Annotated in this window: 88 protein-coding genes and 1 pseudogene (2 of these 89 only partly in view); 48 read left to right on the top strand and 41 right to left on the bottom strand. The window is 42.0% G+C overall.

All coding sequences use genetic code 11. From position 1 onward, the window contains the following. Positions 1-412: the 5' end (the start) of a transcription termination factor Rho gene (gene rho, locus N6H18_RS06370; protein ID WP_262311006.1), read on the bottom strand. It extends 1,298 nt beyond the left edge of the window; only the first 412 of its 1,710 coding nucleotides appear in the window; it begins with the start codon at positions 410-412; its stop codon lies beyond the left edge, outside the window. A gap of 270 nt (positions 413-682) precedes the next feature. Between rho and serS the strand changes: the two genes are divergently transcribed. After that, a complete protein-coding gene (gene serS / locus N6H18_RS06375) occupies positions 683-1,957 on the top strand; it encodes a serine--tRNA ligase (protein ID WP_262311007.1) in 1,275 nt (424 codons plus the stop codon). After that, the gene (locus N6H18_RS06380; protein WP_262311008.1) at positions 1,957-2,421 is read left to right on the top strand and encodes a GNAT family N-acetyltransferase; all 465 of its coding nucleotides are present in this window, start codon (positions 1,957-1,959) and stop codon (positions 2,419-2,421) included. Before serS ends, N6H18_RS06380 begins: the two co-directional genes overlap by 1 nt. Here the strand turns inward: N6H18_RS06380 and N6H18_RS06385 are convergent. Next, positions 2,418-2,720 (bottom strand): DUF4286 family protein, encoded by a 303-nt coding sequence (locus tag N6H18_RS06385; protein WP_262311009.1) that lies wholly within the window; start codon positions 2,718-2,720, stop codon positions 2,418-2,420. The two genes, N6H18_RS06380 and N6H18_RS06385, sit on opposite strands and share 4 nt — an antisense overlap. A 154-nt stretch (positions 2,721-2,874) precedes the next feature. On the opposite strand from N6H18_RS06385, the gene N6H18_RS06390 reads away from it, so the two are divergent. Next, complete coding sequence (locus N6H18_RS06390) at positions 2,875-3,375, top strand: NUMOD4 domain-containing protein (protein WP_262311010.1); 501 nt, start codon at positions 2,875-2,877, stop codon at positions 3,373-3,375. Positions 3,376-3,427: 52 nt separating this feature from the next. Here N6H18_RS06390 and N6H18_RS06395 read toward each other — a convergent pair whose 3' ends face one another. Beyond that, positions 3,428-6,586, bottom strand: a complete 3,159-nt coding sequence (locus N6H18_RS06395) for a CHAT domain-containing protein (protein WP_262311011.1) — start codon at positions 6,584-6,586, stop codon at positions 3,428-3,430. Positions 6,587-6,706: 120 nt separating this feature from the next. Here N6H18_RS06395 and N6H18_RS06400 point away from each other — a divergent pair, with 120 nt between their 5' ends. Continuing rightward, positions 6,707-8,440, top strand: a complete 1,734-nt coding sequence (locus N6H18_RS06400) for an OmpL47-type beta-barrel domain-containing protein (protein WP_262311012.1) — start codon at positions 6,707-6,709, stop codon at positions 8,438-8,440. A gap of 66 nt (positions 8,441-8,506) precedes the next feature. Here the strand turns inward: N6H18_RS06400 and recG are convergent, their stop codons facing one another. The 5 genes from recG to mutY are packed head-to-tail and all read right to left on the bottom strand — an operon-like array spanning position 8,507 to position 14,068. Next, positions 8,507-10,600 carry an ATP-dependent DNA helicase RecG gene (gene recG, locus N6H18_RS06405; RefSeq protein WP_262311013.1) on the bottom strand — a complete coding sequence of 698 codons (2,094 nt, stop codon included), beginning with the start codon at positions 10,598-10,600 and terminating at the stop codon, positions 8,507-8,509. A 3-nt stretch (positions 10,601-10,603) separates the two neighbouring features. Then, positions 10,604-11,155: a gliding motility lipoprotein GldD gene (gene gldD / locus N6H18_RS06410; RefSeq protein WP_262311014.1), complete on the bottom strand. Its 552-nt coding sequence runs from the start codon at positions 11,153-11,155 to the stop codon at positions 10,604-10,606. A 20-nt stretch (positions 11,156-11,175) separates the two neighbouring features. Next, positions 11,176-12,495, bottom strand: coding sequence for a gliding motility-associated protein GldE (gene gldE / locus N6H18_RS06415; protein ID WP_262311015.1), 1,320 nt, complete (start codon positions 12,493-12,495; stop codon positions 11,176-11,178). 17 nt (positions 12,496-12,512) lie between these two features. Continuing rightward, positions 12,513-12,953 (bottom strand): single-stranded DNA-binding protein, encoded by a 441-nt coding sequence (locus N6H18_RS06420; protein WP_262311016.1) that lies wholly within the window; start codon positions 12,951-12,953, stop codon positions 12,513-12,515. Between the two features lie 11 nt (positions 12,954-12,964). Further along, positions 12,965-14,068, bottom strand: coding sequence for an A/G-specific adenine glycosylase (gene mutY, locus N6H18_RS06425; RefSeq protein WP_262311017.1), 1,104 nt, complete (start codon positions 14,066-14,068; stop codon positions 12,965-12,967). A gap of 123 nt (positions 14,069-14,191) precedes the next feature. Between mutY and N6H18_RS06430 the strand changes: the two genes are divergently transcribed. From N6H18_RS06430 to N6H18_RS06440, 3 genes are all read left to right on the top strand, one after another. Continuing rightward, positions 14,192-14,482: an HU family DNA-binding protein gene (locus N6H18_RS06430; protein ID WP_262311018.1), complete on the top strand. Its 291-nt coding sequence runs from the start codon at positions 14,192-14,194 to the stop codon at positions 14,480-14,482. A 1-nt stretch (position 14,483) separates the two neighbouring features. Then, on the top strand, positions 14,484-15,299 hold the full coding sequence (locus tag N6H18_RS06435; protein ID WP_262311019.1) for a tetratricopeptide repeat protein: 816 nt from the start codon (positions 14,484-14,486) through the stop codon (positions 15,297-15,299). A gap of 166 nt (positions 15,300-15,465) precedes the next feature. Continuing rightward, complete coding sequence (locus N6H18_RS06440; protein WP_262311020.1) at positions 15,466-17,016, top strand: Rne/Rng family ribonuclease; 1,551 nt, start codon at positions 15,466-15,468, stop codon at positions 17,014-17,016. Between the two features lie 61 nt (positions 17,017-17,077). Here N6H18_RS06440 and N6H18_RS06445 read toward each other — a convergent pair whose 3' ends face one another. Next, on the bottom strand, positions 17,078-18,328 hold the full coding sequence (locus N6H18_RS06445; RefSeq protein ID WP_262311021.1) for a hypothetical protein: 1,251 nt from the start codon (positions 18,326-18,328) through the stop codon (positions 17,078-17,080). Between the two features lie 31 nt (positions 18,329-18,359). Here N6H18_RS06445 and N6H18_RS06450 point away from each other — a divergent pair, with 31 nt between their 5' ends. The 6 genes from N6H18_RS06450 to chrA all read left to right on the top strand — a co-directional run bounded on the left by N6H18_RS06450 (position 18,360) and on the right by chrA (position 24,460). Next, positions 18,360-18,683: a (2Fe-2S)-binding protein gene (locus tag N6H18_RS06450; RefSeq protein WP_262311022.1), complete on the top strand. Its 324-nt coding sequence runs from the start codon at positions 18,360-18,362 to the stop codon at positions 18,681-18,683. A gap of 5 nt (positions 18,684-18,688) precedes the next feature. After that, the gene (locus tag N6H18_RS06455; RefSeq protein WP_262311023.1) at positions 18,689-19,294 is read left to right on the top strand and encodes a thymidine kinase; all 606 of its coding nucleotides are present in this window, start codon (positions 18,689-18,691) and stop codon (positions 19,292-19,294) included. Next, entirely contained in the window at positions 19,263-21,506 is a 2,244-nt protein-coding gene (porZ, locus tag N6H18_RS06460) for a type IX secretion system anionic LPS delivery protein PorZ (RefSeq protein WP_262311024.1), read from the top strand. The genes N6H18_RS06455 and porZ overlap by 32 nt, the downstream gene beginning before the upstream one ends. Then, positions 21,506-22,198 (top strand): DNA repair protein RecO, encoded by a 693-nt coding sequence (gene recO, locus N6H18_RS06465; protein WP_262311025.1) that lies wholly within the window; start codon positions 21,506-21,508, stop codon positions 22,196-22,198. The genes porZ and recO overlap by 1 nt, the downstream gene beginning before the upstream one ends. 91 nt (positions 22,199-22,289) lie before the next feature. Further along, positions 22,290-23,261 (top strand): isopenicillin N synthase family dioxygenase, encoded by a 972-nt coding sequence (locus N6H18_RS06470; RefSeq protein ID WP_262311026.1) that lies wholly within the window; start codon positions 22,290-22,292, stop codon positions 23,259-23,261. Beyond that, positions 23,258-24,460, top strand: a complete 1,203-nt coding sequence (chrA, locus tag N6H18_RS06475; protein ID WP_262311027.1) for a chromate efflux transporter — start codon at positions 23,258-23,260, stop codon at positions 24,458-24,460. Before N6H18_RS06470 ends, chrA begins: the two co-directional genes overlap by 4 nt. A gap of 403 nt (positions 24,461-24,863) precedes the next feature. Here chrA and N6H18_RS06480 read toward each other — a convergent pair whose 3' ends face one another. From N6H18_RS06480 to N6H18_RS06490, 3 genes are read right to left on the bottom strand one after another with little or no spacing between them, the layout of a single operon-like run. Next, a complete protein-coding gene (locus N6H18_RS06480) occupies positions 24,864-25,082 on the bottom strand; it encodes a hypothetical protein (RefSeq protein ID WP_262311028.1) in 219 nt (72 codons plus the stop codon). A gap of 56 nt (positions 25,083-25,138) precedes the next feature. Then, positions 25,139-26,062: a bile acid:sodium symporter family protein gene (locus tag N6H18_RS06485; RefSeq protein ID WP_262311029.1), complete on the bottom strand. Its 924-nt coding sequence runs from the start codon at positions 26,060-26,062 to the stop codon at positions 25,139-25,141. A 43-nt stretch (positions 26,063-26,105) separates the two neighbouring features. Beyond that, positions 26,106-27,749, bottom strand: coding sequence for a S41 family peptidase (locus tag N6H18_RS06490; RefSeq protein ID WP_262311030.1), 1,644 nt, complete (start codon positions 27,747-27,749; stop codon positions 26,106-26,108). A gap of 197 nt (positions 27,750-27,946) precedes the next feature. On the opposite strand from N6H18_RS06490, the gene N6H18_RS06495 reads away from it, so the two are divergent. After that, entirely contained in the window at positions 27,947-30,073 is a 2,127-nt protein-coding gene (locus N6H18_RS06495; protein WP_262311031.1) for a PDC sensor domain-containing protein, read from the top strand. A 51-nt stretch (positions 30,074-30,124) separates the two neighbouring features. Next, complete coding sequence (locus tag N6H18_RS06500; protein WP_262311032.1) at positions 30,125-31,177, top strand: hypothetical protein; 1,053 nt, start codon at positions 30,125-30,127, stop codon at positions 31,175-31,177. Here the strand turns inward: N6H18_RS06500 and N6H18_RS06505 are convergent. From N6H18_RS06505 to N6H18_RS06515, 3 genes are all read right to left on the bottom strand, one after another. Continuing rightward, positions 31,155-31,994, bottom strand: a complete 840-nt coding sequence (locus N6H18_RS06505; protein ID WP_262311033.1) for an ion transporter — start codon at positions 31,992-31,994, stop codon at positions 31,155-31,157. The genes N6H18_RS06500 and N6H18_RS06505 overlap by 23 nt on opposite strands. Positions 31,995-32,123: 129 nt before the next feature. Then, on the bottom strand, positions 32,124-32,927 hold the full coding sequence (locus N6H18_RS06510; protein WP_262311034.1) for a transporter substrate-binding domain-containing protein: 804 nt from the start codon (positions 32,925-32,927) through the stop codon (positions 32,124-32,126). A 39-nt stretch (positions 32,928-32,966) separates the two neighbouring features. Then, entirely contained in the window at positions 32,967-33,947 is a 981-nt protein-coding gene (locus tag N6H18_RS06515; protein ID WP_262311035.1) for an OmpA family protein, read from the bottom strand. Positions 33,948-34,119: 172 nt separating this feature from the next. On the opposite strand from N6H18_RS06515, the gene N6H18_RS06520 reads away from it, so the two are divergent. The 3 genes and pseudogenes from N6H18_RS06520 to floA all read left to right on the top strand — a co-directional run bounded on the left by N6H18_RS06520 (position 34,120) and on the right by floA (position 38,631). Continuing rightward, a complete protein-coding gene (locus N6H18_RS06520) occupies positions 34,120-37,047 on the top strand; it encodes an FAD-binding and (Fe-S)-binding domain-containing protein (RefSeq protein ID WP_262311036.1) in 2,928 nt (975 codons plus the stop codon). A gap of 121 nt (positions 37,048-37,168) precedes the next feature. Continuing rightward, positions 37,169-37,636 carry an NfeD family protein gene (locus tag N6H18_RS06525; protein ID WP_262311037.1) on the top strand — a complete coding sequence of 156 codons (468 nt, stop codon included), beginning with the start codon at positions 37,169-37,171 and terminating at the stop codon, positions 37,634-37,636. A 10-nt stretch (positions 37,637-37,646) separates the two neighbouring features. Further along, positions 37,647-38,631 (top strand): annotated as a pseudogene (gene floA / locus N6H18_RS18725) (flotillin-like protein FloA). A gap of 59 nt (positions 38,632-38,690) precedes the next feature. Here floA and N6H18_RS06535 read toward each other — a convergent pair. The 3 genes from N6H18_RS06535 to N6H18_RS06545 all read right to left on the bottom strand — a co-directional run bounded on the left by N6H18_RS06535 (position 38,691) and on the right by N6H18_RS06545 (position 41,828). Next, positions 38,691-39,464: a phenylalanine 4-monooxygenase gene (locus N6H18_RS06535; protein WP_262311038.1), complete on the bottom strand. Its 774-nt coding sequence runs from the start codon at positions 39,462-39,464 to the stop codon at positions 38,691-38,693. Positions 39,465-39,638: 174 nt separating this feature from the next. Beyond that, complete coding sequence (locus N6H18_RS06540; RefSeq protein ID WP_262311039.1) at positions 39,639-40,592, bottom strand: methylenetetrahydrofolate reductase; 954 nt, start codon at positions 40,590-40,592, stop codon at positions 39,639-39,641. Between the two features lie 81 nt (positions 40,593-40,673). Continuing rightward, positions 40,674-41,828, bottom strand: a complete 1,155-nt coding sequence (locus N6H18_RS06545; RefSeq protein WP_262311040.1) for a cystathionine gamma-synthase — start codon at positions 41,826-41,828, stop codon at positions 40,674-40,676. Positions 41,829-41,934: 106 nt separating this feature from the next. Here N6H18_RS06545 and N6H18_RS06550 point away from each other — a divergent pair, with 106 nt between their 5' ends. Beyond that, complete coding sequence (locus N6H18_RS06550) at positions 41,935-42,639, top strand: TVP38/TMEM64 family protein (RefSeq protein WP_262311041.1); 705 nt, start codon at positions 41,935-41,937, stop codon at positions 42,637-42,639. Here N6H18_RS06550 and N6H18_RS06555 read toward each other — a convergent pair. Further along, positions 42,611-44,239, bottom strand: a complete 1,629-nt coding sequence (locus N6H18_RS06555) for a mechanosensitive ion channel family protein (protein ID WP_262311042.1) — start codon at positions 44,237-44,239, stop codon at positions 42,611-42,613. The genes N6H18_RS06550 and N6H18_RS06555 overlap by 29 nt on opposite strands. A gap of 406 nt (positions 44,240-44,645) precedes the next feature. Between N6H18_RS06555 and N6H18_RS06565 the strand changes: the two genes are divergently transcribed. From N6H18_RS06565 to N6H18_RS06585, 5 genes are all read left to right on the top strand, one after another. Further along, positions 44,646-46,088 (top strand): BatD family protein, encoded by a 1,443-nt coding sequence (locus tag N6H18_RS06565; RefSeq protein ID WP_262311044.1) that lies wholly within the window; start codon positions 44,646-44,648, stop codon positions 46,086-46,088. An 85-nt stretch (positions 46,089-46,173) separates the two neighbouring features. Next, positions 46,174-47,250, top strand: a complete 1,077-nt coding sequence (aroC, locus tag N6H18_RS06570) for a chorismate synthase (protein ID WP_262311045.1) — start codon at positions 46,174-46,176, stop codon at positions 47,248-47,250. Positions 47,251-47,340: 90 nt separating this feature from the next. Next, on the top strand, positions 47,341-47,739 hold the full coding sequence (locus N6H18_RS06575; protein ID WP_262311046.1) for a hypothetical protein: 399 nt from the start codon (positions 47,341-47,343) through the stop codon (positions 47,737-47,739). Between the two features lie 82 nt (positions 47,740-47,821). After that, the gene (locus N6H18_RS06580) at positions 47,822-49,234 is read left to right on the top strand and encodes a dicarboxylate/amino acid:cation symporter (protein WP_262311047.1); all 1,413 of its coding nucleotides are present in this window, start codon (positions 47,822-47,824) and stop codon (positions 49,232-49,234) included. 84 nt (positions 49,235-49,318) lie between these two features. Continuing rightward, positions 49,319-49,918, top strand: coding sequence for a NifU family protein (locus N6H18_RS06585; RefSeq protein WP_262311048.1), 600 nt, complete (start codon positions 49,319-49,321; stop codon positions 49,916-49,918). 130 nt (positions 49,919-50,048) lie between these two features. Here the strand turns inward: N6H18_RS06585 and N6H18_RS06590 are convergent, their stop codons facing one another. The 3 genes from N6H18_RS06590 to N6H18_RS06600 form a co-directional block, all read right to left on the bottom strand. After that, positions 50,049-52,289, bottom strand: coding sequence for a hypothetical protein (locus tag N6H18_RS06590; protein WP_262311049.1), 2,241 nt, complete (start codon positions 52,287-52,289; stop codon positions 50,049-50,051). 159 nt (positions 52,290-52,448) lie between these two features. Then, the gene (lipB, locus tag N6H18_RS06595) at positions 52,449-53,165 is read right to left on the bottom strand and encodes a lipoyl(octanoyl) transferase LipB (RefSeq protein ID WP_262311050.1); all 717 of its coding nucleotides are present in this window, start codon (positions 53,163-53,165) and stop codon (positions 52,449-52,451) included. 16 nt (positions 53,166-53,181) lie between these two features. Then, the gene (locus N6H18_RS06600; protein WP_262311051.1) at positions 53,182-53,820 is read right to left on the bottom strand and encodes a carboxypeptidase-like regulatory domain-containing protein; all 639 of its coding nucleotides are present in this window, start codon (positions 53,818-53,820) and stop codon (positions 53,182-53,184) included. 119 nt (positions 53,821-53,939) lie between these two features. On the opposite strand from N6H18_RS06600, the gene N6H18_RS06605 reads away from it, so the two are divergent. The 5 genes from N6H18_RS06605 to N6H18_RS06625 are packed head-to-tail and all read left to right on the top strand — an operon-like array spanning position 53,940 to position 58,170. Continuing rightward, a complete protein-coding gene (locus N6H18_RS06605; RefSeq protein WP_262311052.1) occupies positions 53,940-54,314 on the top strand; it encodes an ArsR/SmtB family transcription factor in 375 nt (124 codons plus the stop codon). Next, positions 54,311-55,048: a YjjG family noncanonical pyrimidine nucleotidase gene (locus N6H18_RS06610; protein WP_262311053.1), complete on the top strand. Its 738-nt coding sequence runs from the start codon at positions 54,311-54,313 to the stop codon at positions 55,046-55,048. The genes N6H18_RS06605 and N6H18_RS06610 overlap by 4 nt, the downstream gene beginning before the upstream one ends. Before the next feature lie 36 nt (positions 55,049-55,084). Continuing rightward, a complete protein-coding gene (locus N6H18_RS06615) occupies positions 55,085-56,698 on the top strand; it encodes a sensor histidine kinase (protein WP_262311054.1) in 1,614 nt (537 codons plus the stop codon). Further along, complete coding sequence (locus N6H18_RS06620; RefSeq protein ID WP_262311055.1) at positions 56,695-57,384, top strand: response regulator transcription factor; 690 nt, start codon at positions 56,695-56,697, stop codon at positions 57,382-57,384. The genes N6H18_RS06615 and N6H18_RS06620 overlap by 4 nt, the downstream gene beginning before the upstream one ends. Positions 57,385-57,444: 60 nt before the next feature. After that, entirely contained in the window at positions 57,445-58,170 is a 726-nt protein-coding gene (locus N6H18_RS06625) for a 1-(5-phosphoribosyl)-5-[(5-phosphoribosylamino)methylideneamino]imidazole-4-carboxamide isomerase (protein ID WP_262311056.1), read from the top strand. Between the two features lie 563 nt (positions 58,171-58,733). Here the strand turns inward: N6H18_RS06625 and rodA are convergent. The 9 genes from rodA to N6H18_RS06670 all read right to left on the bottom strand — a co-directional run bounded on the left by rodA (position 58,734) and on the right by N6H18_RS06670 (position 67,976). Further along, complete coding sequence (rodA, locus tag N6H18_RS06630) at positions 58,734-59,960, bottom strand: rod shape-determining protein RodA (RefSeq protein WP_316044845.1); 1,227 nt, start codon at positions 59,958-59,960, stop codon at positions 58,734-58,736. Between the two features lie 35 nt (positions 59,961-59,995). Next, the gene (locus tag N6H18_RS06635; protein WP_262311058.1) at positions 59,996-61,795 is read right to left on the bottom strand and encodes a penicillin-binding transpeptidase domain-containing protein; all 1,800 of its coding nucleotides are present in this window, start codon (positions 61,793-61,795) and stop codon (positions 59,996-59,998) included. A gap of 2 nt (positions 61,796-61,797) precedes the next feature. After that, positions 61,798-62,313 carry a Rod shape-determining protein MreD gene (locus N6H18_RS06640; RefSeq protein ID WP_262311059.1) on the bottom strand — a complete coding sequence of 172 codons (516 nt, stop codon included), beginning with the start codon at positions 62,311-62,313 and terminating at the stop codon, positions 61,798-61,800. Beyond that, the gene (gene mreC, locus N6H18_RS06645; protein WP_262311060.1) at positions 62,300-63,133 is read right to left on the bottom strand and encodes a rod shape-determining protein MreC; all 834 of its coding nucleotides are present in this window, start codon (positions 63,131-63,133) and stop codon (positions 62,300-62,302) included. Before mreC ends, N6H18_RS06640 begins: the two co-directional genes overlap by 14 nt. Before the next feature lie 3 nt (positions 63,134-63,136). Beyond that, the gene (locus tag N6H18_RS06650; protein WP_262311061.1) at positions 63,137-64,165 is read right to left on the bottom strand and encodes a rod shape-determining protein; all 1,029 of its coding nucleotides are present in this window, start codon (positions 64,163-64,165) and stop codon (positions 63,137-63,139) included. A 103-nt stretch (positions 64,166-64,268) separates the two neighbouring features. Next, positions 64,269-65,795, bottom strand: a complete 1,527-nt coding sequence (gene purH, locus N6H18_RS06655; RefSeq protein ID WP_262311062.1) for a bifunctional phosphoribosylaminoimidazolecarboxamide formyltransferase/IMP cyclohydrolase — start codon at positions 65,793-65,795, stop codon at positions 64,269-64,271. Between the two features lie 75 nt (positions 65,796-65,870). After that, complete coding sequence (purN, locus tag N6H18_RS06660) at positions 65,871-66,452, bottom strand: phosphoribosylglycinamide formyltransferase (protein ID WP_262311063.1); 582 nt, start codon at positions 66,450-66,452, stop codon at positions 65,871-65,873. Position 66,453: 1 nt separating this feature from the next. Beyond that, the gene (locus N6H18_RS06665) at positions 66,454-67,314 is read right to left on the bottom strand and encodes a geranylgeranylglycerol-phosphate geranylgeranyltransferase (RefSeq protein ID WP_262311064.1); all 861 of its coding nucleotides are present in this window, start codon (positions 67,312-67,314) and stop codon (positions 66,454-66,456) included. Positions 67,315-67,331: 17 nt separating this feature from the next. After that, a complete protein-coding gene (locus tag N6H18_RS06670; RefSeq protein ID WP_262311065.1) occupies positions 67,332-67,976 on the bottom strand; it encodes a hypothetical protein in 645 nt (214 codons plus the stop codon). A gap of 240 nt (positions 67,977-68,216) precedes the next feature. Between N6H18_RS06670 and N6H18_RS06675 the strand changes: the two genes are divergently transcribed. Further along, on the top strand, positions 68,217-68,798 hold the full coding sequence (locus N6H18_RS06675; RefSeq protein WP_262311066.1) for an FISUMP domain-containing protein: 582 nt from the start codon (positions 68,217-68,219) through the stop codon (positions 68,796-68,798). Here the strand turns inward: N6H18_RS06675 and hflX are convergent. After that, positions 68,795-69,961, bottom strand: a complete 1,167-nt coding sequence (gene hflX, locus N6H18_RS06680; protein WP_262311067.1) for a GTPase HflX — start codon at positions 69,959-69,961, stop codon at positions 68,795-68,797. The genes N6H18_RS06675 and hflX overlap by 4 nt on opposite strands. 78 nt (positions 69,962-70,039) lie before the next feature. On the opposite strand from hflX, the gene N6H18_RS06685 reads away from it, so the two are divergent. The 5 genes from N6H18_RS06685 (at position 70,040) to N6H18_RS06705 (ending at position 75,946) form a co-directional block, all read left to right on the top strand. Beyond that, a complete protein-coding gene (locus N6H18_RS06685) occupies positions 70,040-71,146 on the top strand; it encodes a glycosyltransferase family 4 protein (RefSeq protein WP_262311068.1) in 1,107 nt (368 codons plus the stop codon). Between the two features lie 170 nt (positions 71,147-71,316). Then, positions 71,317-72,009: a polysaccharide biosynthesis/export family protein gene (locus tag N6H18_RS06690; RefSeq protein ID WP_262311069.1), complete on the top strand. Its 693-nt coding sequence runs from the start codon at positions 71,317-71,319 to the stop codon at positions 72,007-72,009. A gap of 3 nt (positions 72,010-72,012) precedes the next feature. Further along, a complete protein-coding gene (locus N6H18_RS06695) occupies positions 72,013-74,409 on the top strand; it encodes a GumC family protein (RefSeq protein WP_262311070.1) in 2,397 nt (798 codons plus the stop codon). Further along, entirely contained in the window at positions 74,409-75,131 is a 723-nt protein-coding gene (locus tag N6H18_RS06700) for a tyrosine-protein phosphatase (RefSeq protein ID WP_262311071.1), read from the top strand. Before N6H18_RS06695 ends, N6H18_RS06700 begins: the two co-directional genes overlap by 1 nt. A gap of 92 nt (positions 75,132-75,223) precedes the next feature. Further along, positions 75,224-75,946 carry a PorT family protein gene (locus tag N6H18_RS06705; RefSeq protein WP_262311072.1) on the top strand — a complete coding sequence of 241 codons (723 nt, stop codon included), beginning with the start codon at positions 75,224-75,226 and terminating at the stop codon, positions 75,944-75,946. Here N6H18_RS06705 and N6H18_RS06710 read toward each other — a convergent pair. The 3 genes from N6H18_RS06710 to N6H18_RS06720 all read right to left on the bottom strand — a co-directional run bounded on the left by N6H18_RS06710 (position 75,943) and on the right by N6H18_RS06720 (position 79,079). Next, the gene (locus tag N6H18_RS06710; protein WP_262311073.1) at positions 75,943-76,392 is read right to left on the bottom strand and encodes a PA-phosphatase; all 450 of its coding nucleotides are present in this window, start codon (positions 76,390-76,392) and stop codon (positions 75,943-75,945) included. The genes N6H18_RS06705 and N6H18_RS06710 overlap by 4 nt on opposite strands. Before the next feature lie 158 nt (positions 76,393-76,550). Beyond that, entirely contained in the window at positions 76,551-77,990 is a 1,440-nt protein-coding gene (gene rpoN / locus N6H18_RS06715) for an RNA polymerase factor sigma-54 (protein ID WP_262311074.1), read from the bottom strand. A 177-nt stretch (positions 77,991-78,167) separates the two neighbouring features. Further along, the gene (locus tag N6H18_RS06720) at positions 78,168-79,079 is read right to left on the bottom strand and encodes an SDR family oxidoreductase (RefSeq protein ID WP_262311075.1); all 912 of its coding nucleotides are present in this window, start codon (positions 79,077-79,079) and stop codon (positions 78,168-78,170) included. Positions 79,080-79,334: 255 nt separating this feature from the next. Here N6H18_RS06720 and N6H18_RS06725 point away from each other — a divergent pair, with 255 nt between their 5' ends. Further along, positions 79,335-80,144: an arylamine N-acetyltransferase family protein gene (locus N6H18_RS06725; protein WP_262311076.1), complete on the top strand. Its 810-nt coding sequence runs from the start codon at positions 79,335-79,337 to the stop codon at positions 80,142-80,144. A 70-nt stretch (positions 80,145-80,214) separates the two neighbouring features. On the opposite strand, the gene proS is transcribed toward N6H18_RS06725, so the two are convergent. After that, positions 80,215-81,699, bottom strand: a complete 1,485-nt coding sequence (gene proS, locus N6H18_RS06730; RefSeq protein ID WP_262311077.1) for a proline--tRNA ligase — start codon at positions 81,697-81,699, stop codon at positions 80,215-80,217. 115 nt (positions 81,700-81,814) lie between these two features. On the opposite strand from proS, the gene N6H18_RS06735 reads away from it, so the two are divergent. After that, the gene (locus N6H18_RS06735) at positions 81,815-83,263 is read left to right on the top strand and encodes a hypothetical protein (RefSeq protein WP_262311078.1); all 1,449 of its coding nucleotides are present in this window, start codon (positions 81,815-81,817) and stop codon (positions 83,261-83,263) included. 39 nt (positions 83,264-83,302) lie between these two features. Continuing rightward, positions 83,303-84,880, top strand: a complete 1,578-nt coding sequence (locus N6H18_RS06740; RefSeq protein WP_262311079.1) for an OmpP1/FadL family transporter — start codon at positions 83,303-83,305, stop codon at positions 84,878-84,880. On the opposite strand, the gene N6H18_RS06745 is transcribed toward N6H18_RS06740, so the two are convergent. From N6H18_RS06745 to kbl, 4 genes are read right to left on the bottom strand one after another with little or no spacing between them, the layout of a single operon-like run. Then, complete coding sequence (locus N6H18_RS06745) at positions 84,877-85,386, bottom strand: shikimate kinase (protein WP_262311080.1); 510 nt, start codon at positions 85,384-85,386, stop codon at positions 84,877-84,879. The two genes, N6H18_RS06740 and N6H18_RS06745, sit on opposite strands and share 4 nt — an antisense overlap. Positions 85,387-85,389: 3 nt before the next feature. Next, positions 85,390-87,114, bottom strand: coding sequence for an ABC transporter ATP-binding protein (locus tag N6H18_RS06750; RefSeq protein ID WP_262311590.1), 1,725 nt, complete (start codon positions 87,112-87,114; stop codon positions 85,390-85,392). A 57-nt stretch (positions 87,115-87,171) separates the two neighbouring features. Continuing rightward, positions 87,172-87,915: a tRNA pseudouridine(38-40) synthase TruA gene (gene truA, locus N6H18_RS06755; RefSeq protein WP_262311081.1), complete on the bottom strand. Its 744-nt coding sequence runs from the start codon at positions 87,913-87,915 to the stop codon at positions 87,172-87,174. Between the two features lie 3 nt (positions 87,916-87,918). Beyond that, a complete protein-coding gene (kbl, locus tag N6H18_RS06760; protein ID WP_262311082.1) occupies positions 87,919-89,106 on the bottom strand; it encodes a glycine C-acetyltransferase in 1,188 nt (395 codons plus the stop codon). A 363-nt stretch (positions 89,107-89,469) separates the two neighbouring features. On the opposite strand from kbl, the gene N6H18_RS06770 reads away from it, so the two are divergent. Beyond that, on the top strand, positions 89,470-90,399 hold the full coding sequence (locus N6H18_RS06770; RefSeq protein ID WP_262311083.1) for an NAD-dependent epimerase/dehydratase family protein: 930 nt from the start codon (positions 89,470-89,472) through the stop codon (positions 90,397-90,399). 49 nt (positions 90,400-90,448) lie between these two features. Here the strand turns inward: N6H18_RS06770 and N6H18_RS06775 are convergent, their stop codons facing one another. Next, a complete protein-coding gene (locus tag N6H18_RS06775; RefSeq protein WP_262311084.1) occupies positions 90,449-91,312 on the bottom strand; it encodes a UbiA family prenyltransferase in 864 nt (287 codons plus the stop codon). 159 nt (positions 91,313-91,471) lie between these two features. Between N6H18_RS06775 and N6H18_RS06780 the strand changes: the two genes are divergently transcribed. From N6H18_RS06780 to N6H18_RS06820, 9 genes are all read left to right on the top strand, one after another. After that, on the top strand, positions 91,472-92,560 hold the full coding sequence (locus N6H18_RS06780; RefSeq protein ID WP_262311085.1) for a type III polyketide synthase: 1,089 nt from the start codon (positions 91,472-91,474) through the stop codon (positions 92,558-92,560). Continuing rightward, complete coding sequence (locus N6H18_RS06785) at positions 92,553-93,260, top strand: methyltransferase domain-containing protein (protein ID WP_262311086.1); 708 nt, start codon at positions 92,553-92,555, stop codon at positions 93,258-93,260. The genes N6H18_RS06780 and N6H18_RS06785 overlap by 8 nt, the downstream gene beginning before the upstream one ends. Positions 93,261-93,586: 326 nt before the next feature. Next, entirely contained in the window at positions 93,587-95,128 is a 1,542-nt protein-coding gene (locus N6H18_RS06790) for a calponin homology domain-containing protein (protein WP_262311087.1), read from the top strand. Positions 95,129-95,170: 42 nt separating this feature from the next. Continuing rightward, complete coding sequence (locus tag N6H18_RS06795; protein WP_262311088.1) at positions 95,171-98,203, top strand: hypothetical protein; 3,033 nt, start codon at positions 95,171-95,173, stop codon at positions 98,201-98,203. Next, entirely contained in the window at positions 98,196-100,277 is a 2,082-nt protein-coding gene (locus N6H18_RS06800) for a fibronectin type III domain-containing protein (protein ID WP_262311089.1), read from the top strand. The genes N6H18_RS06795 and N6H18_RS06800 overlap by 8 nt, the downstream gene beginning before the upstream one ends. 443 nt (positions 100,278-100,720) lie before the next feature. Then, entirely contained in the window at positions 100,721-108,154 is a 7,434-nt protein-coding gene (locus N6H18_RS06805; RefSeq protein WP_262311090.1) for a T9SS type A sorting domain-containing protein, read from the top strand. A gap of 5 nt (positions 108,155-108,159) precedes the next feature. Then, positions 108,160-112,560, top strand: a complete 4,401-nt coding sequence (locus N6H18_RS06810; RefSeq protein WP_262311091.1) for an FG-GAP-like repeat-containing protein — start codon at positions 108,160-108,162, stop codon at positions 112,558-112,560. Then, positions 112,557-114,026, top strand: a complete 1,470-nt coding sequence (locus N6H18_RS06815) for an OmpA family protein (RefSeq protein ID WP_262311092.1) — start codon at positions 112,557-112,559, stop codon at positions 114,024-114,026. The genes N6H18_RS06810 and N6H18_RS06815 overlap by 4 nt, the downstream gene beginning before the upstream one ends. Then, positions 114,019-115,343 carry the 5' portion of a hypothetical protein gene (locus N6H18_RS06820; RefSeq protein WP_262311093.1) on the top strand. It continues 538 nt past the right edge of the window, so only the first 1,325 of its 1,863 coding nucleotides appear in the window; it begins with the start codon at positions 114,019-114,021; the stop codon falls past the right edge of the window. Before N6H18_RS06815 ends, N6H18_RS06820 begins: the two co-directional genes overlap by 8 nt.

The raw sequence follows: 115,343 nt of genomic DNA on the forward strand, positions 1-115,343 counted from the left end.
GTTCTCTTTGTGGTTTTGCTTCTCTTGGCTCTCTTCTTGGTTGTGCTTCAGCTTTAGGCTTTTCAGCTGAGGCTTTGGCTCCAGACCCATCTATATCCAAATCAAAAGATTTCAATACATCGTCAGCACTTTTATCTGCTGGGGATTTTTCTTCTCTTCTTTCTGGTCTAGGTTCTGATTTGGGTTTTCTTTCTGTATCAGCTGGTTTTTCGGCAATAACTGTCTCTGCTTTGGATTGAGACTCTTTGGCTTTGATTTGTTTGGCAGGCTCTGGATTGACCGCTTGTTCGTCCAGTATTTTGTAGATAAGCTCTTTTTTTGCGGCTCTTTTAAAATTTTTGACTCCCAGACCCTCAGCTATTTCCTTTAGCTCAGACAGTAGTCTGTCATTCAATTCTTCGATGTTGTACATAATTGTTATTAATGATCTGTGCTTAATTCGATTAAGCCTAATATTCTGTGATGTGTATTATATTGTAAATACGGTATTGAAAGTCTATCTATAGTACTGCTCGAGAAGCAGAAAAGAATAGTCCATGTTCGATGGTGGCGCAAGTATATGCCAACTACATATTATTAACAAATATATAAATAATTATTTCTTCCTGCTATAAACCCCGATTTATTAGCCTGATAATGCCTTGATGATATAAATTTGCCCACTTGAATTTAAGCGTCAGATATGTTATTGGTATCAGAAATAATAGACAACAAAGATCAATTTGTTGCAGGGTTAGAAAAAAGAGGAATTGAGAATGCTTTGTTGCTCCTAGATGAGGTCATTGCTCTTGACAACAAGAGAAAAGCCACTCAAACAGAGCAGGATGAGGCTTTGGCAGAGGCCAATCAGCTAGCCAAGTCAATCGGCTCTCTCATGAAGGAGGGTAAAAAACAAGAAGCAGACCAGGCAAAACAAAAATCTTCCGAGCTTAAAATCAAGACCAAGGATTTGGGTCAAGTGTTGGAAAGTACCAAGATAGAACTGGAAAATAAACTCTATCAAATCCCAAATATACCTAATGAAGACGTCCCCACAGGTAAGTCAGAAGAAGACAATGAAGTCATATTTGCTGTAGATAGTCTCCCTGAGTTGACCGAAAATGCTTTGGCACATTGGGATTTGATCAAAAAATATGACATCATAGATTTTGACTTGGGCGTGAAAATCACAGGGGCTGGATTCCCAGTGTACAAGGGCAAAGGTGCTCGACTACAACGGTCTTTGGTCAATTTTTTCTTAGACGAGGCTGAGAAAGCTGGATACTATGAAATACAACCCCCAATTGTAGTCAACGAAGCTTCTGGATATGGTACAGGTCAGTTGCCTGACAAAGAAGGTCAGATGTACCACCTCACTGATACGGATATGTATCTGATTCCAACTGCTGAAGTACCGTTGACCAACTTGTACAGAGATGTGATTTTGGATGAAAAGGAATTGCCTATCAAAAATGTAGGTTTTACACCGTGTTTTAGACGTGAAGCAGGGTCATGGGGTGCACATGTGAGAGGGCTCAACCGCCTTCATCAGTTTGATAAGGTAGAGATAGTACAAATACAGCATCCAGACAAGTCATTTGAGACATTGGATCAAATGGTCAAACATGTAGAAAGTTTGCTCAAGAAATTGGAGTTGCCTTATCGGATTCTCAAATTGTGCGCTGGTGATCTAGGTTTCACTTCATGCATCACTTATGACTTTGAAGTGTATTCTGCAGGTCAAAAACGTTGGTTAGAGGTCAGTTCGGTAAGTAATTTCAAAACTTACCAAGCCAACAGACTGAAATTGCGTTACAAGGATGAGAACAACAAAAAGCATTTGTTGCATACTCTAAACGGCAGTGCTTTGGCTCTCCCAAGAATCATGGCCGCCATTCTAGAAAATGGTCAAACAGAAAATGGAATACAGATTCCAGCAGTGCTAAGACCCTATACACAATTCGATACGATTGATTGATGAGTGACGACTACCATATCCGCAAAGGAGTAGAAGCAGACTTGCCTACAGTATTGGAGCTGATCAAAGAATTGGCCATATATGAGCGGGCTTTGCATGAAGTCAGCAATACCATCGAGATGATGAAGAGGGATGGATTTGGAGAGGAACCGGTCTTTGGCTTTTTGGTGGCAGTGTCTAGTGAGACGGGTCGGATTGTGGGTTTGTCGCTGTACTACTATAGATACTCCACCTGGAAAGGTAAGAGACTCTATCTCGAAGACCTCATTGTCACCGAATCAGAGCGTGGCAAAGGGGTTGGCAAATTACTCATGGATCATACCATCGAGTTTGGCAAAAGCCAAAACTGTACAGGCATGATGTGGCAGGCATTGGATTGGAATGAGCCTGCTCTCAATTTCTACAAACTATATGGGGCAACTTTTGACAGTGAGTGGGTCAATTGCCATCTGGATTTTGCTTAAAGTACCTGCTTTAGCAGTGTTCTAAAAGACATTACCTTATCTCCATACCTAGAAATCACATCCATTTGCAGTTTAGCTCCGTATGTGTCTTGGTAGGTTTGAATATCCTTAGCCGACTTGGCAAAATATTGAAAAGCGTAGGTCGTTCCTTGTGGTTCTTCACTCAAAAGTTGAAATATTTTACACTCAATAAAGTAGCCAGTATTCATTACGTCTTTGACATGAGTCTCTTTCATCCACTGAAGCCATTCTGACTCGATCTCCTTTTCTACATTCATTGTCACATTATAAAGAACCATATTATTATCAACTATTACGGGTGCAAAAATTCATTTATCTATATAATCATCAAAGTAATAGATTTATTTCGGGCATTCATCGAAGATTTTAAAATAGTCACAATACAAAGATTACATTTACTCCTCTTGTGTGGAGTAACAGATAGCGTTTATCATGGGATATCAAAGAATAGAAAGAATAAGTGAGGTTTGGAAAACCATTGAAGGATTTTCCAATTATGAGGTATCAAACCAAGGTGCAATCAGAAGAAAGGCAAGAAAGACATGGCATAGCGGTTCAAAAAAGGATATTTTTCTCAAAGAACGTGTCATGAGACAGCGATGGAACAAAAGCTGCAAATGCTTTTTCCTTGATTTGCTCAACGATGAAGGCAACAGAAAGACAGTCTATCCACACAAAGAAGTAGCCAATGCATTTTGCATCAATGTGCTCCCAGAAATACACACCATGATTGTTCATCTGGATAACAATCCCAAAAACAATGATTCTACGAATTTAGAGTGGGTTTCACCTTCTGAGCACATGTCGTTCCAGTTTGAAGTGGGCAACAAAGACAATTTCAAGGTTTGGAAAACGAGAAAGAAAAGATATAAAAACGGATTCAAAGATCAACCTCAAACTTCTTTCAAACAAGAAGTTCGAAAAATGGCATAAACCAGGCTTACTTAACTTGCCAACCTGCCTTTTACTTTAACCTACCTATTCCTTATTTTCCGATCAGGACAAAAGGAGACCAATAGTATGGATGAGCAAATTGACCACCTTGGTTGATTAAGCTCATCTTTGCTTGTTTTAGGGCATATGCATAACTCAAACTGCTGTTCAAGTCATTAGGTATAGGCTTGTCTAAGAAGTTGCTGTAAAATTCAATCATCAATTGTTTGGTAGATTCATCAGACACTTTCCAGAGAGATACTGTGATATTCTTGGCACCTGCATATATCAAAGCTCTCGAAAGCCCGATAATTCCTTCACCACTTTTGATTTGTCCCAACCCTGTTTCACATGCAGAGAGTGTCACTAGCTCGGCATTCAAATCTATGTTGTACACCTCTCCAGAGAACAAAATGCCATCCTCTGCTTTGGTCAAAGAGTCTCTCGTCATAAAGATTCCTGAAAACTCTGGCTCTTCCTGATTCACAAAACCATGTGACGCGATATGTACATAGTTGTAAAGATCCATCGTGCCTGCTTTGGCAATTTCTTCCTTAGCGTTATAATGGAGGTAGCTATCTGCTTTTTTCCCATTGTCAGCAAACATTTTTGAAAGCGTCTTGGACTCTTCTTCAGTGCCTGGCAGAGAGGGGATTTCACTTTCAGATATAGCAATTCCTTTTCTCAAGTTGATCGCCATATCAGACTCCTCGTAGGATTTTTGTTTTGCATCTCTCAAGGCATCCAGTGCATTTTTGAAATCCACTGGAGCGATAATCATTCCATCCTTTTCTGCTTTGGGTCTGACCGTCTTTTCGTTCCTAAAAGTCTTGTAAAGCAAATTGGCAGAGAAGGTATATGATAAATTGTAATCTCTCACCAAATAGGGCAGTGAGCCATAATCAGGAATCTCTGAATCTACATCTCGGGTCAGCAGTGCTTCAAATGGAATAGTCGACATCAATCCATCTTGCACAATGATCAAATTCTTGATGTGCTTGGGGATTTCCATCGGGAACAACTGCTCGTACATCATTCGGGCATATTTGGTATATACCCTGTCACTCTTATACAAAATACCCTTTCTCAGCGCCTTTAGATTTTTGTCATAATCACGCTTTTTGTAGGTTTTAGTAATCCTAAAATTATTCTTCTCTATTTGTGTGACATAGATGCTGTCAGAGGCCAAGTAATAAGAGAGCATCATGGTAGAATCGTTCAAAAATGATTGGACCTGATCCAAACTCGTAATTTGGATGTCGTACTTCAAATCATAATATTTTGGATAATCGGTTTCGAACTGATAAATCAAGTCTTCATATTCTCGATTCGCTGCAAAGAGCTCTCTTTGGTAAAATTCTACCATTGTACTGTCAGGATTGGCGGCCAACTCTTGCGTGTAATTGTTGATCAAATCTTTTAACTCCTTCTCTTGGTACAGGAGCGTCTCAGGAATCCCACCATATGATTTTGCATTGGATTCAGCCAAAGAAGAAAATAAGATTGCTCCTTTGTCCTTTTCGGTAAAGAAGAAAAATCTATCCTGATACTCCTTAAGTTTTTTGGGATAGGATACATCTGTACCCAACAATTTCACGTTTTGTTCATTGAGCAATCGCGTCAATGAATAAGAAGCATTGATAGATGATTCATAAATTTTGCTAGACAGGTCGCTCAGCTCTATCTGGTCTCTGCGGTCAGTATATGATTGTCTGATCTGATCGACCAAACTATCACTCAAGATGAAGCTGTGTAGAGAAATATCCAAGCCTTTTACATTTTCACTCCTTCTAAAACCTTCTTCCAATAACTCTCCCTTGTAGCTCAAGTAATAAAGCAAATCCTTGTTGTCAAAGAAGTTGACCAAAATTGGATTGACGAAAACATTTTGGTTGTCAAAATCAATGATACTTGAATTGATTGCACTTTGAATAAACTCCAATGCAGATACTATATCTCCCCGCTCACCATACACCCGAGCTAGGTTGTGATAGGCATTGGCGACATTGGGGTGTTCTGAGCCATGGATCGCAATATCTATGTCCAATGCCTTTTTGAAATAACGAATGGCAAGGTCAAAATCACCAAAGAAATAATAAATACTGCCTAGGTTGTTGTTGGCAGCTGATGAGTTGACGTGATTCTCTCCTACTAGCTTAAAATTGATGTCCAATACTTGGTTGTAGTATTTCAATGCCTCAGGGAATTTTTCCTGATACATATACGTGTTGCCGAGACCTAAAAAGCTCTGGACGCTATTTTGATGTTCTAACCCAATTGTTTGAGAAAATAGATCCAAAGCTTTCTGGTAATATTGTTCTGCTTGGATGTAGTCACCTTGGTTTTTGTACACATCAGCAAAGCCTAGATAGATAGATCCATACTTTGGGTTTTTTTCGTGGAGAAATTTCTTGTATATCACAAGCGCCTGTCGGTAATACTGCAGCGCCAATTCATATACCCCACTATTGGAATAAATATCAGCAATACCTACATAGGTAGTGGCGACATCTGGGTGATTCTCTCCAAAGACCTTCTTATTTATTCTGAGGGCATGTTCGTAATATTCGGTAGCTAGGTTGTAAGACCCCTTGTTGCGGTAGAGGTTTCCCAAGCTCAAGTAGGAGTTGGCTACATAGGGATGGTTTTCACCCAAAATAGCCAAATTGGTCTCTAGTGCAGTTTGAAAATGCTTGAAAGCTTCTTCATACTGGTTTTTTCCAAAATATACATTGCCAATACCCAAACTAGTAGGTGCTGAGAAAAGAACGTCTTCGTGAAATTCGTGATTAGCAATAGATAATGCTTTTTCATATTCCTTGAGCGCCAGTTCATGTTGGCCTGTGAGGTAGTGAATGTTCCCAATGTTGTTGAGTGCATTTGCTTTTTCAATGTCCCATTCACCGAGGTGTAGATCAGCTAGGTCATAAGCTTCTTGAGCCAACTTCATAGCTCGGTCTAGGTCAAAGGTTCCACAAAAATTCTCGGCAATCTTGTTGTCCGAAGCAATAATACCTCTCCAATACTTATCCTTTACATAAATCTCTCTGGCCTTCTCAAAATGATAAATGGAACTATCGTGCTTGTTGAATAACAAAAAGGTATCGCCTTTATGAAAGTGGTCATCACCTAGCGCCTTTTGGGAATAAGCAGAATTATAAATACAGATTGATAATAAGAAGGCTTGTATTACAACAATTCTAATCTTCACTTTTTTATTTTATTTAAAAGACCTAAGGAAGTCTATTTTATTGCTTTTTTTTTGATATTGCAGATGCAATGTATTTAAATGACTCTGCAATCAATAGGTAAAAATAATTTATTATTAGTTATGAGAAAGGTTTTTACAATTCTTCTATTGTGTCCCTTGTACCTTTTCGCTCAAGAAAAACCAGCGGTAGACGCCAACTATTATGTTGGAGAAGATGGTAAACTATATTGGCATGGAAAAAAACCTGTTTATATCTTCATAGCTGACAATCCAGAAGGTGCTAATGCGCATAAACTGGAGAGTCAAATACATCCACAATTTACTAATCCTTTATACCTTGATACTGAGGGGATTAATTACTTTAGAACCAATTGGGCAGCAGATTCATCGCTCAAGCAAATGGTACCAAAAGTGGAAGTTTTATTTGAAGTATATAGAGACAGCAACCCTCCCGTCACTTCGGTTTCTTACACAGGGGCTCAAAAATTCAAAGGTGCTGATGGTGTCCAGTACTATGGGAAAAACCTAAGTTTGAGCGCTGTAGCCAGTGACAAACACTCTGGGGTGCAAAAGACATTTTATTCTATTGACAATGCTCCTTTTGCTGTTTATTCTGATTCTATCCCACTGAACACAGATAAAAAATTTGATGTAAAAGTCTACTCTGCAGACAATACTGGCAATGTAGAAGCCATCCAAATGTTCGATTTTGTGGTGGATATGAAAAGCCCTGTCTCTGAGTATTCGGTTCACAATGATCGAAGTGGGATGATTTTTTCTCCGAGAACCTACTTGAAAATAAAATCTACTGATTTGGGATCTGGTATTTCTAAAGTGGTTTACCAAATAGACGACCAAGCAGAAAAGACATTTACAGATCAAATCAATCTATCCACACTGTCCGACGGCAATCACAAGATTAAATTCTATGCGTATGACAATGTGAAAAACAAAGAAGAAGAACAGATTATTGACTTCTATCTTGATAGTACAGTACCTACGGTAGAAGCGACCGTGGTTGGTGACCAATACCAGAATAGAGGTAGGGTTTTCATTTCGACAAGAACAAAAGTAAAACTGGTAGCGGAAGACAACAAGGCAGGAGTAAAGACTATCAAATACTCTATCAACGGAGCTGAGCCAGAAACTTACTATGAACCCTTCGAGTTAAACAAAGAACAGGGCCATCATGTGGTGACTTATTTCGCTACAGATAAGGTCAACAATACCTTGGAAGGAAAATTGGAGGAAGCCAATCTGAGCCGTTCTTCCCTAGATATAGACATGGTAGCACCAGAAATTTCTTATGATTTCAAAGGCCGTAAGCATGTGTCACGTGACACTACTTTTGTCACTAGTCAATCAGAGATTGCTCTTTCTGCCTTGGACAAAGACAGTGGAATCAAAGATTTAGGTTACAAAATCAATGGTGGCCAAGGTCAAACGTATTCAGGACCAATCAAGCTTGAAGAAGAAGGTTTCTACACCATCGATTTTTATGGCACGGATCAAGTCAACAACCGAAACACAAAGTCATTCTTCTTTGTAGTTGACAATACGGGCCCTGCTATTGAGCATATTTTGAGTATGGAACCAATTGGTACGATCTCTTTAGAAGAAAAATCAGGAGTGCCTATCAAGGTTTATTCTCAAGGGGTAAAATTATTCCTTGGTGCTACTGACAAGACCATCGATACAGACAAGGTATTCTATACTCTGGATAACCAAGCTGAAATTGAGTACATTAAGCCAATTACGATTCAGAAGAAAGGATTGGTTACTTATCAGGTAAGAGCCACGGATAAGCTTGGCAATGAGACTAGATCTGAAAAATTCGAAATATTTATCAAGTAAGAATAGATTATAAATAGAAGATCTGAAGGAGTTCTAATCAATGATACGGTTAGAACTCTTTTCTTTTTAAGATATGTTGCTCCACAACAAGTGACGCTTTTGGCTGAATAGTTGTTTTTTGATTAGGCTGTGTTCTGTGGAGGATAGCTCTGGGTCGGACGCTAGAATCTGTCTAGCAAGTTCTCTCGTCAGTTTAAGAATATGGCTATCTTGGGTGATGTCTGCTATCTTTAGATCCAATAGACCACTTTGTTGGGTACCTAACAAATCTCCTGGCCCTCTGATTTCTAGATCTTTCTCTGCGATTTTAAAACCATCGGTGGTTTCAACCATGCATTTGATTCGCTCTCTGGCTTCTTTGGATAGTTTAGGTCCACTCATGAGGATACAGTACGATTGATCAGCCCCTCTGCCTACACGTCCTCTCAGTTGATGCAATTGAGATAACCCAAATCTCTCGGCATTTTCTATTACCATGACTGATGCGTTTGGTACATTGACACCTACTTCGATGACTGTAGTAGCTACCATGATTTTGGTTTCGCATTTCAGAAATCGCTTCATTTCATATTCTTTGTCAGCGGCTTTCATTTTTCCATGAAGAATACTGATAGCCTCATGAGGGAATGCACGTGAAATACTTTCGTACCCATCCATCAAATCTTTGTATGCCAGTGTTTCGGACTCTTCAATTAGAGGATAGACTATATATACCTGTCGCCCTTCTTCTATTTGTCTTCTGATGAAACCAAATAGTTTGGATCTATTTGCATCCGTGAGCTGAGTTGTTTTGATAGGTTTTCTTCCTTGTGGGAGCTGATCGATGGTAGATATTTCTAAGTCACCGTACAAGGTCATCGCTAGTGTCCTAGGTATCGGAGTAGCTGTCATGACAAGGACATGGGGATAATGGTGTTGGGATTTTTGCCACAGTTTGGCACGCTGCGCCACACCAAATCGATGTTGTTCATCGATGACCACCAGTCCTAGGTTTTGGAATTCAACATTGTCTTCAATCAGAGCATGGGTACCGACTATGATGTCCAATTCGCCATTTTTGAGCGCGTCTAGGTTCTTTTTTTTCAAGCTCTTTTTGGTAGAACCTGTGATCAATGCCGTTTTCAACCCTAGTTTTTCACTGAATTCGGCCAATCCATGATAGTGCTGTGTCGCGAGGATTTCTGTGGGAGCCATGATGCTGGTTTGGTAGCCGTTGCTGATAGCAATCAGCATGCAAATGAATGCAGTAATGGTCTTGCCACTGCCTACATCTCCTTGCATCAATCGATTCATTTGATAGCCTGATTGTAGATCGGTGTATATCTCCTTGACAACTCTTTTTTGTGCATCGGTGAGTTCAAACGGTTTATGTTTGGTATAAAACTCGTTGACAAGGTGGCTTTTTTTGAAGACAATTCCTCGATGCTTTTCTTGGCGCTCGACCTTTTCTTGGAAGATCTTGAGTTGTATAAAAAACAGCTCGTTGAATTTCAGACGGAGCAGGGCTTGCTGTAACTGATCTTGACTATGTGGGAAGTGTATCCAGCTAAGTGCCGACTGATAACCTATCAATCTGTTGTTTTGAAGAATATGGGAGTCTACAATTTCATCTACTCTGTACGAAGGGTGCTGGAGCACGCTTTTCACCAACTTGCTCAGCGCTTTGCTATCTATGTATCGTCGTTTTAATTTTTCTGTGGTAGGATATACAGGTAGGTAGTCATCGCCTTTTTGTTCGTTGCCTGGAGTGATGATTTCTATTTCTGGGTGACTGATAGAGAATTTCCCATTGAATAAAACAGGTTTGCCATAGACGACATAGGGCACACCGGCTTTCAATTTTTTGATCATCCAGTTGACTCCTTTGAACCACAGCAGTTCAATCTCGCCAGTCTGATCGGCAAACTGTGCGCTCAATCTCTGTTTTTTGCTTTCTCCTTTGAGTCCTATGCCTACAATTACTCCTTTGATTTGAACATACCCATCGTTGTCTTCTAGGTCTTTTATTTGAGAAAAGTGAGAACGGTTTTCGTAGCGAAAAGGAAAATAATTGAGGAGGTCTTCTACAGTAACAATTAATAATTCTTCCTCTAGCAATTTTGCTTTGACAGGACCTACCCCCTTCAAAAACTCAATTTTTGTTTGAAGAAAAGAAGCCATTGTTTAGTTATTCCATTCCAGCGTGTTGAGCATGTGTACCATGTCCATTTTGATGTGGTCAATGACAGGTCTCAAAGAATCGTTTTCTGTGGAGCTCTTAAAATACAATGCACATCTCAAAAAGTGCTCAGTAGAATCAGTGACATGAAATTGAAATTGGCTAGGGACTTCACCACTGAGCTCCATGAGTGTGGCACTCATTCCGTTGGGGAGTTTGACGACACTTTCGTCAATTGAGTAGGCTTTTACCCCATGCTCTGAAGTCAGTTTGTAGGAATCTTTTAGGAGTTCTTCGAGTACAGCACGGTCTTGTTTTACGGGTTTGTAGGTTACCTGTATGTCGGCATTGTAGGCAGGATAATGCAAGTCTATCCAATAACGCTCCGATATCCATGAACCATCTTTGACGATCTCGGCAGACGTTGGGTACTCGAATAGATAAGGAAAGCTGTCAGGCATGGCTCTGAATACGCTTGGGCTCATTTCGATTCTGTTGTACCCTTTGGGCTTGGGTACGTAATGTGATTCGCAGGAGACCAAAAGTACTATTGCCAAAAAAAACAGTGTTATTCTCATTATCTTTTGATTACTACCCTTACTTTTTTAATTCTTTTCTCGTTGACGGAGGTGATGACAAATGTGAATCCATCAAAGACAATTTTCTCCCCAGCCAGTGGCAAGGCAGAATTGATTTCGAGCAATAAACCCCCGAGCGATTCGCTCTCACCTTTGACTGATTCAAATTTTTTGTGATCTACGTCTACGATTTTACAAAAATCCATGATGGACGTTTTTCCCTCAAATATGAAAGTATTTTGGTCTATTTTTTTGTACTCTGCCTCCGTTTCGTCATCGAATTCATCGTTGATTTCTCCTACGATTTCCTCTATGACATCTTCCATGGTGATCAATCCTGATGTCCCGCCATATTCATCTACCACGATGGCAATGTGGATCCTTCTTTCTTGAAAATCCTTGAACAAGGTATCAATTTTTTTGGTTTCAGGGACGAAAAAGCCTGGTCTTAGGAGTCCTTGCCATTCGAAAGTCTCGTCCTCACCAAGATGTGGGAGTAAATCTTTGATGTAAAGAATTCCCTCGATCTTGTCGATGGTTTCTTTGTAAATGGGAATCCTAGAGTACCCTGTCTTGTTGATTTGATTCATCAATTCATGAAAATCCGTTTCCATGTCCAAGGCTGTAATGTCCATTCTGGATTTCATGATTTGCTTTACTGAGAGCGTACCAAAGTTCACAATACCCTTTAGGATGCCTTTTTCTTCTTCAGTGGTCTCTTTGTCGGTGGCTATCTCTAATGCGTGATTGAGCTCTGCGACGGAGACATTGTACCCCTTTCTTTCGATCCTACTTTCAAAGATGTGGCTCACCTTGATGAGCATCCATGATAGTGGACTAAATAGTTTGTTGGACAATACTAACAACTTGGAAGTCTTTTGAGCGAATGACCAATTGTTTTGATTGGCATAGACTTTTGGAACAATTTCTCCCAAAAACACGATGAGGAATGTAATCACTACCGTCAATACTCCCAAAACGGTTTCGGTTGAATAGTACGAAGATGTCAACCGCAAAGTCACATAAGTCGATATCATCACTATCGAAATATTGATGAAATTGTTGAGGATCAAGATCGTTGCTAATAGCTTGTTGGGATCAGCTAATAGATGAATGATTCGCTTGTTAGGAGGGGAATCATCTCCCTCGTTGATTACCTGATCGAGGGACAATGAGAAGTAAGCAACTTCTGATCCTGAAACCAAGGCAGAGCCTATAAATAATAGGATTACCAATACCAGATTGGCGATCAAAAAATAGATTTCAGGACCAGAAAGAAATGCTGCAAGTAAAAAATGTCCCGGGAGTGGGTCGTCCATTAGTTAATGATTAATTTTTAAAAAGGAAGATCGTCAATTTCATTTGAATCTTCAACTGTAGAATCTACGATTTCAGTTTTGGTGGGTTGGCTATTGGATGAATAATCACCTGATGCCGCGCCATCTGGTCGCCCACCTAGTAGGGTCATTTCTCGACCTACTACTTCGGTGATGTACTTGGTTACCCCGTCTTTGTCTTCATATGATCTAGACGTCAGTTTTCCCTCTATATAAACTTGATTCCCTTTCTTCAGGTACTTCTCAGCAATTTCTGCCAATGGAGACCAGAGTACTAGGTTGTGCCACTCAGTAGTAGTCACTCGTTCTCCTTGTTTGTTTTTATAGGTTTCGCTAGTAGCCATCGAAAAATTAGCTACGGCTCTTCCGTTTTCCAAATGTCTTACTTCTGGGTCTTTGCCCAAGTTTCCAACTAAGATTACTTTGTTTACTCCTGCCATTATTGTGTCGTTTAGGTTTGAAAATTATACATCTCAGAAAGCTCTTGATACAAAAACCTTTCGACGGGTTTTGGTACTGCAAGACTTTCTAGATCACTAAGATGGACAGCTTCCAATTTATTATCCTGACAAATTAATTTAAAATCCTTGCTTTCTGTGACTTGAACGACATGAAAGTTAATGTGCAATTTTTGGTGAGTAAGAATGTGTTTATACTCTTCCGAGCTTGCGATTAACTCGACATGACCCCACTCACTGCTTTTAAGAATGTCAAAAATACTGCTTTTTCGATCTTTATCAGATTCAAACAATAGAAAATCATACAAACCTTGCCAGATATCTTGACTTTTTCTCTTGTGAAGCGCCAAATGACCCTCATGAATGAATACGAGGTAATCGAAATAGCGGTTTTTTACTTTAATTTTTTTGCTTTTGACTGGGAGTAAGTTTTGTACTTTTTTGCTCCGTGCGACACAATGATTATTGAGAGGGCAGGTATTGCATTTTGGATTGGTTGGGAGACAGATCGTCGCGCCGAGTTCCATGATGGCTTGATTGAAGTCTCCTGCGTTTTGTGAAGGCACTATGGATAAGCCTAGTTCGAAAAACTCTTTGAAGGTGCTGCCAATAGAAATGTCAGAGTATATTTCAAATAGTCGTGAATAGACCCTGTAGGCATTCCCATCAATAGCAGGTACGGGCTCGTCATAGCATATGGATGCCAAAGCGCCTGCGGTGTACTTACCTATCCCGATCAACTGAATTAAATCAGTATAATTGTCAGGAAACTGACCGTTCATCTCCTTTATGATTTGATTGGCACATTTGTGCATGTTGCGAGCTCTTGAATAATAGCCCAATCCTTGCCAAAGTTTGAGAATATCATCTATAGGTGCACCCGCAAAAGCGTCAATTGTGGGGTAGTGTTTTACAAACTTTAAATAATATGACAGGCCCTGTGCGACCCTTGTTTGTTGGAGGATTATTTCCGACAACCAGATTTTATATGGGTCTTTGGTGGCTCTCCAAGGTAATTCTCTGTAATTCAGACCATACCATTTGAGGAGTTTTGAGACTAGTTTTTGGATGGACGTAGCGTCAGTTTTAGTTTTCAATCCGGAATATTATTTCAATGTGTATGATTTTTTGTTTTTATTTGCGCTCTGATTTCGAAAAAAGGTCAGATGGCTAAATTAGCCTTATTACAAGATTTCTACTACATATAAATTAGATTCAACGTGACGAAAGCAGATGTGATCAACGAGATCGCCGAGAAAACAGGAATTGACAGATTGGATGTCCAAGCTTCAGTAGAAGCATTTTTTAGCGTAGTGAAAAGTTCAATGGCAGATGGCGAAAATATATACGTCCGTGGTTTTGGAAGTTTCATCAATAAAAAGAGAGCAAAGAAGATTGCTAGGAATATATCAAAGAACACCGCGATGGTGATTGATGAGCATTACATCCCTAGCTTCAAACCATCCAAGGTGTTTGTAGAGAAAATCAAAACAAGCAGCAAACTAGGATAAGATGTCACTACACCGATGGTTGGTTTTGATAGGAGGATTGCTACTGGTTTTTCTGCTGTTTAGCCTGCCCAAAGTAGTAGTGGACAATGATGCCGTCGACACTGAGATAACCCAGTCGTCGACCTCCGAAATCGAAGAGACACATAGCTTTTCTTTCTCTCAAAAGGATCAAGATCGAAGAGACGCTCTTTTAAATTTGCTTGATTCCTCTTCTGTAAAGGAAAAAAGCACTATCTTTGCGGACTCTTTGGCTAGACTGTACCTATCGTACAACAAGCTAGACAGTGCTTCACACTTCGCAGATGTGATTTTGGCACTGGATAGTTCGATAAACGGGCAGAGACTGGCGGGAGAAATTTATTTCCAGCTATTTGGTATAGCGTTGAATCAGGCTGATTTAGCAAAGTATGCCAAGAAGGCTCAGGATTGTTTCCAAATAGTAATTGCGGAGCAAGAAGATCCTGACACCAAGGCGAAGTTGGCTATGACGAAAGTCATTTCTGACAACCCCATGGAAGGAATAGGCATGTTGAGGGAAATACTAGAAGAGTATCCCGATAATATTACTGCTCTATACAGTCTTGGATTGCTGTCAATGCAATCTGGTCAATATGACAAAGCTGTAGAGAGATTTGAGAAATTGATGACTATTGATCCAGCTAATCAACAAGCTGCGTTTCTATTGGCAACTAGCTATTTTGAAACCAATCAGCGTGAGAAAGCCAAACAGTGGTTTGAAAATATAAAAAGTACTGGTACTGATCCAGCGATTATTTCTTCGACAGATCAGTACTTGAAAGAATTAAACGAATTGTAAATCATTAAAGATTTTTTGTTATGCCGTGTGGTAAAAAAAGAAAAAGACATAAGATCTCTACTCACAAAAGAAAGAAGAGACTAAGAAAGAACAGACACAAGAAGAAGTAATTGTGCTTTCTTGGGTTATTTGAGTTAATCAAGTATTCATATTAAACATTTAAGAATTGAGTAACGAATTGATAATTAATTCAACTCAGACTGGATGTCGAATAGCCCTTTTAAAAGATAAAAAATTATCCGAGTTCCATCAAGATGATGATGGACACCAATTCAACGTAGGTGACATTTATTTAGGTCAAGTCAAAAAAGTTGTACCTGGACTAAATGCCGCCTTTGTTGATGTTGGTTATGAGAAAGATGCGTTTTTGCATTATCTGGATCTCGGACCCCAACTGCAGTCACTAAACAAATGTACCAAGTTGATTTTGGCCGGAAAAATGACCGGCAAGAATCTGAATGGTTTCAAGCGACTACCTGATATCAATAAGTTGGGGAAAATGAACCAGGTTTTGACAAAAAACCAACGTGTTCTAGTTCAGGTTGTAAAAGAACCTATTTCTACTAAAGGGCCAAGACTATCCAGTGAGTTGTCTATCGCTGGAAGATACATCGTACTCGTGCCATTTTCTGATTCCGTAAGTGTTTCAAAGAAGATTGCCGATGGAGGTGAAAGAAAAAGATTACTTCGTCTGATCAATTCGATCAAACCAGAGAATTTTGGAATTATTATCCGAACAGTTGCACAAGGTAAAGATGTAGCTGAGTTGGATAAGGATTTGACCAACTTGATGGAAAAGTGGTCAAAGGGTATGCAAAGGTTGACGAAAGTCAAACCGAATGAAAAAGTAATTGGCGAAATGAATCGTGCCAATTCCATCCTGCGGGATGTACTCAATGAATCTTTTGACAGTATAGTTGTCGATGACAAAGCACTATACACTGATGTCAGAGATTTTATCAGAGAGATCGCTCCTGAAAAGGAAAAAATCACGAAGCTATATAATGGTAAGGCCAAAATTTTTGAGGCTTACGGAATCGAAAAGCAACTCAAAGGGCTATTTGGTCAATCTGTAAGTATCGATGGTGGTGGTTATTTGATCATTGAGCATACTGAAGCCCTACACGTCGTAGATGTCAACAGTGGTAATAAATCTAACGCAGAGGATAATCAGGAAAGCACTGCATTGAAAGTGAACCTGGATGCTGCCAAGGAAATTGCCAGACAGCTGAGATTGAGAGACATGGGTGGAATCATCGTTGTAGACTTCATCGACATGAGAAAAGTAGAAAATAAAAAGCTACTCTTCCAAAGGATGAAGGATGAGATGAAAAGTGACCGATCAAAATTCACGGTGCTGCCTTTATCAAAATTTGGTTTGATGCAGATCACTAGACAGCGTGTAAGACCTGAGATGAACATCAAAACGAGAGAGGTTTGCCCTTCTTGTAATGGTTCTGGTAAGGTTACAGCGTCTATCTTGGTCACTGATCAGATCGAAAAAGATGTAGAGCACATCATGCTCAAGCAAAACGAAAAGAAGTTGACCATATCGCTTCATCCGTATTTGTATGCTTATTACACCAAAGGCTTGATTTCAAGACAATGGAAGTGGTACTTCAAATACAAACGATGGATCAAATTGGTGGAAGACTCATCAATGGCTATTCTTGAATACAAATTCATCAACAGCCTAGGAGAAGAGATCGCACTTTAAGTGCGATCTTTTTTTTCGGAATTTTTTTAACGCTCTAGTACGAGTGGAGACAAGCGAAAGCTTATCTAAATCGCTTGAAGATTACTTTTAGTAGTTCTTTGACCTCATCTGAGTTCATGTCCCAAGCATATTTTTTGGCATATTGCTGTACCAATAGTTCAACTGATGCATCAAATGAATTGCTGGATTCTATTTGCTCCAAAGCAGCTTCATAATCCTTGTCATTTCCCTCAAAAAGATCATTGACAAACAGATATTTTTGGTTGATATTGATCGAACTTGCTATCTCAGATATAGGTTTGGACTCGTGTGTCGAAGCGATCGTGTCTTTGGTTTCGTTTTCCTCGTAGCGCTGATTGAGAGTCAGGATGTTTTCTGTGGTGAACCTCTCGTGCAAACTTCCCGATTTTTGTTCTATTGTTTCTTTCCTTTTGACCGAGACAGTTTCTTCTTGCTTCACAACGGGGGCTGCTTCTACTGTTTTTGGTTCGGGTTTTATTTCTATTTCTGGTGTTGGTTGTGATTCAGTTTTTTCTGGAGTGAATTCCTCAGTTAGATCTTCTGGTTCTTTGTAGGAAGCCACATCTTTTTTCTGATCTGGAGTGATTTCTTCAAGAGTAGGTAGCTCATCTAAAGTATCAAAGAAACTAATAGCCGTCTCTTTTCTAGGTTGTTCGCTTGGCTTTGGTTCATCTTTTTCTACGATATCAAGTGGTGCCACTGATGAGAATTGCTTCACCAACTCCTCGGCTTCAGCAGCTCCTGCTGCAAAATTTTTGACGGCATTCTTGACGACACTTTCGACCACTAGCAAATCAGTTGACATACCATTTTCGATGCTGTGGACAATTCCATCATAGAGCTCTTTGTAGAGTTTGATGTATTTTCCATTGCCTTTTATCTCTTTGGTGAGTTCCTGTGCGTTGTGTTTTTTGACCTCTTTGAGTAAGTAATCACTCGGGTTGTACAGGTAATCCAATGTTTCGTCGACGGCTTTCTCAAAAAGTGTCTTGAAGTCTGCTTTTTGAATAGCAATATTCTTGGAAAGTGTGTTAACCAATGTCTTCAAGGCAGCATTGACTTCTTCGTTTTTATAGTCAAAATAGGGACTTCTAAATTTTTTGGTCTCCTCCTGCCATTCTTCAAAGAGCACTTTCAATACAAAGAAATTGACTTGTTTGATAGGTGTAAGAGAGATGATCTGTTGACCGTTGATGTCCTCATTTTCAGCAAAAAAATCATCTAAGATAATCTGGCTGTAAGTGTTGACGTAGTTCTTTTTGGCTTGGGGATTTAATTTGCTACCGTGCATAATAATTGCTTCTTTTGTAAAGTTAAAGAATATGCCGAAAATCGTTATACAAAACCTTCACAACAAGGGAATTTTCGAAAAAGACGACACAAAGACGCTTTTAGAAATGATCCACCTAAACCAAGTTGATTGGATGTTTGCATGTGGAGGAAAGGGTCGATGCACGACTTGCAGGGCGATTGTGATAGATGGTTTGAACAATTTTTCTCCTGAGACTGAGACAGAAATAAAATTTAAGAATGCAGATAGGCTCAAAAGTAATGAGCGCTTGGCTTGCCAATGCACCATCCATGGTGATGTGATTATCAAAGTGGCGGATGAAAACAAGTTTATGCACCTCCATTATTCGGACTAAAGCCAATGTTTATAGAACCAGGGATTGATCAAAGCAGATTGCCACATGCCAAACCAATAGGTTGGATCGAAGTAGTCTGTGGGTCTATGTTTTCTGGTAAAACGGAGGAGCTCATCAGGCGACTGAATCGTGCACTTATCGCCAACCAAAGGGTAGAAATTTTTAAACCTGCCATCGATACACGATACCATGTTTTGGATGTTGTGTCGCACAATGCCAATTCTATTCGATCTACACCTGTTCAGTTTGCCAGTGACATCATGTTGTTGGCTGGGAATAGTGACGTGGTGGGAATCGATGAAGCACAGTTTTTTGACACGGAGCTGATTGCTGTCTCACGCAAATTGGCTAATGCTGGAAAGCGTGTAATCATTGCTGGTTTAGATATGGATTTTAGAGGGGAACCTTTTGGTCCTATACCTGGATTGATGGGAATCGCTGAGTATGTAACCAAAGTCAGAGCCATCTGTATGAAATGCGGGAATCTGGCATCTTACTCATTTAGACTGTCTGATGCCAAGCAGAAGGTGATGCTAGGCGAACAGGAAGCCTATGAAGCACGTTGTAGAAAGTGCTTTTATGAAGATTTTGACCCCAAAAGAAATGCTTGATGTGAAAAAATTGGTGTTTGTATTAGTCATGTTGATTTCGCAGATGACTCAAGCCCAGGAATTGATTCCTATGGGTACTTGGCGTACACATTACAATTACCAGCAGAGCTACTTAGTTGAGGAAGTTGGAGACAAAATTTTTGCTTCTTACATTCATGGACTGCTGTATTTCGATTCCGAAGATCAAAGCTTGAACAAAGTGACAAAAATTGATGGGTTGAGTGGTGAGGTCATTACAGCTATGGCCTTTGATGCCGAAAACAGTCGCTTGATTCTGGGATATAGGGATGGCAACATCGACTACATTGAGGGCCATGTGATCAGCAATGTCCGAACCTTGATAGAGAGCTCTGTGGTAGATGAAAAAACCATACGGGATATTTCCTTTTACAAGGGCAAAGCCAATTTGGCGACCGATTTTGGTCTCTTGGTGTTGGAGCCAGAGAGTGGGTTGATCCGAGACTCCTACCGCAACCTGGGGCCAGCTGGAGAAGTTTTGCTCGTGAATCAATCTGCGGTGTTGGACGATGCCATCTATTTGGCTACTCCAGATGGTGTACTCAAGGGGCTTCTTAATTCTGGAGATAACCTTCAAGATTTTAACAATTGGGAGCGTTTTGAAGGGTCCTTGGTGGAGAATGAAAATGTCATTTCGGTCACCATATCCAATGGACAGGTCTATGCTGCTACTCAATCCAAACTATTTGTATTGAAGGATCAATGGACAGAAATAGTCTTGACTGTGCCAGGACTTGAAATTTCAAAAATCAGAGGGTTTGATCAACACTTGCTCGTTATATCCTTAGGATCCATTTATCAATTGGATACCGACGGTCACCTGCAAGTGTTATCTACGGTAGGTGAAATGGCCAATGATGCACTTATGACACAAGAGGGAATCCTCTGGTCTGCTGATGGGATTCAGGGTCTATTGTCACATGAGAATGACACACCAGTTTCTTTTGTTCCACAAGGACCTGTGGCTAATGAATTTTATGCGCTTGATTTTATAGAAGATCAAATCATCGCCCTTCCTACTTTGGATCTAGATGCCAATACACGGTTGAGTAACGGCAAGGGCTATTCTGTATTTAAAGGAGGACAGTGGCAGGAAGTGTTACCCAATGACATGGCTGGCATCACTAATATTGCTGCTGTGGCTAGCTTTTCCGATTCGGATTACAGCGCATCTTTTTCGTCAGGCTTTTACGACATGAGTAGCGCAGTGTTGTATGATGATACCAATAGCCCGCTGATGCGAGATGTTGATGGCAATGTTTTGGTTTCTGGTTTGGCTGTTGATTTCCAGCATGGTTTATGGATTGCCAATATCAGTTCCAATCCTTTGATTCATATGGATCAAAATGGCGATTTCGACACTTATAGTTTTGACGGATTACAAAGCATTGAGCCAGCTTCGCTGACCCGTGACAGCTATGGTCAGCTGTGGATGCCTTTGGGACTCAGCGGAGGCAATGGTCTATTGATTTTTGATCCTAGTACCCTATCCGAACGCTATGTCAGTGCGAGCAACTCTGATATACCCTCCGATCAGATCAATGATTTGACAGTCAGTATGGATCAAGAAATGTGGATTGCTACGACATCTGGCTTGGCTTACTTCCCATATATTTATGGTGTCACTTCCAACTCTGCGGCAGATTTGATTTTGCCCACGATGAATGGCGAAGTTTTATTTGAAGACGAGGAAGTATATGCAGTTGCCATCGATGGTGGCAATAGAAAATGGGTCAGTAGCAGCACAGGAGTTTATTTGCTTTCTGCAACGCTATCAGAGATCATACTCCATTTCAATACAAGCAATAGTCCGATTCCTTCCAATAAGGTAACTGACATTGCCATCAATCAGGGTACAGGGGAGGTTTTTTTTGGGACCGATCATGGCATGATCTCTTACCGATCAGATGCGATTTGGATGTCGTTAGATCAAACTGTCGCTATCTATCCCAATCCAGTACTACCACACTATCAGGGGCAAGTGGGATTCAAAGGATTGCCCAACAATGCGCTGCTGAAGATTACAACCGTGTCTGGTAGCTTGGTCAGAGAGATACAAGGGTACGGCACTGCTGCTTCTTGGGATACCAGAGACTATACAGGGAGAGCTGTGGATACAGGGGTGTATTTGGTGTTTAGTGCTACCCAAAGTGGCCTGGATACTTACGTAGGCAAAATCGCAGTAATCAAGTAATGCTGCACAAAACCAAAGGCATCGTACTCAACTATATCAAGTACAAGGAGACCTCCATCATTGCGAGAATATATACAGCGGAGTTTGGTCTCCAATCCTATATCATCAATGGAGTCAGAAGTCAAAGATCCAAGAAAGGATTGGCGCTCCTCCAGCCGCTTACACTTTTGGACATGGTCGTCTATCACAAGGGTAACAAAGTTGATCAACTGCAACGTATTTCCGAATACAAATCGGCATACACTTTTAGCAGTATTCCGTTTGATGTCAAAAAGTCTTCCATGGCGTTGTTTGTCACAGAGTTGCTTTCCAAGGTGTTGAAAGAAGAAGACGAGCGCGGGGTTGTTTTCGAATTCCTTTGTCACTTTGTGATGGTTTTGGATCAAAAAAGAGAAGGATTCGAAAGTCTCCATGTGTATTTGATGGTGCATCTGACCCATTTTATTGGTTTTGGTATCCACCAAAAAATAGATCTAGAGAATGACAATATTCTCCAACGAGTCAATACCAGTTTTGATGAGATATACGACACCCTTCTGCATCTAAACGCTTGTGATCTCAATGATCCCATCCTGCTCGACAACCGACTCAGGAAGGATTGTCTGAGCTACATGATCAATTATTACACCCATCATATTGAGGGATTCAACGAACTTCGCTCTCTGGCCATCTTGGGACAAATATTTAGATAGTCTGTCACGACTTTGAGCCAGATATATTAATTTAACAGCCAAATAAAGCAGCATAGGATATTTATATCTGACAATCATTAACCCCAAATCCATGAGCGAATACTTGTATGACCATGTGCCGTCATTAGATCTGGCAGACTTTACATCTGGAGACCCTGTAAGCAAGGCTAAATTTGTGGCCGAATTAGGCAAGGCCTACAACAATATTGGTTTTGTAGCGATCAAGAATCATGGCTTGTCAGACCAACTGATACGGGATCTTTATCAGAAAATACAAGCATTTTATGCATTGCCTGTTGAGATAAAGGAGAAGTATGAGATTCCAGAGTTGTTTGGTCAGCGTGGCTATGTAGGCAAAGGAAAGGAGCATGCCAAAGGGAGAAAAACAGGTGATTTGAAAGAGTTCTACCATGTCGGTCAGATCGTAGAGGACAATGATCCAATCAAGGAACAATACCCAGATAACATATGGCCAGTTGAGATAGAAGGATTTGATATAGTCACGTCAGAGGCCTACAAAACATTAGAGGCAACTGGGAAAGTGATGCTGCGAGCCATTGCTATTTATTTGAGTCTAGATGAAGATTACTTCGAAAGTCGCGTCCACAATGGGAACAGCATATTGCGTCCGATTCATTATTTTCCAATAGAGAATCCAGATGAGATTCCATCTGATGCAGTTCGTGCTGCAGAGCATGGAGATATCAATTTGATTACTTTGTTGATGGGAGCCAGTGCAGATGGCTTGCAGGTCAAAAGAATTGATGGAGAATGGATTCCTATCACAGCTTTGCCTGATCAGATTGTGGTAAATGTTGGAGATATGCTGGCGCGATTGACCAATGACAAATTGAAGTCTACCATACATAGGGTTGTCAATCCACCACGTGAATTGATGAAAACATCCAGGTTTTCCATTCCCTTTTTTATGCACCCTAGAGCTGAGATGGATTTGACTTGTCTAGCCAACTGTATTGACGAGAGTCACCCCAAACAATTTGAAGATATTACAGCAGGGGAGTTTTTGCATCAGCGATTGGCTGAGATCGGCCTAAAGAAATGACAATACGTAAAGTTCGATATTACATCTTCCTCAAGGATGTCATTGTACTGGCTGTCACTGCATTTGGTGGGCCGCAAGCTCATTTTGGGATGATGTTGGATATGTTGGTCAAGAAACGTCGTTATTTGGATGAGCAGGAATTTATAGAGTTGCATGCCTTGTGTCAATTTTTGCCTGGCCCCACTTCTACACAAACTTTGACAGCCATTGGCTTCAAGGTTGGAGGCCCCAATCTTGCCTATTTGACTTTGTTAGTATGGATCATACCTGCGTTTTTAGTCATGTCTACTGCAGGGGTTATGATTTCTTCCCTTGAAAGTTATGACATCTCCTTGGAGTTTACCCGTTTCATCCAACCTATGGCGGTCGGGATTGTTTCTTATTCTGCCTTTTTGATTATCAAAAAAGTCATACATACTAAACTCGCAGTAGGGCTGATGTTGATGTCAGCTGTATGCAGTTTTTTGATCCGCACACCTTATGTTTTTCCAGCTTTGATTTTAGTGGGAGGTGCTATTACTGCTTTTGATTACAAAAGACATGAAAAGGAACCTAGAAATAAGATAGAAATACAATGGTCTAATTTTTTCTTGTGGGCTGGCGTGTTGGTAGGCGCAGCACTTGTAGGGGCAGTTACAAAATGGCGAGGTATTGATTTATTTGAAAATTTTTATAGAATTGGCAGCTTGATCTTTGGTGGGGGGCAGGTATTGGTGCCTCACTTGTACACAGAGTTTGTCGAGTTCAAGCGTTATCTTAGTTCTGAAGAATTCCTCTCTGGCTATGCGCTGGTTCAAGCTGTACCTGGCCCTGTCTTTTCTTTTGCAGGATTCGTCGGGGCAGTATCTATGAGGGATTATGGTATCACTGGGCAATATCTGGGCGGATTTTTGTCCGCGGTAGGTGTGTTCTTGCCAGGTGCTTTTTTGATATTTTTTGTGATTCGTTTTTGGGATGAGCTCAAGAAATTCCGAATCGTCAAGGCCTCTTTGGATGGAATCAATGCGGTAAGTGCTGGGATGATTATTGCCGCGGCTTTGTTACTCTCTTTGCCACTATTCAACACCAACATGGTTTCGACCGAGAGTAGTTACCTCAATATAGGAATCATAGTGTCTACCTTTTTGGTATTGACCTTCACCAAAATACCAACCCCTATTTTGATCATAGCAGGATTGATTTTGGGGATAGTGTTGTAGTGATTGATATTTCTCCTGAGGTACATCAGACTCAATTCTCCCTCGATTATGGTCATGATTTTATGTTAAGAATGAAGTGGTTCAAAATAAAAGACACTTCCCGAGAGGGAAGTGTCCGTTTCATTCATACAACCTGAAACTTTCCAAATTATAATAGCTGGGGATCTTGTCAGGTGGCCCTGTTAGAACCAAAATTTGGGACGAAGGTGCAGACTCGCTGTACTTTCTGTTGCAAGTATAGGAGGAATAAATCAGGGGCTAAATTTAATTCGACAGACCGCTTTCAAAGGTCGATGATATGGGCTGCATACTCGTCCAATCTACCAAGAGAATGATTTAATAGATAAAGGCTGAATAATAGAAGACGAATGAAAAGGAAACTTAGATAAAAGGCTAAATGAGATTAAATGAACTCGTAAATATTGGATCTACGGATTGAGTTCAAAAACCTCAGTCTTGAAATAAGCTTTTGACGAAAGGCATGATTGATCCCTTCGAAACTGTCGAGAATGACAAAATTTTCAGATTGATTACTGTTTTTGATGATTGCCATGTATTCTTGCTTGTCACCAAATTGGTATTCTTTTTCTGCGGGATTATACCAGATGAATTCAGTTTTCATTACAATAAATTATACTGTAAGTACAATTATAATCATTTTCAGATCAAAAAGTATAACTAGTACAGGGAGGAAACGACTTCATTTGGAGGCCTTTTTGACCAATACCAAGAAATAAGCGCTCCAGAAATGAGGTGCCAAACACCCCACCATGCGGCAATGAGCGCCATGCCTCCCAAACCTCCAAAATACTCAAATATAATAACCAAGGCTAGCCCAGAGTTTTGAATGCCCGTTTCGATGGTAACAGAGCGTTGGTTTTTGTCTGATAATCTGGCCATTTTGGAAGTGACCAAACCTATACCCAACGCTATCAGATTGTGTATCAGCACAATAAAAAGAATGTTGAAAATATATTCCACGAAATATTCAAAGTTGGCTTTGAGTGCAAAAACCACAAAGGCTCCAAATATGATAATAGATAACTTCTTGATGGGTTTGTAGATTTTATGGGTCGTGAGGGGATACTTTTTTCGGAAGCTCATCCCTGCAAATAAGGGAATGACTAGAATAATGACGACTGTCATGATGACATCCCATATATCAATTTTTACTTTGGACAAGAGCTGGGCAGTAGGCTCATAGCGCTGAGCCCAAAAGGCAAAACTCAAGGGCGTAACGATAAAGGATAGACTGGAGGTCAATGCAGTCAAGCTCACAGATAGTGCAACGTTGGCTTTGGACAGAGAGCTGTAGAAGTTGGATACATTGCCGCCAGGACAGGCAGCTACGAGCATCATGCCTAGTGCCATACTAGGTGCAGGCTCTAGTACAATCACCAACAAATAGGTCAAAAATGGAAGAAAAAGGAGCTGAGCGACCAACCCTACGATGATAGGTCTCGGTGTTTTGAATAGCAGTTTGAAGCTGTCGAACTTGAGCTCCAACGCCACACCAAACATGATGAATGCCAGACAAATGTTGAGGAGTAATAGTGAGTCTTTGCTGAAATGCAAGACCACATGATCCAGTGATTCTTTCATATTCTAGTGCGTTGCAGCTCGCAATATATATGATCTGATGTTTTTATTTATGTAGGATGCTTTTGTATTTGTTGGAGTCTTTGACTGTCAGGATTGCTGTCACCACATCAGAATCACTACTCAGCGTTGCTTCTAGTACTCCTTTGTTCAGATAGTATCTACGGATGATCTCTAGTTCCAAGCGTCTTTTTATTTCTTTTTTGAAGTTGACCATGCCGTTAGATTTTAATCGGTGGATTTCGTGATTGATCCGTGTGATTTCATGATTTAGTTGGGCATACACTTGGTCTTCATTGGCTGCTTCGCTCAGGAGTGCGATGGATTTTTCTATGTTGGATGGGTTTTCAAATTTTTGGGTGGCTACCCATTTGGCAAAGTGGTTATATTCTTCATCTGACAATTTAAAGTCTGTAGGCTCTGCAATCTTCTCATGGGAGTAATAATATTTGGTCGCATAATCAAATACCAAACCACCGCCGATGAGGTTTTCGGTGTAGGAAGATAATTTTTCTAAGGAGACTTTGATATCAGGATCTACTCCGCCACCGTCGTACACGACACGATTATTAGCCGTGAAAAAGGCTTCTTTGACCGAGTCAGCAAAGACGAGCGCTTTGCCTTCTGCATCTTTGTGCTGGTAATCGAGCTCCTGAATACAGCGCCCACTTGGTATGTAATATTTGGCAGTTGTCACTTTGAGTTGGGAGTTATAGGATAATGGTCGGGTCACTTGTACCAGTCCCTTGCCAAACGATTTTTGGCCGATGATCACACCTCGATCATAGTCTTGGATCACACCTGATACAATCTCAGAGGCAGAAGCACTGCCATGATCGATGAGTACAGCCATCGGTATATCTAGATCCAACGGGTCGTTTTTGGCAACATAGGACAAGCTTTGAGCTTGAGTTTTACCTCGGGTCTCCACAATGCCAGAGCCTTTGGGGACAAACAGGTTACAAATTTCGACAGCTTCATTGAGCAAGCCACCTGGGTTGCCTCGCAGATCAAAGATCAGGTATTGAGCACCTTGTTTTTTGAGTTCTTGCACAGCAGCTTGTACATCTTCTGAGGCATTTCTAGTGAACTCGCTCAATCTAAAATAACCCACATTCTCATTGAGGATTGTTTTGTAGGCGATATTGGGGATGGTGATATTTTTGCGCTCCACTTTAAAAGTGTAGGGGTGTGTGCCGTTTCGTTCTACACCGATTGATAGGGTTGTGCCAGATTGACCTTTGATCAGTTTTCCTATTTCTTCGTCACTCATGCCCTTGACTGATTTGCCATCAATATTGACGATTTCGTCTCCGATCTTGAGTCCGGCAGTTTTGGCAGGAGACTCTTCGTACATGTTGAGTACCAAGTGTCTGTTGTTGATTCGATTGGAGAGAATCCCAATGCCGCCGTATTCGCCAGTGGCATTGGTACGAAAATCCTCAATATCGTCCTCTGGGATATAAACTGTATAGGGATCCAGCTTGTTGAGCATGGCGTCTATGCTGGTCTTGATTAGTGTGTTGGGGTTGATGTCATCTACATAGTAGGTGTTGACTTCTGAGTACAGTGAGGAAAAGATATCTATGTTTTTGGCTATCGCAAAATAGCGGTCATCATGGGAAAAAGACCATAGGCTAAATGCTGTGATGGGAATCAGCAGCAACAGAAACAACTTTTTTCTTAACATAACAAATCTGTTGATCTCAGATGAGGCACAAAAATATCACATTATTTTTACTCTATTGTGATTCTCAGCCACCTCATAGTTGAATGGCTAACTAGAATTTTCGATATTTAGTTTTAAATTCAAGCATATTTCATACTACGGACAAATAGTAGAGAAGTTAAATTTTTGATCATTCAACTAATACCAACGACCAAATAATGTCGAGCATTATATTCAAAAGAAGTACCTACATCGCAGTAGCCATCTTTTCCATCATACTTGTGTCTGCGCTGGTAGCAGATTTGCATTTCTACAATCAAGAGAGAGTGGAGGCGAGTGTAGAGATAGGATACAGCTCTAATAAGCAAATTGCCCACAAACTAGATTCTGTGCTTCAGAACATTGTGACCGTCACCCATGAATTGGGGACTGTACTAGAAACATATGATCTCAACGAAGATCAATTGATCGGGATCATCGAGGAGGAAAGCTTTGCTTTCGACTTTATTTTGGGAATTACAGTGGCTTATCAGCCTTACAAGTTTGATTCTACCAAGGCATTGTATGCTCCCTATTATGACAAGCGCCAACGATCTTTGATAGATATCGCTGATGTTTATGATTACACGGATTCCACACTCAGTACGGCATTGTGGTACACTCAAGTAGTCGATTCTAAGAAACCAAAATGGTCTGAACCCTATTTTGCTCATGGTGCCCAGCAAATTGTTTCAGATTATGGCGTGCCATTCTTCAAAACTATCAATGGAGAAAAAGTGGTGATTGGTACTGTTACTTTGACCATCGCTTTGGAGAGCCTAAATGACGCACTCAATTCGATTTCTATTGGTACTACAGGCTATTCATTTTTGTCCTCTGCCAAAGGAACGATTATCGCTCACCCAACCCCAAAGTATATTTTGAATGTGAGTTTGCAAGACATAGGCGAGGCTTTTGATATCCAATATATCTCTGAGAGGATATTGGGAGAGCAAAAGGGCTACATGGAATACAATAGCCCATACACCAATACAGAATCCTTTCTATTCTTTGAGACTCTTCCTACGACAAAATGGAAGTGCATGGTGGTATTTGCGACCAATGATTTGCTAGGCAGTCCGCTGGACAAGGGGAATAAGATTGTCAACATCAGTTTGGCCTCTTCGCTATTAATTTTGGTTTGGATTGCGCTGTTTATCAGAATATCAGAACCTACCAACAAGAAATTTTGGATCATGTCAACGGCTACCTCGGTATTGATTTTGGCCAATATTGCTGTGATATGGACTTTGAATATCAAAATGGGTTATGCTTCGGAGCAAAACTCCTCGATCAAAGTCATGAATCAAACGGAGCTCTTCAGATTCGTATTGGACGAAAACACCAGAATGCTGCAATTGGGTTATGATCCTTATATCACGATCAATACAGGTATTTTCATCGAGGAGATTGCTATTCGAGATTCGTATAGCTTGAGTGTGAGAGGAAGGGTCTGGCAGAAGTGGCCTATTGGATTGGATGAAGAGTTTGATCCTGATTTTCATTTTGTACAGGAATCACCCATCTGGGGCACACGCAAAACCTTGATTTCTAAGATCAGCAATGAGGAGATTGGAGAAAACTATTATTTATGGGAGTTTAGTACCACGATTCAATTGGCTTTGAAGTACTCAAAATATCCATTCGATTCCCGAGATATCAATATCGAGTTGGCTTATCCTGACTTCCAAGACAACATATGGCTGATACCTGACTTAGAAGGATACAAAGTGTTGAATCCATCTGCCTTTCCAGGGATCAATAAGAATATTTATTTTCCCAAATCTGTGCTTGAATCAACCTTTTTCTCTTTTGAGCGATTGGATTTTCAGACCTTGTTTGGTAACAACGCTTACCAAGGCGATGGTGATTATCCAGTGATGGAGTTCAATGTCAATTTGAAGCGAAGATTCCTCAATGCCTTTGTGATTAACATCATCCCTATTTTTGTGGTTGCATCTATGATTTTCTTGATCTTCTATAGCAATTCGAAGAAAAAGGACAGCAATACAGGAGTCAGTATGATGGGTGTGGTACAGAGTTGCGCGGGATTTTTCTTTGTGCTATTGGTGGCGCATATTGATTTGAGAAGAAGACTTTCTACACCTGAGATATCCTACATGGAGACGTTTTATTTTACGATGTACATCATGATAGGTTTATTGGCGATCAATGTTGTAGCATTTGCACAATCCAAGGAATCCAAATTCTTGCATTACGAAGACAATCTCATAGTCAAGTTGGCATATTGGCCAGTTTTGCTAGGATCATGGTTAATTATCACCTTGACTACATTTTACAATTAGGGTGAAATGAATCTACATAGTATTTTAGTCATTATACTATTATTTCTATTCATGAGTCAAGTGTACGGGCAAGGTGAAAGCGTCAAAGACTTGGCCATAGGAGGAGCGATTCGTGCCAATTATTTTGTCAAATCGTGGGATGACCCAAATAAAAAGAAAGGTGGAGAGTTGGCCTATGATATGATTCGATTTGATGTCAATGCCAACTACAAGAATGTGATTGCCTCAGGCCAGATTCGCTTCTACTCCAGTGCCTATGGTGGGATTTTGATCCATCATGCTTATATGGGATACAAGTTCGACGACTATTCCGAAATCCATCTTGGTATCAGCCAAGTTCCTTTTGGGATTCAGACGTACGCCTCCAACAACTGGTTTTTCAACATCAACTATTATGTCGGTTTGGAAGATGACTATGATATGGGGCTCAAATATGTGTACCAAAAGGAGAAAGTGGGATTTGCGGCGGCTTTTTACAAGAACAGTGAATTTCCTGCCGACAATTTTTCGAGATATTCCTATGATGTCACAGGTACGCAGAATGAAGTGAATCAAGGCAATTTGAAATTCACTTACACAGTGGCAAATGTAGAGTTGGGTGCATCACTGCAAGTCGGACAGTTGGAGGAAACAGCTACTGGTGATCTGGGCAGCCAATCAGCCTATGCTCTGCATGCACATGGTACTTTCGGACATTTTGATATGAAACTACAGGCTAGCTACTACCACATGTCACCGCGTGGTCCTGACAAAGATGTTGTATATATGTCCGCGTATGGCGCTGAATACCAAGTAGCAACTGAGGCATATTCTTATACTTTGGGCTTGATGTACAGCATCCCCATAGATAAAGGGCCTATCCAAACTTTGGATGTCTACAATGATTTTGGCTACATCATGAAGGCTACCGATGGATTTGCAGATTCGAAGATGAATGTACTCGGCGTGGGTGTCAACATGGGTAAGATGTACACCTATGTAGATTGGGCCATGGGCAAAAATCATGCTTGGCTAGGTCCAGAATGGACAGGTGCATTTGCTGCTGGTCAGGCAGATGCAGACTGGAACACCCGTTTCAACATTAATTTTGGCTATTATTTCTAAGGAGATTTTCACCGCAATTGAGACAATAATTGGATCTTTTGGGGAGATCGTTGGAGCCACAATTGCTACAGGTGACTGAATTGAGTCTTCTTTCACTTTGCATGATTTCACTCGTGACGATACCCGTAGGTACAGCCAGGATCGCATAACCAATGATCATGAGCGCTGATGCCAGGCTCTGACCCAGCAAGGTTTGTGGCGCAATATCTCCATATCCTACGGTAGTGATGGTCACAATAGACCAATAGATACTTTTGGGGATGCTGGTGAAGCCGTTTTTACCACCTTCTATGATGTACATCAAAGTGCCAATGATCACGACTATGCACAGTACACTGCCCAAAAAGACGATGATCTTGTGACGGCTGTACCAAAGGGCATTCCCCAGTTGCTCCGCTCCTCCCATAAAATGGGTCAATTTCAATATCCTGAATACCCTGATCAAGCGAATCGCCCGAATGACAGACAAAGCATGTGTGCCATCTATGAAAATACCCAGATAGGTTGGAATCAAGGAGAGCAAATCTATGATCCCCATAAAACTCAATACATAACGGAGTGGTTTGGGTGAGCAGGCTATTCTGGCGATATATTCGACAGAAAACAAGAACGTGAATATCCATTCTATGATTTTGAGTTGAACTCGATACGATCGATTCACCTCTTGTACGCTCTCCAACATGACCGTCAGGACACTGGCCAAAATGACCAAAAGCAGAGCAACATCGAAGAGTTTTCCTCCGGTAGTTTCATAACCAAAGATGATTTCATGAATCTTCTTTTGCCAATTTTTGAGTTGGGAGAGATCTTCTGCCATGGAAGTGATAGGGAAGTGGAAAGGATTGTCTCAAAACTTTTATTTTTCGAGACAATCCTAATTTTATAAGTTGTAAGAATGTAGAAATACGGCCAGTTACGGATTTATAAACTACTACTTCACGGGTTTTTATTCAACTTGAAGCAACCACATGCCGTTCTCCAACCATTTTTTGTTCAACTCGTCCAAGATTCCCGCCAATTGCAACGAGTTCATGTAGTTCTGAACCAGATTGAGAAACAAAGCATCTTCTTGTGGTAGTGCCGCACCAATTGGCTCCAAAGTCAATGGCTCGCTCAGGCTCACAATTCCTTCATGACCGTATTTCAAAGACGAAACCAAAGTAAATGGGTAATCCGCAACAACTGCTTTGACTACATCGTCTCTGAGCATTTTTATGGCTTCATCATAACTGCTGGTAGGCTGAATATCTGCATTGGTCATGTATGATTTAGCAAAAGCCTCGCTTGTAGAGCCTTCTAATACTGCCACACGCATGTTAGGATTTTGGTTGACATCCTCTGTGCTTTGTGACCTAGATAGCAACTTGGACTTGGTCAGGATAGATTTGCCTGAGATCATGTATGGACCCACAAAGGCCACCCTCATGTTGCGCTCAGGAGTAATCGTCATACCAGACATCACTATATCTACTTTGCCATCTTCCAAAGCAGGGATCAAGTTGTGAAACTCCATCGGTACGAGTGTTAGTTTCACGCTCATAGATTCTGCCAACATGGTAGCCAGGTCGATTTCATATCCGATGTAATCCCCCGTTTTAGCCTTCATCGCAAAGGGTGGCTGGTTGCCCGTGATACCTACTCTGATCTCACCTTTTTTGATGATTTGTTTCAAAGTGGCCTGAGCCATTGCTGCTGTGCTCACCACGCAGACGAGAAGTATTAGAGATACGACTGTTTTTAATTGTCTCATGTTTTTAATATGTGATTAGGATAATAAAAGTCTATAGAATTATATTTTCACGATTTTGAATTCTACTCTTCGGTTATTTTGACGGCCTTCTTCTGTGTTGTTTTTGTCGACAGGCATGTCTTCACCATAGCCTCTGGCTGTGAAACGATAAGGTTTGATTCCTTTTTCTTCCAAGTAGTCAGCAACTGCTTTGGCTCGGTTTTCAGACAGAATTTGGTTGTTAGTTTGAGAGCCTACATTGTCTGTATGCCCAGCGATTTCGATTTCTACATTGGGTTTTTGCCACATAAACTCCAACAGTACGTCGAGCTCTGTATAGGATTCTGGTTTCAAGACGTACTTGGCTGTTTCGAAATAAATGTTCTTCAATTGGAAGACTTGTCCTGCTTTGGCTTGAGAGAGTTGGTGTTTCAAATCTGAGGGTACACAGGCAGAAAAAGAAATATCGTCCAAGGCAAAATGTGCTGAGATACATTCCATATTGATGTTTCTAATGGCCAATTTGGCTTGTGTATTATTTCCTGAGTTCCAAGTGACGGTGTATTTGCGCCACTCACAGAGTGAACTATCGAGTTTGAAACCTTTGCCTACAGAGACCTCGTCTATGTACACTTCGAGTTCGGCAGGAGAATATCTCAATAGAGGAGCTGTCCAAAAGCTAAAGACATATTCCGTATTGGTTTTCAATTCCTTGACTGTTTGGGACCATGCATTTTCGTTGGGTGATTCCGATCCGTTGAATACCAGCATGACTCCACCATTGGAGCTGTGGTCTCTACAGGCTGGGTACAATCCCATCGCATACTGAGGGTTGGTGACGGTTGCATATCTGCCTCCCAACAAGAGAGCTTCACCTCCAGACTCTCTTGTAAACTGGTAATCAGATTCAAAATCTTGGTTTCCCTTGCAGAAATCTGAATTGCTAATGAGGTTGTCACCTTCTGACATTCCTTCGGAGCACTGTGCCCACACTTGGATTGACATACAGAGGCATATACAGGAGATGAAGAGCGTTTTCATAGGAGATTGTGCTTAAATTTTAAAGCTAATAAGAAATGTGTCTACCTGCCAAAGTATCTACATGAAATGATCTTTATGTCTCTCTTGTTCTTTTCTTTATTTAGATAGATTTCAGATCGATTGAATTCACTTAGCCTGTTAAGATTCCATCGAAAAGCATATTTTTGCTGCCATGAAAAATGCACTGGTAGATTTAGGCAAGAGACTAAAGGGAGAACTGTTTTTGGATGACACGTTGAGGACATTGTATGCTACTGATGCATCTGCCTATCGTGAATTGCCCCTTGCTGTTGCCATGCCGAGAGACAAGGATGACATTCGGATTCTGATTCAGTTTGCCAATGAGCATCAAACGTCTTTGATCCCTCGGACTGCGGGCACTTCCCTAGCTGGACAGGTAGTAGGGGCTGGGATCGTAGTGGATGTGTCCAAGTATTTTCATGAAGTTTTAGAAGTCAATCAGGATCAAAATTGGGTCAAAGTACAGCCAGGGGTGATTCGTGATGACTTGAATCGTCATTTGAAACCATTCGGGATGTTTTATGGACCCGAAACATCCACGGCCAACAGAGCCATGATTGGAGGGATGGTAGGCAACAACTCATGTGGATCCAATTCGATCGTATATGGTAGTGCCAGAGAACATTTGCTAGAGGTGACTGGATTTTTGTCGGATGGTTCTGAAGTGACTTTTGGAGAAATCGATGGGGCTACCTTTGAGTCAAAGCTAAAGGAAGATTCTTTGGAAGGGAGTATCTACCGTCGAGTCAATGAACTCCTACAGCCTGCAGAGGTAAGAGAAGAAATAGAAAGGGAATTTCCTAAGCCAAGTATCCCAAGGAGAAACACAGGTTATGCGGTAGATTTATTGGCTATCAACAAGCCCTTTGATCCCAAAGGACAAGAATTTAATTTTTGCAAGTTGATTGCGGGCTCAGAAGGGACATTGATGTTCATCACCGAGATCAAACTCAACACCCTACCTTTGCCTCCCAAGGACAAGGCTTTGGTTTGTATCCATTGCCACGATGTGCATGAGTCATTGCTAGCCAACCTCATCGGGATCAAATATGAACCACATGCCAGTGAGTTGATTGATGACATCATCTTAGAGTGCACCAAGGAAAACATCGAGCAGCAGAAAAACAGATTCTTCGTACAAGGTGATCCAGGAGCCATTTTGGTGGTCGAGTTGGTTGCTGAAAATGACGAACTACTCAATCAAAAGTGTGATGCGATGATTGCCGAACTACAAAAGGCTGGGTTGGGCTATCACTATCCAGTATTGAAAGGAGGTGATATTGGCAAAATATGGAATTTGAGAAAGGCTGGACTAGGCTTGCTTGCCAACATACCAGGAGACGCCAAGGCGCAACCTGTGATCGAAGATACAGCCGTAGATGTGCAAGACTTGCCAGAGTACATCCGAGAGTTCAATGAGACCCTAAAAAAATATAACCTCAGCTGTGTACACTATGCACATGCTGGATCTGGCGAGCTGCATCTGCGCCCAGTGCTCAACATGAAGACTGATGAAGGTCATCGGATGTTTAGAGTCGTGGCAGAAGAAATCTCTCGTTTGGTAAAAAAATACCGAGGATCACTCAGTGGAGAGCACGGTGATGGTAGGCTGAGAGGGGAGTTTCTCAAGGAACAAATCGGAGAGAAAAATTATGAATTGGTCAGAGAGGTCAAGAAGGCTTGGGATCCAAATGGAATATTCAATCCTGGCAAGATCACCGATACGGCAAAAATGGATGAAATGCTCCGCTACACGCCGAATCAACCTGACCCTGAGATCAAGACCTATTTCAACTGGGAGCGTAGCAAAGGGGTGCTCAGAGCAGCAGAGCTTTGTAATGGCTCAGGAGATTGCCGAAAGTCTGAAGGCAGCGGGGGGACGATGTGTCCCAGCTACATGGCTACCCGCAACGAAAAAGATACCACACGTGCAAGAGCCAATATCTTGCGTGAAGTGTTGACTCATTCTGACAAGATCAACAAGTTTGACAGTCAAGAAATCAAGGAGGTGATGGATCTCTGTCTGTCATGCAAAGGCTGTAAGTCTGAGTGTCCGTCCAACGTGGACATGGCTCGACTCAAAGCAGAGTTTGAGCAACAATACTATGATGCCAACGGGATGCCACTTGCCAAACGCATGATGGGAGAATATGCCCTCAATATGAAGCTGGCTTCATGGGTTCCTTGGGCGTACAATTTGATGTTCAAAGCACCGTTGATTAGTGCTTTGAGCAAATCTCTCATGGGTGTGCACAAAGACCGCTCTATGCCTCCTATGCCGTCTGTGACGATGAAAAGCTGGTACAAAAAGAACAAGTCAAAGCTGAAGAGCCAAAACTCTGACAAGGCATTCTATCTCTTTTTTGATGAGTTTACCAATTATCTCGATGCGCAGATTGGCATCACGGCTATCCAGTTGATGGATGAGTTGGGCTACAGAGTGATGGAATTGGAGCATGACCAGTCTGGACGTGCTTTGATATCTAAAGGCATGGTGCGCAAGGCAAAGAAAATTGCCAACAAGAACGTACTATTACTGGATGGAAAATTGAGTACCGAGACTCCTTTGGTCGGATTGGAACCATCTACCATCTTGACTTTGCGAGATGAATATCCTGATCTATGTGACATAGAACTGAAAGACAAGGCCATGATCATCGCAGATTCTTGTTTGACGATAGAGGAGTTTTTGGCGCGAGAGTTTAGACGTGGCAACATCAGCAGATCCAGTTTCTCATCCGAGAAAAGGCAGCTCAAAGTCCATGGGCATTGCCACCAAAAGGCCTTGTCGTCCGTTTTGACTTTGAAGGACGCACTGTCTATTCCTGAGAACTACGAGGTGGAGGTCATCCAATCGGGATGTTGTGGCATGGCAGGTTCCTTTGGTTATGAAAAGGATCACTTTGATACTTCGATGAAGGTTGGTGAGTTGGTTTTGTTTCCTACTGTGCGCCAGGCCGCAGCGACCACAATCATCTCAGCCCCAGGTACCAGTTGCCGACATCAGATCAAAGATGGCACGGGCAAACTTGCCCTCCACCCAGTGGAAGTATTGTATCAAGCGTTGAAAGCGAATTAACTGGTTTGAAGGATTTGTTCTTTCGAATTTTCAATTCGTCTGATGTGATTTTTTATGTATGACTGAGGCTATCCGCTGGATATAATCTGTATATTAGGCCTCCGAAAAAAACACCACTTCCTTGATTGACTGGATAATTATAAGTTTTTTGATTCTTGCGGGCATAGGTCTGATTATCGTAGAGATCATCTTCGTACCAGGAACAACCATTGTTGGTTTTGGTGGGTTGTTTATAGGTTTATATGGAGTCTACCGTAGCTACGAACTGTTCGGCTCTGAGGTGGGTCACTGGGTTTTGGCGGGTTCTATCGCTGCCTGTGCTGCTGCAATAATTTACAGCTTCAATTCCAATGCTTGGAAGCGATTTGCGCTCAAAGGAAGCATCAATTCTCGCGTCAATGAAAACTTAACAGCACAATTGACTGCTGGTTTGGAAGGGGTGACAGTTTCTTCTTTGAAACCTATTGGCAAAGCCAAGTTTCAGGATATAGAGTATGAGGTTTGTTCCTTGGGAAATTTTATCGAAGAAAAGCGACCCATTAAAATAATCAAAATTGAAATCAACAAAATATACGTAGAACTAATTTAACTAATAGGATATGATACAATACGCAATTATTGCCCTGGTGGCGATAGTAGGATTTTTCACCTTTCTTTATTTCGTGCCTTTAGGGCTATGGATCACGGCGCAGTTTTCTGGTGTCAAAGTAGGTCTATTTGAATTGGTGTTTATGAGAATCAGAAAGGTACCGCCATCATTGGTGGTCAACTCGTTGATCACAGCTACCAAAGCTGGTTTGGAGGTTACTTCTAGCCAATTAGAGACGCATTATTTGGCTGGTGGACATGTACCCTCTGTGATCAAGGCATTGATCTCAGCAGACAAGGCCAACATTGCTTTGGAGTTTAACCAAGCAGCAGCTATTGATTTGGCAGGTAGAGACGTGTTTGAAGCGGTTCAGATTTCTGTTAACCCCAAGGTAATCACGACTCCTAGAGTTGCTGCAGTAGCATCCGATGGTATACAGTTGATCGCTGTTGCGAGAGTGACTGTAAGAGCCAATTTGGCGCAGTTAGTCGGTGGAGCTGGTGAGGATACGATTTTGGCTAGAGTAGGCGAAGGGATTGTGACTTCTATCGGCTCGGCGACTACACACAAGGATGTATTAGAGAATCCAGACAAAATCTTCTAAGTTGGTGTTGAGCAGAGGGCTAGATGCTGGTACGGCATTCGAAATCCTATCAATTGATATTGCTGACGTAGATGTTGGGAAAAACATTGGGGCTGATCTGCAAATAGATCAAGCAGCGGCGGATTTGAAAGTCGCAGAGGCCAAGGCTGAAGAAAGACGTGCAATGGCTGTAGCCGTAGAGCAAGAAATGAAAGCCAAAGCGCAAGATGCAAGAGCCAAAGTAATCGAAGCAGAAGCTGAGATTCCAAAGGCTATAGCGGATGCGTTTCGTGCGGGTAATTTGGGCATCATGGATTATTACAAAATGGACAACATCAAAGCAGATACTGAGATGAGAGAGTCTATTGCGAAACCAAGAAGTTCTTCTCCGAAGAAAAGAGACGATAAATAAGTCTTAAGAAAGTCTAACTTGAAAGGGCTGAGCGTGGTACACGCTCAGCCCTTTCTTTGTCAAATTTTCCGAGTTTGGATCATGCTGGTTAGCAAGGAATCAAGCTCTGGCAAACTTTCGAATAGCTGCTCAAAATTGTTGATCACAAAATACTGTTGCTGGTAGTCGTGTTTGTAGAACGGTGTTTCCAAAATTGTTTTTATGTCATAAGGTATTCTCGGGACATCTTCGTCTTCTATTGCATAGATGGATTCACCTGGGGAGGAGACGATTCCAGCTCCATAGATTTTGATTTTTCCATCTTCCTGTATCAATCCAAACTCGACGGTGAACCAATACAGTCTGCTCATCAGTTCTATGGCTTGTGGATTTTCGATGTGTTTGAGTGCGATGGCTGCCAGTCCTTTCATGAATTCACTGAAGTGCGGATTGCTGAGGAGCGGGACATGCCCAAATACGTCATGAAACATATCGGGCTCTTCTAGGTATTCCAGTTCTTTGATAGTACGCAACCAAGTCGTGACAGGGAAGTTTTTGCGATGCAGAAACTCGAAGAAGGGCTTGTCCGCAATCAAACCAGGGACGATGTAGAGCTGCCAGCCAGTTGCTCCGTCTAGGTTTTTATTTACAGTCTCCAGAAGTGGGATATGATCCGCAGAAAAGCCACAAACATCTAGTCCTTCGAAATAGGCACGGGAGGCACGGTCTTTCAGTACCAGCAACTGTTTATCGTAGAGCAATCTCCAAACCTCAAAGTGCTCAGGACGATAATCACCGTAGTGCTGATGCAAAGGCTCGGTTGGGAAATCGTAGGGGTCTTTGTTTTCCAACATTTGTCTATCATTTTGGGTTATCTATTCCGACGTTGAGATTATCTAAAAATGGCCTTGGTCTTTGGGAAACCAAGGTGGTCTCAACCTCATGTTGTTTATATTGGAATTTACACAATACGTCCGAAGACAGCAATTATTTGCTGTCATGCCTAAGATGTATGATATAGGAATACCCTATTTATTGCCTTGCAGCAATTGGTTTTTCAAGGCCGATGCCCGTTGCATCATTTCTACCTCTCGAAGTAGCTCGATCGAAGCATCAATCTCGGCTTTTCTGATTGCGACACTTTCTATGTTGAATCCTATGGGGATGTTTTTGATGCGGCAATACTCCAGCAACTCTTTGGCGACAGTGCGGCAAATATCCATGGACCTTGACAAAATGTCTTCACAATTTTTCAAATCATTTTTGAGCCATTTGGGAATATGAATCCCAAGCCACTCCATGAATTGCAAGGTTTTGAGCGAACCACAGGGTGTCAGGGTAAAGATGATGGGAGCCAAAGGGGTATTTCCAGTCTCTGTGCTATAGTAGTAGTCAGATAAAAAATCCTTGGCATGGTCGAGACTGTACACACACTGAGAGATAAAAAATTGGCAACCATGTTCGCGTTTTTTGGATACTCTGATATGTTCGTCTTCTTTTTTGAGATGCCTCTCTGGTATAGTGACACCTCCAATCATCAATTTGGAATCGCTTGCTTGTTTGATCTCATATGCCTCCTGTAGTGTCAATCCTGAGTCATGGGCAGATGGCGAACCTACAAATACGGCATATTCGATTTGGTTAGGATTTTCGGTTAACCAGGATTGGAAACTGCCTTGACTAAACTTTCCCACACTTTTGTAGATGATTTTAGGGATGACCAGCTCTTGAAGGTAATGCTTGGAGTAAAAACCTGGATCCAAGGTCTGCATAAATGGAAAGGGACGAGGCATCTCCGTACGGGCGGATTCGTCCTGAATATCATAAAGGACCAATGCATCCAAATTGATGCCTTGGAGTCGAGCAATCTGATTGGCGGCTATTGTTTGTATCGATGCTTCGTCGGTCGAAAATTTAGGAGGGGTCAATCCATAGAACAAGTAGCCTCCTTTGTGATTTTCTATTTTATCTTTTAATGTCATGCGGGCAATTTTGTGCTACTTACATGAGCAAGTGCACGTGAGTATAATACTAAATGGTGAAATATGCTTGTCTCTTCATGCTCATCCGAGAGCTTGCTCCAAATCATCGACCAGATCCTCGGCATCTTCGATCCCTACGCTTAACCTGATCAGAGAGTCTTTCAGTCCAGATTTGAGGCGTTCTTCTCTAGGGATACTAGCATGTGTCATACTTGCCGGGTGGCCTACCAATGACTCTACACCTCCCAAAGATTCTGCAAGCGTGAACAGCTTCAACTTTTCCATAAAGGAGATGGCACTTTCCAGCTTGTCGTCTTTGAGTACAAAAGAAATCATCCCGCCAAAGTCCCTCATCTGTTTTTTGGCTACATCATGGTTTTGATGTTTTTCAAATCCAGGCCAATAAACTTTGCTCACCTTGGGATGCGCCTCTAAGAAATAGGCAATGCGTCTACCGTTTTCACAGTGACGCTCCATCCGTATGTGCAAGGTCTTGACACCTCTCAGTACGAGAAAGCAATCTTGTGGTCCTGCCACTGCTCCACTTGCATTTTGGATGAAAGAGAGTTTTTCGAAAAGATCAGCGCGGTTCATCATCAGAGCACCCATCACCACATCTGAGTGACCAGCTATATATTTTGTCACGGAGTGCATCACGATATCGGCACCCAGGTCGATAGGGTTTTGCAAAAATGGGGTAGCAAATGTGTTGTCCACACAAAGCAAGGCGTTTGATTTTTTGCAAACACTCGCTAGGCCCTTGATGTCAATGATGTTCATCATGGGATTGGATGGAGTTTCGATCCACACGAGTCGGGTATGATCGTTGAAATGCTCGGAGATGCGGTTCAAATCCAGCATATCTACAAATTTGAATTTGATCCCAAAATCTTGATATATCTGAGTGAAAATTCGGTAAGTCCCTCCATATAGGTCATTGGAACTCAACACTTCATCGCCAGGCTTGAGGAGTTTCAAAATGGCATCAATGGCTGCCATACCTGATCCGAATACCAATCCATGGTTGGCATTTTCTAACGCTGCGAGATTGGTCTGCAAGGCATCTCTGGTAGGATTTTGGGTTCGTGAGTATTCATATCCCTTGTGTTTGCCAGGAGATGGCTGGGCGTAGGTGGATGTCTGATAGATTGGAGTCATGATGGCTCCAGTGGTGGGATCAGGCTCTACTCCAGCATGTATGGCTTTGGTGCCGAATTTCATTTTAATAGGGGTCATGGTATTCTCTTTCGCTTGTTCTCGATGCTGATCGAATGAATTTAAACAATTCTTATGAAGATTGTTGTGAACAAAACTAATCAATATGAGATATTAGCATACTATTTTGAATACGACATTTGATAGATTGAGACAGTCACGATTTTGGTTACTATTTGAGCGAAACAAAACTATAGCCATATTGATGCTGTGGATGGCGGTAGTACCTATTACCGCCTCGTTGGTTATCACCTATTTCCTAGTGACACTTGAGGGACTGATTGTCTCTTTTGGTTGGTGGGAGTGGGGATTGTTTTATTTAGGAACTGCCCTTACCATGTCATTGGCGATCACACCGACGACTTTTATTGCATTGCTCAGTGGTTATTTTCTTGGGATGGAAAGCCTGGTTGCAGTTATTTTGGCATACGAGATGGCTTCTGTAGTTGGTTATTATTTGGCCAAGTGGTTGGATAGAGATTTTATCAAGCAACTGGTCATACAATACCCAAAGGCTGCTGGATACATAGACAATGTCACCCACAAGCAATTCATGACGACTGTACTGGCTCGTCTGTCTCCTGCCCTTCCTTTTGCTCTGATGAATGTCGTTTTGTCCACTTCCAACATTCGTTTTTGGACTTTCTTTTGGGCAGGTCTATTGGGTATGCTACCTCGCACCGTCTTATTCGTATGGATAGGCAGTCAGGCACAATTCCTACAGGACGCCATCCATCACGACCAAAGTGTACTTTGGAGTGTGACAGCATCAGTGGTCGTCATGTATGCCATGTACCGAATGATCAAGCCTTCTCGCCAAAATACTGATTGAGGCGATCATTTAGGTCTTGTTTGGTCAGTGTGTATTCGGGAGATAAACTAGGTTGCCCAGGCATGTTTTCTACATGCAAGGTCTGTGTCGGGAAGGCAAAATGTACGCTGAGCAGTCTACCTAACTTTAGAATTTCCAAGATTATTTCTTGTCTAAATTTCAATTCATCGGACCAAGTAGCCGCCTCAAAGAATATATAAAATAGGATGTCAAGAGAATGTGCCCCCATATCGTTCAGATAGATTTCAAACTTCTCATTATTGGTGTTGGGATGCTTCTGTACTATTTTTTTTAACCCCTCTACAAATACTTCAATACGCTCTGGTGGAGTGTCATAAGTGATGGCAAGGATCGTACGAAATCTTCGATATTGTCTCAATCCATTGTTGTCTATGGTACTATCGGCCAATTGTCCATTTGGTACTGAAATCACAGAGTTTCGGAAGGTACGAATTCTAGTAGATCGAAAGCCGACCTCCTCCACTGTACCATCAATATCTCCTGAGGTAATCCAATCACCAATCTGAAAGGGTTTGTCTATGAAAATCATCAGTGACCCAAAAAAATTTTTGATTGTATCTTGAGCAGCCAACGCAAATGCTAAACCACCAATAGACAAGCCAGTCAGCAAGGGTAAGATCGGGATATTGATATTGTCTAGTATGACCAATACCCCCACAACAACGATAAGTATTCTTAGGGTTTTTTTGAGTATCGGGACAAGCTGATCATCCAGTTTGCTTTCGGTTTTTCCTACTAACCTCACGAGGTATATTTCTACTATATTCACCATACGGTAGAGAATGATGATGCCAAATAGTGGAATCAATGCCTTGAGAGAAAATACAATGTACACCCCAAACTGACGGGGAAGTTGTAGTAGAGGATAAAAGACACTAATAAGAATAAGGACACAAACCATACCTGTTGGTTTTGCGATGGGTAGAATGTATCTACTACCGATGTGACCTTGTCCAAGTTTTTCGAGCAATTGAATGATGATTTTTTCAAAGACTAGAGAAAAAATGAACCTGACTAGGTACCCTGCTAAAAACACTATCCCAATACCAATCCATTGCCATGTCTTTAACCCTAAGAACTCATCTCCTAATAGATTATCCTTTTGTTCTTGGCTGAAAAGGATGTTGGTACCAAACTGAAATAACTCATGGTGGACTGAGTCAATTTGGGTCAGAACTTCTCTCTGAAATTGCCAGCGGCCTCTCCTTTTTTGGAGATATATCTCTGGGTAGCGATTACTGATTGTGTATAAATAGTCGTTTTGCAATGAATCATAATGATTGGGATCACTGGGAATGCTGTTAAATTGCAAGAGCACGCCTGCTCCTTCCAGTATTTGTTCTAGCTTCTTTGCGTACTTTGTTTTCTCATCGACAGAGAGACTAGGGTCGTTGAATACTACTGAAGCTTTTTTATAATCTTGGATGCTGCTTCTTTCAGTATATTTAACAAATGTCCTGAGTGCTTGGTAGGGGGATTCTAGTAGTATAGTAATAGAGTCGCCTTCAGATGCCAATAGTGGCTTAGTCCAAGAAAGAAGTGAAAAAATAGGTAATAGAATGAATGCTAGCTTTCGCATGAGAGATAGGCACATTAATGAAAATCAAAAATAAGGGATTAATTACTCAACAACCAATTATATCAGGGCACATAAAAAAGCCACAATTAAGTGGCTTCAGTTTAATGGGATAATTTAAAATGTCGGTCTAGAATTTTAGGATACAGATTTCCAAATTTCTCATAACACCATGCTTTGAGGGACTCAATTTGTTCTCCAACCATGGTGATCGCTTTCAATAGTTCCTTTTCAAAAAGGGTTCTGTCAAAACTTACTTTTGACAAAATTGTCTTGGAGTATTCTAACATTGCTTTGGTGGTTTTTGCCGGTTTTGCTCCAAAAGACACCCAACGTCTTAGGGTATTTTTTGGATTCTGAATTTAAGAATAATAAACTACATTTGCAATTTGTCAAATAGAATACGGCTATGAGTAAAGTAGGTTTCTCCTTCATTATTTTATGGGCATTTTTTAACTTTTTTTCACAGGCGCAAGAAGTTAAAATTGATTTGGGATCCAGCGAGATCGCACTGAATCAACTATATACCATCACCATCACGGTCAATGATGGCAGATTGCAGAATTATAGTGGTTTTCCAGAGATACAAGGTTTTCAAAAGCGAGGTACATCTTCATCTTCCTCGACCAATTTCATCAACGGCGTTAGAAGCTCTACACAGAGCATCACACAAAACTATTTGCCAATGGGTGAGGGCACCTATCAATTGCCTCCATTCGAGATAGCAGTCAACGGACAGCCATTTCGTTCGCCAGGAGCAACTATCAAAGTAGGCCCGCCGATGCAGCAGCAACGTAGGAATCAGAATGCCTACGATCCGTTTGAGGATTTTTTTGGTCAGCGAAGTGCGAACCAGCCACAGGAGTTTATCAACGTAGAGGCAGATGCATTTTTGGCACTGACCACTGACAAGTCCGCCGTCTACCCTGGCGAAGGTTTTACGATGACGCTCGCATTTTATGTGGCCAAGGACAATCAGGCAGAAATGCGTTTTCATCAGTTGGGGGAGCAACTGGAAGAAATCATCAAGAAAATCAAACCAGCCAACTGTTGGGAGGAAAATTTCAACATTGAAAGCATAACTGGAGAACCGATCACTGTCAATGGAAAAGATTACAACCAGTTCAAAATCTACCAGGCGACTTACTATCCGCTCAACAACGAGACGATCAATATTCCAAAAGTAGGATTAGAATTGATCAAATATCAGGTAGCCAAAACCCGTACTTATTTTGGTCGAAACAAGAAGGAAGAGTTGGTGACTTTTCATTCCAAAGCCAAGTCGATCAAAATCAAACCCATGCCGCCACATCCGCTCAAAGAGAGCGTATCAGTGGGTAATTATAGATTGGAAGAAAAGATTAGTTCACAGCGTATCAAGACTGGTGACAGTTTCAACTATGAGTTTGGGATCGTAGGAGAAGGCAACATCTCAGCAATCAATGAACTAAAGCTAGAAGGGGACGAGAATTTTGATTTGTTTCCTCCCAATGTCAAGCAAAGCATCAATCGTAGCAATGGCAAAGTAAGAGGAAGAAAATCATTCAGTTTTTATGGCATTCCAAATGAGCCTGGTACATACAATATGGGAGACTATTTTTACTGGATTTATTTCAATACCAATACTGAAAAGTATGACACGCTGAAGTCTCAAGTGGTTTTGGAAGTGATCGGAGAGAGTAAAAAGAATGAACACATTTCGTCCAATGACATGGGTGCTTTTTACGATGGGATTGACATGGAGAATAATCAATTGATTTCCTTAGATGGTCGCAAAAACCTAAGAACTATCATCAATGTTGTTATTTTTGTGATGATAGCCTTGACAGTCGGGCTTCTATTCAAAAAATAGACTAGGAATTTCTTGACAGCATTACCCATTACCAGTTTCTACAGTCGACTAGCTTTGGTTAGTCCCAAGATTTAAATATTAATAGATGAGCAATTCATTTGGGTCTTTATTCAAGATCACAACCTTCGGAGAATCACATGGTCGGGCATTGGGTGTGACCATAGACGGATGTCCTGCAGGGATAGAATTAGATTTGAATTTCATTCAACATGAAATGACCAGAAGAATGCCTGGTCAGTCCAAAATCACAACCCAAAGGAAAGAGCCGGATGTTTTTGAGATATTGAGTGGCGTATTTGAGGGCAAAACCACAGGTACACCCTTGGCGATGGTTATTTACAATACCGACCAAAAGAGCAAAGATTACTCTCACATAGCAGACTCCTACAGACCCTCTCATGCTGACTATACCTACCAAGAAAAATACGGGATTCGTGACTATCGTGGAGGAGGCAGAAGCTCAGCTAGAGAAACGGCCGCAAGGGTAGCTGCTGGTGCAGTAGCTAAACTGGCGTTGAAACAACTCGGGGTAGAGATTCATGCCTATGTGTCACAAGCAGGAGACATCAAAACAACCAAGTCGCACGAGGAACTGGATTTTTCTCTCACAGAATCCAACATCGTGAGGTGTCCAGATCCAGAGGTAGCAGACCAGATGATCGCATTGATCGATGAAGTAAGGAAACAAGGTGATACTATCGGAGGTATAGTGAGTTGTGTGATCAAAGGTACGCCCGTAGGATTGGGAGAGCCTGTTTTTGACAAGTTGCATGCACGATTGGGCGCAGCGATGTTGGGAATCAATGCTGTCAAAGGATTTGAATATGGCAGTGGGTTCGAAGGGGCCAAAATGCGTGGATCAGAACACAACGATCATTTTGACATAGTGGATGGCAAGGTGGTCACAAAGACGAATTTGTCTGGCGGTATCCAAGGCGGGATTTCTAATGGTGCCGATATTTACTTCAATGTGGCGTTCAAGCCAGTTGCTACTATCATGAGAGACCAAGACTCTGTGGACAAGCATGGTGAAAAAGTGACAGTCTCAGGCAAGGGCAGACACGATCCCTGCGTTGTGCCAAGAGCTGTGCCGATCGTGGAGGCCATGGCAGCTATGACTATTCTGGATTTTTATTTACTCAACAAGTCCACGCAGTTGTAGGTTTTTACGGAGAAAAAAGTAGGCTAAATCACCGATTGTTTGATTTTTATGGGGTGCATAATTTTGTTTTTGAAACAAAAACCAAGAATTATGAACTCGTTTTATGAAAAGCCTGGGGTGGTAAATACTTCTCTTGATTTGATCACCAAATCTATGCATGTAAAGTGGACATCTTTGTCCGATGACAAGGCCATAGAGGAATGCTGTTTGGCACAGGTAGAGCAGGTCAAAAATGGAATCCAAAAGATGTATTTGGATGTTTCGGATGCTGTAGGAGTACCAAGCCAAGCAAGACAAAAATGGTTCGAGACAGAGCTCTTTCCTACCTTCTCAAAATACGGCATGAAAGTAGTCATTAATATCCTGCCCAAAAGTGCAATCACCAAGTTAGCATCCAAAAAATGGGTTAGTGTTGCTGCTCCATTTGATTTTGACATGTTTGATGCTGCGGATCTAAAATCTGCCAAAGAACTTGCCAGTAAATACTAATAATATTGAAATCTGGTACAAAGCGGAAACTTAAATTGTTTAAGTTTCCGCTTTGTATTTTTAGTATTTACAATTCCCAAAAATGAAAAAATTACCTCTTCACGTCAAAATAATACTGGGTCTTTTGGCTGGTATTGTATGGGCTTTGGTGTCAAGTGCGCTAGGCTGGAATGAATTTACCATCACATGGATTGATCCTTTCGGAACTATTTTTATTCGTCTACTCAAGTTCATCGCTGTACCACTCGTACTCTTCTCGATCATCAGTGGGGTGTCTGGACTCAGTGATGTGTCTAAACTGGGCAGACTCGGAGGCAAAACATTGGGAATCTATTTGCTCACAACCGTGATAGCTATTAGTGTGGGATTGATCTTGGTCAATGTAGTGAAACCAGGCGCATTTATGGACGATGAGCAGCGTATGAAAAACAGGATTTCTTATGAGCTGTGGTTGAAAGATAATGACATGGGTAAAGCCCAAGATGGGAAATCTTACCTAGATATGCCTGAGTACTCAGCACTCGTCAGCCAAGCATTGACAGAAGGAAACATTTCTGAAGCAGATCTCAAAAATGTCGAGAAAAAAATGGCAGTAGCCAAGGCAAAAAAAGAGGAAAGTCCCTTGCAGTTTTTTGTAGAGATGATTCCAGAAAATATTCTCATGGCAGTCTCTGACAATGGACTGATGTTGCAGGTTATCTTTTTTGCCATATTTTTTGGGATTACGATTGTTTTGATTCCTGCAGATTTGGCCGCACCAGTGATTAAACTCTTTGATGGTTTGAATGCCATATTTTTGAAGATGGTGGATTTGGTGATGCAAGCAGCCCCAGTTTTCGTCTTTGCTTTGTTGGCAGGCGTCATCGCTAAGATGGCAGATACACCTCAAGAGGTTTTGGAGATTTTTATTGGTTTAGGGTCTTATTCGATTACCTTGTTTGTAGGCTTGGTTTTTATGGCATTTGTTTTTTATCCCATATTACTCAAGCTGTTTGTCAAGAAAATTTCTTTCAAAGAGTTTTTGAGAAACATCAGTCCAGCACAGTTTTTGGCATTTTCTACGAGTTCTAGTGCGGCAACCTTGCCAGTCACGATGGAGTGTGTGGAGGAAAATATGGGAGTACCCAAAAGCATCTCCAGTTTTGTACTGCCAATTGGTGCAACTGTCAATATGGATGGGACGAGTTTGTATCAAGCGGTAGCAGTCGTGTTTTTGGCACAGTTGCATTTGGTAGATTTAACGTTTGCGCAGCAGTTGACGATTGTGTTGACGACTACCTTGGCCTCTATAGGTACTGCCGCTACGCCGAGTGCTGGCCTGGTCATGATGATCATTGTGCTACAATCTGTAGGCTTGAACCCTGCTTGGGTGGCGATTGTATTCCCAGTGGATAGAATCTTGGACATGTGTCGTACGGTCGTTAATGTGACGGGTGATGCGACGGTTTGTACCATCATCGCCAAGTCTGAAGGTGAGTTAGAAAAGTATTCGTAGTTGACAAAACCTATGATTGCTCTCTTGCGTCATTAGATCAACGATAAAAAGGTTTATTTTTGCCAAAACATAAAGAAGGAAATCATGGAAGACGAAGTAAAAAGCGCACCAGTCAATATATACCTAGAATCAAACCCTAATCCCAATACGTTGAAGTTCGTGGCGAACTTCTTCTTGTTGCCAGAGGGAATGAATTTTGACTACCCAACTATTGATGCTGCAACCAATTCACCTTTGGCGCAGGAGTTGTTCACTTTCCCTTTCGTCAAGGGAGTGTTCATCATGAGCAATTTTGTGACAGTGACCAAAGACGCAGAAACAGAATGGGTTGAAGTACAAAATGGTATTAGAGACCACATCAAAGCATACTTGGAATCAGGACAGACTGCGGTAGACATGTCGATCGCCTACGAACAGGCACAAGAAAAGGCAGCAACAGCTTTGCCGTCATCTGATATGGATGAGAATATCAAAGGCATTCTAGATGAGTACATCCGTCCAGCAGTAGAGCAAGATGGTGGAGCGATCAGCTTCCATTCTTTTGAAGAAGGAACTGTCAAAGTGATCTTGCAAGGATCATGTAGTGGGTGTCCTTCATCAACCTTGACCTTGAAAGCCGGAATTGAGAATCTACTAAAAAGAATGATTCCAGAAGTGAAAGCTGTGGAAGCAATCAATGGTTAACATCTGTAGATTCAACATAGAATATTGAAAAGCTCTTCTTTGGAAGAGCTTTTTTGTTTTAGGATATGCTCTGCCAGTTAGATTCTGTTTTTAGCATGTCTTCTCCCCTAAATCTATGGTGCTTTAACCATCATAAAGAATGAGGCGAAACTATCTCGACCGTGAAAGTACCTGAGGGAACTTGAATCTGTATCCAGTTTGAACCAGAGGCAGTAATCACGGCAGCAGCTTCGTTGAGTTTCACTGCTGATATCTTTGGATAATACAAAGTAACCTTCGTGCCAGAGGAGGTAATTATCCCACGCATACCAGTGTCCATTTCAGAAGCATTCATATAGAGAGCAATAGGTTGATCCGCCTCAAAACCACAACGAGTTTTTTTATCATCAAAAGAAACTCCTTTGACAAAATAGGAAATAAATCGCTTGGAGTTCATTCTGAATAGCACATCTTCTCCTTGAAAAGTTTTTGTCCCGTACTGGCCTACAGTGGCACCACTAGAAGTAAAAGCCACATCTTGAATATCTCCCTGAGCGATTTTACTACCGGTGTAATCTGCTGCGACTATTCTTGATAGATCACCAGTTTTATGGGTTTTGTCTCCTGGGAATAATACGGTGAGAATGTCCTTCCTCTTGTCAACGGGGTCGTAATTGACATACATATAGTCTGCTGCATAGGTATATTCTCTAGCCTGATTGGCTGTTCGCTTTATTTCGACTGTGGCGGGTGGAGTTGCTAAGAATGTAGTTAATTTCGCTTCATTTTCAGTAAATATATGAGGCCCATCAGCTCCACTTTCTTGTTTGATTTCAGAAAAGTACTGTGTTTCAGGCTTGATTATATTTAAAATGCCTGCATTGGGATGCCAAGCTATGTTTACATTGTCTCCAGCATGATCTGTGAGCACATGATCCATTACAAGATAGTATCCATTGGCACCATCGGATGGCTGCACAAACACGACATCTCGATCATGTGATCCTTCGATTGCAGTGGTACTGCTACCTCTAAAGTATTCTACATCTTGGCCAATAAGCCCCTCGGTAATCCCTTCACCGACATAGGCAGTATGTTTTTTTCCGCCGATCATCAGGTTATTAGAAGACTCCGAATCTGAATGCATGTATTCGAACGTGGCGGTTGCCCCGTCTATAGTTACATCTTTCCCAGGGCCATTATAACCTGCATTTCTCATCAAAATCTCTCCATAGCCAGACAAAGCCAGCGCATTTACTTCGTAGTGGGTGTGGTACTCTGTATTTCCTGTTAGATTTTGCATACTCATATAAAGAGCATCTTTCGACTGCTCTTTTGATTTTAGAGCACCAAAATTTTTAAACAACCGACTAGGAGCCATTGCTGCATCATTGGTGTCAAATTCTAAGGGATTGTTATTGACAGCAGACCCAGCCATTACCAAGTAATTGGATAAATGTCCTTTGAGTATTCCCGAAGAAATACCAGCACCTTCGCGCAAAACCCACATAGCATATTGGTAAGCCTCAGGAGAAAACCGAGCAGATTTAACAATGGTAGGAGAGACGATCACTGTATCCTCTGTTGTCCAGGCCTCTTGGTCATGGGTATTGCGCGAATCACCATATAACATCACTCGACCGAAGGGAGAGGTAGCATAGCCATACATAAACTCATGTAGGCCGATGAGACCCGGGTTAGTATAATATTCATGGTATCCCATGTATTCCATTATGTCTAGGGTAGTGTTTTTAGCTGCCCGTTCTATGGAATTGAATCGCTGCACACAGTAACCAGTACCTGCTGGAGAAACTCCATCGTTGGCCATATAATGTTCGGAAAGGCCGATATCAAAGTTGATTTTTGCGTTCAGAAAGTTGTCCTCCTCACCGATGTATTTATACCAAAGCATGCGCATGGCCCATCCGTGTGGATCCCATTTACCAATCACGAGACTCATAATTTTGCTTTTCAAAATAGACTCATAGCTGACTAGTGTCGCTGAATCTAGATCATACCGAATCACATCCAAGGCCAGCAGAGCATAAAATAGTTCATGTGAGGGAACAGAAGAAGTAGCTGCGCCATTCCCGATTTTCATATCTGTAATCCTAGTTTCGAATTTTGCTTTTATTTTATCGATATAAACGGTCTTGTTTTCGGGATCAAGGATGTAAGCGAGCGCGCAGCCTCCCATGACATCTCGGGTTTCTATCCCGTTATTTGCGGTGTGGATAGCACTGGCTTTCATCTCGGCAAAAAAAGGAGAATCTGCCGCCAGCTGTCGCCAATATGGATAGTCTGCAGTGTTGATGATGTTGCCAGCCGTACCAGATTGGATTGACAAGAGTATTACAAATAAGAAAAGGATTAAAATTTTTATGCCGTTCATTAAAAAGCCTATTAATGTAAGTTGTAATTTTTATCACTAGGATATGATAAGATGCTGACATAAGCAAACTTCAACCTGAATTATTCAATTCTGGTGTTAAGCGTCAATTGATATTAAGTTAATAGTCCGTGCAGACCAGCATAATTTCTAGAAAACTCCTTACCCCCATACAAATCCAAACAACTCCTCCAAGTGTCCTTTTAGTTTGTATTCTACTTCTTGGATGTCGGGTTTTCTTTGCAGTTCTTTTTCTAGGGAGGTGACCGCCTTGTCATCGATCCCACAGGGGATGATGTTGCCAAAGTAGTGGAGGTCGGTGCTGACGTTGAAGGCGAAACCGTGCATCGTGACCCAGCGGCTGGATTTCACGCCCATGGCACAGATTTTTCTGGCAATTGATGGCGTCTCATGATCTATCCATACGCCAGTGAGTCCGTCGATTCTGCCAGCATTGACACCATAGTCTGCACAGGTCATGATAATTGCTTCTTCCAGATAGCGCAGGTACTTGTGGATGTCTGTGAAGAAATTGTCCAGATCGAGTATGGGGTAACCTACGATTTGTCCAGGACCGTGGTAGGTGATGTCACCACCGCGGTTGATTTTGTAGTATCGGGCATCTTTCTCTGACAGCCCTTGCTCATCGAGCAGTAGATTTTCTTCCTTTCCTGATTTGCCTAGGGTATAGACATGTGGGTGCTGGCAGAAAATGAGGTAGTTGGGTGTAGGGACTTGATCAGATTCGGGAAGATTGCGGTTGGCAATTTTGATGTCCACTGTTTCTTTGAAGATCTTCTCTTGGTAGTCCCAAGCTTCTTGATAGTCCATCAATCCAAGTGAAATGAACTGTGTCTCTTTGTTGATCAGATGATTCATTGAATTGTAGAGAAGCCTAGCGCTCCGAATCCTTTTTCTTTAGAGACTTGATAAACTGATTCCAAGCAAAGGGATTGAGCAGAGAGATAGAATTGGGTTGGAACTGTCGGTTGTAGGCAGCAGATTGCTGATTCATGTAGTATTCGTAGTTGCCATCAGCTCCCATGGTGAGTCCCTGTGACATCTTATTGAGCATGCGTCTGTCCACATTTTGCTGCATGTTGTCGAGATCGTATTGATTGGGCAGTTGCAGTGCTAGGACAGCTTCTTTGAACATTTGTTCACTAGGAAAGGGATATACTTCGAGTTCTTCGAGATAGGTCGTGTCTCTTTGTAGGGTGATCACCACGGTAAAGTTGTCTCTGTTAAAGGGAAGCGTGGGTACTTTGATGTTTTCTTTTTCATAACTAATGGAGCTCACTACCAGACTATCGCCTTCTAATATGGCCATCGAAAAATATCCGTAAGGGTTGGTGGTTGTCCCTCGCCCCCCTTTGGGGGCATATATGTGTACTCCAGGGATGCCCATCTCTGTTTCCATATCCACGACGATTCCTGAAAATTGAATGACTTTTTTGTCCTGCTGTCCATAGGAATTTTCTGACAAAGAAATCAGAATGACAAAGGACAATATGGTTGCTTGAATGAGCCTCAAAGGTTTTTGTATTATTTAATGCTAATTTGCATCAGAAAGTTTTCCAATGCGGTAAAATTACTAAATAAAAAGCTAAATGAGGTCTCTCCTACCAAGAGCTAACCCAAAAGTCGCTTCACATGAAACTCAAACATTTTAATCTTCAATACGGTTCGCAGATTTTCAAATCTTTTTCGGATGAAGCAAGAATTAGAATTTTGTTTTTGCTTTTCAATCACGAGGAGTTGTGTATTTCTGACATAGAGCATATTTTGGATTTCACTCAGACCAAGACTTCAAGACATATATCCTATCTCAAAAATGCGGGATTGTTGAGCTATCGAAAGGAAGATCAATGGGTGTTTTATTTCATCAAAGACGAGGTGATGGGGATGGTCGGTCAGATATTCAAATTCCTGAACAAGGATGCTCAACTGCAGAAGGACAATGAGGTCTACGAAGTACTGAAATCGAACAGAGAGTTGGCGTTTTATAAGAAAATGAAGAGAATGTGAGCAAACCATACAAGTATATATTTTTTGATCTGGATCACACCCTTTGGGATTTTGATAGCAATTCTTCCGAAGTACTGAGGGAACTGTATTTTACGTATGATCTGGGTAAGTATGGGATAGAATCAGCAGATTTATTCCTTGAGCGGTTTGTACAAACCAATAACGCACTGTGGGCCAAGTACAATGTGGGCGAGATTGACAAATTTTATCTCCGAAACCAGCGTTTCAGACTCGTGTTTGAGGACGCTGGCGCGATCATGACTCTCGTAGAAGAGATGTTTTTGAAAGAATTCAACAAGCAGTTTTTACACCACAGTCCGCGCAAGAGCAAGCTGATGGATGGAGCGATAGAAGTATTGGAGGCATTGCATGGCCATTACAAAATGTTCATCATCACCAACGGATTTGAAGAGGTGCAGTCTATCAAAATGGCTCATTCCAAAATCGATCACTATTTTGATCGCATCATTACTTCAGAAAAAGCTGGGTTCAAAAAGCCCTTTGCGGGGATATTCAACTACGCGATGAAGTGGACAGGTGCCAATCCCGAAGAATCTATTATGATTGGGGACAATTTGGAGGCAGACATCAAAGGGGCCAGAGATTATGGGATGGATCAAATCTACTACAACCCAGCAGGTATAGCGCACAATGAGTCAGTCACACATGAAATCAAAAATTTGACAGAAATCCTAGCAATCATGGATCACCTAGCGGCCGTTAAAAATGGTTAAATGATCTTTGGCTCTTTTCGAAACGCGTAAATTTGGATGATGGCAAAATTTAGGATCAGATGGTTGGTAATGGCTATGGGAGCTTCCCTGATCGGTCTCATCGTTTTTCAGGTATATTGGTTGGACAATGTCATCAGGTCCAATGAGCAGGCATTTAAGATCAATGTACTCGGCGCACTGAACAATGTGGTCTCCAAACTGGAAAAACGAGAGGCACTCGAAGTGACGCTAGACAATTTTCACACAGATTTCATTTACAAGAGCCTCTCCAACATTGATAGTAGCCATGTCGAGTTGATAGAGAGTACCTTCGAAAAAAAGGTGGTTCAGATTCAGGATTTGGTCAAAGACTCCATTAATAGACCAGAGTGGATGAGTTTTTATTTCAATTCTGGTGTGAACTCCGATGGGTTAAAGGACACGCCTGTCAAGTTCTCTGATGACATTGCACCTGCCGACAACAAGGTGATTTATCTGGGCGAAGGTGGAGATTCCACAGGGACGACCAAGCGTGAATATGAAAAAAGACTCCGTCAGGTAGCTAAAAAAACCGAATACATACAACTGGCTCTCAAAGAGCTATTCACAGGCAAGCGCAAATTGATCGATAGGATGGGCAATCCAGATTTGGACTCCTTGATCAAAAGTAGCCTGAGAGACAATGGTATCAATTTGAGATTTGATTATGCAGTTTATGATCCTCTGGAGGGGATCATTATTCCCAATCGGATAGATAGTGACATCCTCAACTCTGACCTCAAAGTCAGTTTGTTTCCCAACGACGTGATCGGCGAGGTAGGACAGCTGTATGTGCGATTTCCGCAGCAGCAGACATATATTTTGGGACAGGTTTGGATTACGCTGCTGTCTTCATTGTTTTTCATTCTGATTGTATTGTTTTGTTTTGGATATGCTGTGCATACGATTTACAGGCAAAAGCAACTTTCGGAGATCAAAAATGATTTTATCAACAATATGACCCACGAACTAAAAACGCCTATATCGACAGTATCCTTGGCCAGCGAGGCACTGCGCGACCCTGAGATACAGAATACACCTGGGCTGAAGGATCGCTATTTGGGCATCATTCAGGATGAGAACAAGAGACTAGGGATGCAAGTGGAGAAAGTGCTGCAAATGGCAGTGATCGACCGACGTGATTTTGAGTTGAAACTGGAGATGGTAGACATCCATGAGATCATCGAAAATGCCTTGGACAAAATATGGGTGCAGGTATCTAGTCGAGGCGGATATGTACAAAAGGAACTCAATGCAGTCAAAAAATCCCTCATGGTAGACAGAGTTCACTTGACCAACATTATTTTTAACCTGCTGGACAATGCCAACAAGTACTCAAGAGACGAACCATACATCTGTGTGACCACTGATGATACGGCTCTAGGACTGGTGATCAGGGTCAAAGACCATGGGATAGGGATGTCTCGTGAAGGACTCAAGCGGGTATTTGAAAAATTTTATAGAATCCCGACAGGCAATCTTCATGATGTCAAGGGCTTTGGATTAGGACTGTCCTATGTCAAGAGCATGATCGAAGCACATGGAGGAAATATAAGTGTACAGAGTGAACTCAATAAAGGGAGTGAGTTTAAAATTTTGCTTCCCTATGATCATAAAAATAATATGCTATGACTAAGATCTTGGTAGTAGAGGATGATCCTAATTTAGGTCAAATACTCAATGAATATTTGAGCCTCAAAGGCTATGAAACGACGCTGTGTACGGATGGTCAGCATGGGTTTGATGTGTTCAACAACCAACACTTTGACTTTTGTATCCTAGATGTGATGATGCCCAAAAAAGACGGCTTTACCCTGGCACAGGACATTAGGGCGATTGACAGGGAGATTCCGATTATTTTTCTCACGGCCAAATCTATGAAGGAAGATACGATTGCGGGCCTCAAGATCGGTGCGGATGATTACCTAACCAAACCATTCAGCATGGAGGAGCTCATATTGAGAATCCAGGCAATATTGAAACGGACTGGTACTCGTTCGGAAGATTCGAATCGAGTCAATAAATTTGAGCTAGGCGCACTGACTTTTCACTATGACAAGAGCCTACTAGCCAGACCATCTGGAGATGTCAAACTGACTTCTAGGGAAAACGAACTGCTCAAGATGCTCTGTGACAACATGAACCAAACCATGGAAAGAAATGTCGCTCTGATGGCTATATGGAAGGACGATAGTTATTTCAACGCCCGCAGCATGGATGTCTACATCGCCAAACTGAGAAAATACCTCAAAGAGGAGGAACAAATTCACATCTTGACAGTTCATGGTCAAGGATTTAAGCTTGTCAAAGTCGAATAAATACGTATATTTTTGCTATCTCTGCTATACAAAGAGAAACACACTAAACAACAACCCACTATGCAACTTGTCCCCTCTATTGCTATCAAAGATGGAAAAGTAGTCAGGATGACTCAGGATGATTTTTCATCTGCAAAAGTATATGACCAAAACCCAATTGACCTGGCTCAGCAGTTCAAAGACCATGGTGTACAAAGAATCCATATGGTAGACCTGGATGGCGCAAAGAAGGGCAAGGTCATTAATTACCACATCCTAGAGGCGGTGGTAGGTCACACAGAGTTGGCGGTGAATTTTACAGGAGGTGTGCATACCGATGGAGACATCACCAAGATATTCGAATCAGGTGCTGAGAGTGTGACCTGTGCTACGATGGCAGTATATGCCAAAGACACATTTGCGTCATGGATCATGTCTTATGGACGAGAAAAAATCGCCTTGGCGGCAGACTGCCTGGATGGAATGATCCGTGTAGGTGGTTGGCAAAAAAACACCGAATTGTCCCTCAGCGAACACGTGAGTTTTTTTTATGAGCGTGGATTAAAGTACCTCAAGACTACAGATATTTCCAAAGAAGGAGTACTCAAAGGTCCTTCCTTTGAGATTTATGAGCAAATATTAAAAGACTATCCAGGCATATTTTTGTTTGCCAGTGGAGGTATCCGTGACCTCAAAGACCTAGAACGCCTCGAAAAAATGGGCACACATGGAGCTGTATTCGGTAGAGCTTTCTTCGAGGGACATATCACCCTCAAGGACATCGAAGCTTTTATTGCCAAAAGCTAAAGTCGCAATGCAATTGCGACCTAGCAGTAGTTACACTCGATCGCTTGTCACGCTGAAGTTCTCTCCTTGTCACGCTGAGGTTCTCCTTGTCACTCTGAGGTACTCGAAGAGTGAACAAGCCGTACCGAAGCATAGGCAGGGAGAGACTAGAGAAAGGGGATACAGAACAACCCCACCCAGACAAAATGTCTTCTTTTTTAACTCCTATAGCAGATAGATCACGAACTAGATATGAGCACCTGAGGGCTTGCAGAGTATCGTACCGAATCTCTCCTAAAAATGCTATTTACATAGCCTAGAGGCGGTTTTATCGTCCCTTTTTAAATACACGTGTTTGATCGATCAAACACCTGTGTTCCGAGCTCCAAACACGTGTGTTCCGACGGTCGAACACATGTGTTTGTTTTGACGATCACTTGTGATCCTTTCTCACCCTACTTTATGGGCTCAATGGATGGATCTAAAACTGTACTTCTTGCTTGTGTATGGACTGCAGTACTGCCAGATTGTCTGTGCTTATATTTTGCTTTTAGCATGGTAAGATTTCATGCGCAAACGCACAATCATCTCACCAGTACATTCATTCTGTTGGCATCTAGTGCCAAGAGTATAAATAGCAAAGTGGTAAACGACCATAGAGAAGATCCTCCATAGCTAAAAAATGGCAGGGGAATACCTATCACTGGAAAAAGACCAATGGTCATGGCAATATTGACTGCAAAGTGAAAGAAGATCACTGACAGCACACCATATCCGTAGATTCTAGCAAATCGGGACTTTTGCCGTTCGGCAATCACCGAGATTCGGATCAGCAATACAACAAACAAGGTAATCATCACCATGCTACCCAACCAGCCTTGTTCCTCTCCCAAAGTGCAAAAGATAAAATCTGTACTCTGCTCAGGTACGAAATCGAACTTGGTTTGTGTTCCTTCCAAAAAACCCTTGCCAAAAAAACCTCCAGAACCTATGGCGATCTTTGATTGGGTCACGTTCCATCCTGCTCCCAGGGGATCGGCATCTGGATTGATGAGCGAAATCACCCTACTACGCTGGTGTGGTTTCAGTACATTTTTCATCAAAAAATCCACACTGGTCACAGTAGCAAATACAGCAAAAGCCACTATGGCTGTGATGGCGATTCTTTTAGGGTGCTTGACAGATGCCCCAATCACGACCAAGCAGGCCACTCCTGCCACGATGAAAATGATGGTTTTGCTGACCAGCAATGACACCACAAACAGGATGATCAGACCTATACCCACTATGAAATAGATGGGAGATATACCCTCTCTAAACAACACGATAGAAAATGCCGCAAATACCATGGCTGAGCCTGTATCTCCTTGCAACACAATCAAAATCATAGGCAAGACAAAGATCCCTACTGCGATCAACTGTGTTTTGAGGTTGTCCATCTTGACATTGATATCTCCGAGGTATTTGGCCAATGCCAGTGCAGTTGCAAACTTGCTAAATTCAGAAGGTTGGAATCTAAAACCTCCCAGTTCGAACCAAGAAGTAGAACCCGCTACCTCCCTACCAAAGAGGAGTACCGCTAGCAACAAGAAAAGCACCACGCCATAGATGATGTAGGCAAACGAATCAAAAAACTTATAATCCAAACTAATCAGGGCGATGATGATCATGATCGATGTCCCGATCCAGATCAATTGTTTGCCAGGATTGTAGTCCAATGACAAAATATTGTTTGCCAGCTCTTCGTCATATACCGCAGCATAGATATTGACCCATCCCAAGATGACCATGGCAAAATAAATCAGGACCACTGTCCAATCAATCCGGTCAAGTGCGCTCTCTCCTCTCAATCTAGAAAATCTCCTTTAAGTACATAATCTTCCAACCATTTTCGTTTTACCTCACCCTTGAGGTACGACTCGATCAACAGGCTCGAAATCGAGGCAGCAGCCCTGCCTCCCCATCCAGCATTCTCCACATAAACCGAAATGGCAATTTTGGGATCATCCTTGGGAGCAAATGCCATGAAAGTGGAGTGATCCTCACCATGTGGATTCTCTACTGTACCTGTCTTACCACATATTTCGACATCTTGGAGTAATGCTCTACCAGCAGTTCCTCTCAATGCATCTTGCATTCCTTGAATCACAACTGGGAAATGCTGTGCACTGATGCCTGTTTCTATTTTTTCTTTGTAGTATGGATCCAAATAATGGCTGTTGCCGACAGACTTGACCATATGCGGCCTGTAATAATGTCCTCTGTTGGCCATGATCACTGCCAGATTTGCCATCTGTATAGGGTTCAGTAGTGTTTCTCCCTGTCCTATGCTCAACGAACTCAAATTGGATACTTTCCAACGGCCTGTTCCATAGATACGATTGTACAACTCAGGGCTGGGAACCAAGCCTGATTTTTCGCTGGGTAAATCCACTCCTAGTGGAGTCCCCAAGCCAAAACTATTCATTCGCTTCTCCCATTTCTTCAACCCTATCGGTGCTTGTTCAAACTGGCTCAGTTCAGGGTTTTGGTTGATGATTCTTCTGAATAGTTTGAGGAAATAATTGTTGGATGAATACATGATTCCCTTTCTGATATCGTAGTAGCCTTGAGGGGCATGGTCACCAATCAAGCTATGGTCGCAGTACACTTGTTCGTTGGCAGTAATGACTCCTTCTTCCAGCCCTATCAGTGCCTGCACGATTTTGAATATTGAGCCTGGAGGATACATGGCCATCAATGGTCGGTTAAACAATGGCTTGAGACTGTCTTGTGTCAATTTTTTGTAGTTCTGACTAAAGTTTCGTCCACTGAGCAATGTAGGCTCGTAGGAGGGAGCCGATACGAAGGCCAGTATCTCACCTGTAGAGGGCTCTATCGCCACCACACTGCCAATCTTGCCCTTCATCAATCGCTCTGCATACTGCTGTAGCTCCAAATCAATGGACAAGGTCAAGTTTTCTCCAGGGACAGACAAGGTGTCAAGCTGCCCATTTTTAAAAGACCCTTGATCCACACCACGTACATTCACCATTTTGTACATCACGCCACGTTTGCCACGCAACACCTCTTCATAGGAAGACTCTAGCCCCGTGATTCCCATATAATCCCCCGACTTGTAATATTTGGTCGTGTCTGCTTTGAGCTGACGCTGGTTGATCTCTCCGATATAGCCGAGGACATTGCCGAGGTTTTCAAAATTATAACCGCGGATAGTTCTGGCCTTGGGGTAAAACCCTCTGAATTCCGTCATTTGATCCGCAATCGAAGCAAACCATTCATTAGATATTTGCTTGATAAATTGAGAAGGTTGAATGTAGGAAAACTTCTTGGCCTTCGACATGCTTTCATCAAACTCTTCCTGAGTGATGCCAAAAAGCTTACAAAAAGCAACCGTGTCTGGGATATAAACTTCTTTGGGAACAACCATAAGGTCAAAAATCGGTTCGTTGTGCACGACCAGCTTGTGATTGCGGTCAAAGATCAATCCGCGGTATGGGTACTCTACAATTTTGTGGATGATGTTGTTTTCGGCAGCTGCTTTGTAATTGTCGTCTATGATTTGGATGAAAAACAGTTTGACAGAGAATATCACTGCTACCAAGATGATAACAACCCTTATGACATATTTTCTATCATCATTCATTCCTATTTTACTTTTTTGTAGAACAAATACTGAATGATCAGGATGGTTGCCAAAGTAAACAAAGAGCTGTAAAATGCTGTGGTGATTGTCCTCCAAAACAAAGAAAAACCAGCCGCTTCTACAAAGAACACCACCAGACTATGCACCAATATCAATGGATAGGAGTACATCACAAACCAACGCAAACCCTGTGTCTTGAGGTTGATGTTGGCACCTATGTCATAGCCACCACTTGGAGTCATGGCCTGTGCCCAATACAATTTGACAAACACAAAGACCAAACTGGCGGCTGCATGCATCCCGGGTGTATTATAGAATATATCGATGATCATACCCATCACGAATGCGTAGATCAATTGCACTATCGCAGCAGTCTCAATGGACAACAGCAAGAAAATCATCACATATGCAAAACAAAATGCCACATCAAAAAGCACTAGGTTTTTGAACAAAACGGCTTGACCTAAGACCAAGAGGATCACGCTGATGATGCCTTCGAAAAATTTAAATCTGCCCATCTTCTTCCATGGTTGAATAGGTTAAAGAATCGATTTCATTTTTGTCTGGGAGACTCATCAAGTAGACATCCTTAAGGGTATAAAAATCAGTTGCCAATTTGAGCTGTGCATCATAAAAGGTAGCCGCCTCATCCAAATGTATTTTGCTCACAATTCCAATCATTTGCCCTTCTGGGAAGACAGAGTTGTAACCTGAGGTAACAATCGTGTCCCCGACATTGAGCAGAATATGACGAGGAAAATACTCAATCTCCGCATACTGAGGGTCTTCTCCCTTCCAGGTAATTGTACACAGTCCTTTGCTGTTTGCATGCATTGCCGAAATCATCGACCTGCTGTGCAACAATGACACCACAGTTGAATAATGAGAAGAAATGTGTTTGACTTGTCCTACTATACCATCAGGTCCTATGACCCCCATTTTTTCATGGACACCATCTTCGCTTCCTTTGTTGATTGTGAGATAATTGTTGCGGTAAAAGATGGAATTGTCAACTACGTTGGCAGTTATCCCTATAGGGGATTGGGTAGAATCTGCCAGTAGACTGTCTGCCCACACCGAGTCAGGCATCTGCAACAGCAATTGTCTCAAGCGAGCATTTTCCTCTGCAAGGATTTTATTTTGCTCCGTCAGTGAAAAATAACCACGAACATTACTAGAACTCTCCAATACAGATGCTGCCATCTGGTTGGATGAAGTAAAAAATTCTGCACTGTGATAACTGTTACTTTTGACAATGACCCAAAAGCAAATCCCCTCCAAGAAAACAAACACCAAAAGTGTCCTATACTTGAATAGAAACTGGAGAAGACGATTCATTTACTATTGCATTAAAACTGCCTTGTAAGCCTCAATATTCTTTAGAGCCTCACCTGTACCACGCACTACAGCCTTCAATGGATCCTCTGCGATATGAATGGGCAATTTGGTTTTCATTCCCAGTCTTTTGTCTAGGCCTCTGAGCAGAGCACCTCCACCAGTCAGGTAGATTCCATTGTCATAGATATCTGCTGACAACTCTGGCGGAGCAATTTCCAATGCCTTCAATACAGCTTCTTCTATCTTAGAAACAGACTTATCGATCGCAAACGCCACTTCGGAGTATGACAATTTGATTACTTTAGGAATCCCTGTCATCAAATCACGTCCACGGATATCAAAATCCTCTGGCCCTTCGTCCAATTCTGTCAGAGCAGAACCGACGTTGATTTTCACTTTCTCCGCTGTACGCTCACCTATCAGTAGGTTGTGCTGTCTTCTCATGTAGTCCAAGATGTCCTTGTTGAAGGCATCTCCAGCTACACGGATCGACTGATCACATACGATACCAGACAAGGCAATGACTGCAATCTCTGTAGTACCACCTCCGATATCGACGATCATGCTACCCACGGGTCTTTCGATATCTATTCCTATTCCGATCGCAGCAGCGATGGGTTCATGAATCATGTAGACTTCTTTGGCTCCTGCATGCTCGCATGAATCTCTTACAGCTCTTTTTTCCACTTCGGTGATACCAGATGGGATACAAACAATCATCCGATGCGAAACGGGAAACAATCTTCTTTTGTCCTTGTCGATCATTTTGATCATCCCGCGGATCATAGATTCAGCAGCTTGGAAGTCGGCTATTACACCATCCTTGAGTGGGCGAATGGTTTTGATGCTCTCGTGTGTTTTTTCGTGCATTTGCATCGCTTCACGACCGATCGCAATCACCTTGTTCTTCGCCTTGTCAATCGCAATGATAGATGGCTCATCTACTACTACTACTCCCTTGCAAATGATCAAAGTGTTGGCGGTACCCAAGTCAATGGCTATATCGCTGGAAAAGAAATCTAAAAGTCCCATACTGATTTTACTCGATTATTATTTTTGAGTGGATTGTCACAAATTACGCACAAAAAAAATTCCAATCAACTTTATTCTTAGTCGATTATTTTTTTTGCTCTGATTAATGCTTAAAGTGCCTTGTTCCTGTCATGACCATAGCCATACCGTGCTCGTCACAATAGTCAATTGACAATTGGTCCTTGATAGAGCCTCCTGGTTGAATCACCGCGACTACTCCAGCCTTGTCCGCAAACTCTACACAATCAGGGAAAGGGAAAAATGCGTCTGAGGCCATCACCGCTCCCTTGAGATCCATGCCAAAAGTTGCTGCCTTCTCTACTGCCTGATTTAAGGCGTCTACTCTGGAAGTTTGACCCGTGCCACTTGACAGCATCATGTCTTTGTTGGCAAACACGACGGTGTTAGATTTGGTGTGTTTACACACTTTAGAGGCAAATAGCATCGCCTCTACCTGCTCAGCTGTTGGCGCAACTTTGGTGACGACAGTCAAGTCCTCAGCCATGTCGGTTTTCAAGTCTGCGTCTTGCATGATGACACCATTGAGCAGCGTTTTGAATTGTTTTTTGGCCACTACCAATGGCTTGATTCTAAGAATCACTCTATTCTTTTTAGAACTGAGTAGCTCTAGTGCCTCTTTGTCATATTCTGGGGCAATCAGCACTTCACAAAAAAGTTTGTTGATTTCTTCCGCCGCGGCTAGGTCTACTGTGTCGTTGGTCACCAATACGCCTCCAAATGCCGAAATATTGTCAGATGACAAAGCCTTCAAATATGCATCCTTCACGGAAGACCCTTTGGCTACACCACAGGCATTGGTATGCTTGATGATGGCAAAAGCAGTTTCTCCCTCAAATTCTCTGATTAAACTCACGGCAGCATCTACATCTACCAAATTGTTGTATGACAGTTCTTTGCCGTTCAATTTATCAAACAATTGATCCAGGTCACCAAAGAAAGCCCCTTCTTGATGAGGGTTCTCGCCATATCTCAAGGGTGATGCCTGACGGATGCTCTGCTTGAAAACATTTTCTTGTCCACCTTGATTGAAATAATTAAAAATCGCACTGTCATAGTGTGATGAGATGTCAAATGCCTTGGTAGCAAATCTTTTTCTTTGCTCCAATGTCGTCGCTCCATCTTGCGTGGACAACATGTCGATGGTTTCAGCATATTGCTCCATCGACGACACGATCAATACATCATTGAAGTTTTTGGCAGCTCCTCTGATGAGTGAAATACCTCCTATGTCAATTTTTTCGATGATATCAGCTTCGGATGCTCCACTAGCCACTGTCGCTTCGAATGGATACAAATCCACGATGACCAAATCAATATCAGGGATGTTGTGCTGTGACTTTTCTTGTTTGTCACTCTCATTGTCTCTTCTGTTGAGTATTCCACCGAAAATTTTCGGATGTAGTGTTTTTACTCTCCCAGAAAAAATTGAAGGATAATCTGTGATCTCTTCTACCGGAGTTACTTTGATACCTAAATCCTCGATGAATTTTTGCGTACCACCCGTAGAATACAATTGCACATCATTGCTTGCCAACACTTTGATCAGCTGATCCAGATTGTCTTTGTGAAAGACAGAAATCAGCGCTGATTTGATTTTTTTTGAACCCATTTTCACTACTTAAAATTAGGCTGCAAAGCTACTTATTAAATTGGGAAAGAACAGTTATCTGCCTCAAAGATTGGCTCAATTCATTGATTCTGTGATAAAACTTTCGATTGTTTTAGGAAAATACTCATACTCCAAAACATGAATTTTTTTTGCAAGTGAATCCGGGGTTTCATGAGCCTCCAAGACTACCTTGGCCTGGCACAGCACGCGTCCATTGTCGTAGACTTCATCTACCAGATGAATCGTAATTCCACTTTCAGACTCACCCTGTGCTACGACTGCTCGATGTACATGGTCACCATACATGCCCTTTCCTCCAAATTTGGGCAAAAGAGCTGGGTGGATATTGATCATCTTCTCTCGGTATGCCTCAATCAAATATCCAGGTATCAACCATAAAAACCCAGCTAGTATGACAAAGTCAATTCCCTCCTTTTTCAACAAATCAAGCACCTCTTCAGAATTGTAAAAAGTACTGCGATCAAACACCTGAGAAGGTACCCCCAACTGTTTGGCTCTTTCCAATACATAGGCAGTAGGCTTGTTAGATAAAATCAGCGAGACCTCTATTTGAGCATGTCCTGCGAAGTATTTGGTGATTTGCTCTGCGTTGGTACCACTACCAGAGGCGAAAATTGCGATTTTGATCTTGCTCATTTTAGATATTAAGAACGATGATACTGAATATGCCTGCAACAATAAGCCACTTACAATAATTACTCAAATGCGTGAAGGCAATTTTTGTATCTGCCTTGATCAATAGGTAGACAAATCGAAGATAGGGCAACAACAGAATCAGAAAATAAACCGTCAATTTTTGACTCCCTAGTCGGTAAAGGAAATAAGATAGGAAAATAAGAAAGCACAACATCAGAAAGTACAAAACATACTTGGTACGTCGTGTACCCAAGGCGATAGGGAGCGTCAGTCCGCCGTATTGTGCATCACCTTCTTTGTCTTCGATGTCTTTGATGATCTCTCTGATCAGCGTGATTCCAAAAGCAAAAAAAGCATACACCATCAGCAACAAATCAGTCGTGTGATAATAAATGCCCAATACCAGCAAGGTACAGCCTGTCATCAGCGCTACGACAAAATTCCCCACAAAAGGCAGACGTTTGAATTGATTGGAATACCACCACAAGAGTACGGCACACCCAAGATTGACTAGCCCTAGCCATGGTGAAACCCATGCGCCCATCAATATTCCTAGCAGACTCATCATCAAATGAGCCAAAAGCACAGGTCTCCGCTTCAAGTTGCGCCCTACAATTACTTTATCTGGCTTGTTGATCAGATCGATCTTGATGTCGTAGTAGTCATTGATATAATAGCCACTCGCAGCGATAATAACAGTTCCCAACACCAAAGCAAACAGCTTGAAATCTGTGATCACCTGCATGAAGTGTACTGGTTCTCCCAGCAAGAAAATAGCGGTGATGTATTGTGTAAAAAATATAATAATGAGGTTATTGACACGGCTCAGTCGTAGTGCATCGACTAGCAATCTGTAGGCCATAGGTTCATTGTTTGTGATCACATCCGTCCCCAGTCTTCTTTCAAATCCCCCAGTGTCATAGGTTGCGCATCCAAAATAGTCGTATCGGTTCCAATCTCAATAGAATGAGATTTCCATCCCGCATGTTCTCTTGAGAACGAGATAGATTTGATCACAACCCCGCTTTCGATCAACGTGTATGCTACTAGCAACACGTCGTGGTTGGTCACCGAATCTCCTACATACAGGGCGTTGGTGGCATAGGTCTCCTTGAGGGGAGAGGGTCTTTCGTGGATGTAAAAACCATATTTCTCCAATGCCTTTATCTTTCCAAAGTCCAAATCCTTGACATAATATCTAATGATTGTTTTTTTGGCAGGAGTATCGTAGGTCGGAGATTGTGAGAGCATCTTTGCAAAAAACAAAGAATCCGCCCGCGCATTATTTACTTTTTTGACTGGTGCTGATCGCCTAATTTCCTGTGCTTGAGTGCTTGTGTCCTCATCCACAGCTGGTTTTACTTCTTCTGTATAGTAATTCTGATCTATGATAATTACATTGTCATAGGTCACCTTTTCGTTTGGATCTGTATTCACCATAGAAAAGTGAAGTGTCACGATGGACCCTGCCACTACAAGTAGGCTAATCAAGGGACTGGTTGTGCTTTGGACTTCTTCAGACATCAGCTAGGATAATAAATTGGTTCAACGATGATCTTAATGCTAGTTACTAAGGTTTAGCAAAAATTAACCTTCATAAAGTACTTTAAATCTCTCTAAATTTAAAGTAAAGCTTAAGAATGTGCAAAATCATCATTGATTGCTAGAAATTTTTATATTTTTGGGCAAACTATTATGTACAGACATTTTAGTTAAGCTTTATTGAACTAGACAATACCTATATTAGAACTTAATTAAATCCATATGAAAAAATTGTTACTGTTGCTTGCCTTATTCGTATCTGTCTTGGCCTCAAACGCACAAGAGATGAGTACGTTTACTGATTCCAGAGACGGGAAAGTATACAAATCTGTGAAAATGCAGATAGAACTCGAAGGAGGCATTTTTATAGAAAGAGAATGGATGGCAGAAAACTTGAACTATGTAATGGAAGGTTCGGTTTGCTACAAAAACTATCCTGCCTACTGTGGTAAATATGGCCAATTATACAACTGGATTTCTGCAAAAACGGCGTGTCCAGAAGGATGGCATTTATCCACCCAGCTAGAATGGCAAGAGTTAATGCTTGGCTATGGTGGCTATAAAATGGCCGGCAAAGAATTGAAAGAAGGGGGGAAAAGCAATTTGAACATCTTGATGGGAGGTTTTTCTAACGTTGAAGGACAATTCAGCGACATTGGTAAAACGGCTCACCTTTGGGATGCAGAGCTCGGAGACAAAAGAACTGCAGGCTTGATCTCTCTTTACGCTGATTATGACGAGGTTTCTCATGACGTCATCAGTGCAAGAAACATGAATAGCTGCAGATGTGTGAAGGATTATTAATGGTATTCTGGCGCTAAGTAGTTAGGATATATCCTCAAGTGGTGCTTTTTGACTTTCTCAAAGAGCACCCTTCTAAACTCCGCTACATTCTGCTTCTCTACTGCGGAGATAAAAATATTGGTTCTACTCTTAGACGTAGTGTCTATCCCTGAGGTAAAATCAAACCCTTCTTCTTCTGGTGTTTCGAGTTGATCTATCTTGTTGTACACAACGATCATTTCTTTGTCCGCGACTCCCAAGTCTGCCAATGTCTGATTCACAACTGTCATTTGCTCTTCAAATGATGGGTGGGAAATGTCTACGACATGTAATAGAATATCGGCTTCACGTACTTCGTCCAAAGTGGATTTGAAAGATTCAATCAAATTGTGAGGCAGTTTTCGGATAAATCCAACAGTGTCTGATAGCAGGAAAGGAACTGTATTGATGACCACTTTTCGTACGGTCGAGTCTACCGTAGCAAAAAGCTCATTCTTGGCATAGACATCTTCTTTGGACAGCAAAGTCATAATAGTTGATTTACCTACGTTCGTATATCCAACTAGTGCCACTCGCACAACGTTTTCTCTAGATTTTCTACGCGTGGCTCCCTGCAGATCGATTTTTTCGAGTTTCTTTTTCAAGACAGAAATCTGATCGCGAACTGTTCTTCTATCCGTTTCGATCTCCTGCTCACCCGCACCCCCACGTGTACCCGTACCTCCTCTCTGACGCTCCAAGTGAGTCCACATACGTGTCAATCGAGGCAGCAAGTATTGTTGACGAGCTAATTCTACCTGTGTCTTGGCTTGAGCAGTTTGTGCCCTTTTCATAAAAATATCCAAGATCAATAAACTCCGATCATATATTTTGACCTCTAGTTCGGCTTCCAAGTTTCGAATCTGAGAGGGAGAAAGTTCATCATCGAAAATCACGACATTGATTTCTTTGTCTTTCACATAGGCGATGATCTCCTCAAGCTTACCTTTACCAACAAAGGTTCTCAAGTCTGGCTTGTCAAGTTTCTGTACAAAACTTTTGAAGGTCTCAATCCCAAGCGTACTGGCTAGAAATTCCAATTCATCCAAGTATTCTCTGGTCTTTTCTTCAGTTTGTTTCTGTGGTGAAACAGCAACTAAAACTGCCCGTTCTTCTTCTTTTGATGTAAGGTAATAATCGCCCATTCTCTGATTTTTTTACAAAACTCATCAATTATCTGGATTTAGTATAGTTTTACAACAAATCCTTCAAGATTGGTTCTTATGAAAATAGCCATCACGGTCAATACCTCTTGGAATATCTATAACTTCAGATCAGGTCTGATCCGTGCCATTATCGCACAAGGTCATCAAGTAATAGCCATTGCTCCAGAAGACGAATTTTCACAAAGGTTGGTTGACATGGGGTGTACCTTTCGCTCCATCAAAATGGACAATACGGGTTCTAATCCCATTACAGACCTCAAGCTATACCTTCAATTAAAGAAGATATACAAAAGAGAAAAGCCAGACATCATCTATCAATATACTGTCAAACCCAACATCTATGGTTCTCTGGCAGCTAGATCACTAGACATCCCAGTGATCAACAATGTAAGTGGATTGGGTACCGTTTTTCTCAACAAAGGGATGGCTCCCTTTATCGCTAAAAAACTTTACAAATGGGCATTTCAGCAAGTAGCGTTGGTGTTCTTCCAGAATAATGATGACAAGCGAGACTTCCTTAATCAAATAAAATTACCTAAGCTCAATACGCAACTGATACCAGGATCAGGTATTAATTTATCCACATTTCAATCCCAAAAGGAGCTTTCCAATCGACCAGTTAGATTTTTGATGATTGCCAGATTGATACTCGACAAAGGAGTAATGGAGTACTTGGAGGCAGCACGAATCTTGAAACAGTCCCATCCTATGGTGGAATTCCAACTTCTGGGTCAGCTCGACGAAGGGCATGCCAGAGGAGTCAAACTCGACACCTTATCCTCTTACATCGAAGAAAAATCGATTTGCTACCTAGGTACCAACGATCAAGTACGAGACATCATAGAGGACGCTACTTGTGTAGTATTGCCCTCTTACAGAGAAGGGACTCCCAAAACCCTGCTAGAGGCAGCAGCTATGGGTAGACCCATTATTACTACTGATGTGCCAGGCTGTAGAGAAGTCGTGGTAGATGGAGAGAACGGGCTACTGTGTCAAGTCAGGAGTAGTCAGGATCTGCGAGAAAAAATGCATCAGATTATTAAGAAGGACTTGTTTTCATTAAAAGTGATGGGCGAAAAGGGGAGGAAATTAGTCGAAGACAAGTTTGATGAAAAAATCATCATCGAAAAGTATCTCTCTGAGACTAGCAAGATTATCGACTAGAAACCTCTAGAAATAGCCATTCTGATTTATCTTACCCCATATTTGTTGGTCATTGAGGCAATTTTATAAATTGCTGAAAAACGCGTTAAGTGAATACATATTTGGACAAAAAACTATTACTCATCCTTCTTGTTTTCCTCTGCTCATGCAAAGTCTACAAGCAAGACATCATGTTTAAATTAGACGATCAGTTTGATGAAAATGACCTTGCGGCCGCCGTGTTGCACGCAGAGAGAAATTATGTCATCCAGACCGATGATTACCTCAGCATCAATGTATATACCAACAGAGGTGAACGCATCATTGATCCTAACAAGGAGCTACAGCAAAACATGACAACCCAAAGGAGAATAGAAGAAGATTTTACCTACTTAGTCCAAAAAGACGGAACTGTCAAATTGCCTATAATAGGTCAGGTCAAGATAGACAGTCTTACACTGAATCAAGCTGAGTCTCAGCTAGAAATAGCATACAATACATTCTACAAAGACTCATTTGTCAAGCTAGGTTATGTCAACAAACGAGTAATCGTCTTAGGTGCTATGGGAGGGCAATTGATACCTCTCCTCAATGAAAACATGACGCTAATAGAAGTATTGGCTCTAGCAGGTGGTCTAGAAATGGGTGCTAAATCTCAAAATATCAAAGTGATCAGAGGCACCCTGTCCAAACCAGAAGTTTTTCAAATAGACCTCAGCACGATCAGTGGGATGCAAAAAACTATGCTCAGCATGGAACCTGGGGACATTATCTATATAGAGCCTTGGAGAAGGCCATGGCTGGAAAGTACAAAAGACATTGCCCCACTTTTGAGTCTGTTGAGTAGTACACTTGCACTCATTCTTGTATTACAAAACCTATAAGGATTGAATTTCAAAACGCAACATATTGACTCAGAACAGGTGAATTTGAATCAGCAGGACTCTCATGAAGACCCGCTTAACAACATAGATTTTGACAAGCTCAAGCAAGTCTTTGTCAAAAATTTATTTTGGATTATTATGATTCTGTTTGTAGCCAATGCCGCTACTTTTCTCTATATACGATATACCAAGCCTGTTTATAGTTCAGAATCTATTCTGAAATTGGACATCAAAAGTGAGGCGGGTATTCTAGGAATACAAAGCCCAATGGAGCAGGATATCAAGGGAGTATCTGGTGAAATCGAGATCTTAAAATCTAGACTGTTTGCGAGCAAAGTAGTCGATGCAGTAGGAATGGATGTCTCTTATTTTCATCCTGGAAGAAGTCACCTGTATGACGAGCGCTATGGCAATTCACCATTTAGAGTCGAATACAAAATATTGAATCCATCGATTTTGGATCAAAGAATCAATCTCGAAATCCTCAATGACCGTTTGTTTGTCATCCATGCTGAAAATTTTCTATCAAAAGCATCAAATACACATGTGTTTGGAGAAAAAATAGTCAATGACTATTTCGAAATGACCATATACAAGACAAACTACTTTGCGGATCAAAAAGATTTGGTAGATTTCTATTTTGTTCTCAACAGCCAAGATGCCTTGATTGACTATTTTCAAAACAATATACTGGTAGAACCAATCAATCTCAACGCCAACACCATAAAAATTGGCCTCTCTGATTACAACAAATTCAAAGCAAAAAGTCTCCTCCAAGCCATAGATACGATCTATTTGTTGTACACCAAAGCTGCTAAAAATCAAGCGGTTGAACAAAAGATTCAGTTTCTTGAGACTCAGATGTTCAAAACTCAAAAAGACCTGGAGCAGTATGAAGATTATTTCGAGAAGTTTACGATCAAAAATAGAACGACGGATCTCACTCAAGACCTGAATTACACGATTCAGTTGCTCAATGAGCTGGATTCGCAAAGGTTCAATCTTCGAAATCAGATTTCATCAGTCGAGTTGGCAATCAAACAACTGCAAGAGGATACACCAATCACACTTCATGATATACCCAAACTGAGTCAAGAACTTATACTAGAATACAATGCACTGCGTGATGAAAGAGCACTCAAGCTATCCAACTACAATGAGAACACCCAGATCATTCAACAATTGACCAACAGAGTAGAGTTGGCTAAAAAGAACGCACTATCGAGCCTTGGATCACTAAAAGAAAATTTGTTGTCTGCCCAAAAAGAACTCACTAGTAAACGTACCATTCTAGAGAGTAACTTTGCTGAGTTGCCATCCATGGGTACTTCGTACAACAAAAACAGGCGTTTGTATTCCTTGCAAGAAGAGTTTTACTTCTCCTTGATTCAAAGTAAAATTGAATTGGAAATTGCCCGTGCTGGGACAGTTACAGATTTCGTGGTATTGTCCCCTGCTTCCACTCCCACCGAGCCCATCAAGCCCCAAAAAATATTAGTCTATGGTGCTGGTTTTGTAGCAGGTCTAGTCATTTGCTTCTTTTTTATCGCCATCAGCTATTTGATTGATGATAAAATTACTAACATCAAAGAGCTGGAAAGACTATTGATGGCGCCTGTTTTAGGAATAGTACCTCGATACAGTGTACAAAAGCTACAAACTACGCGCTTGGTGGTCAATACCAACCCTAAGTCTTCTATTAGCGAGGCTTTGAGGTCTATCCGCACCAATATGGAGTTTATGTCCTCTGGCAATGGTAGAAAGGTCATCTCGATTACATCAACCGTCAGTGGTGAAGGAAAGACTTTTATTACAGTGAATCTCGCCGCTATATTTGCATACTCAGGGCTCAAAGTAGTAGTGGTAGATCTAGATATGCGAAGACCTAAAGTCCACTTGGCGTTTAGTTCCGAGCAAAACCACAGAGGAGTAAGTACCTTGCTCATCAATAGAAATACATTAGACGAATGTCTCAATGAATCAGAACTAGCAAACCTGTATTACATCAGTGCAGGCCCTACACCACCCAATCCATCAGAACTTATTTTGAGCGATCGTTTCAATCAATTCTTGGAGGAACTCAAGTCAAAATTTGATATTGTGATTTTGGATACACCTCCTGTAGGCTTAGTCACAGATGGTATCTTGGTGATGAAAAAGAGTGATTTACCTGTCTATGTGGTACGGGCAGACTATTCAAAAAAAGTCTATCTCAAGGCTATTCATAGTTTGATCAAAAACAACAAATTTACTAACCTGTCTGTCATATTCAACTCTACTAGTAGCAGTGGTACCTACGGATATGGATACGGGACAGGTAGTGGATCAGGTTACTACGAGGAGGATCAAAAAACCAACTCCAGTTCGAGGTTTAAGAGTATATTCCAGAGAAAATCGTAATGTTCGGTCTATTCAAAAAAAAGCCATTCATCAGCCCGTTGACTGTTGACGTCCATTCACACCTCATTTCAGGTATTGATGATGGTGTCAAAACCTGGCATGAATCAATAGAAATTATCAAACAACTTTCTGCTATTGGCATCAAAAAGGTCATCACGACACCTCATATTATAGCTGATTACTACCCCAATACACCAGAAATCATCAGAAATGGTGTGAAACAGCTCAATGAAAAACTAAAAGAGCAGAATATTCTTATTGAAGTAGTTGCAGGGGCGGAATACTATGTGGATGAGACTTTCATCCAACAAATCAATGACAATAACGAGTTATTGAGTTTCTCTGACGGTTATATTTTAGTTGAAACGGCGTTTATGAACAAACCGCTACAACTAGAAGAGGTATTTTTCAAGCTCATCGCCAAAGGACTTAAACCTATTTTTGCTCATCCAGAGCGCTATGATTATGTTCAGCGAGACCCCGATAGCTTACAAAAGTACATTGATATGGGAGTCAAATTACAAATCAACGCAGCCTCACTGACAGGGCATTATTCTTTGGGAGCAAAAAAAACCGCCGAATATATCATTAATAAGCAGTGGGTTCATTTGATTGGTTCTGATATCCATCGTATGCAACACGTAGAATTATATATAAAAGCTACCCAACTAAAATCTTTTCAAAAAGCGGGGCAACTTTCACTGCTCAATAACTCATTATAACACTGCGTGGAGATAAACACCCATGAAAATTGATAATTTCAAAATTCATCTATCTTTGCGACTCGAAAATTAAAAGGCTTTAATTCAAGCAAATGAACAAAAAAGTTACAATAGTCCTAGGAGCACTCGCATTACTCCTCACCCTAGATTTTGATGCATCCGCTCAATTGAGTGAAGAAGTAAACAAAAAGACCCCAGAGTTGCCAGGAGAGATTCAAGTAGATTTTGGATTCAACATGCTCACTGGCAAGCCAGACTATTGGAATGACATACATTGGTGGAGATCTAAATCGGTTGCTATTTATTTTGTAAAGCCTTTTGATTTGAGTAAAAAAATGGAGTTCAGACCAGGGATCGGAGTGAGTCTGGAGAAAATAGGATCTCGAAATGCCAATTTTATTGATCCTGATGGGACATTAACTGATCTTGGTTCAAATATAGATATTATTAAAGGTCAAATGGCGTTCAATTATATTGAGTTACCTATAGAGATTCGATACAACATGACTGGTAATGATTCCAAAAGTTCACCATATATCAGTGTTGGTGGTATGTTTGGTTATGCTTTCGAAACCAAAGCTAAAATCAAGTATGAAGATAAAGATTTGGGAGAAAAAGCTAAAATCAAAGTCAAAGGAGATGCCGACTTTTTAGATACTCCTAAGTTTAGAATTGGATTGCAAGCTAGAGTAGGTCTAGGAGGAGTAAGTTTGTTCTACAAACAGTATATCACACCAGTGATTAAGGAAAATCAATTTGCCGACAACAATAAGATCATCAACCATACCATCGGTATCTCTATCTCTGGTCTCTAAACAAACCAGTAGATCGCAGCAAAGCAAATGGCAAATCCTAAAGCAAAACCAGCCAATATTTCCTTGGGCTGGTGCGCGTCTAGCTGAAGCCGAGCACTCATTACCACTCCTGACAACATAATCACGCCTAGCATGGGGTAGATCAGTTCACTGCCAGGGTATTGCCAACACAGAGCTAGCAAATAGCCTACAACACCACTCATGCCAGCAGAATGAATGCTGATCTTGTACACGATCGTAATCAAGGTCAGCAACACCAACAGCAAAGTCGTCGAAATAAAAATCACAGCTACCAAATCATTGACTCCTACCTTGATTATAAAAAGATAGGTCGTCATCACGAAGAACAGTGTGATGAAAACAAACGGTATCAGTCTCTCTTCTCTTTTGTCCATCTTCAAACTCGAAATGGAACCTGACACCCTCAGTACCGAAATACTAATCATTGGGATCACAAAAGTACTAATGAACAAAAACGGAAGTGAGAGCAGCGAAATGGGCTGAATCAGATGTGGAACATACCAATACAATAAGCAAAAGGTGAACGTCGGCATCAGCAGTGGGTGAAACAGATGCGATATGACTTGACTCAATCGATTGTCCACTATAGCTCCTTGCGTAATCTTGCCACTGGCAAATTCAACTGTTCCCTGTATTTTGCTACCGTTCTTCTGGCAATATTATAACCTTCCGCATTGAGTAGCTTTTCCAATTTGTCATCAGAGAGAGGCTTAGATTTGTCTTCATTCTCGATGAAGGTCTTGAGTTTTTGCTTGACTTCTCGACTACTCACGTCTTCACCAGAATCAGTGGCAATGCCTTCTGAGAAGAAATATTTTAATGGAAAAATCCCGAACTCGGTTTGGATGGACTTACTATTTGCCACCCGCGACACAGTTGAGATATCCATACCAATGATCTCTGCGATGTCCTTGAGGATCATTGGGCGCAATTTGGTCTCGTCACCATCCAAGAAAAAATCATACTGGTATTTGATGATGGCATTCATCGTATTGAGCAAGGTGTTTTGGCGCTGCTTCACAGCATCGATAAACCACTTGGCAGCATCCAGTTTTTGCTTCACAAACGAAACCGTCTCTTTGAGTTTCTTGTCTTTCTTGTCACTCTTATTGTATGACTGAAACATATCCGAATAGGATCTGCTCACTTTCAGCTCAGGGGCATTTTTAGAATTGAGTGTCAACTCTAGCTTGCCATCATTGTTGACCAAAATAAAATCTGGTAACAGGTATTGGACTCTTACCAAACCATCAGTAGTACCTCCTGGTTTAGGATTGAGACGGGTAATGATTTGTACTGCTTCTTTGAGGGAATCTTCACTGATTCCCAGTTTTTTCTCAATTTTATCGTAATGTTTTTTAGTAAACTCTTCGAAGCATTGAGAAATAATTTTTTGTGCCAGTTCGACCTCTACACCATGGTTCTCTCTTTTGTCTAATTGAATCAAAAGGCACTCTTTGAGTGAACGAGCTGCTATACCTGCTGGATCAAAGGATTGTATTTTGTACAGAATCTCTTCTACTTCGTCCAAACTGGTTTCTATATTTTGGGAGAAAGCCAGGTCATTCATGATGGCTTCTAAGTCACGACGAATGTATCCATCCGCTTCGATACTCCCGATCAACTGTCGCCCAATAATCTCCTGCGTCTCGTCCAAGCGAAGAAAACCGAGTTGGTTAATCAATTGTTCCTGAAGTGAACTGCCCACAGAAAAAGGAATTTCACGATCCTCTTCCTGAGAATTGCCATCACCTTGCATTTTGTATCCAGCATAATCATCCTCATTGAGATAATCATCGACATTGAGCTCATCGTTGCTGTTGTCATCCATTGACAGGTCATCATCAGCACTTTGTTCCTCTGCTGGTTCTTCCTTGCCTTCTTCGAGGGCTGGATTGACTTCTAATTCTTCTTTTATCCGTGCTTCCAACTCTGCCGTAGGAACCTGTAGCAGCTTGATGAACTGTATTTGCTGCGGTGAGAGCTTTTGGCCGAGGGATTGGATTAACCCGAGTTTCTGCATGAATAAGTATTCTTTTAAATCTTCAAACCAAATTTATTCTTTTTCATAATAAAAGCCGTACAGCCCATCAAAATAGAATGAACGAATTTTGCACGGCGTGGATTAAACGACGCTAAGAAAATACCTAAAACAAAATTTTCCAATATTTTACCTTCTCATTTTGTGATCACAGGATGATCACTCAACGAGCAATGATTTGATCTGGAGATCCAGAATTTTGATGCCCTCATCAAAAGAAACAGGTTCAAAACCTAACACATTTCTAGCTTTGTCCAAAACAAAACCTGTTTTTGGGGGACGTTTGGCTGGCTGTGAAAACATGCTCCCATCGACTTTAGTGATCAAAGAGCGATCTAGATCAAAATAGTCACAGGTCTTCATTGCCATGTCATAGGGAGTCAACATATCCTTGCCTGATATATTGAAAATACCTTTGGCTCGCTGTTGAGCAGCGAGGTAGCAACCCATAGCCAAATCCTCCGCTAGAGTAGGAGTCCTCCATTGGTCGTCCACGATTTTTAGTTCCTTGCCTTGCTCCAAACTGTTTTTCACCCAAAGAATGATATTGGATCTGCTCATCCCTGGTGTAATTCCATAGACCAATACGGTACGCAGAATAGCCCAGTCTATTGTACTGGCTTCTACAATCTTTTCAGCATCCAACTTGCTCTCGCCATAATAACTCAACGGATTGGCTTCATCTGTCTCCAAATAGGGTCCAGATGTACCATCAAAAATAAAGTCAGTCGATAAATGTATCAAAAACGCACCTGTCTGCTTACAAGCCTTGACAAGATGTCTGACAGAATCGACGTTTAGACGAATGCATTCTTCCTTTTCTGTTTCACATTGATCGACATTGGTCATGGCAGCGGTGTTGACCACTACATCTGGCGAATATTTAGACATTACGCCCATGACCTGATCCGCTTCACGAATATCCATTTTCTCATAGATGAAATCCCCCTGGAGGTAATCCAAACGACTCTCTCCATGAGAGGTAGCGATGATGGTTTCGTTATTGTCGAGGAGTAGCTGAACTAATTTCTGTCCCAACAATCCATTGGCACCAGTTATTAATATTTTCATTTGTGTGATTTTTATCTAGGTAGATTCGTAGGAAATTGAATGTAAACTTAGATAAAAAATGCGTTCCTCTCCTTGTCTAAACCAATCTAGTGAGAACCAAAACATAGAAAAAACCACTATAACCTTGCATGAGAATGAAACCATCTACTCAAGTCATAGGTTCGATTTCAACTGTGCTCTACAAAAAGGATGAGTAATCAATATATCATTATCTTCACAGCACAATACTTGTGAAATGAATTGGATCCTTGCGACATGCTAGATACCACGCAAAAGCGACAAAAACCGAAACTCACAGACCAGCAGATCAACCAATATCTGGCTCGGATCAAGACCCCACGCGAAAACCAACTTTCGTCGCGATACCTCAAACTACTTCACAGAAATCATTTGCTTCATATCCCATTTGAAAATCTGGATATCCATATGCACCGAGAGATCATTTTGGATATAGATCGGATATTTTACAAAGTATTGATTCAGAGAAGAGGAGGTTTTTGTTTTGAGTTGAATGGGCTTTTTTACAGTTTGCTCCAGTCTCTAGGGTTTGATACTCATCTCATAGGGGCGAGTGTATATGACGCGAGCGGGGGAGTCGGTCCTGCTTTGAGTCATGCGGCGATCTTGACATCCGTCAATCAAAGTACTTATCTCTGTGATGTAGGATTTGGAGATGCTTTCCTTACGCCCAAATTGCTTTACCCTGGAGAGATACAGATGGATTACAATCGGTATTATAGAATGGACAAAAACCTAGACGGACAGTACATCCTATCCAAATCAGAGGATTCTCTGCGCTATCAACCCATTTATCTATTTAGCAAACAAGCCTACCAATTGATCGAGTTCATCGATATGTGTCACTACCACCAGACTAGTTCCAAGTCACATTTCACTCAAAACAAAATCATCACCCAAGCCAAAATGGACGGTAGAATCACGTTGACGGACAAAAAATTTATCATAAACAAATTGGGAGTTCACCAAGAACAAAACATTCTTAATCCAGATGAGTTTTGCGCACTATTAAGACAACATTTTGGAATAGAGTATTTGGAGAAATGAAATTAGTATTTAGACACTAAAAGCAGGATTTGCATCCAAGGTCTAGATACTAATTTCTCCTTTTTTTACATCAATACGCTTTCGCAAAAACTACTCGACCCTTCGATGGCTTTCCTGAATAGACACATGAACCCTCTTCCGCCTCTTGGTCCAAAGGAATACACCTGATCGTTGCCTTGGTTTCTTCTTTTATCTTTTCCTCCGTCTCCGCAGTTCCATCCCAATGCGCATAGACAAATCCACCTTCTTCGCTGTTGATGATACTTTTGAATTCCTCAAATGTATCTGCTTTGAAGGAGTGTGATTCGCGGTATTTCAGTGCTTTTTGGTGAATCGTATCTTGGATGTTGTCTAACAGCTCGCTGATACCCTGAGCAAAATTAGCATCCAATGTCATGATGCTCTTTTCCAAGAGGTCTCTACGTGCTACCTCCACAGTGCCATTTTCCAAATCTTTAGGTCCGATTGCGATTCTGACAGGTGTGCCTTTCAATTCGTACTCGGCAAACTTCCATCCTGGTTTATAGGTCGTTCTGTCATCATATTTGACACTAACGCCGATTTTTTTCAGGTCTGCCATGATGCCTTTGGCCACCACAGAGATTTCTTCTAATTGTTCATCGCTCTTGAAGATCGGTACAATTACCACATGAAATGGAGCCAATTTAGGAGGTAAGACTAATCCATTGTCGTCAGAGTGTGCCATGATCAGCGCTCCCATCAAACGAGTACTCACGCCCCAAGAAGTTCCCCAGACGTATTCCATGGCTCCACCTTCTTTGTTGGCAAACTTGACATCAAACGCCTTGGCAAAATTCTGTCCCAAAAAGTGAGAGGTTCCTGCCTGAAGTGCCTTTCCATCTTGCATCAACGCTTCGATACAGTAGGTGTCCTCTGCACCAGCAAAGCGTTCGCTTTCGGTTTTCACTCCCTTCAAGACAGGCATCGCCATGTAATTCTCTGCAAAATCCGCGTAGACATTCATCATCTGTACGGTCTCGTCTATCGCCTCTTGCTTACTGGCATGCGCGGTATGTCCTTCTTGCCACAAAAACTCCGCTGTTCTTAAAAACAAACGAGTTCTCATTTCCCAACGTACGACATTGGCCCACTGATTGACCAACAAGGGTAAGTCACGATAGGATTGAATCCAGTTTTTATAAGTGCTCCAAATCACAGTCTCGGAGGTAGGTCTGACGATCAATTCTTCCTCTAGTTTGGCATCTGGATCTACGACAACCCCTTTTCCATTTTCGTCATTTTTGAGGCGGTAGTGTGTTACTACTGCACATTCTTTTGCAAAACCCTCGACATGTTTGGCTTCTTTACTCAAGTATGATTTGGGGATGAAAAGAGGGAAATATGCATTGCTGTGACCTGTGTCTTTAAACATCTGGTCTAGCACTGCCTGCATTTTTTCCCAAATGGCATAACCATAGGGTTTGATGACCATGCACCCACGCACTGCGGAGTTTTCTGCAAGGTCTGCTCTTTTCACTAATTCATTATACCACAGCGAATAATCTTCGCTTCTTTTTGGTAATCCTTTACTCATCTTGATTTGTATTCTTGGTATGAAAATTGCATATTTCAGGTTGAAATATGCGACAAATATAATTGTTTGTCGTATAACTATAACTCAATGTTTCATCATTTAGCAGGAGGTCAACATGAAATCGAATAACTACAGAAAAATCAGCCTAGCCCTAGCAATTTTCCTATTGGGAAGTTCTGTTCCACTCGTCGCTCAGGAGTACGATGACATGTATTTCACTGCCAAAGACCGAGAGAAGGAAAAGAAAGTTGAAGAACAAGTCGCCGCAGATTCAGAAAAAGCTTTGCAATCGTACGACAATCCAGCTTATACCAATAGTTATGCCGACAAACAGGTGAATCCTGATTATATTCAAAAATACAAAGATGAAACCAATGCGGGCGCAGCAGCTCAGTCATATGCAGACGCTCCTATTTATTCGGGTTCAGACTATTACATAGAGGGATATGATCAAAGTAGCCAAGCGTATTCCAATCAGCAACCAACTACTGTGGTCAACAATTACTACGGCAACAGTGGGTACAACAACGCCTATCCAGTTTATTCACCTGCTTGGGGTGCTGGATACGGATACAACTCTGGCTGGGGCTGGTCTATGAGTATTGGATATGGTTGGGGATGGGGAGCTGGATACGGCTATTATGACCCATTCTACTATGATCCATTCTATTCACCTATGTATTGCTATAACAGATACAGGTGGTACGCCCCATACTATGGAGGTTACCCATATTATGGGTATAACAGTGGTTATTACAATGGGTTCTATGATGGATACTATGCCGGTGGAGGTCAGTATGTAGCTCGCAACGTAAGTCGTGGTGGACGATACAGTCGTGGATCAAACGTCTCTGTGAATAGTGACCGCATATCTCGCATGTCATCTGTGGAACCAGCAAGAGGCGCTAGTAGCACATCCAATGCACGGGTAGCGTCTAGCTCTACTGTGCCTAACAGTAGAATGAGTTCTGTCAGAACCTCAAGTACTGCCAGCGCGAGAACACAATCTCACAATGAATACATATCTGCCAATTCAAGAACATCAACTAGAACATCAACCAGTGCAAGAACCAGCTCAAGTGAATCCAGAGCAGGCACCAGACAAAATGCTGTAAATAATAGACCTGCACCAAGCAGCCAGTCATCTAGCTATCAGAGGGTCAGTAGATCATCATCTGCAACCAACCCTTCATCAAATAGCCGAGTAACCAACAGTAACTCGTCGAATGTCAGAACAAACAGCCCAACCAATAGTACATCTAATAATAGTTATAACAGAACGAACTCCAACAGTAGTGTGACTCCTAGGTCTAGCTCTTCGAGCAGCAGCACCCCAACAAGGAGATACCAAGGATCAAGTTCTTCGTCTTATTCTAGAAGTTCTGGTACATCTAGTGGATCGTCGTACACTCCTAGTAGGTCTACTGGCAACAGCAGTGGTTATTCTAGTGGATCAAGAAGTAGCTCAGGATCATCTAGCGGAAGATCGTCTTCTGGAAGTTCATCAGGAGGGTCAAGAGGTAGCTCATCGGGAAGTAGCTCATCGAGCAGAAGCAGAAGGTAATCTATCTCAACACAGTTTTAAATCCCGAATCATTTGAATATGAACAATCAACCCATGTCCAAAAGAAAAGTAGCAAGTCTTTTCGCAATAGTATTAATGATGACCATGAGTTCGGCAGTAGCACAGATCGAAGATGGAGCATTTGGTTATTACAATGACGCATTGTTGTTTAGCAGAACCTATTATGGCGGTACGGCTCGTATGCAGGGTATTGGTGGAGCTCAAGTTTCATTGGGAGGAGACATCAATTCTGCCTTTGCCAACCCTGCGGGACTGGGCTCGATTCGCAAGTCAGGGATCACAGTGACACCATCTTTGGATTTCAGTAACACAGAATCTAGTTATTTAGGCAGTCAAACGGATGAATTCAAAGCCAATTTCAACTTTGCCAATTTGGGGATCGTCTTCAGCATGCCTAACAAAGACGAGGAGAGTAAATTCAAAGGTGGGGCTTTTGCCATTACGCTGACCAGAAAAAATAATTTTCATAGCAACTTCACCTATGATGCTTACAATGAAGGAGAGATTGGGAAAACATCCATAGTAGATTCATATTTGGATAGAGCTTGGGGCACAGACCCTGATGACCTTAGCGGTGATTTATACGATGCATACAACCAGTATCTCATCAACCCATATTTAGAAACAGATGCCCAAACGGGGCAAGATTTTACTGCGTATGATAAATTCATAGGAGACTTTCCCAGACAAGTAGAAATCGTTCAGCAACGAGGAGCCCAATATGAGTGGGACTTTTCGGGAGGTGTCAATTACAACGATGTCTTTTATGTAGGAGGAGGCTTAGGGATTAGTACTATTAGATTCTACAGAGAAAGTACTTATACTGAGTCAGAATATATCTACAATGGCCAGCCAGATGATGCTATAGATTTGTATAGTACAAGGAATTCTTTGCGATTAAACGGCACAGGGGTGAGTGGTACTTTGGGAGTAGTGGCTCGTCCTTTGTCTATTTTGCGAATAGGTGCTGCCATCTCTACACCCACTTACTATGGAATGAGAGAGGAGTCCTCTGAAGATTTCCTTACTATTTATAATGATTTTGTGATTCAAGATGATAGTGGTGATGATATAACTTTAGGGCAATTTTATGATGAGTATTTTTCAACTTCTAGATATAATCTTTCTACTCCTTGGAAATTCTCGACAGGAGCCTCGATATTTCTTGGTAAAATGGGTTTCATATCTGCCGATGTTGATTTCTTAGATTACTCACAAGCTAAAATTTCTTCCAATGATTTTAGAACTGGCCTTGACAACAAAACCATAGAAAATTTTTATCAAAACACAGTCAATTTTAGACTCGGAGGAGAAATCAGACTGGATCAGTTTATGCTACGAGCTGGATATGGTTACGATGGTGATCCCTATGTGAGTAGCTCCATAGACAATAGCATCCAAAGGATTTCTGGAGGGCTTGGTTATAGAAATAATGACTTTTTTGTGGATTTGTCTGTCGTGCATACCCAATACTACACAGTAAGAAGTCCTTATACAATCTACAGTTTTGATGATCCAGAATTGGACATCAGTCCTACTGCTCGGATCAACAACAAAAACCTAAATGTTTCGGTGACTTTTGGATTCAATTTCTAAAGAGATTCCAGATAAGAAATAATCTCTTTCATGTTTGAATCTGACGTAAAGGCTGCTTGTTGGTAAAATTTCAACCTTCTTTCATAAAGAGAAGTCATATCTGCCGTGACGTCACTCTTTGCCATCTTCTTGACCAAGGGACGGGTTTCTCTGTCTTTTGTGACACGCTCAATGATGGTCTTCAATGGAGTATCTAAAAATATCGTACAACCTGACTGGTTCATAAAGTCCATGTTGCCATTGAAGCATGGAGCGCCCCCTCCTGTAGCAATGAGTGCAGGCTCATTGAGCTGGGTAATCATACTCAAAGCATAGGTCTCAAACATGCGGAACTGATCCTCTCCAGCGTCCTCAAAGATGTCAGGGATAGACATACCTGACATTTTTTCGATTTGTTCGTCCAAATCAAAAAACTGTCGGCCAAGCTGGTCAGCGAGCAGTTTGCCGAAGGTGCTTTTGCCTGATCCAGGCATACCTACTAAAAATATTTTCTTAGGGTAAGTCAACTATTAGCCAATTAATACTTCCTTGTATTGCATTTTGTGAAGCTGCGCATAATAACTGTCTTTCGCAAGTAATTCGTCGTGAGTTCCACTCTCTTTTATCTCTCCATGATCCAAAACGAGTATTTTGTCAGCATGTTGAATGGTTGAAAGCCTATGTGCTATCACGATAGAAGTACGTCCTTTCATGATTTTGTTGATCGCGCTCTGGATCAATTCCTCTGTCTCGGTATCGACACTGGATGTCGCTTCGTCCAGTACGATGATTTTGGGATCGTAGACCATGGCTCTGACAAATGAAATCAGTTGTCGCTGTCCCACAGACAAAGTGGCTCCTCTCTCCATCACGTTGTATTCAAACCCACCGGGCAATTTGTCGATAAACTCCCGTGCGCCTACTAGCTCAGCAGCGGCGATGATTTTTTCTAATGGTATCTCATCATTGCCCAAAGAAATATTCCTTTGGATCGTGTCAGAAAACAAGAATACATCTTGCAACACTACACCAATATGCTGTCTCAAAGTATTCAATTCAAATTCTTGGATGTCGACCCCGTCTATGGTGATCTGACCTTTGTTGATGTCATAAAAGCGACTCAGTAGATTGATCACGGAGGATTTGCCAGCACCAGTTGCACCCACCAAGGCAATGGTTTGTCCAGATTTCACTTCAAAGCTGATGTCTTTCAGTACATAATTTTCATCATTGTAAGCAAACCAGACGTGGTTGAATGACACATCTCCGTTGAACGCTGCTGGAACGTACGTTCCCTCATTAGCGATATGTTCTTTGCTATCCAGCAATTTCATGATTCTGTTGGAGCTTACGATCCCCATTTGTAGTGTGTTGAACTTATCAGCTATCATTCGGATCGGTCTAAAGAACATCATGATATACATGATGAAAGCAATCAGTTCTCCTGGTTGAAAAGTACGGTCAATCATGTGAAAGGCTCCATACCATACCACGAGCCCTATTCCAATTGCTTGGATGACCTCAGCCACAGGGAAATAAACAGAATAATATAGCACAGACTTGATATTGGCATGTCTGTGTTCGCGATTGATGTCTTTGAATTTGCGCAATTCTTCCTCTTCACTGTTGAAAATCTGGACAATGTTCATCCCTGTGATGTGTTCTTGCACAAATGAATTGAGATTGGCAACTGCTGCTCTCACATGGTTAAATGAAACTTTGATTTTTTCCTTAAACACATAGGTTGCAATGATGAGGATAGGCAAGGTCGATAAGCTCACCAGCGTCAACCTCCAGTTGGTATAGAACATAAAGATCAAAATGACGATCAACTGCAGCAAATCACCAACCATCATGGCAATCCCTTGGCTAAAAACATCTGCCAATGTCTCTATGTCGGAGACATTGCGCGTGACCAAACGTCCAATGGGGGTATTGTCAAAAAACTTGAGTTTCAATCGCTGTATGTGTGCGTAAAGGGTGGTCCTGATATCCCTGATGATATGCTGACCTACCCAGCTCGACAAATAGGTATGGTAATACTGGACAAATGCCTGTATGACCAGCAAACCTATCAATATCCAAATCATCTTGACCAGTCCATCAAAATCTCCAGATGCGACATCCTGATCTATGGTGTATTGGATCAAATATGGCCTGATAGGAACCAAAACCGCCAAAAGTAATGTCAGGAATATGAGCAAATTGAATTGAAGCATATAAGGCTTGACGAATACAAATAGCCTCTTGAGCATCTTAAAATCCACTATGTTTCCGCTTGCCTCTTCTTTCTTCAAAACTGCCTTGGTGTGTTAAATGTATATCTCCTTGGGGTAAATAATATCTTTGAGATAGAGACCATGGGCGGGCACGCAGCTACCTGCTTTGGTTCTATCCTTACTCTCTAATATTGCCTCAAAAGTATCTAAATTAATTTTGCTTTCACCGACCAAAATCATCGTTCCTACCATGGCACGAATCATCCCTCGCAAAAATCTATTGGCACTTACGTGAAAATTGATTTCATCGTTGTGACTCTCCCAGTATGCATCGAATATTTCACAGTTAAAGGTGTGAACGTCGGTATGTACTTTGCTCAAGCTTTCAAAATCTAGCCATCTTTTGATGATATCACAGGATAGGTTCATAGCTTCCAGATCCAAGTGTCTGGTGAATAGAAAGGATTTTCCTTCTAGAAATGGGCTCTTTCTAGTATGCATCCTGTATAGATAAGATCGCGATACAGCACTAAATCTGGCATGGGCATCGTCTTGCACACGGCGCAGTTCATTGGCAGATATGTCTTTGGGGAGCAATCCATTGAGCTTGTGAATCAGGCTCTGCGTCTTGATATTGGGATCCAAATCAAAATGTACTACTTGGTTGATGGCGTGGACTCCTTTGTCTGTGCGTCCGCTGCCTGTAGTCACGACTTCCTGTCTTAGGATTGTGGACAATGCCTCCCCCAGTACCTGCTGTACTGTAGAGGCATTGTTTTGAATCTGCCAGCCGTGATAGGCCGTGCCATCGTACGATATGTCTAAAAAATAACGCACGATTTAAATCACTCCTAGCTCCTTGCCAACTTTGGTGAATGCCGCAATGGCTTTGTCCAAATGCGAAATGTCATGCACCGCAGACATTTGAACCCTGATTCTTGCCTGCCCCTGAGGTACTACGGGATAATAAAAACCAATTACGTAGATGCCTTCTTCCAACAATCGCGAAGCAAAATTTTGAGACAAAACTGCATCGTAGAGCATAATGGGTACAATGGCAGAATCACCCGGTTTGATATCGAAACCTGCTGCGGTCATTCCCTTTCGGAAATAGATCGTGTTTTGTTCCAACTTGTCACGGAGCTCTGTGGTCTTGCTGAGCATGTCAATCACTGCAATAGACGCACCTACAATAGAGGGAGCCAAAGTGTTGGAGAACAAATAGGGTCTAGAGCGCTGTCTCAGCATCTCGATGACCTCTTTGGGGCCAGAGGTGAATCCACCAGACGCACCACCAAGAGCCTTGCCGAGTGTGCCAGTAATGATATCTACACGACCCATGACATTGCGGTACTCATGTACACCACGACCCGTCTTGCCTATGAACCCTGTAGAGTGGCATTCGTCAGACATCACCACCGCGTCATACTTGTCCGCTAGGTCACATATCTTGTCCAACTGCGCAATGGTGCCATCCATGGAAAAGACGCCATCTGTCACAATAATCTTGCATTTGGCATCCTTGGCTTCAATCAATTTGGCTTCTAGGTCTGCCATGTCGTTATGCAGGTATCGCATGCGCTGGGCCTTGCACAATCTGACGCCATCTATGATAGAAGCATGGTTCAGGGTGTCCGAGATGATCACATCCTCAGGCCCAAATAGCGGTTCGAAGACGCCTCCGTTGGCATCAAATGCGGCGGCATAGAGAATCGTGTCTTCCATCCCCAAAAACTCCGAGATCTTGCGTTCTAGTTCTTTATGGATGTCTTGCGTTCCGCAGATGAATCTGACCGATGACATGCCAAAACCATGGCTATCAATGGCTGTCTTGGCTGCTGCCAAAACTTGAGGATGAGACGACAGTCCCAGGTAATTGTTGGCGCAGAAATTTATTACCTCTTTGCCCTCTGTCGTCTTGATGTCTGCTCCCTGTGGGGTTGTGATGATTCTTTCTTTCTTGAAAAGACCAGCCTTTTCTATTTCTGATAACTCTGTACTGAGCTTTCCTTTGAGCGTATTATACATTTCATTTTTGGATTTTGGGTTTAAAAACGCTTTTTGGTTTGGGTGTTGTTTTGACTATCTCCTCTGCCAACAAATATTTTCTCCTCAAGGGGTTAATCAAGAAGAGTTTTTGATGGGTAAAGCTGTCTGGATGCATTTGATCAAAGTCTGATTTTAACTCCAAAAACAAGGTGTTTTCCGCCAACTTAAATTTTGACGAATCTATTTTTTTCGAAATTAAATACGCTTCAAAGCTCATGTCGTTTTCCATAGGAATTGGGAGATAAATCGTGATAACAAGGCAATTTATCCCTTTTATCAACCAATAGCGCAGTTTTTGATCTGGAAATCTTCATACCTTTATCCTACAACAAAAAACCCATAATGAATAACATACTAGTAATAGGTGCCTGCGGTCAGCTCGGTTCGGAGTTGACGGTCAGACTCCGACAAATCTATGGTGCTGACCATGTCATCGCTACGGACAAAAAAGAGTCTTTGGATCAATTGAGCGAGGGTCCGTTTGAAATAATGGACGTACTAGATACTAACCGTGTCAAGGAGATCCTGAAGAAGTATCAGATCACCGAAGTCTATCACTTGGTGGCTCTGCTTTCGGCCACTGCTGAGGCCAGTCCGAGGTTTGCCTGGGAACTCAACATGAACAGCCTGGTCAATATCTTAGATTTGGCAAAAGAAGGATATTTCAAAAGATTGTATTGGCCGAGTTCTATCGCGGTATTTGGTCCCAACACCCCCAAACTCAATACACCACAGGAGACCATCATGGATCCCAATACCATCTATGGCATCAGCAAGCTGGCTGGAGAACGGTGGTGCGATTACTACCACAAAAAGCACGATGTAGATGTGCGCAGTTTGCGCTATCCAGGGCTGATTGGTTACAAATCCTTGCCAGGTGGGGGTACGACTGATTATGCTGTAGACATCTACCACAAGGCAAAGGCAAAACAAAATTTCACCTGCTTCTTGGGAGAAGATACACGCCTGCCTATGATGTACATGGATGATGCTGTACGTGCTACCATAGAGTTGATGGATGCGCCTGCTGACAAGATTACAGTCAGGTCTAGTTACAACCTAGCCGCCATGAGTTTCACACCCAAAGAAATCTATCAGGAAATCGTGAAGCACTATCCAGACTTCAAAACCTCCTATTCACCAGATTTTAGACAAGCAATTGCTGACTCATGGGCGCAAAGTATCGATGATTCTGTGGCACAAAATGACTGGGGATGGAAACCTGCGTTTGACTTGTCCAAAATGACACAGGATATTTTGACGAATTTATAATTCACAGGAGAAATGATTTGGGGTATGTTTACTACAAATCATTTCTTGTTCATCTCAACAAATACCAGCCTAGAAAAAACACATTGAGCAGGAGTGAGGAGATCAGGTTGAGTCTCATGGTGTGCTCAAAATCAGCTCGTCGTTCGTCTTTTCTTACTTTCAAAAACCAGAAGAAGAAATAGCCCATCACAGGCAGCAAACTCAACTGAAAAGCCAGGGCTGTCATCCAATCAAAATAAGTATAGAAGTAGTACAGAAAGCCTAGATTGGATACAAAAAAGAATAGACCCGTAAAATAGAAAGTGCCCAAAACTCCGAGAAGAATGCTCATCGTGATGTCTCCACGCTGGCTGTCTTCCTCGTGCTGATATACTTGTGTCATAGGATAGCTGCCCATCAGCAGCATGGAGCTTAGGATAGCAGGAAGCTGCCACTGCCAGTCTATCAATTCCAATCCGTCAAAGTCTTTCAATCCCAAAACCACCATCAAGAAAGTAAAATACCCTTGAAAGATCCCAGCGGCTAGCCAGCCAATGATCGGCATGCTTTTGAGTCGAATGAGCGGATGACTGTATGCCTTGGAAACCAGTCCGTATATCAAAAGCATCGCGGCAAATTGCCATGAAATCCACCATCCCATCATGATGGCTAGTACATCGAGTGCAATCGACCATCCATAGAGTTCTTTGCTGGTTTTGGGGGGATGTTTCAACCCTCCTATGCTACCTTCATCCTTGTCAAAATAAGAGTTATACCCATTGCTAGCCGGGTAGAGCAAAACATGGAGGATGAAAAAAATCCATAGAATCTCAAAGTACTTTGTACTGGCCGAAACCGCTAGTGCAAACAGAAATACTGGCAGCAAGAAAAATGAAAAGGGAAACCGCAGGTGTAAAAAGGTAGACTTTGTCATTTGGGGAAATTAGTCATTGATATCTCAAGAGAAAATAGTGAAAGCTAGAAATAATATTTATTTTCCCTCTTCTTACCAACCGCCCAGTGATGGGAAGGATGGCTAAAAAAATCACCGCCCATACGATTAACTATGGATTTATTCACGATCAACTGATACATGGGAGCATACATCACCTCCATCGGGACGGCCAATCCGTCCAACAAATACAAGCAAGATGATATCGCCCAGTTCATGTGCGAAAACTTGTCTCTCAGACCTGAGGAGCAGCGAAAATTGTGCATACTCTATCGTGCCACGGGGATCGAAGAGCGCTACTCTGTACTCCACGACTACAAGCGCAAAAAGGGAACTTTTACGTTTTTCGAAAACAGTGCAGATTTGCAGCCCTTTCCGAAGACCAGCACGCGGATGAAACTCTACCGAGAAGAAGCTGTACCTCTCGCCATATCTGCGATCACTCAATGTATCAATGGGGAGAAATTGTCGTCCTTTACGCATCTGATCACTGTGAGCTGTACAGGTATGTATGCCCCTGGATTGGACGTGGACTTGATCAAGACATTGAATCTCAGTCCTAGCATCAACCGCATGAGTATCAATTTTATGGGTTGCTATGCTGCGATGAATGCACTCAATATGGCCAGGCAGATTTGCCTAAATCAGTCTGCCAAAGTACTGATCGTATCGGTAGAGCTCTGTACCATTCACCTCCAATCCAGTCACAGCGAAGACAACCTATTGGCACACTCCCTGTTTTCCGATGGAGCGGCAGCCACTGTGGTGAGTTCGGAACCAACTGACCACTGTCTGGAAATCGTCTCCAACTCCAGCTATCTCGCCCTCATCGGCAAAAACGATATGGCATGGCAAATTGGAGATTTTGGATTTGAAATGGCCTTGACGTCCTATGTCCCAGACATCATCCAAAAGGGCATTCATGATTTGACCCGTCAACTGCTCAGTCAGACAGAGATGAGTCTTGCCAATATAGATCTATTTGCCATCCACCCAGGGGGGAAAAAAATATTAGAATCCATCGAGCGTGAACTAAAACTGAGCAAGGACGATAACCAATATGCCTATGAGGTACTCAAAAAATACGGCAACATGTCCTCTCCTACCATCTTGTTTGTCTTGGCTGAGCTCATGAAAAAAATGAAGGATGGACAAAATGTGCTTTCCTTTGCCTTTGGTCCAGGTCTCACCATGGAGAGCATCTTGTTCAAATCACATAGCCATGTTTGAATTCCTCAAGACCCGATCCGAAGAAGAAGAAATCATGGACGACTTTGACTGCCATGGAGAGGTAGTCAATCAAACCTTGAGAGAACTGCACAGCATCAATACTTACCTAGGAGGAACCAACATTTCACTCAACAGCATCCGAGCGCTGATCCGACAACATCCACAAGAAAAATACAGAATTGTGGACTTGGGTTGTGGGGGAGGAGATACCTTGAAACTCCTCGCACAATGGGCCGCTAGTAATAAAAAATCGCTCCAGTTGACGGGTATTGATGCCAACCCTCACATTGTCGAGTATGCCCAGCAAAACACGCAGCAGTTTGACAACATTCAATTTTATGCAGAGGACATTTACAGTGCTGATTTCCTGTCCAAAAAATTTGATATAGCACATTGCAGCCTATTTCTTCACCATTTTGATGAGGAAGCTATCGTGGAGCTTTTTCATCAACTGCAGCAGCAGGTATCATTGGGGATCGTCATCAATGACCTCCACAGGCATCCTATTTCCTATTATTTCACCAAATGGCTACTGACCGCCTGGTCTCGATCGACTATGGTCAAAAATGATAGCGTGCTATCAGTTGCACGTTCTTTTACACGAAAGGAATTGACGCAGTATTTGGCATCCGCCAAAATCAAAAACTACACACTCAAATGGAAATGGGCTTTTAGGTGGGAGCTAGTTATTCATGCATGACACACCCGTTTTTCGAATTTGCGGAGTAGACTTCAAATACTGATTCTCCCATAAACTAAAATCCTTGTAGAGAGAAATTTGTTGTGCTACGTAATGAAAATAATTTTGTTTTGTTATTTATTCAGATAAAGCGTTACTTTAGCAAATTGTTATAATTCTATAATCAATTGAGTACTATTGTTTTGTGTGGTTCAATTGGTTTTTGGTTCGTTGAAATTCCATCTGTAGGGTAGTAATTGTGATATTTTTTGAAAGAGAGGATGTAGGCTCTTTCATACCTAATATGATGGAACTAATTTGAACATGTGCGAAGTAACCAACCAGCTATGAATGCCCTGATAAGGATTTTAATCATTTTACTTTTTTTTATCAAACCACTCTGTGCGATTTCACTAGGAGATGTGACAGAGCATGTTGAAAAAAGCTATGCTGTTCAACAGAAAAAGTCCTTCTCCAATCTTGACCCCTTCTCACATCTTGCAGACGAGACAGAATCTTCCTATTTCATGGAAGGGTTGTACGAACCAGTATCTGTCGATGATGAATTGTTACGAGCAAAGATAGATGCCACATATGAAGAGGTAGCTGCTAACAATAGGTTTGTAAAGTTTCTAGATAGCAATGCGCTGATTGAATTACCCGTCGGGATTAAAACTAGTATTGGATCACTCGACTATGTAATTTTAATAGATAGTGTAGTCTCTACGCCAGAATATTCTCTTTTGTATGCGAGCATGAGTTTTGAGACTCCCAAAACAGGGAGGATTCATTTCAGAGGAGAAGGAATTAGGTTCTCTAAAAAAGGAGGGATTGAAGGTGGGGGAACCTTGTTTTTGGTTGGAGACTATCCTAGTCAGACAGAAGAAAATCAATCTAAAGACAAAACACAATTAATCATTAGAGGAAAGAACAACAAAACTTTTGTTGAGTTTGACTGTAATGGGTTCAAACAATTTGGTTTGGAAGCCAGTTTGGTGTTTTCTAATAAAACTATTTTACCAGAAGATCAGACGGGTAAGATTCTTGAAAACCAAAATGTATCGGTAGATTTTACTACATCAGTATCTGACTGGAATGACATATTGGTAGAGGTTGGGATCGATCCTTTTCAAGTGAAAGGCCTAGATGGTGTGTCATTTAGCATTACCAATGCAGTCATTGACCTGAGTGATACTAGAAATCTCCCTGGGGTTTCTTTTCCTGCAGAGTATATCGCGCAATCTCCATTTCACCAGTCTGGAAATCCTAACCTGTGGAGAGGGGTTTTTATTCAGAGTTTAACCATAGCCTTGCCTCATCAGTTTGATACGAAAAGTGAAGGTAATGCTACTGAAAGAGTTCGTCTAACTGGTCAAAATATGCTCATAGATGACTTGGGCTTTACAGGTATTATTTCTGGAGAAAACCTAATTCCTCTCGAAAAGGGGAAATTAGGTAATTGGAATTTTTCGTTGGACATGATCAGTGTAAAGCTCGTAGCTAATGAATTAACTGAGGGAGGCCTTAAAGGTAAAATAGATATTCCTTTAAAAGAAAAAGAGGGAAGTGGCACTGCTGATGAAAACAAATTGTTTGCTTACTCTGCCATGATGAAAATGGGAGGAGAATATCTGTTCAACGTTTCTTCTCCAGAAGAGATCAGCTTTGACTTGTTCAAGGCTGGAAAGGTAACACTATTACCTTCTTCATATGTTGAAGTAAAATCCATTGATGGAAAGTTCTTGCCCAGCGCCAACCTGAATGGGAAGATGGATATCATGCTAGGGTTGAACTCCGAAAATGGTGACGCTGACTCCAATGCAAAAAAGAATATTTCGCTTGAAGGGATTACTTTCCAAGATTTGAAGATTCAATCTGTAAAGCCCTAAATAACAGTTAGTTATTTTTCACTTGGTTTTTCTAATTCAGGTATGGGAGGGTTTCCAATACAAGTCAATAAAATCTACGGAGGAGTAACTGGAGAAGAGATGTTTTTAGGAGTGGATTTGACGCTACAGTTGACAGAAGATGATGGTAATGGGTTCGGAGCAGAGGGTGCGTTTAGAATATTATCTAGGGCTGTGGAGTCGGGTTCACAGGTACATTATAAGTATGCCGGTCTTGAAATCGAAAAATTAGGTATTGATATCGTTACAGATGCTTTTAGTTTCAAAGGGAAACTAATCTTTTTCAAAAATGACCCAATTTATGGGAATGGGATCAACGGTTCTGTGGAGGCTACCTTTTCTTCATTTGGCTTGTCTGCCAACGCAGTTTTTGGCAATGTCGAAGGTATGAAATATTGGTATGTTGACGCCATGGTAGATCTAGGAAATGGTATTCCTGTATTTACAGGATTTTTCCTTACTAGGTTTGGTGGAGGAGCCTATTATCATATGTCTTTGGACAACAAGGGTGTAGGTTCAGAACTCGGTACTACTAACTCTGGCATTACCTACATTCCCGATAAGACCGTTGGGTTGGGTATCAAGGCTATCGTAGGCGTAGCAGGAGGAAATGAAAAAGGTTTTTTTGCAGAGGTGACTTTTGAAATGGCCTTTCGATCGAATGGTGGGCTTAAATACATTCGATTCTTGGGCAATATATCCATGCTTTCCATTCCAGTGGACATACCTCCCGAACTCCTCAAATTGCAAGCAAAAAGCCTTGCAGCACAGGCAGGATCAAAGAGTGAGATTAGCAACAACCCCGATGCTTCCAAGGCAGTACTGGGAAGTGACAGAGGTGATGCATCTATTTTTGGATCTGTATCTATCGAGTTCAATTTTGACGACAACTCCCTACATTCCAATTTGAGTTTGGATATCCTGGTAGCTGGAGGGGTCATCAAAGGTGGAGGCAATGCCGTCATGCACTTTTCTCCCTCTGAGTGGTATATCTATATAGGACGACCAGAGGTTGAAAACAGAATATACTTGGATATCATGAGTGTGATCAGAGTTGATGCCTACTTTGTGATGGGCTCAGTCGTCCCTGATAGTCCACCTCCTCCGCAGAAAGTTTCAGAGATTTTGGGAGGAATGGATTTAGACTACATGAAGGATCTCAATGCGCTGGCGGATGGAGCAGGCATTGGCTTTGGCGCCAGTTTGACCATGGACACTGGTGATAAAACCTTCTTGATTTTCTATGGACATTTTGCAGTAGGATTGGGATTTGACATCATGCTCAAGGATTATGGCAATGTCACTTGTGCAGGCAGAGGACAGCTGGGTATTGATGGATGGTACGCCAATGGTCAATCTTATGCTTATTTTGATGGGGTGATTGGGATCAAGGTGAAAGTCTTTGGCAAGAAAAAGAAAGTCGATATTTTGAATATCGCAGCAGCGGTAGTGCTCCAAGCCAAATTGCCTAATCCTGTATGGATGAAAGGAATCGTAGGAGGTAGGTTTAGTGTGATGGGAGGTTTGGTCAAGGGTGAATGCAAGTTTGAAGTGGAGATTGGTGAGGAGTGTGATATGCAGTACGGTGGGTCAGATGGGGCATTAGATGGCTTGGATGTGATTGCTCAACTTACTCCTGGAGACAAAACCAAAGAAGTAGATGTATTTACTTTGCCTCAAATAGTCTTCAACTACGAGATCAACAAGTCTTATAACATGGTAGAGGGAGATCGTACCATTCAGTTTAGGATTGCTGCAGATGAAATGTCCATCAAGCAAAATGGACAGAAATTAGACGTTGTTGTAGAATGGTCAGATGATAAAATGACGGCAGTATTGGACTCTGACGGAATATTGCCACCTGAGTCAGAACTAACCTTGACTGCTTCTACCACTTTTGAGGAGTTTAAGGACGGCAGATGGCAAATAGTCAAAGTTGAGGACGGTAGTGAATTGCGAGAGACTAAGACGATTACTTTTACGACGGACAAAGCACCACGTTACATACCAGATCGTAACGTTAGTTATGTATATCCCTTGAAGGATATGGTCAATTACTATCCAGAGGAGCATCCGCAAGGTTTTATTCATGTCAAAGATGATCAAGGGTATCTTTTCAGTGATCCCAACTTTACTACTATTGTTCGTTTTACGAGTGGTACAGCCGTGCCAGATGTTCCAGTAACTTACGCCAACAATGAGCTGACTTTTTCAATTCCTACAGACTTGTCTAAAGATAAAGTGTATGCCTTGCAAGTGATAAACAAGCCTACTCAAACTACCAACATTACAGCCAACATCAGAGAAGATTCGACAGCAGTAGACCTAGGTGATGCTGGTGGTGTAACAAAGTTGAGAAGCCGAAGTGCAGAAGGAATTGTGGAGAGTTTCGAAGAGGAACACATATATGAATTATACTTCAGAGTGAGCCGCTATGCTACTTTTCCTCAAAAGGCTGCTGCTACTTTAGGCGCTGGTGGTTGGCGTGATCCTATATCTATACTTACTCACAGGATTGGTACCAATCTTTCTGGCCCAGAGAGGTTCTCCTATCGAGAATTGAAGGTGGTAGATGGTCAACCTCCTTTGATCAGTATGGAAGCAGACTTATCGAATAACTCGTGGTACAACAATAGCATCTATCCTATCATCTATGAAGGTTATCCCTTGATGGGTAACATTACCATTAGAGAATCAAATCGCGATGTAGAGGTGTTTGGTGTCATTCCCACCAAGGCAGTACATATTTGGCAATACCCCTACATGATTAGCATGCCAGAAAGTGCCCATGGAGCAGGAGTAATGAATATTCAATCTCCAGAGGGTACGGTCAGTTATATGCTAGTACCTGTCATGTATGAGGATTATTTGGATTTGGCAAATCAAGTTGCTTCGCGCTATACTAGTAACATGTCTGATAGATACAGGAGGCTGCTCTCAGAATCTTTTCCGATCATCAAAAAAGGAGATTATTGGGTGAACAGTAATTATACCATTCCTGGTAAAAACATAGTGAGTTCTACCTATCGTCATAAAATTAGCAATCCACTTGATTAGTAAAATATACCATATTGTCCTTTTGTTTGTCCTACTGAATGTACCCTTATTTCTTTGGGCACAGGAGACTCAAGTCATTGGTATAGAAGCCAAAGCTAAAGTCTCACAGGGTCGTATTTATCTCCGCTGGGCACCAGAGAATGCGGTTTCTTGGCAATTGGCCAACAAGTATGGTTATACCATCGAGCGGTTTAGGATCATGCAAAACGGTCGTTTGGTGGATTCACCAGAGCGCAAAGTATTGTTGCCTTATGCACTGAAACCATCCCCTTTGGAGAATTGGGAACCATACAGCGATGATGATTATGTAGGCGTAGCAGCACAGGCCATCTATGGTGAGTCATTTGAGGTAGAGGAACCCAGTGCGACGGAGATGATGCGGGTGATCAATGCCTCTCGTGAATTGGAAAATAGATTTTCTTTTGCACTCTATGCAGCTGACATGTCCATCAAAGCAGCTGAATTGTCTGGTTTGTTCGTCTCAGACCAAGAAGTGTATGCAGGCGAAAAATATGTTTATAAAATATATGTCAGTTCACCAGTAGCAACCCATGTATCTGATACTGCCTCCATCTATATCGGCTTGGCGGATGAAGTTCCTTTGCCGCAACCTTTTGATGTCAAGGTAGCGTTTGAAGACCAGGTATCGGTGATCAGTTGGAATGCCCAGATCCATCAGAAAGTCTACAATACCTACTGGGTGGAGAGATCAGATGATGGCACGAGTTTCAAATCCATCACAGATGTACCCATCGTGAGCACTTATCAACGAAATCCCAGTGAGCGAATCTACAAAGGGGACAGCCTCTCTGCCAACGGTATCAGGTACTACTACCGAGTCATAGGTGTAGATGCTTTTGGATTCGAGGGGCCTCCCTCAGAGATAGTGGATGGCACAGGCCTACCTGTATTTAAGATTGCGCCCACTATTGCTTCGCATGAGATCTCCGAGACACAAGAGGTCACCCTGTATTGGAAAGTACCACAGGTGGATCTGTCTCTTTTGCATTCCTTTAGCATCAGCAGAGAGAGTGGGAGTACGGGCTTCAATGCACCGATAGCGAATGATTTGCCTGCAAAGACCCGACAGTTTACAGATTCTTTGCCTCACAGCTCCAACTATTATATTGTCACGGCACATGATGATTATGGTCGAAAAATAGCATCCTTCCCCTACATGGTACAGCTCGATGACAGCATACCTCCATCTCGACCTGTTGGATTGAAAGGAAGTATCTCGGACTTGGGCATTGTTTCTTTGACTTGGGATGAAAATACCGAAAGTGACCTCAGAGGCTACAAAGTGTACAAATCCAACTATGCAGATGAGGATGGATTCATTGAGTTGCCAGGTCAGATGGTGACTCAGGCGCTGGTTGAGGACAGCATTGCTCTCGACAACCTGACCGAAAAAATATACTACCGCGTCAAGGCCTTTGACAAGCGACAGAATCCATCCGAGTTTTCTGACATCATAGAGCTCAAAAAGCCAGATTTGATCCCTCCCGTCTCCCCTGTATTCACCAACATCAAAAATGATTCTCTGGGCATCTTGGTGCAGTGGGAAAATAGTCCTAGTGAGGATATGGAACTACAGCTGCTCTACCGTCGAGCGGCAGATCAGTCTGACTGGGAGCTGGTGTATACCCAGCAGGACGGGTTTACATTCTACTTAGATGAGGAGAGCGAGCACAATACTCGCTATGCCTATACCCTGATCGCAGTGGATGATGATGGCTTAGAGTCACTGCCTGCCAAACCTGTGACCATGCTGCGCAAGAAACTCAATCCCTATCCATCGATCACTAGTCTGAACCATGTGGTAGATCAAGAGAAGAAAACAATAGTACTGAGCTGGTCTTATAACCAGGATGACGTAGTGAAATACAGATTGTATAAATCTGTAGGAGACAGTGCGCTGCAGTTGTACAAAGAGTTACCCGTAGCTCAGAGTGTGAGCAATCAATTTGTAGATCAATACACTGGGGATAGCCAATTGGCATATAGCCTGCAAGCAGTGTTTGAGTCAGGTGAAATGTCTGTTTTATCAAAAAAACTTAATGTGGAATTGTGATGGGAAAGCGTGCTAGCAATAAGGTAATTCAGGTTTTATTATTTATCGTTTCACTATTTGCACACCATAGATTACTGGGACAAGCTGGAGAATTTGATGAATGCTCAAAAGAGCCTGTTTTTTTTCATGTTTCCCATGAAATTGATGGTGAGCTCGATGCAAATTGGTCATTGAACCCAGTATATATTTATGTTACCAATGGTACCATTATCAATACGGAATATATTACCGATGGAGGTGGGGAATTAAAAATTAATAATACACAAGTTGATTATTTAAATGATCCAACAAATGATATTTATTTGTTGGTTGATTGGATCGACAATACAAGGGAAATGGGAATCACTATTTACCAGTCAGCTTATAGAGGCGGTAATAAGTCATTTTGGTACACATTTACACCAAAATTAGAAAAATGCAATTTAAGTGCATTACAATCAAATGTGGCAGTTGGTTCAGTGTGTTCAGCAGACATCAGAGCTATTCATAATTGGGGTGTGGATGGTCACACTGGTCCACTCACCAACCATGATTGGTACATACAAGGAGTAGGAGGAAATATTGATTGGAAGAAGATAAGCTATACCACTGGTTCTACTACATTTTCATTGGAATCAAAAACGTCATATGTGATTGGTGGTCAGCCTACAGTTTTGTCGTATGACCAACCATATAGAATGAGGCTGGGATACGATGATGGCACCCTCATACCAGGAGAGTCAGGGATTGGCCCCTTCACGCTCTACCCCTCACCACCTGAGATAGAACCAATTAAACCAGTAAATCCAACTTGTAAAGGGCAAAGAGGAAGTGTTATAATAAAACATAAAAACAAGCCTGAAGAAGTATTTGTCTATAATATCACTAAATATACACCTTATGAAAACCAGGATTGTCAAAATGGATCAACGTCTCCTATTTTATTTGCGGGGAGTACTATAGAGTACTGTCCAGATGGTGCAGCATATAATGCCCAAAACGTAGATATGGATCAAAATTTCGAACTCAATGCAGACGTAATTATTTCGGAGGGTAATGCTGATGTAACAAAGGTTCTTAAGGCTGGTTATTATATACTAAAGATAGAATCTTATCAAAATGTGGCAGGAATAAAGATGGGTACTTGTCGAATTGATAGCAGCTACTTTGAGATAAAGGATCCTACATATCCAATACTTACAGATGATAATATTGAATTAGAGCAAACCTCCCCATCGTGCATAGGTAATAATGATGGTTCGGTAAAGATCAATTCAATAAATGTAGCTGCACCTCCTGAAAAAAGCTTTACATGGAAGAAACAGGGAGAAACCGATGATCAATATAGGAACTCAAATGTACCAATTGGTGGATATACAGGTGGGGAGACGTATTATGTTGATGTATACAATGGTTGCGAAATTTTTCAAAAGGAGTTTACTATTCTAGCATCTTCAGAAGTATATCTTCCATATTTTTCAAAACTACACCCTGAGTGTGATGAAGGAGGTTCTATAACAGTTGAAGGAAATACTTTTTCCAATACCCAAGGCTACACTGTTAGCTATGCCTTAAATGGTGGAAGTTACGGTCCCATGCGTACTATACCTTCACTTGTACCGAGTGACGAATATATTCTTAGCATGAAAATTAATGATCTCTGTGAATCATCTGTAAATGGTATTGTTATTAACGATGTTCCAATTGCAAAGGTCGAAGAGGTCAGGCCAATCCCTCCAACCTGCTACAATGGAGATGGATCCATTGAATTTACCGTGTCGAAACCTAACGTGAATGATAAAGTTTCGACAATTAGTTATTCATATACCATCAGTAACTGTGGCTTACCAGATTGTACTGGCACGTATGCTGGCAATCACACGGTCGTTAATATTCCTAGAGGTCTTCATACTGTTATTGTAACAGATGAATGTACTTCTACTGAAATTTATAATGATGATGTTACCGTCAGTAATATCACAGCGTTGGATATTAGTGACAATATCTCAGATGTAGAGATCAATTGCTTTGATGGTACATATGATGAAGGTTTAACCTACACTGTCAGTGGTGGGACAACTCCATACACTTTTGTGCTAACCAGGGTGGAATTGGATGAACAAGTAACCAATGAAGATTTTTCCACAAGTATCAATACCACAACAACTACACTTTCAAATCTACCAAGAGGGGAATATGAATTGGTTGTTACTGATAATTGTGGATATATAGATGAAACTTCTTTCAAAGTATTAGTGAAAAATGCCGATGAAGTAAATGGAGCCATCACCTACGAAGCAACCATTCCGCATCTGGGTTTAGACCCACTATATGATTTAGTATGTACAGGTGACTCGACTGATGTCACGATTGATGTATCAGGAGGAAATCCTGACACCACTGATCCTTTGGATCAATACTATGATGTAGTACTTCATAAAGTCGGAGAGGCTGGTTTTTCTATTAGTTCGATGCTGGTGAGTGACAACTACGCACCTTGTGGAAATACCTGTTTTACTTTCAAAAACTTGGAGGCAGGAATCTACTACCCTGTGATTACAGATGAGAACGGATGTGAAAAGAGTTTTAGCACGGAGACTTTCGAGATCACAGAACCAGCGGCGGTACTCACGATAGCAGATATTGACCCAGCTGACTTTGGGACAAATGAGATCAAACTATACACAGGAGACAACCAGTTGTATGCCCAATGCCATGATAAACCTTTCATATTCAATCCTATAGTATCGACAATTACAGGAGGTATTACAGACTATACCTTTTACATGAATGAAATAGAATTTGAGGATTCAGAAAGTTTTTCTTGGCCTGAGGGGACTACCGATACTACCAATGTTTTTAAAGTAGCAGATGCTAATGGCTGTGTTCGTAGCAAGGATTTCACCATCCAAAACCCAACTGAATTCAAGTTTGAAAAGTTTTACGACAATGAGACGACACTTGACCATGGAGCCAGTGTAGAATGCTCGACAGACCTAGGGCATGTCTATACGGAGGTCAGCGGAGGTCTGACCGATTACATCTATCACATAGATGATGGTATAACTAGCAATATTGAAACCGCAAGTCTGACTAATACCTTCAGCGGGTTGAGCATCAATCCTGAAACAGGAACAGACTATACTGTTACCGTCACAGATGGAATAGGCTGCCTGATTGCGTCAACGATCAATTTGACACTCCCTGATCCAGTAGTGATTACTATGATTGACTTTGATACATTGCCTGGGGGTGTTCAGATTGCATGTACTGGAGGTGTAGCTTCTGTTGCTTTTAAAGTTTCAGGGGGAGATTTTACAGGGCTTTATACGCTTAATTGGGAGAATATACTCGATGGGACGACTGGAATATTCTCTACCACCACTACCTATCATGATTCTCTGTCGATTGATCTACTAGCAGGGAGCTACGAAGTATATTTCACGGATGAATATTCATGTCAATCTTCTCCTCTGGAAACTTTCATACTTACTGAACCTGTCGGATCTATTGATATCACAAGCTACTTAGTGACCCCTCCAAACTGCATCGTGGATCAAGATGGTGATGAGGACTTGGGTAAAATCAACGCTACAGCTACTGGTGGAACAGGACCTGCTGGTTTTGCCTATACTTTTTATCTTATGGATCAGAGTAAACAGAAATTGGATAGCTTAACCAGTTCTGATGGGAATGCAGCGTTTGATGCACCAGCCAATTACTATGAGACGGTGGATTATTACATCAGAGTCATAGATGTCAATGGTTGTCTGGATGATCAACTGGTACAGATGATACCAGACCCAACTCCCCTGACTGTAACCAGAACTGATTTTACCGCACCTTCTTGTTATGATGGTCGAAATGGTAGTATGCAATTCGAGGTAGATGAAGGAAATGCGCTGACGGGTGGAGGCTTTGATTATGTCTTGTCAGGAGGACATTTGGGAGCAGGTTCTGAAACCATCCATGTCGAAGAAGCCACTTTTACGATTGATGGTTTACACGATACCAATGTGGATGGGGTTTATCACATCTATGTGATAGATCGCTATGGCTGTGATGAGTCACAAGATGAAGATGAGATAGGGAATTATATAAGAGGTCTTTTACTTCAGGCTCCTGATCAACTTACCCTTGCCAATGTAGGGATAATTCGACCGTCTTTTCGCTATGAGGATGATGGTCTCATTGCTGTGCAGGCAAGTGGAGGTACAGGTAGCGATCCAAGTGGCTATTATGAATTTTCTTTGGAGGAAAGCAGCGGTTTTGCCAGCTCTGTATTACTTGACCCAACTTATTGGGTTTTCAACACGGCAGAATCAGAAAGCTACACAGTTTATCTAAGAGACAATCAATACATTGAGGAGGAGCAAGATGTTTGTCAGACATCAGTTGAGCTCATTGTGCCAGAGGGTCGTGTCATATCGCTTTCTGATAGTGAAGTAACAGATATCAGCTGCTATGGTGAGGAAGATGGTAGCATTCAGCCTGTTTTTACTGTGGATGGCTTGAGTGAAAATGCCCATTATGACAACTTGCAGATGACGTGGGGAAAAATGGATGGCTCCAATAATGGGGAGGTCATCATTGATATTGATGCAGATGCGATTGTTCCTGTTTCCAATCTGAATAGTGGCAACTATCGATTGGACGCCTCTTATCTCTATCAAGAGAGTCACTACTTTAGTGATTTTGACTATACGCATGAGCAAAGTGCACAGGATGCCATACATACCAACAAAGAAATAACGCAACCTCCTGCCCTTTATATTCAAGCACTAGAGATGATAGACGCGAGTTGCGGATCGGATGGAGATGGAAAAATCGTTTTTGAAATTATGGGAGGTTTTCCTGCAGAGGCAAAATACTATAGCATAGATGGAGGGGCTAATATTAACATCCTAGGATCTCAGACTGTAGTACTTAGAGGTTTGAACCAAGGAACCCACCATATTGACTTTGGTGTGATGAATAGTGATTGTTCGGGGAGTTATGATTTTCAGATTCAGGAGCAAGGATTGAGTTTAGAGATTGAAGAAGTTAAAAAGCCTTGTATAGGCGAGAACAATGGTTGGTTTAGAATTTCAGCTAATCAAGAGGATTTGGAATACACCATCAATGGGGAAGCGTGGGTCGCCAATGGAGGATTGTTTACTAATTTGTCCCCTGGCACTTACTCAGTTCAAGCTAGGAAGACAGGCATTCATGGCTGTCAATCAGATATGCTTGAAGTAACATTGAATGAGAATGAAATGGTGACTGAGAAAGATTATGAGGATTGTTCTTCAACTCTTTTGGAGGTAGCTTACTCGGTGAGTCCTGCCACTTGTGCCAATGCAAGGGATGGCAAAGTCTTCATTAATGCTAATAATGGGGTACAACCATACTTTTTTTCTTTCGAAGGGAAAGAGGTAAACCCGGACACACTTTCCTTTGCTGGAGGAAGCTACAATTTGCTAGTAAGAGATGCCACTGACACCCAAGAAACAGTTTTGTTTGATATTCCCGTTTTGGATCCCATCGAGGTACAAGTGATACAAAGTAAAGAGACGTGTGAGGGTAGCTGTGATGCCACAGTTGATTTATTAATCAAGGGGGGGTCTGGTACCTATCTAGTGATTTGGGATGGAGATGATGAAGTCCATGGAGAGTCTCGCACAGGCCTTTGTAGCCAAGAGTACCACTATCAGGTGTTCGATGATGCGAATATTTCTAGTTGTATTTATTCAGGTAGTGTCATTATAGAGGCTTACCCCAGTCTCAATTTATCTCTGAAGCAGCAGGTTGAACCTACATGTGCGGATGGATCAGATGGAATTCTCGAAGTTGCTGTCAGTGGAGGTTTAGGAGCTTATTCTTATGACTGGTCATCAGGTAGCAAACTAGCCAAAATAACAGGTACACCTGGTGAATATCAGATTGAGGTGAAAGATGATCTTCTGGGTTGTACGAAAACAGAGAGTTACACTTTGCCAAACAGAGCAGTAATAGTACCGAAGGAGGTAATGGTGACTGCACCGAGATGTTTTGGGTCGGCAACTGGCTCTATAGAGCTGGTAATAGAATCGGGAGTATCTCCTCTGATTCGTTGGGATCATGATGCGCGCGTGATTGGCTCCCAAGTCTCCAACCTAAGTGCTGGAATCTATGGGTATCAAATCCAGAGTGCACAAGGTTGTGTCTCAACTGGTCAGGTCACTATAGAAGAAAGAGAGCCATTGACTGTCAATACTTCCAAGCAGGATGTTTGGTGTGCTGGGGGATGTACAGGTCAGATCGACATTGGCATTTCGGGAGGCATTGCTCCATACACTGTAGCTTGGAGTCACGGCAGTACTTCGATAAAACCTAAAAACCTCTGTGCAGGGAGCTATCGATACACTGTGACAGATGCTTATGGCTGTCAGGTCTCTGCCAGTATTGAGATCAGCCAACCCGATCCTATCCAGATTTCTTCGATGGTCACGGATGTCTCTTGCTATGGAGGCTTGGACGGAGAGGTAGACCTGACTGTTGTCGGAGGAACGGGGGATTATGCCTACGCTTGGTCCAATGGTAGCACAGGTTCGGATATTTCTGGTCTTTCAGCTAAGAGCTATGTCGTACAGGTGACTGACGAGGCGGGCTGTTCGGCGACTGCTAACTACCACATTCTTCAACCGAATCCTTTGGCAGTTATTTCTGCAGTCAGGGATAATCCTTCTTGTACTGGATATGCAGATGGTTCGTTGGACATCTCGCTGTATGGTGGAGTGGCTCCATATACGGTGGAGTGGAACAATGGCATGACTGGAACGCATATTAAAGATTTAAAAGCTGGATTGTATGCTGTGAGTATTACAGATGCCAAGGGTTGTACACTCCAACGCGAATGGCGATTGACAGACCCCTCTGGCCTACAGTTCGCCAATGTTAATTTTACAGATCCTATTTGCTATGATGGGAGCAACGGTACCATCTCATTTATAGTGATTGGTGGTGGAGGAACCTATACCTATGATTGGGGAAATATAGAGGGTAGCAATGAGGTCAATAACTTGCAAAGTGGGAATTATACGGTGACAGCTTATGATCAAGAGGGATGTTCTATTAGTGAAGAATTTACATTAGATAACCCGGACAAACCTGTCGTTTTAGGAATCGAAGATTATTATATTTTGTGTCTTGGAGGTCAGTTGTATCTCGAACCCATTGGCGAGTGGGGGTCTTATACTTGGTCTAGTACAGAGGGCTATCAAAGTAAGGAAAGGATAGCAGTGGTAGAAGATGAAGCAGAGTACCTACTGGTAGTGACCGATGACAATAATTGCCCAGGTGAGACAGAGACCTATGTAGAAGTATCTGAAAACCCAATTGATCCAGACTTCATCCGCATTAGTGAGGCAGTTGTGTTTGATCCTATTATTTTTGTGGATTTGAGTTTGCCGACGCCTGAGGCTGTCAACTGGCTCATTCCTGAAGATGAATCTATCGTCATCAATGACATGGGGCCTGGTTCTATGGAACTTGTTTTTACCGAACCAGGAGAATTTGAGATAGGTATAGAAGTCGGCTTGGGGGAGTGTTTTGCAGAAATATTCAAAGTAGTAAGTGTAGAAGCCACCAATGCTGGAGAAGTATCAGAATCAGCTCGGATTATTGATCCTCTTGAGGTACAAATATCCCCAAATCCTACCAGTGACGAGATCAAAATAGTATTTAATGCTCCTAATGAGAACCCAATTGAAGTGCAGCTCATCAGTGGAGATCAAAAGCCTTTGAGAACAGAAATGCTAGAAGGTAAGAAAGATTATTTTGTCAAATGGAATCTTAACAATGTCCCTACAGGGGTTTATTTCTTGTTGTTTACACAAGGTGGTCAAGTTCATTCCAAAAGAATATTGGTGTTGAAATGAGGAGAATGAAAATAATCTATACTGTCAGCGCCTTGTTTATTGGTACTTGGTTGCAGGCACAAAATTTCACTAAATTGAGTGTCTCTGCTTTTGAACCTATGACGGGTGCAAAGGCAGAGTGGGCAGATTTTAACAATGATGGACTACCTGATTTGTTCGTCGCAGGAACCAATTCTGGTGGTATCTCCAAAGTACGCATCTACTTCAACAACGGAGATCAAACTTTTCAAACTTTGGACTTGGTCAACTGGAGCAAAGTCTCCTATGACATAGGTGATTACAATGCGGATGGATATTTGGATTTACTGATATCAGGAGAAGAAAGTGGAGGAACGAAACATTTCAAGGTGTTTAAGAATAGCAATGGACTTTCTTTTAGCCCTCAGTCTTTTGGTCTTATCAGTATGTCTCGTGGTGGTGTGGCTTGGTCAGACTTGGATGGAGACGGAGATTTGGATATTGTCGCTACTGGATTGGATCAGTCTTTTGCTAAATCAGCTGTTTTTTATCAAAATAAGAATAGTGCCTATGAACCAGTTTCATTGGCTGTGGATTTGTTTTCATTGGGAACTGTTGATTGTTTGGATGCAAACAATGATGGACGAATTGAAGTACTTCTAACAGGTTTTGGTAGTGATGGAGAGGCAACATCTATCATGTACACCATAGGTCAAAATTGGTCTATATCTGAGTACACTATCGCATTGAAAGGCTACGGGATCAACAGTACTGATATGGCGGACTACAATGAGGATGGGTACATAGATTTGGCTTTTACGGGCTTTACAGAGGCTGCTTCAGAGGAGAGCGATCTCTATACAAACAACCAATCTTCATTTACACAAGCTTCGTCATTTCTGAAAAAAGTATCTGCCTCGTCTATAGAATTTGCTGACCTCAACAATGACGGCTTGCAGGATATTTTGATCTGTGGTTTGCAAGGTGCAGATGTTTCTTTTGAATATTATCAAAATGCAGGATCAGCAGGGTCTTATTCGTTCGGTACTGTAGCGCACACGATGGAAAATATATATGAAGGGGATATAGCAGTAGCAGATTTTGATTTGGATGGTGATTTGGATGTGTTCCAGATCGGCAATTCAGATTTGGCATTCCAATCCAATTTCTATGCATCTGATGCCGCAGTGACATACTTCAACCTAGCTCCTGAAGTGCCAACTTCTGGGGTGGTTGTTTCCCAAGGTGATTCCGTGATTTTAAATTGGTCAGCAGTGACCGATGATCTCACCAGTTCCAACAGCATTACTTATAACGTGTATGTGAGTAGAGAGGCTGGAGGCAGTGATTTGCTACTTTCACCCCATTCTTTGATAGCTACGGGTTATAGACAAGTCGCTACGATAGGCAATGCAGGATTTAGCACCAGCAAAAAAATAGCGTCTCTGCCAGAGGGCAATTATTATTGGGCGGTGCAGGCGATAGATGGCCAATACAAAGGTTCTGCCTTTAGCAGTGAGGAGACTTTTTCTGTATGCTATCCTGTCAAAATAGGTAAGGACACTAGCATTTGTCAAAATGAGTACGTGACCCTGTCGATCACCGATCCTGAGGCTGACGTGGTGAACTGGTACTCAAAAACCGATGGATTGTTGTTGGCAGACGCACTGAGCTATGATCATCAAGCCCTCACTAAAGACACAATCATCGCTGAAGTGACCAAGACATATGGTTGTGTGCGCTATGACACGCTCATTGTCTCTGTATATGACTTGCCAGCTTTCAATTTAGGTTCAGACCAAACAATCTGCTATGGCGAGTATTTTGATTTGTCCGTGAGTGATTTGGGTGTTGTAGGGCTGGACAGTGTCAACTGGTACTCTACAGGCTTGGGCAGTTTGCTATTAGACAGTGAGGACTTGAGTTACGAGGTGTTGACGAAGGACACCTTGGTTGCAGAGGTTTTCAATGTGAATGGTTGTGTGAGTTACGACAGTTTAGTAGTATCAGTTTATGACTTACCAGTTTTCAATTTAGGTTCAGATCAAACAATCTGCTATGGCGAATATTTTGATTTGTCGGTGAGCGGTTTGGGCGTAGTTGGGTTGGACAGTGTCAACTGGTACTCTACAGGCTTGGGCAGTTTGCTACTCAATAGTGAGGATCTGAGCTATGAGGTATTGACGAAAGACACTTTGATTGCGGAGATTTTCAATGTGAATGGCTGTGTGAACTATGATAGTTTGATTGTGTCGGTGTATGATTTGCCCTCCTTTGATTTGGGCAATGATACCACGGTTTGCTATGGTGGTTATTTTGACTTGTCCGTGAGTGATTTGGGAGTGGTAGGACTGGATTTTGTGAACTGGTACTCAACTGGCTTGGGGAGTTTGCTGCTTGATAGTGAAACGCTGAGCTATGAGGTTTTGACGAAGGATACGTTGATTGCAGAGGTGGTCAATGTGAACGGCTGTATCAACTATGACTCACTGATCCTCTCTGTCTATGACCTACCTGTCTTCGACATAGGAGCAGATACTGCCATCTGCTATGGCAACTCGGTGATTTTGATAGCAGGCGCGATGTACGATGAGGTCAACTGGTACAATTACCCAGCGGGTAGTAGTCTGAATCTAGACAGCTGGTTTTTTAATTACGAAGTGTTGGTGACAGATACGATAGTAGCGGAGGTCTATGACATGCACCGTTGCTTAAACTATGATACAATTGCCATCGAGATGAATGTATTGCCTGATTATACTATAGGAGAGGATTTGAATATTTGTCTAGAAGATACCGCAAAACTCTTGGTACCGGGTAGTTGGGAAGAGGTCAACTGGTACACCGTATCGGATCAACTACTCGCACAGGACAATCCCGAATATGAATTTGAAGTAGAAGAAACCTTGACCCTATGGTCGGAAGTATTCACGGACAAGGGCTGTGTGCAATATGATACTTTGATCGTCAATGCGTTGGCACTTCCATTTTTTGATTTGGCGGAGGAAGAAATATATTGTTTCGGAGATAGCATCAACCTGAGTGTCGAGGTAGGAAGTCTTCATCAGTGGATGGGACAAGAAGGACTGCTCTCACTGAATCCCTCTTGGAAGACGATAGCAAGCAGCTCAGATGTCGTGTCTCTGTACGTCGAAGATGAGCATGCCTGTCACTACAGTGATACCCTCACGCTTACCGTCAATCCTTTACCCATTTTTGAGATAGAGGGGATTCCAGAGATTTGCCTGGGAGATAGCACAGAATTGTCTGTTGCCTTTGCCAACATGGATTCTATCCACTGGTACACACAGAGTGCAAGTTTGGCAGTTGACGAGAGTTCCATCTTTTTCTCTCCTAGTGAGGACAGTTGGTTGTACACAGCACTCGTAGATCAGAATCGTTGTTTGTCAACTGATTCCGTGCAAGTAGTGGTTAATAGTCTGCCTCAAGCTTTGGCAGGTGCTGATTCCTTGATCTGCTATGAAACTGAGGTGCAGCTGGGTGACGATTACAGCGAAGAAGGCTGGAGTTACTTATGGTCTTCTGAGTCAGAATTGAGTGATTCACAGGTTCAGCGACCTATCGTCTCACCACTAGTTGATGAAAGTTACTTTTTGAAAGTCACCAATCACAAGGGATGTCTAGCCTACGATACCATACAGATTTACGTCAATTCTCCTATTGTGATCAATGCAGGAGAAGATCTGGCCATTTGCTTAGGCGATGAAGTGGCTCTAGGTACTGAACCCACAGCGAGCGGTAGTTTGTTTGAGTATGCTTATACATGGAGCAGTACAACTATTGTGAATCAACCGAATGAGAGCAATCCTTTGGTCAGTCCTGAAGAAACCAGCACATATTACCTCAAAGTAAAATCGGCTTACTGTCCTGAGCAGTTTGATACGGTGACTGTGGTGGTCAATTATGCTCCAGAGATCACCGTGAGTCCTCAGCTCAGTGTAGGGCCAGATGAATCTGTGTTACTGGAAGCGACCGGAGGCGTGGAATATATTTGGTCTCCAGACAACACCCTAGATGATCCCTTGATTGCTACTCCAGAAGCTTCACCTTTGGTGACTACTACCTACTCTGTCTTGGTGACAGATAGCAATGGCTGTGAGAGTAGCGGAGAGGTCACGGTTCTCGTCCAAAATGTGCTTTTCATTCCCAATCTCTTTACGCCGAATGGCGATCAAAACAATGACCAGTTCATGGTGTATGGATCAGGGATCGCCAAGATAGATTTTCAAGTGTTTGACATGCATGGCAACCAAGTCTATCATACAAGTGATGTCGAAAAGGCCACCACGCAGGGTTGGGATGGGAGTTATCGAGGGCAAATGCTGCCAAGCGGAACTTACATCTGGTCATTGAGTGGGGCTTATCATGATGGCACTCCGCTAGAGGCCAAAGGACACAACAAAGGAACCATAAAGCTGTTGAGATGAGGAAGGTACTAATCATATCGCTGTTGATGTTGAGCTGCTGGACGGGATGGGCACAGAGACCCATCTATACGATGAATCAGTTCACACCACTGCTGGTCAATCCAGCTAGTCCGACATACAATTACCGCGCTGAATTGTCATTCTTCAGAGATGAAATCACCATAGCCTCGGGGGATTTCCTCAATACAAATAGCTTGAATGCCGATTATGTTTTCGTACAAAAGAACACAGGACGCAGGGTTTTGGGCGTGGGGATCAATGCCCTGTCTCGCGACACAGGCGAATCTGACCTACTCAAGACCTACAATGCAGGACTGTCTGTCGCTACTCCAATCCAACTGACCACCGAACAATTTTTGCACTTCGGGATCAATGCCACTTATGTGAATGTCCGCACCTCATTGGATCAACTCACCACTGGGTCACAATGGATTGCCAGTGAGTTTAGATATGATCCCAATGCAGGCTTAGGCGAGATGTTTACCGTACAGCAGCTCAGTTATCTTTCGTTGAGTGCGGGTTTGCTTTGGTCTTTGGAGAAGGACGGGAGGCCCCACAGTTCTGCAGGTTTAGTCATCTGGGATGCCAATAGACCTAATATGTCTTTTTTTGATGAGGAAGCTAGGGTGTCTATCAACTATCAGATTTATGCAGAAAGCATCTTGTATGAGCGAGGACAGCTACGTTTGACTCCTTCTGTCTATTATCAGCGAACAGGGCAGATCAACAGCTATACAGCGCTATTTTCGACCAAGTTATTCTTTCGCAATGACAATCCCTATGACATCATTCGCTCGGGCAATATTGACTTGATCATGCGCTATGGATTCAATCAAGACGCTTCCATAGGCGTGGTGCTCAACCAGCCCAATTGTTCCTTTGGATTCTCCTATAATTTCCCACTAGGGAAAGAAAATCAATACTTTCAGAGTGGCTTGCAAGTGGGTGTGACCATCAGCAAACTCCTGTGGAAACCCAAGACCGAGCGAATTGTGATAGAGTCGGTATCTAGCAGACGAAAATTTGATTTTGAGCAAGACCGTCCAGTGGTCTATCAGCAGACAGAGGTTCAACAAATGAAAACAGAGTTGGAGAAACTCGACAAGGTCAAGACCCTACAGTTTGAGCTGTCCAAAGACTTTCATTTTGAGCATGGAGAGGCTGTCTTGACAGAAAGCAGCTATCCTTTCTTGGATGAGGTGGTTGCGCTCCTCAAAGAAAATCCCAAGTGGAAGCTGCAGATCATTGGCCATACTGATAATATAGGAATCAAAAAGCATAATTATGCCCTCTCTGTAGAGCGAGCCATCATCGTGGAAGAGTACCTCTTGAGCCAGGGGCTGCCTAGTGAGCAGATTAGTACTACGGGTCGTGGCGATACCGAACCGATTGCAGACAATGACACAGAGCTAGGTAGAGCAGAAAACAGAAGGGTACAATTCTTAATCCATGCGGTGAATGAGTAGGTTGTCGATCTATATCGTCCATCGTCTCACACCTGAATCCCTCCAAGGGTTCTGTCAGAAAAGAGTTAACAGTGATTCTATTCGCAGTATCCTCAAGGAATTCAAACCTTGGAGGGTTTTATACAACGAAAGGTTGTATTCCGCGTGGCAAATAGCGATTGTCATCATCCTGCTGATAGCCTTATCAGGAAATCTTGCCGCACAGAATCTGGAGTCTATCGGCAAAGGTGATGCCATCACCTTATCTGGGGGCATCAATGTCAACCAGGTATTTTATCAAGCCAATGGCGTAGAAGACCGACGCGATCCTTACAATTATTTCCTGTCGGGCAATCTCAATTTGAGTCTGTATGGATGGAGCGTACCAGTTTCCTTTTCCTACTCCAATCAGAATGCTTCTTTTCAGCAGCCGTTCAACCAATACGGGATGAGTCCTACCTACAAGTGGGTCACGGCACATTTGGGGTACCGCAGCATGACTTTTTCCAAATACACACTCAATGGTCACTTATTCTTAGGAGCTGGCCTAGAGTTGACCCCATCCGAAAAAGTAAAAGTAGCGGTCATGTATGGACGATTGCAAAAGGAAGTTGAACTAGATACCACCCAAGTCGGTAACCTCCCCGCCTACCGCAGGATGGGAGGAGGTGCCAAGGTCACTCTGGGAGGCAATAGTCATTCGGTTGACTTTTCTTTTTTCAAAGCGGCGGATGATGATCAGTCATTGAAAACCGATTTGGGGACAATCGAGATATTCCCGGAGGAAAATTTTGTCTTGGGTATGGGACTTAGTTCTACCTTGTTCAAAAACCTAAGCTTCAAAGGAGAGGTGGCCTACTCTGCGATATCCACCAACACCCAGTCACTGGGAGTCGAAGCTGATCACGTCTACAACAAACTTTCGTTTGCCTTCCAGCCACGCGTCTCATCTTCCTACTACACCGCCATGAATGCCGCCCTGCAATATCAGTTCGAGAAATCAACCTTCGGGGTAGCTTATGAGCGAGTTGATCCCGGCTATAGGACATTAGGTGCCTATTATTTCAACAATGACTTGGAGAGTATCGCCTTGACGCACAGCTCTCAGTGGCTGAACCAGCGACTCAGTGTCAGCGCGCGTGGAGGATTGCAGCGCAACAACCTCGACAACCAAGAGATGAACTCGATGAACCGCTGGTCTGGGTCACTCAGTCTCAACTACCAGGTCACCCCCAAGATCGTGACCACTGCCAATTATTCCAACTTCAGTACGGTGGTGAACTTTCGCACCCCAGAGCAACAATACAATCAGGTGACTCCCTATGACAACCTCGATAC

Source organism: Reichenbachiella agarivorans (genome assembly GCF_025502585.1).
GTDB classification, from domain to species: Bacteria; Bacteroidota; Bacteroidia; order Cytophagales; family Cyclobacteriaceae; genus Reichenbachiella; species Reichenbachiella agarivorans.

Excerpts from the sequence above, each read along its gene's own strand:
- kbl (WP_262311082.1), bottom strand. The coding sequence starts at position 89,106 with ATGTATAATACGCTCAAAGGAAAGCTCAGTACAGAGTTATCAGAAATA.
- N6H18_RS06565 (WP_262311044.1), top strand. The coding sequence starts at position 44,646 with ATGAGTAAAGTAGGTTTCTCCTTCATTATTTTATGGGCATTTTTTAAC.
- N6H18_RS06435 (WP_262311019.1), top strand. The coding sequence starts at position 14,484 with ATGTCACTACACCGATGGTTGGTTTTGATAGGAGGATTGCTACTGGTT.
- N6H18_RS06450 (WP_262311022.1), top strand. The coding sequence starts at position 18,360 with ATGCCGAAAATCGTTATACAAAACCTTCACAACAAGGGAATTTTCGAA.
- N6H18_RS06485 (WP_262311029.1), bottom strand. The coding sequence starts at position 26,062 with ATGAAAGAATCACTGGATCATGTGGTCTTGCATTTCAGCAAAGACTCA.
- N6H18_RS06515 (WP_262311035.1), bottom strand. The coding sequence starts at position 33,947 with ATGAAAACGCTCTTCATCTCCTGTATATGCCTCTGTATGTCAATCCAA.
- N6H18_RS06700 (WP_262311071.1), top strand. The coding sequence starts at position 74,409 with ATGTTCGGTCTATTCAAAAAAAAGCCATTCATCAGCCCGTTGACTGTT.
- N6H18_RS06790 (WP_262311087.1), top strand. The coding sequence starts at position 93,587 with ATGAATGCCCTGATAAGGATTTTAATCATTTTACTTTTTTTTATCAAA.
- recG (WP_262311013.1), bottom strand. The coding sequence starts at position 10,600 with ATGGCTTCTTTTCTTCAAACAAAAATTGAGTTTTTGAAGGGGGTAGGT.
- N6H18_RS06445 (WP_262311021.1), bottom strand. The coding sequence starts at position 18,328 with ATGCACGGTAGCAAATTAAATCCCCAAGCCAAAAAGAACTACGTCAAC.
- N6H18_RS06555 (WP_262311042.1), bottom strand. The coding sequence starts at position 44,239 with ATGCGAAAGCTAGCATTCATTCTATTACCTATTTTTTCACTTCTTTCT.
- gldE (WP_262311015.1), bottom strand. The coding sequence starts at position 12,495 with ATGGACGACCCACTCCCGGGACATTTTTTACTTGCAGCATTTCTTTCT.
- N6H18_RS06815 (WP_262311092.1), top strand. The coding sequence starts at position 112,557 with ATGAGGAAGGTACTAATCATATCGCTGTTGATGTTGAGCTGCTGGACG.
- recO (WP_262311025.1), top strand. The coding sequence starts at position 21,506 with ATGCTGCACAAAACCAAAGGCATCGTACTCAACTATATCAAGTACAAG.
- N6H18_RS06580 (WP_262311047.1), top strand. The coding sequence starts at position 47,822 with ATGAAAAAATTACCTCTTCACGTCAAAATAATACTGGGTCTTTTGGCT.
- N6H18_RS06510 (WP_262311034.1), bottom strand. The coding sequence starts at position 32,927 with ATGAGACAATTAAAAACAGTCGTATCTCTAATACTTCTCGTCTGCGTG.
- rpoN (WP_262311074.1), bottom strand. The coding sequence starts at position 77,990 with ATGCAGAAACTCGGGTTAATCCAATCCCTCGGCCAAAAGCTCTCACCG.
- N6H18_RS06795 (WP_262311088.1), top strand. The coding sequence starts at position 95,171 with ATGGGAGGGTTTCCAATACAAGTCAATAAAATCTACGGAGGAGTAACT.
- N6H18_RS06585 (WP_262311048.1), top strand. The coding sequence starts at position 49,319 with ATGGAAGACGAAGTAAAAAGCGCACCAGTCAATATATACCTAGAATCA.
- N6H18_RS06685 (WP_262311068.1), top strand. The coding sequence starts at position 70,040 with ATGAAAATAGCCATCACGGTCAATACCTCTTGGAATATCTATAACTTC.
- N6H18_RS06770 (WP_262311083.1), top strand. The coding sequence starts at position 89,470 with ATGAATAACATACTAGTAATAGGTGCCTGCGGTCAGCTCGGTTCGGAG.
- N6H18_RS06480 (WP_262311028.1), bottom strand. The coding sequence starts at position 25,082 with ATGAAAACTGAATTCATCTGGTATAATCCCGCAGAAAAAGAATACCAA.
- N6H18_RS06650 (WP_262311061.1), bottom strand. The coding sequence starts at position 64,165 with ATGGGACTTTTAGATTTCTTTTCCAGCGATATAGCCATTGACTTGGGT.
- N6H18_RS06785 (WP_262311086.1), top strand. The coding sequence starts at position 92,553 with ATGTTTGAATTCCTCAAGACCCGATCCGAAGAAGAAGAAATCATGGAC.
- N6H18_RS06380 (WP_262311008.1), top strand. The coding sequence starts at position 1,957 with ATGAGTGACGACTACCATATCCGCAAAGGAGTAGAAGCAGACTTGCCT.
- N6H18_RS06735 (WP_262311078.1), top strand. The coding sequence starts at position 81,815 with ATGAAATCGAATAACTACAGAAAAATCAGCCTAGCCCTAGCAATTTTC.
- purN (WP_262311063.1), bottom strand. The coding sequence starts at position 66,452 with ATGAGCAAGATCAAAATCGCAATTTTCGCCTCTGGTAGTGGTACCAAC.
- N6H18_RS06520 (WP_262311036.1), top strand. The coding sequence starts at position 34,120 with ATGAAAAATGCACTGGTAGATTTAGGCAAGAGACTAAAGGGAGAACTG.
- aroC (WP_262311045.1), top strand. The coding sequence starts at position 46,174 with ATGAGCAATTCATTTGGGTCTTTATTCAAGATCACAACCTTCGGAGAA.
- N6H18_RS06590 (WP_262311049.1), bottom strand. The coding sequence starts at position 52,289 with ATGAACGGCATAAAAATTTTAATCCTTTTCTTATTTGTAATACTCTTG.
- N6H18_RS06675 (WP_262311066.1), top strand. The coding sequence starts at position 68,217 with ATGAAAAAATTGTTACTGTTGCTTGCCTTATTCGTATCTGTCTTGGCC.
- N6H18_RS06665 (WP_262311064.1), bottom strand. The coding sequence starts at position 67,314 with ATGGCCTACAGATTGCTAGTCGATGCACTACGACTGAGCCGTGTCAAT.
- N6H18_RS06620 (WP_262311055.1), top strand. The coding sequence starts at position 56,695 with ATGACTAAGATCTTGGTAGTAGAGGATGATCCTAATTTAGGTCAAATA.
- N6H18_RS06470 (WP_262311026.1), top strand. The coding sequence starts at position 22,290 with ATGAGCGAATACTTGTATGACCATGTGCCGTCATTAGATCTGGCAGAC.
- N6H18_RS06780 (WP_262311085.1), top strand. The coding sequence starts at position 91,472 with ATGGGAGCATACATCACCTCCATCGGGACGGCCAATCCGTCCAACAAA.
- serS (WP_262311007.1), top strand. The coding sequence starts at position 683 with ATGTTATTGGTATCAGAAATAATAGACAACAAAGATCAATTTGTTGCA.
- N6H18_RS06605 (WP_262311052.1), top strand. The coding sequence starts at position 53,940 with ATGAAACTCAAACATTTTAATCTTCAATACGGTTCGCAGATTTTCAAA.
- N6H18_RS06640 (WP_262311059.1), bottom strand. The coding sequence starts at position 62,313 with ATGGGCAGATTTAAATTTTTCGAAGGCATCATCAGCGTGATCCTCTTG.
- N6H18_RS06810 (WP_262311091.1), top strand. The coding sequence starts at position 108,160 with ATGAAAATAATCTATACTGTCAGCGCCTTGTTTATTGGTACTTGGTTG.
- lipB (WP_262311050.1), bottom strand. The coding sequence starts at position 53,165 with ATGAATCATCTGATCAACAAAGAGACACAGTTCATTTCACTTGGATTG.
- N6H18_RS06725 (WP_262311076.1), top strand. The coding sequence starts at position 79,335 with ATGCTAGATACCACGCAAAAGCGACAAAAACCGAAACTCACAGACCAG.
- N6H18_RS06720 (WP_262311075.1), bottom strand. The coding sequence starts at position 79,079 with ATGAAAATATTAATAACTGGTGCCAATGGATTGTTGGGACAGAAATTA.
- N6H18_RS06705 (WP_262311072.1), top strand. The coding sequence starts at position 75,224 with ATGAACAAAAAAGTTACAATAGTCCTAGGAGCACTCGCATTACTCCTC.
- N6H18_RS06690 (WP_262311069.1), top strand. The coding sequence starts at position 71,317 with ATGTTTAAATTAGACGATCAGTTTGATGAAAATGACCTTGCGGCCGCC.
- N6H18_RS06750 (WP_262311590.1), bottom strand. The coding sequence starts at position 87,114 with ATGCTCAAGAGGCTATTTGTATTCGTCAAGCCTTATATGCTTCAATTC.
- mreC (WP_262311060.1), bottom strand. The coding sequence starts at position 63,133 with ATGAATCGTCTTCTCCAGTTTCTATTCAAGTATAGGACACTTTTGGTG.
- N6H18_RS06420 (WP_262311016.1), bottom strand. The coding sequence starts at position 12,953 with ATGGCAGGAGTAAACAAAGTAATCTTAGTTGGAAACTTGGGCAAAGAC.
- chrA (WP_262311027.1), top strand. The coding sequence starts at position 23,258 with ATGACAATACGTAAAGTTCGATATTACATCTTCCTCAAGGATGTCATT.
- proS (WP_262311077.1), bottom strand. The coding sequence starts at position 81,699 with ATGAGTAAAGGATTACCAAAAAGAAGCGAAGATTATTCGCTGTGGTAT.
- N6H18_RS06490 (WP_262311030.1), bottom strand. The coding sequence starts at position 27,749 with ATGTTAAGAAAAAAGTTGTTTCTGTTGCTGCTGATTCCCATCACAGCA.
- N6H18_RS06625 (WP_262311056.1), top strand. The coding sequence starts at position 57,445 with ATGCAACTTGTCCCCTCTATTGCTATCAAAGATGGAAAAGTAGTCAGG.
- N6H18_RS06455 (WP_262311023.1), top strand. The coding sequence starts at position 18,689 with ATGTTTATAGAACCAGGGATTGATCAAAGCAGATTGCCACATGCCAAA.
- purH (WP_262311062.1), bottom strand. The coding sequence starts at position 65,795 with ATGGGTTCAAAAAAAATCAAATCAGCGCTGATTTCTGTCTTTCACAAA.
- N6H18_RS06740 (WP_262311079.1), top strand. The coding sequence starts at position 83,303 with ATGAACAATCAACCCATGTCCAAAAGAAAAGTAGCAAGTCTTTTCGCA.
- hflX (WP_262311067.1), bottom strand. The coding sequence starts at position 69,961 with ATGGGCGATTATTACCTTACATCAAAAGAAGAAGAACGGGCAGTTTTA.
- N6H18_RS06500 (WP_262311032.1), top strand. The coding sequence starts at position 30,125 with ATGAGTCAAGTGTACGGGCAAGGTGAAAGCGTCAAAGACTTGGCCATA.
- N6H18_RS06385 (WP_262311009.1), bottom strand. The coding sequence starts at position 2,720 with ATGGTTCTTTATAATGTGACAATGAATGTAGAAAAGGAGATCGAGTCA.
- N6H18_RS06505 (WP_262311033.1), bottom strand. The coding sequence starts at position 31,994 with ATGGCAGAAGATCTCTCCCAACTCAAAAATTGGCAAAAGAAGATTCAT.
- N6H18_RS06540 (WP_262311039.1), bottom strand. The coding sequence starts at position 40,592 with ATGACATTAAAAGATAAAATAGAAAATCACAAAGGAGGCTACTTGTTC.
- N6H18_RS06400 (WP_262311012.1), top strand. The coding sequence starts at position 6,707 with ATGAGAAAGGTTTTTACAATTCTTCTATTGTGTCCCTTGTACCTTTTC.
- porZ (WP_262311024.1), top strand. The coding sequence starts at position 19,263 with ATGAAGATTTTGACCCCAAAAGAAATGCTTGATGTGAAAAAATTGGTG.
- N6H18_RS06775 (WP_262311084.1), bottom strand. The coding sequence starts at position 91,312 with ATGACAAAGTCTACCTTTTTACACCTGCGGTTTCCCTTTTCATTTTTC.
- N6H18_RS06390 (WP_262311010.1), top strand. The coding sequence starts at position 2,875 with ATGGGATATCAAAGAATAGAAAGAATAAGTGAGGTTTGGAAAACCATT.
- N6H18_RS06575 (WP_262311046.1), top strand. The coding sequence starts at position 47,341 with ATGAACTCGTTTTATGAAAAGCCTGGGGTGGTAAATACTTCTCTTGAT.
- N6H18_RS06495 (WP_262311031.1), top strand. The coding sequence starts at position 27,947 with ATGTCGAGCATTATATTCAAAAGAAGTACCTACATCGCAGTAGCCATC.
- N6H18_RS06710 (WP_262311073.1), bottom strand. The coding sequence starts at position 76,392 with ATGATTAGTATTTCGGTACTGAGGGTGTCAGGTTCCATTTCGAGTTTG.
- N6H18_RS06535 (WP_262311038.1), bottom strand. The coding sequence starts at position 39,464 with ATGTTGGAAAACAAAGACCCCTACGATTTCCCAACCGAGCCTTTGCAT.
- N6H18_RS06615 (WP_262311054.1), top strand. The coding sequence starts at position 55,085 with ATGATGGCAAAATTTAGGATCAGATGGTTGGTAATGGCTATGGGAGCT.
- N6H18_RS06545 (WP_262311040.1), bottom strand. The coding sequence starts at position 41,828 with ATGACCCCTATTAAAATGAAATTCGGCACCAAAGCCATACATGCTGGA.
- N6H18_RS06670 (WP_262311065.1), bottom strand. The coding sequence starts at position 67,976 with ATGTCTGAAGAAGTCCAAAGCACAACCAGTCCCTTGATTAGCCTACTT.
- N6H18_RS06635 (WP_262311058.1), bottom strand. The coding sequence starts at position 61,795 with ATGAATGATGATAGAAAATATGTCATAAGGGTTGTTATCATCTTGGTA.